103 protein-coding genes, 3 rRNA genes and 1 pseudogene (2 of these 107 running past the window's edge) are annotated in these 114851 nt (G+C 69.4%); 21 read left to right on the forward strand and 86 right to left on the reverse strand.

What is annotated here, in order from left to right; translation table 11 throughout:
* On the reverse strand, positions 1–1010 hold the 5' portion of the coding sequence (locus tag AC0L6F_RS06250) for a GuaB3 family IMP dehydrogenase-related protein (protein ID WP_274638532.1). 109 nt of this gene lie to the left of the window's left edge; 1010 of the gene's 1119 nt are visible here — the first part of the coding sequence; its start codon is at positions 1008–1010; its stop codon lies beyond the left edge, outside the window.
* Positions 1011–1295: 285 nt separating this feature from the next.
* Here AC0L6F_RS06250 and AC0L6F_RS06255 point away from each other — a divergent pair, with 285 nt between their 5' ends.
* Positions 1296–2159, forward strand: a complete 864-nt coding sequence (locus AC0L6F_RS06255) for an endonuclease domain-containing protein (protein WP_274637667.1) — start codon at positions 1296–1298, stop codon at positions 2157–2159.
* 161 nt (positions 2160–2320) lie between these two features.
* Here AC0L6F_RS06255 and guaB read toward each other — a convergent pair whose 3' ends face one another.
* Positions 2321–3823: an IMP dehydrogenase gene (gene guaB / locus AC0L6F_RS06260; RefSeq protein ID WP_274637666.1), complete on the reverse strand. Its 1503-nt coding sequence runs from the start codon at positions 3821–3823 to the stop codon at positions 2321–2323.
* A 476-nt stretch (positions 3824–4299) separates the two neighbouring features.
* Between guaB and AC0L6F_RS06265 the strand changes: the two genes are divergently transcribed.
* The 4 genes from AC0L6F_RS06265 to AC0L6F_RS06280 all read left to right on the forward strand — a co-directional run bounded on the left by AC0L6F_RS06265 (position 4300) and on the right by AC0L6F_RS06280 (position 8266).
* Positions 4300–5505, forward strand: a complete 1206-nt coding sequence (locus AC0L6F_RS06265) for an ABC transporter permease subunit (RefSeq protein WP_473539971.1) — start codon at positions 4300–4302, stop codon at positions 5503–5505.
* Position 5506: 1 nt separating this feature from the next.
* On the forward strand, positions 5507–6484 hold the full coding sequence (locus tag AC0L6F_RS06270) for a branched-chain amino acid ABC transporter permease (RefSeq protein WP_274637664.1): 978 nt from the start codon (positions 5507–5509) through the stop codon (positions 6482–6484).
* Positions 6485–6638: 154 nt separating this feature from the next.
* Complete coding sequence (locus tag AC0L6F_RS06275; protein WP_259613197.1) at positions 6639–7532, forward strand: ABC transporter ATP-binding protein; 894 nt, start codon at positions 6639–6641, stop codon at positions 7530–7532.
* Positions 7529–8266 (forward strand): ABC transporter ATP-binding protein, encoded by a 738-nt coding sequence (locus AC0L6F_RS06280; protein ID WP_473539585.1) that lies wholly within the window; start codon positions 7529–7531, stop codon positions 8264–8266. Before AC0L6F_RS06275 ends, AC0L6F_RS06280 begins: the two co-directional genes overlap by 4 nt.
* 86 nt (positions 8267–8352) lie before the next feature.
* On the opposite strand, the gene AC0L6F_RS06285 is transcribed toward AC0L6F_RS06280, so the two are convergent.
* The 3 genes from AC0L6F_RS06285 to groES form a co-directional block, all read right to left on the reverse strand.
* Positions 8353–9624 (reverse strand): ABC transporter substrate-binding protein, encoded by a 1272-nt coding sequence (locus AC0L6F_RS06285; protein WP_274637662.1) that lies wholly within the window; start codon positions 9622–9624, stop codon positions 8353–8355.
* A gap of 122 nt (positions 9625–9746) precedes the next feature.
* The gene (rarD, locus tag AC0L6F_RS06290) at positions 9747–10688 is read right to left on the reverse strand and encodes an EamA family transporter RarD (RefSeq protein WP_473539586.1); all 942 of its coding nucleotides are present in this window, start codon (positions 10686–10688) and stop codon (positions 9747–9749) included.
* An 81-nt stretch (positions 10689–10769) separates the two neighbouring features.
* Positions 10770–11066 carry a co-chaperone GroES gene (gene groES / locus AC0L6F_RS06295; RefSeq protein ID WP_017203655.1) on the reverse strand — a complete coding sequence of 99 codons (297 nt, stop codon included), beginning with the start codon at positions 11064–11066 and terminating at the stop codon, positions 10770–10772.
* Positions 11067–11214: 148 nt separating this feature from the next.
* Here groES and AC0L6F_RS06300 point away from each other — a divergent pair, with 148 nt between their 5' ends.
* Entirely contained in the window at positions 11215–12405 is a 1191-nt protein-coding gene (locus AC0L6F_RS06300) for a class I SAM-dependent methyltransferase (protein WP_473539587.1), read from the forward strand.
* Positions 12406–12407: 2 nt separating this feature from the next.
* Here the strand turns inward: AC0L6F_RS06300 and AC0L6F_RS06305 are convergent, their stop codons facing one another.
* Positions 12408–12842, reverse strand: a complete 435-nt coding sequence (locus AC0L6F_RS06305; protein WP_473539588.1) for a hypothetical protein — start codon at positions 12840–12842, stop codon at positions 12408–12410.
* Between AC0L6F_RS06305 and AC0L6F_RS06310 the strand changes: the two genes are divergently transcribed.
* A complete protein-coding gene (locus AC0L6F_RS06310; RefSeq protein ID WP_473539589.1) occupies positions 12823–13116 on the forward strand; it encodes a hypothetical protein in 294 nt (97 codons plus the stop codon). The two genes, AC0L6F_RS06305 and AC0L6F_RS06310, sit on opposite strands and share 20 nt — an antisense overlap.
* Here AC0L6F_RS06310 and tsaD read toward each other — a convergent pair.
* The 8 genes and pseudogenes from tsaD to coaA form a co-directional block, all read right to left on the reverse strand.
* Positions 13070–14149, reverse strand: coding sequence for a tRNA (adenosine(37)-N6)-threonylcarbamoyltransferase complex transferase subunit TsaD (gene tsaD / locus AC0L6F_RS06315; RefSeq protein ID WP_473539590.1), 1080 nt, complete (start codon positions 14147–14149; stop codon positions 13070–13072). The two genes, AC0L6F_RS06310 and tsaD, sit on opposite strands and share 47 nt — an antisense overlap.
* Positions 14146–14721, reverse strand: a complete 576-nt coding sequence (gene rimI / locus AC0L6F_RS06320) for a ribosomal protein S18-alanine N-acetyltransferase (RefSeq protein WP_473539591.1) — start codon at positions 14719–14721, stop codon at positions 14146–14148. The genes tsaD and rimI overlap by 4 nt, the downstream gene beginning before the upstream one ends.
* The gene (tsaB, locus tag AC0L6F_RS06325; protein WP_473539592.1) at positions 14718–15515 is read right to left on the reverse strand and encodes a tRNA (adenosine(37)-N6)-threonylcarbamoyltransferase complex dimerization subunit type 1 TsaB; all 798 of its coding nucleotides are present in this window, start codon (positions 15513–15515) and stop codon (positions 14718–14720) included. The genes rimI and tsaB overlap by 4 nt, the downstream gene beginning before the upstream one ends.
* Before the next feature lie 61 nt (positions 15516–15576).
* On the reverse strand, positions 15577–16095 hold the full coding sequence (gene tsaE / locus AC0L6F_RS06330) for a tRNA (adenosine(37)-N6)-threonylcarbamoyltransferase complex ATPase subunit type 1 TsaE (RefSeq protein ID WP_473539973.1): 519 nt from the start codon (positions 16093–16095) through the stop codon (positions 15577–15579).
* Positions 16096–16145: 50 nt separating this feature from the next.
* Positions 16146–17270: an alanine racemase gene (gene alr / locus AC0L6F_RS06335; protein WP_274637655.1), complete on the reverse strand. Its 1125-nt coding sequence runs from the start codon at positions 17268–17270 to the stop codon at positions 16146–16148.
* A gap of 110 nt (positions 17271–17380) precedes the next feature.
* Positions 17381–17731: pseudogene (locus tag AC0L6F_RS06340) on the reverse strand (holo-ACP synthase); the annotation flags it as partial.
* A 200-nt stretch (positions 17732–17931) separates the two neighbouring features.
* A complete protein-coding gene (gene glmS / locus AC0L6F_RS06345) occupies positions 17932–19785 on the reverse strand; it encodes a glutamine--fructose-6-phosphate transaminase (isomerizing) (RefSeq protein WP_274637654.1) in 1854 nt (617 codons plus the stop codon).
* 360 nt (positions 19786–20145) lie between these two features.
* A complete protein-coding gene (coaA, locus tag AC0L6F_RS06350; RefSeq protein WP_274638531.1) occupies positions 20146–21057 on the reverse strand; it encodes a type I pantothenate kinase in 912 nt (303 codons plus the stop codon).
* A 91-nt stretch (positions 21058–21148) separates the two neighbouring features.
* On the opposite strand from coaA, the gene AC0L6F_RS06355 reads away from it, so the two are divergent.
* Positions 21149–22093 (forward strand): Ppx/GppA phosphatase family protein, encoded by a 945-nt coding sequence (locus tag AC0L6F_RS06355; RefSeq protein ID WP_274637653.1) that lies wholly within the window; start codon positions 21149–21151, stop codon positions 22091–22093.
* An 88-nt stretch (positions 22094–22181) separates the two neighbouring features.
* Positions 22182–23657 carry a S10 family peptidase gene (locus tag AC0L6F_RS06360; protein ID WP_473539593.1) on the forward strand — a complete coding sequence of 492 codons (1476 nt, stop codon included), beginning with the start codon at positions 22182–22184 and terminating at the stop codon, positions 23655–23657.
* Between the two features lie 3 nt (positions 23658–23660).
* On the opposite strand, the gene AC0L6F_RS06365 is transcribed toward AC0L6F_RS06360, so the two are convergent.
* From AC0L6F_RS06365 to AC0L6F_RS06400, 8 genes are read right to left on the reverse strand one after another with little or no spacing between them, the layout of a single operon-like run.
* On the reverse strand, positions 23661–25085 hold the full coding sequence (locus tag AC0L6F_RS06365) for a S10 family serine carboxypeptidase-like protein (RefSeq protein ID WP_473539594.1): 1425 nt from the start codon (positions 25083–25085) through the stop codon (positions 23661–23663).
* The gene (locus tag AC0L6F_RS06370) at positions 25082–26266 is read right to left on the reverse strand and encodes a M20 metallopeptidase family protein (protein WP_473539595.1); all 1185 of its coding nucleotides are present in this window, start codon (positions 26264–26266) and stop codon (positions 25082–25084) included. Before AC0L6F_RS06370 ends, AC0L6F_RS06365 begins: the two co-directional genes overlap by 4 nt.
* Positions 26263–27075, reverse strand: a complete 813-nt coding sequence (locus AC0L6F_RS06375; protein ID WP_473539596.1) for an ABC transporter ATP-binding protein — start codon at positions 27073–27075, stop codon at positions 26263–26265. The genes AC0L6F_RS06370 and AC0L6F_RS06375 overlap by 4 nt, the downstream gene beginning before the upstream one ends.
* Positions 27075–28991 (reverse strand): dipeptide/oligopeptide/nickel ABC transporter permease/ATP-binding protein, encoded by a 1917-nt coding sequence (locus AC0L6F_RS06380; RefSeq protein ID WP_473539597.1) that lies wholly within the window; start codon positions 28989–28991, stop codon positions 27075–27077. Before AC0L6F_RS06380 ends, AC0L6F_RS06375 begins: the two co-directional genes overlap by 1 nt.
* On the reverse strand, positions 28988–29998 hold the full coding sequence (locus tag AC0L6F_RS06385) for an ABC transporter permease (RefSeq protein ID WP_473539598.1): 1011 nt from the start codon (positions 29996–29998) through the stop codon (positions 28988–28990). Before AC0L6F_RS06385 ends, AC0L6F_RS06380 begins: the two co-directional genes overlap by 4 nt.
* Positions 29999–30002: 4 nt before the next feature.
* Complete coding sequence (locus tag AC0L6F_RS06390) at positions 30003–31583, reverse strand: ABC transporter substrate-binding protein (RefSeq protein WP_473539599.1); 1581 nt, start codon at positions 31581–31583, stop codon at positions 30003–30005.
* 56 nt (positions 31584–31639) lie between these two features.
* On the reverse strand, positions 31640–33121 hold the full coding sequence (locus AC0L6F_RS06395; RefSeq protein WP_473539600.1) for an aldehyde dehydrogenase family protein: 1482 nt from the start codon (positions 33119–33121) through the stop codon (positions 31640–31642).
* Positions 33118–34803, reverse strand: a complete 1686-nt coding sequence (locus AC0L6F_RS06400) for a thiamine pyrophosphate-dependent enzyme (protein ID WP_473539601.1) — start codon at positions 34801–34803, stop codon at positions 33118–33120. The genes AC0L6F_RS06395 and AC0L6F_RS06400 overlap by 4 nt, the downstream gene beginning before the upstream one ends.
* Positions 34804–34961: 158 nt before the next feature.
* On the opposite strand from AC0L6F_RS06400, the gene AC0L6F_RS06405 reads away from it, so the two are divergent.
* Positions 34962–35702, forward strand: coding sequence for an FCD domain-containing protein (locus tag AC0L6F_RS06405; protein WP_274637643.1), 741 nt, complete (start codon positions 34962–34964; stop codon positions 35700–35702).
* A 26-nt stretch (positions 35703–35728) separates the two neighbouring features.
* Here the strand turns inward: AC0L6F_RS06405 and AC0L6F_RS06410 are convergent, their stop codons facing one another.
* The 4 genes from AC0L6F_RS06410 to AC0L6F_RS06425 are packed head-to-tail and all read right to left on the reverse strand — an operon-like array spanning position 35729 to position 39619.
* Positions 35729–36910 (reverse strand): M20 metallopeptidase family protein, encoded by a 1182-nt coding sequence (locus AC0L6F_RS06410; RefSeq protein ID WP_473539603.1) that lies wholly within the window; start codon positions 36908–36910, stop codon positions 35729–35731.
* A complete protein-coding gene (locus AC0L6F_RS06415; RefSeq protein ID WP_473539604.1) occupies positions 36907–37395 on the reverse strand; it encodes a hypothetical protein in 489 nt (162 codons plus the stop codon). The genes AC0L6F_RS06410 and AC0L6F_RS06415 overlap by 4 nt, the downstream gene beginning before the upstream one ends.
* Position 37396: 1 nt before the next feature.
* Positions 37397–38599 carry a Rieske 2Fe-2S domain-containing protein gene (locus AC0L6F_RS06420; RefSeq protein ID WP_473539605.1) on the reverse strand — a complete coding sequence of 401 codons (1203 nt, stop codon included), beginning with the start codon at positions 38597–38599 and terminating at the stop codon, positions 37397–37399.
* A gap of 57 nt (positions 38600–38656) precedes the next feature.
* A complete protein-coding gene (locus AC0L6F_RS06425; protein WP_473539606.1) occupies positions 38657–39619 on the reverse strand; it encodes a PDR/VanB family oxidoreductase in 963 nt (320 codons plus the stop codon).
* A gap of 107 nt (positions 39620–39726) precedes the next feature.
* Here AC0L6F_RS06425 and hisC point away from each other — a divergent pair, with 107 nt between their 5' ends.
* Complete coding sequence (gene hisC, locus AC0L6F_RS06430) at positions 39727–40833, forward strand: histidinol-phosphate transaminase (protein ID WP_274637638.1); 1107 nt, start codon at positions 39727–39729, stop codon at positions 40831–40833.
* Between the two features lie 142 nt (positions 40834–40975).
* Here the strand turns inward: hisC and glmM are convergent, their stop codons facing one another.
* From glmM to truA, 6 genes are all read right to left on the reverse strand, one after another.
* The gene (gene glmM, locus AC0L6F_RS06435) at positions 40976–42337 is read right to left on the reverse strand and encodes a phosphoglucosamine mutase (protein WP_473539608.1); all 1362 of its coding nucleotides are present in this window, start codon (positions 42335–42337) and stop codon (positions 40976–40978) included.
* A 14-nt stretch (positions 42338–42351) separates the two neighbouring features.
* A complete protein-coding gene (gene rpsI / locus AC0L6F_RS06440) occupies positions 42352–42834 on the reverse strand; it encodes a 30S ribosomal protein S9 (RefSeq protein ID WP_274637636.1) in 483 nt (160 codons plus the stop codon).
* A 26-nt stretch (positions 42835–42860) separates the two neighbouring features.
* Positions 42861–43307, reverse strand: a complete 447-nt coding sequence (rplM, locus tag AC0L6F_RS06445) for a 50S ribosomal protein L13 (protein WP_473539610.1) — start codon at positions 43305–43307, stop codon at positions 42861–42863.
* Positions 43308–43534: 227 nt separating this feature from the next.
* Positions 43535–43711: a hypothetical protein gene (locus AC0L6F_RS06450; RefSeq protein WP_259612526.1), complete on the reverse strand. Its 177-nt coding sequence runs from the start codon at positions 43709–43711 to the stop codon at positions 43535–43537.
* Between the two features lie 75 nt (positions 43712–43786).
* Positions 43787–44536, reverse strand: a complete 750-nt coding sequence (locus AC0L6F_RS06455; protein ID WP_473539611.1) for an endonuclease/exonuclease/phosphatase family protein — start codon at positions 44534–44536, stop codon at positions 43787–43789.
* A gap of 50 nt (positions 44537–44586) precedes the next feature.
* Positions 44587–45432 carry a tRNA pseudouridine(38-40) synthase TruA gene (truA, locus tag AC0L6F_RS06460; protein ID WP_473539612.1) on the reverse strand — a complete coding sequence of 282 codons (846 nt, stop codon included), beginning with the start codon at positions 45430–45432 and terminating at the stop codon, positions 44587–44589.
* A 159-nt stretch (positions 45433–45591) separates the two neighbouring features.
* Here truA and AC0L6F_RS06465 point away from each other — a divergent pair, with 159 nt between their 5' ends.
* A complete protein-coding gene (locus AC0L6F_RS06465; RefSeq protein ID WP_274637633.1) occupies positions 45592–47508 on the forward strand; it encodes an acyltransferase family protein in 1917 nt (638 codons plus the stop codon).
* Between the two features lie 268 nt (positions 47509–47776).
* Here AC0L6F_RS06465 and rplQ read toward each other — a convergent pair whose 3' ends face one another.
* The 6 genes from rplQ to infA all read right to left on the reverse strand — a co-directional run bounded on the left by rplQ (position 47777) and on the right by infA (position 50908).
* Entirely contained in the window at positions 47777–48358 is a 582-nt protein-coding gene (gene rplQ, locus AC0L6F_RS06470) for a 50S ribosomal protein L17 (protein ID WP_473539613.1), read from the reverse strand.
* A gap of 35 nt (positions 48359–48393) precedes the next feature.
* A complete protein-coding gene (locus tag AC0L6F_RS06475; protein WP_274637631.1) occupies positions 48394–49386 on the reverse strand; it encodes a DNA-directed RNA polymerase subunit alpha in 993 nt (330 codons plus the stop codon).
* A gap of 147 nt (positions 49387–49533) precedes the next feature.
* Positions 49534–49932: a 30S ribosomal protein S11 gene (gene rpsK, locus AC0L6F_RS06480; RefSeq protein ID WP_129385805.1), complete on the reverse strand. Its 399-nt coding sequence runs from the start codon at positions 49930–49932 to the stop codon at positions 49534–49536.
* A 31-nt stretch (positions 49933–49963) separates the two neighbouring features.
* Positions 49964–50338, reverse strand: coding sequence for a 30S ribosomal protein S13 (gene rpsM, locus AC0L6F_RS06485; RefSeq protein ID WP_259612530.1), 375 nt, complete (start codon positions 50336–50338; stop codon positions 49964–49966).
* Positions 50339–50501: 163 nt separating this feature from the next.
* Entirely contained in the window at positions 50502–50618 is a 117-nt protein-coding gene (gene rpmJ / locus AC0L6F_RS06490; protein WP_259612531.1) for a 50S ribosomal protein L36, read from the reverse strand.
* 68 nt (positions 50619–50686) lie between these two features.
* Entirely contained in the window at positions 50687–50908 is a 222-nt protein-coding gene (gene infA, locus AC0L6F_RS06495) for a translation initiation factor IF-1 (protein WP_047544504.1), read from the reverse strand.
* A 279-nt stretch (positions 50909–51187) separates the two neighbouring features.
* Here infA and AC0L6F_RS06500 point away from each other — a divergent pair, with 279 nt between their 5' ends.
* From AC0L6F_RS06500 to AC0L6F_RS06520, 5 genes are all read left to right on the forward strand, one after another.
* Positions 51188–52843 (forward strand): SulP family inorganic anion transporter, encoded by a 1656-nt coding sequence (locus AC0L6F_RS06500; protein WP_473539614.1) that lies wholly within the window; start codon positions 51188–51190, stop codon positions 52841–52843.
* Positions 52844–52876: 33 nt separating this feature from the next.
* The gene (locus tag AC0L6F_RS06505) at positions 52877–53725 is read left to right on the forward strand and encodes a mechanosensitive ion channel family protein (RefSeq protein WP_473539615.1); all 849 of its coding nucleotides are present in this window, start codon (positions 52877–52879) and stop codon (positions 53723–53725) included.
* A 117-nt stretch (positions 53726–53842) separates the two neighbouring features.
* Positions 53843–55171 carry a hypothetical protein gene (locus AC0L6F_RS06510; RefSeq protein WP_473539617.1) on the forward strand — a complete coding sequence of 443 codons (1329 nt, stop codon included), beginning with the start codon at positions 53843–53845 and terminating at the stop codon, positions 55169–55171.
* Positions 55168–56253, forward strand: coding sequence for an ATP-binding protein (locus AC0L6F_RS06515; RefSeq protein ID WP_473539618.1), 1086 nt, complete (start codon positions 55168–55170; stop codon positions 56251–56253). Before AC0L6F_RS06510 ends, AC0L6F_RS06515 begins: the two co-directional genes overlap by 4 nt.
* A 93-nt stretch (positions 56254–56346) precedes the next feature.
* A complete protein-coding gene (locus AC0L6F_RS06520; protein WP_473539620.1) occupies positions 56347–58929 on the forward strand; it encodes a winged helix-turn-helix domain-containing protein in 2583 nt (860 codons plus the stop codon).
* Positions 58930–58952: 23 nt separating this feature from the next.
* On the opposite strand, the gene AC0L6F_RS06525 is transcribed toward AC0L6F_RS06520, so the two are convergent.
* On the reverse strand, positions 58953–59420 hold the full coding sequence (locus AC0L6F_RS06525; RefSeq protein ID WP_473539621.1) for a DUF6325 family protein: 468 nt from the start codon (positions 59418–59420) through the stop codon (positions 58953–58955).
* Between the two features lie 220 nt (positions 59421–59640).
* Here AC0L6F_RS06525 and AC0L6F_RS06530 point away from each other — a divergent pair, with 220 nt between their 5' ends.
* The 3 genes from AC0L6F_RS06530 to AC0L6F_RS06540 all read left to right on the forward strand — a co-directional run bounded on the left by AC0L6F_RS06530 (position 59641) and on the right by AC0L6F_RS06540 (position 61680).
* Positions 59641–60819 (forward strand): AI-2E family transporter, encoded by a 1179-nt coding sequence (locus AC0L6F_RS06530; protein ID WP_473539622.1) that lies wholly within the window; start codon positions 59641–59643, stop codon positions 60817–60819.
* A gap of 65 nt (positions 60820–60884) precedes the next feature.
* A complete protein-coding gene (locus AC0L6F_RS06535) occupies positions 60885–61325 on the forward strand; it encodes a DUF6325 family protein (RefSeq protein WP_473539623.1) in 441 nt (146 codons plus the stop codon).
* 1 nt (position 61326) lies between these two features.
* Positions 61327–61680: an SHOCT domain-containing protein gene (locus tag AC0L6F_RS06540; RefSeq protein ID WP_473539624.1), complete on the forward strand. Its 354-nt coding sequence runs from the start codon at positions 61327–61329 to the stop codon at positions 61678–61680.
* A 66-nt stretch (positions 61681–61746) separates the two neighbouring features.
* Here AC0L6F_RS06540 and AC0L6F_RS06545 read toward each other — a convergent pair whose 3' ends face one another.
* From AC0L6F_RS06545 to AC0L6F_RS06765, 45 genes are all read right to left on the reverse strand, one after another.
* Complete coding sequence (locus AC0L6F_RS06545; protein WP_473539626.1) at positions 61747–63618, reverse strand: alkyl/aryl-sulfatase; 1872 nt, start codon at positions 63616–63618, stop codon at positions 61747–61749.
* Between the two features lie 144 nt (positions 63619–63762).
* The gene (locus AC0L6F_RS06550) at positions 63763–64377 is read right to left on the reverse strand and encodes a DsbA family protein (protein ID WP_473539627.1); all 615 of its coding nucleotides are present in this window, start codon (positions 64375–64377) and stop codon (positions 63763–63765) included.
* Positions 64378–64447: 70 nt separating this feature from the next.
* Positions 64448–65281 (reverse strand): type I methionyl aminopeptidase, encoded by an 834-nt coding sequence (gene map, locus AC0L6F_RS06555; RefSeq protein WP_473539628.1) that lies wholly within the window; start codon positions 65279–65281, stop codon positions 64448–64450.
* A gap of 1 nt (position 65282) precedes the next feature.
* A complete protein-coding gene (locus AC0L6F_RS06560) occupies positions 65283–65885 on the reverse strand; it encodes an adenylate kinase (RefSeq protein WP_473539629.1) in 603 nt (200 codons plus the stop codon).
* Positions 65882–67204 carry a preprotein translocase subunit SecY gene (gene secY / locus AC0L6F_RS06565; RefSeq protein ID WP_473539630.1) on the reverse strand — a complete coding sequence of 441 codons (1323 nt, stop codon included), beginning with the start codon at positions 67202–67204 and terminating at the stop codon, positions 65882–65884. The genes AC0L6F_RS06560 and secY overlap by 4 nt, the downstream gene beginning before the upstream one ends.
* Positions 67205–67344: 140 nt before the next feature.
* Complete coding sequence (gene rplO / locus AC0L6F_RS06570) at positions 67345–67941, reverse strand: 50S ribosomal protein L15 (RefSeq protein ID WP_473539632.1); 597 nt, start codon at positions 67939–67941, stop codon at positions 67345–67347.
* Positions 67941–68126: a 50S ribosomal protein L30 gene (rpmD, locus tag AC0L6F_RS06575; protein ID WP_259612548.1), complete on the reverse strand. Its 186-nt coding sequence runs from the start codon at positions 68124–68126 to the stop codon at positions 67941–67943. Before rpmD ends, rplO begins: the two co-directional genes overlap by 1 nt.
* Entirely contained in the window at positions 68126–68842 is a 717-nt protein-coding gene (gene rpsE / locus AC0L6F_RS06580; RefSeq protein WP_274637619.1) for a 30S ribosomal protein S5, read from the reverse strand. Before rpsE ends, rpmD begins: the two co-directional genes overlap by 1 nt.
* The gene (rplR, locus tag AC0L6F_RS06585) at positions 68839–69198 is read right to left on the reverse strand and encodes a 50S ribosomal protein L18 (protein ID WP_259612549.1); all 360 of its coding nucleotides are present in this window, start codon (positions 69196–69198) and stop codon (positions 68839–68841) included. The genes rpsE and rplR overlap by 4 nt, the downstream gene beginning before the upstream one ends.
* A gap of 2 nt (positions 69199–69200) precedes the next feature.
* Entirely contained in the window at positions 69201–69737 is a 537-nt protein-coding gene (rplF, locus tag AC0L6F_RS06590; RefSeq protein ID WP_259612550.1) for a 50S ribosomal protein L6, read from the reverse strand.
* 6 nt (positions 69738–69743) lie between these two features.
* The gene (gene rpsH / locus AC0L6F_RS06595; RefSeq protein ID WP_259612551.1) at positions 69744–70142 is read right to left on the reverse strand and encodes a 30S ribosomal protein S8; all 399 of its coding nucleotides are present in this window, start codon (positions 70140–70142) and stop codon (positions 69744–69746) included.
* Positions 70143–70227: 85 nt separating this feature from the next.
* Positions 70228–70818 (reverse strand): 50S ribosomal protein L5, encoded by a 591-nt coding sequence (gene rplE, locus AC0L6F_RS06600; RefSeq protein ID WP_473539633.1) that lies wholly within the window; start codon positions 70816–70818, stop codon positions 70228–70230.
* Entirely contained in the window at positions 70818–71159 is a 342-nt protein-coding gene (rplX, locus tag AC0L6F_RS06605; protein WP_259612552.1) for a 50S ribosomal protein L24, read from the reverse strand. The genes rplE and rplX overlap by 1 nt, the downstream gene beginning before the upstream one ends.
* Positions 71160–71161: 2 nt before the next feature.
* A complete protein-coding gene (gene rplN, locus AC0L6F_RS06610; protein WP_259612553.1) occupies positions 71162–71530 on the reverse strand; it encodes a 50S ribosomal protein L14 in 369 nt (122 codons plus the stop codon).
* Entirely contained in the window at positions 71531–71866 is a 336-nt protein-coding gene (gene rpsQ, locus AC0L6F_RS06615) for a 30S ribosomal protein S17 (RefSeq protein ID WP_274637617.1), read from the reverse strand. It lies immediately after the preceding gene.
* Positions 71866–72180, reverse strand: coding sequence for a 50S ribosomal protein L29 (gene rpmC / locus AC0L6F_RS06620; RefSeq protein ID WP_274637616.1), 315 nt, complete (start codon positions 72178–72180; stop codon positions 71866–71868). Before rpmC ends, rpsQ begins: the two co-directional genes overlap by 1 nt.
* Positions 72180–72599 (reverse strand): 50S ribosomal protein L16, encoded by a 420-nt coding sequence (rplP, locus tag AC0L6F_RS06625; RefSeq protein WP_017201586.1) that lies wholly within the window; start codon positions 72597–72599, stop codon positions 72180–72182. The genes rpmC and rplP overlap by 1 nt, the downstream gene beginning before the upstream one ends.
* Positions 72599–73342 (reverse strand): 30S ribosomal protein S3, encoded by a 744-nt coding sequence (rpsC, locus tag AC0L6F_RS06630; protein ID WP_259613201.1) that lies wholly within the window; start codon positions 73340–73342, stop codon positions 72599–72601. The genes rplP and rpsC overlap by 1 nt, the downstream gene beginning before the upstream one ends.
* The gene (rplV, locus tag AC0L6F_RS06635) at positions 73342–73734 is read right to left on the reverse strand and encodes a 50S ribosomal protein L22 (RefSeq protein WP_274637615.1); all 393 of its coding nucleotides are present in this window, start codon (positions 73732–73734) and stop codon (positions 73342–73344) included. The genes rpsC and rplV overlap by 1 nt, the downstream gene beginning before the upstream one ends.
* A 22-nt stretch (positions 73735–73756) precedes the next feature.
* Entirely contained in the window at positions 73757–74038 is a 282-nt protein-coding gene (gene rpsS / locus AC0L6F_RS06640) for a 30S ribosomal protein S19 (RefSeq protein WP_259612554.1), read from the reverse strand.
* Between the two features lie 13 nt (positions 74039–74051).
* Positions 74052–74891 (reverse strand): 50S ribosomal protein L2, encoded by an 840-nt coding sequence (gene rplB, locus AC0L6F_RS06645; RefSeq protein ID WP_259612555.1) that lies wholly within the window; start codon positions 74889–74891, stop codon positions 74052–74054.
* A gap of 26 nt (positions 74892–74917) precedes the next feature.
* Positions 74918–75217, reverse strand: coding sequence for a 50S ribosomal protein L23 (gene rplW, locus AC0L6F_RS06650; RefSeq protein ID WP_259612556.1), 300 nt, complete (start codon positions 75215–75217; stop codon positions 74918–74920).
* On the reverse strand, positions 75214–75870 hold the full coding sequence (rplD, locus tag AC0L6F_RS06655) for a 50S ribosomal protein L4 (RefSeq protein ID WP_274637614.1): 657 nt from the start codon (positions 75868–75870) through the stop codon (positions 75214–75216). Before rplD ends, rplW begins: the two co-directional genes overlap by 4 nt.
* 4 nt (positions 75871–75874) lie before the next feature.
* Entirely contained in the window at positions 75875–76534 is a 660-nt protein-coding gene (rplC, locus tag AC0L6F_RS06660; RefSeq protein WP_259612557.1) for a 50S ribosomal protein L3, read from the reverse strand.
* An 8-nt stretch (positions 76535–76542) separates the two neighbouring features.
* Positions 76543–76851: a 30S ribosomal protein S10 gene (rpsJ, locus tag AC0L6F_RS06665; RefSeq protein WP_029145857.1), complete on the reverse strand. Its 309-nt coding sequence runs from the start codon at positions 76849–76851 to the stop codon at positions 76543–76545.
* 499 nt (positions 76852–77350) lie between these two features.
* A complete protein-coding gene (locus tag AC0L6F_RS06670) occupies positions 77351–78319 on the reverse strand; it encodes a hypothetical protein (protein ID WP_473539635.1) in 969 nt (322 codons plus the stop codon).
* Between the two features lie 276 nt (positions 78320–78595).
* Positions 78596–78712: ribosomal RNA gene (gene rrf, locus AC0L6F_RS06675) — 5S ribosomal RNA — on the reverse strand.
* A gap of 114 nt (positions 78713–78826) precedes the next feature.
* A 23S ribosomal RNA gene (locus tag AC0L6F_RS06680) occupies positions 78827–81934 on the reverse strand.
* A 367-nt stretch (positions 81935–82301) separates the two neighbouring features.
* Positions 82302–83826, reverse strand: a 16S ribosomal RNA gene (locus AC0L6F_RS06685).
* Together the 16S, 23S and 5S rRNA genes form the textbook arrangement of a ribosomal RNA operon.
* Positions 83827–84354: 528 nt before the next feature.
* A complete protein-coding gene (locus tag AC0L6F_RS06690; RefSeq protein WP_473539636.1) occupies positions 84355–84567 on the reverse strand; it encodes a hypothetical protein in 213 nt (70 codons plus the stop codon).
* A 143-nt stretch (positions 84568–84710) separates the two neighbouring features.
* Positions 84711–85904 carry an elongation factor Tu gene (gene tuf / locus AC0L6F_RS06695; RefSeq protein WP_274635878.1) on the reverse strand — a complete coding sequence of 398 codons (1194 nt, stop codon included), beginning with the start codon at positions 85902–85904 and terminating at the stop codon, positions 84711–84713.
* A gap of 193 nt (positions 85905–86097) precedes the next feature.
* Complete coding sequence (fusA, locus tag AC0L6F_RS06700) at positions 86098–88212, reverse strand: elongation factor G (protein ID WP_473539637.1); 2115 nt, start codon at positions 88210–88212, stop codon at positions 86098–86100.
* A 115-nt stretch (positions 88213–88327) separates the two neighbouring features.
* Positions 88328–88798, reverse strand: a complete 471-nt coding sequence (rpsG, locus tag AC0L6F_RS06705) for a 30S ribosomal protein S7 (protein WP_259612563.1) — start codon at positions 88796–88798, stop codon at positions 88328–88330.
* 5 nt (positions 88799–88803) lie between these two features.
* Positions 88804–89172: a 30S ribosomal protein S12 gene (gene rpsL / locus AC0L6F_RS06710; protein ID WP_017201609.1), complete on the reverse strand. Its 369-nt coding sequence runs from the start codon at positions 89170–89172 to the stop codon at positions 88804–88806.
* A 304-nt stretch (positions 89173–89476) separates the two neighbouring features.
* Entirely contained in the window at positions 89477–90382 is a 906-nt protein-coding gene (locus AC0L6F_RS06715; protein WP_473539638.1) for a hypothetical protein, read from the reverse strand.
* Positions 90382–91953, reverse strand: coding sequence for a DUF5684 domain-containing protein (locus tag AC0L6F_RS06720; RefSeq protein WP_473539639.1), 1572 nt, complete (start codon positions 91951–91953; stop codon positions 90382–90384). The genes AC0L6F_RS06715 and AC0L6F_RS06720 overlap by 1 nt, the downstream gene beginning before the upstream one ends.
* Positions 91950–94466, reverse strand: coding sequence for a transglutaminase-like domain-containing protein (locus tag AC0L6F_RS06725; RefSeq protein WP_473539640.1), 2517 nt, complete (start codon positions 94464–94466; stop codon positions 91950–91952). The genes AC0L6F_RS06720 and AC0L6F_RS06725 overlap by 4 nt, the downstream gene beginning before the upstream one ends.
* The gene (locus AC0L6F_RS06730; RefSeq protein ID WP_473539641.1) at positions 94463–95896 is read right to left on the reverse strand and encodes a DUF58 domain-containing protein; all 1434 of its coding nucleotides are present in this window, start codon (positions 95894–95896) and stop codon (positions 94463–94465) included. Before AC0L6F_RS06730 ends, AC0L6F_RS06725 begins: the two co-directional genes overlap by 4 nt.
* Positions 95893–96858, reverse strand: coding sequence for an AAA family ATPase (locus tag AC0L6F_RS06735; protein ID WP_259612568.1), 966 nt, complete (start codon positions 96856–96858; stop codon positions 95893–95895). The genes AC0L6F_RS06730 and AC0L6F_RS06735 overlap by 4 nt, the downstream gene beginning before the upstream one ends.
* A gap of 21 nt (positions 96859–96879) precedes the next feature.
* Positions 96880–102888 carry an Ig-like domain-containing protein gene (locus AC0L6F_RS06740; RefSeq protein WP_473539642.1) on the reverse strand — a complete coding sequence of 2003 codons (6009 nt, stop codon included), beginning with the start codon at positions 102886–102888 and terminating at the stop codon, positions 96880–96882.
* Position 102889: 1 nt separating this feature from the next.
* Positions 102890–104023 carry a serine/threonine-protein kinase gene (locus tag AC0L6F_RS06745; RefSeq protein WP_259612571.1) on the reverse strand — a complete coding sequence of 378 codons (1134 nt, stop codon included), beginning with the start codon at positions 104021–104023 and terminating at the stop codon, positions 102890–102892.
* A gap of 319 nt (positions 104024–104342) precedes the next feature.
* Positions 104343–104987, reverse strand: coding sequence for a spermidine/putrescine ABC transporter substrate-binding protein (locus AC0L6F_RS06750; RefSeq protein WP_274635886.1), 645 nt, complete (start codon positions 104985–104987; stop codon positions 104343–104345).
* 54 nt (positions 104988–105041) lie between these two features.
* Positions 105042–105548, reverse strand: coding sequence for a DUF6121 family protein (locus AC0L6F_RS06755; RefSeq protein ID WP_473539643.1), 507 nt, complete (start codon positions 105546–105548; stop codon positions 105042–105044).
* Positions 105549–105551: 3 nt separating this feature from the next.
* Positions 105552–106598, reverse strand: coding sequence for an ABC transporter (locus tag AC0L6F_RS06760; protein ID WP_473539645.1), 1047 nt, complete (start codon positions 106596–106598; stop codon positions 105552–105554).
* Positions 106599–107187: 589 nt separating this feature from the next.
* Positions 107188–108597 carry an amidohydrolase gene (locus AC0L6F_RS06765; RefSeq protein ID WP_473539646.1) on the reverse strand — a complete coding sequence of 470 codons (1410 nt, stop codon included), beginning with the start codon at positions 108595–108597 and terminating at the stop codon, positions 107188–107190.
* Positions 108598–108710: 113 nt separating this feature from the next.
* Here AC0L6F_RS06765 and AC0L6F_RS06770 point away from each other — a divergent pair, with 113 nt between their 5' ends.
* On the forward strand, positions 108711–110186 hold the full coding sequence (locus tag AC0L6F_RS06770; RefSeq protein ID WP_274635890.1) for a glutamate-cysteine ligase family protein: 1476 nt from the start codon (positions 108711–108713) through the stop codon (positions 110184–110186).
* A gap of 7 nt (positions 110187–110193) precedes the next feature.
* Here the strand turns inward: AC0L6F_RS06770 and AC0L6F_RS06775 are convergent, their stop codons facing one another.
* Together AC0L6F_RS06775 and rpoC are read right to left on the reverse strand one after the other, a co-directional pair.
* Positions 110194–110811: a hypothetical protein gene (locus tag AC0L6F_RS06775; protein WP_473539647.1), complete on the reverse strand. Its 618-nt coding sequence runs from the start codon at positions 110809–110811 to the stop codon at positions 110194–110196.
* A 172-nt stretch (positions 110812–110983) separates the two neighbouring features.
* On the reverse strand, positions 110984–114851 hold the 3' portion of the coding sequence (rpoC, locus tag AC0L6F_RS06780; RefSeq protein ID WP_274635892.1) for a DNA-directed RNA polymerase subunit beta'. It continues 8 nt past the right edge of the window; the window shows 3868 of its 3876 coding nt (coding positions 9–3876); its start codon lies beyond the right edge, outside the window — the gene reads right to left on this strand; it ends in the stop codon at positions 110984–110986.

The raw sequence follows: 114851 nt of genomic DNA on the forward strand, positions 1-114851 counted from the left end.
GTGCCGTCGGCGACCGGGGCCGGTCCGTACAGCACCTCTTCGAGCGAGGCGACCCGGCTCACCGGCACGCGGCGTCCGCGCGGCAGCTGGGTGTGGTGCGCCTCGGCGCCCCAGTGGAACCCGCGGCCCGGGGCATCCGTGGCCCGCGCCAGCGCGACGCCGAGCATGACGGCGTCCGCGCCCATCGCGAGCGCCTTCACCAGCTCGCCCGAGGTGCCCACGCCGCCGTCGGCGATCACGTGCACGTATCGGCCGCCGGACTCGTCCATGTAGTCGCGGCGTGCGCCGGCGACGTCAGCGACCGCGGTCGCCATCGGTGCGTGGATGCCGAGGGTGGCCCGGGTGGTGGATGCCGCTCCCCCGCCGAACCCCACGAGGACGCCCGCCGCGCCGGTGCGCATGAGGTGCAGCGCCGCGGTGTACGTGGCGGCGCCGCCGACGATGACCGGCACGTCCAGGTCGTAGATGAACTTCTTCAGGTTCAGCGGCTCGGCCACCGACGAGACGTGCTCGGCCGACACCGTCGTCCCCCGGATCACGAACAGGTCCACGCCCGCGGCCACGACGGTCTCGTAGAGCTCCTGGGTGCGCTGCGGGGTGAGCGAACCGGCCACGGTGACGCCGGCCTCGCGGATCTGGGCGATCCGGTCGCGGACCAGCGCCGGCTTGATCGGCGCGGAGTAGATCTCCTGCATCCGCCGGGTGGCGTCGCCGTCGGCGAGGGCGGCGATCTCGACGAGCAGCGGCTCGGGGTCGTCGTACCGGGTCCACAGGCCTTCCAGGTCGAGCACGCCGAGCCCGCCGAGCTGACCGAGCATGATCGCCGTCTGGGGGCTGACCACCGAGTCCATCGGCGCGCCGATCACCGGGATGTCGAACTGGTAGGCGTCGATCGACCAGCCCGTGGAGACATCCTCGGGGTTGCGCGTGCGACGCGAGGGCACCACGGCGATGTCATCGAACGTGTACGCCCGGCGGGCGCGCTTGGCGCGACCGAGCTCGATCTCCATGCTCACTCCTCCACCCTACGCGAGGCATCCACCACCCACGCGAGGCATCCCACCCGCCCGCGACCCGCCGCCCGCGCATGACCCCGGCCCGCAGCATCCCCTCACAGGGTTCGGAGGATCACGCCAAGCTCGGACGTATGCCCGGGAATCATCCGAGCTCGGTGCCATCCTCCGAACCCTGGGAACGGGTCCGGCCCCTCCTCCCCAGGCGCCGTCGCAGTGGAACCGTCCACCGAAATGGATGCCGCTTCCCCGCGGATGCCGCGAAGGTTCGAGACTGCGAGGATGAGACGGACTCTCGACCAACTCACCGATTGGCTCCTCGCGCGCGACGGCATCGCGCATCGTGACGACCTCCTGCGTGCCGGATTCCCGCTCGCCCTGCTGCGGGCATTCGTGCGGACGGGCTGCGCCGAGGCGATCAGGCGCGTATGGATCGCACTCCCCGGCGCGGACCCGCAGCTCGTCACGGCGGCACGGGCGGGCGGAAGGGTCTCGTGCATCACCCTCGCTGGGCGCAGGAAGTGGTGGATGCCGGAGGACGTGGGCAGCGGCATCCATCTGCATCTCCACCCGCGGGCGGGTTCCGCCCGGCTCGGCGAGGACTGGATCGGCGTGCTGCACTGGGCGAAGCCCGTCGCGCCGCTGCCCGGCCGCACGCTGTCGGCGACCGTCGAAGACGCCCTCGCGCACGTGGCAGTCTGCCTGCCGCACGACCTCGCGCTCGTGGTGTGGGAGTCCGCGGCGCGCATCGAATCCCTGGCCCCGAACTACCTGCGCTCGCTGTCGTGGACCACGTCGGCGGCACGGCAGCTCGCCGACGCCGTGGTCGGTCTGTCCGACTCGGGGCTGGAGACGCTGGTGGTCGCGCCACTGCGGCGCTGGGGACTGCAGGTCCGTCAGCAGGTCCGGCTCGCCGGCCGCTTCGTCGATCTGGTCATCGGCGAACGCCTGGTCGTGCAGATCGACGGGTATGAGTTCCACTCCTCGAGCGCGCAGCGCACCCACGACATCGCGCACGACGCCGAGCTGCGCCTGCGCGGCTACACCGTGCTGCGCTTCAGCTACGCCCAGATCGTGCACGACTGGCCGGCGGTCGAGCGGACGATCCGGCGCGCCGTCGCGGCGGGGCTCCACCGTGCGGCGTGACGCCCCTCACGGGGTTCGGATGATCGCGCGGATGTCGGAGGATTCCGCGCGGATCATCCGAGGTTGGCCCGATCCTCCGAAGTCTGGGATGCTCCCGCCGGCGCGCGTCCGGCGCCGTCAGCCTCGGCCGTCATCGAGGCGGATGCCCCGGCCCGGGTGCCCTACTTCTTGTAGTTGGGCGCCTCGACCACGATCTGGACGTCGTGGGGGTGCGACTCTTTGAGGCCGGCGGCGGTGATCCGGACGAATTTTCCACGCTGCTTGAGCTCGTCGACGGTGCGCGCGCCGACGTAGAACATCGACTGGCGCAGTCCGCCGATCAGCTGGTAGGCGACCGCGCCCAGCGGGCCGCGGTACGCGACCTGGCCCTCGATCCCCTCGGGGATGAGCTTGTCGTCGCTGGGCACGTCCGCCTGGAAGTAGCGGTCCTTCGAGTACGAAGTCTTCTTGCCGCGCGTCTGCAGCGCCCCGAGCGAACCCATTCCACGGTACTGCTTGAACTGCTTGCCGCCCTGGAACACGATCTCGCCGGGCGACTCGTCGGTGCCGGCGAACAGCGATCCGATCATCACGGCGTCCGCCCCGGCCACGAGCGCCTTCGCGAGATCGCCGGAGTACTGCAGTCCTCCGTCGGCGATGACGGGCACGCCCGCCTCGCGCGCGGCGAGGGACGCCTCGTACACCGCGGTCACCTGCGGCACGCCCACACCGGCGACGATGCGGGTGGTGCAGATCGAGCCCGGGCCCACGCCGACCTTGACGGCATCCACCCCGGCGTCGATGAGCGCCTGCGCGCCCTCGCGGGTGGCCACATTGCCGCCGATGACGTCGATGCCGGCGAACGACGGGTCGCCCTTCAGACGCGAGATGATCTCGATCACGCCCGCCGACTGCCCGTTCGCGGTGTCGACCACCAGGACGTCCACGCCCGCGTCGCGCAGCGCCTCGGCGCGCTGCCAGGCGTCGCCGAAGAAGCCGATCGCCGCACCGACCCGCAGCCGGCCCTGCTCGTCCTTGGTCGCCAGCGGGTACTTCTCGCTCTTGTCGAAGTCCTTGATCGTGATCAGGCCGGCAAGCCTGCCGTCCTCGTCGAGCAGCGGAAGCTTCTCCACCCGGTGCTCGGCGAACGTCGCGATCACCTCGCCGGCGCTGATGCCGACCGGTCCGGTGATCAGGCCCTTGGTGGTCATCACGTCGCGGACCTTGGTGGTCTGCCGCTCGAAGCCCGATACGAACCGCATGTCGCGGTTGGTGATGATGCCGACCAGGCGCCCGTCCGGATCCACGACCGGCAGCCCCGAGATGCGGTACTGCGCGCACAGCGCGTCGACCTCTTCGATGGTGGCATCTTCAGTGGTGGTGATCGGGTTCGTGATCATCCCCGACTCGCTGCGCTTGACCTGGTCGACCATGCCCGCCTGGTCTTCGATCGACATGTTGCGATGCAGGATGCCGAGCCCGCCCTCGCGCGCGATCGCGATCGCCATCCGCGCTTCGGTGACGGTGTCCATCGCCGCCGAGATCAGCGGCGTCGCCACCGTGATCCGCCGGGTCACGCGCGAGGAGGTGTCCGCCTCGCTCGGGATGACGTCCGTGTGGCCGGGCAGCAGCAGGACGTCGTCGTACGTGAGGCCGACGAAACCGAAGGGGTCGGGCTGATCCATTGATTCTCCTCTCGCCCCGCGGGGCGCGCTGGCGGCGGCGGGCGTCCTCGGCGTGGAAGAGGCGGCCCTCCACCGATACTGATTGTAATCGCGTGGAGCACCCGTGCATTCCCGCTGCCGGGCGCCTGACGTGCCATCCAGACGGATGCCGCGGGCCGCCGCGTTGCGAAGATCGATCGATCTCGCGCATCCGCGGGACAACCGGCGCGCGGCACGTTACGCTCGAACCGCACGCGAGGCGGCGACGATACCCGACGGCGCCGCGATCGACTCAGTGTGGAGGATGCGTGAGACTCAGGACGACGGCGCCGCGCCGACCCGGAAAGTGGCGCGTCGCGCTGCTGAGCGTGGCAGCGGCCGCGCTCTTCCTCCTCGTGCAGCCGGCGGCCGCGGCATCCGCCGCCGACCACCCGGCCACCGCGCCCGCCGCCGCGCACGCCCCCACCGTCGCGCTCGCTCACGGCGCAGCCGCGGGACTGCCGCGGCCCGCCGACGAGAACGCGCCGAAGACCGACTTCTTCTTCGCCGGCTTCATCTCGTACAAGGACAAGCCCCTGGCAGGGGTGGTCGTCTCGATCGAGGGCAACGGCTTCTCGGCGAAGACGAAGACCGACGCCGAGGGATCGTGGAAGCTGTACGTGCCCAAGAAGGCCACCTATACCCTCACCGTCGACGAGGCGACGCTGCCCGAGGGCGTGATCGTGAAGGGCGAGTCCGCCTCTCGCGAGGTCACGTTCGGGCTGACGAACACCGCGTACGTCAACCTGTTCCTCGGGCAGGGCGAGCGGGTCACGCAGTCGTTCGCCTCGCAGCTGCTGACCCGGCTGGTCAGCGGCGTCAACTTCGGGCTGCTGCTCTCGCTCGCCTCGATGGGCGCGGCGCTCATCTTCGGCACCACGCGGCTGACGAACTTCGCGCACGCCGAGATGGTGACCTGGGGCGGGGTGATCGCGCTGATCGCCTCCACCTGGTGGCATCTGCCCCTGTGGCTCGCCCTGGTCGTCACGGTGGTGGCCGGTGCCGGGCTCGGCTGGGGGATGGATGCCGGGCTGTGGAAACCGCTGCGCCGCAAGGGGCTGGGCACGGTGCAGCTGATGATCATCAGCATCGGCCTGTCCTTGGCGCTGCGGTACGCCTTCGAGTTCATCATCGGCGGCGGCACCCTGCAGCTTCCCGGGTCGAGCCCCAAGCCGCTCCAGCTCGGACCGATCTCGCTGTCCTACATCGACATCGCGAGCATGGCGGTCAGCCTGGTGGCGACGCTGGGTGTGGCGTTCTTCCTCACCCGCACGAGGATCGGCAAGGCGACACGGGCGATCTCGGACAACCCGCAGCTGGCCGCCGCCTCCGGGATCAACGTGGACCGCGTCATCCGCATCGTCTGGTCGGTGGCGGGCCTGCTCGCCGCCGTGTCCGGCGTGCTGTGGGCGTACTACCGCCCCGGGGTGAAGTGGGACATGGGAGTGCAGATGCTCCTGCTGATCTTCACCGCGATGACCCTCGGCGGTCTGAACACGGCGCTCGGCGCGTTCGTGGGGGCGCTCATCGTCGGCATCGCCGTGGAGACCTCGACCCTGTGGATCCCCTCGGACCTGAAGTACGCGAGCGCGATGGTGGTCCTGATCGTGATCCTGCTGGTGCGACCACAGGGACTGCTCGGACGCAAGGAAAGGCTCGGCTGACATGGACTGGGGACAGATCTTCAGCAACACCGCGAGCTACCTGCTCAGCCCGGTGACGATCGCCTACGCGCTGGCGGCCACCGGCCTTGCCGTCCACTTCGGGTACGGCGGCCTGCTGAACTTCGGCATGGCCGCGTTCATGGCCGTCGGCGCCTACGGCTACGCCATCTCGGTGCTCACCTTCAGCGCGCCGTGGTGGCTGGGGATGCTCATCGGTCTCGCCGCCGGGGCGCTGTTCGGCCTGCTGCTCGGCATCCCGACGCTGCGACTGCGCGTGGACTACCTCGCGATCGCGACGATCGCGTCCGCCGAGATCATCCGTCTGCTGTTCACGACGCAGCTGTTCAACAAGTGGACCGGCTCGGCCGAGGGACTGGCCAACTTCAACGCCGGATTCAACAGCGCCAACCCGTTCCCGCCGGGCCGCTACGGCTTCGGCCCGTGGACGTACACCGCCGCCCAGCTCTGGGTCGTGGTGTTCGGTCTCGCGCTGCTGGCCGTCTCGCTCCTGCTGGTGTGGTCCCTCGTGCGAAGCCCGTGGGGACGGGTCCTGAAGGGAATCCGCGAGGACGAAGACGCCGTCCGATCGCTGGGCAAGAACGTCTTCGCCTACAAGATGCAGGCGCTCGTGGTCGGCGGTGTGATCGGCGCGGCCGGCGGCATCGTGTTCGTCCTGCCCTCGGCCGTGGTCCCGGGCAGCTACACCACCTCGCTGACGTTCTTCCTCTGGGTGATCGTGCTCCTGGGCGGGGCGGCGACCGTCTTCGGACCGACCCTCGGCGCGGTGCTCTTCTGGGTCGTGCTCGCCTTCATGAACAACCTGCTCCCGGCGCTGGCTGCCGCAGGCTGGCTGCCCATGTCGACCAGCCAGGCCAGCGTCATCCAGTTCATCCTCGTGGGCATCACGCTGATGCTGCTCGTGATCTTCCGCCCGCAGGGCATCCTCGGAGACAAGAGGGAGATGACCTTTGTCAAATAGCGAGCCAAGCAGCACGCCGGGCAGCGAGCCGGGCAGCACGCCGAGTGGAGAGCCGACCGACGGTGCCTCTGCGCCGGCCCCCGGCACCCATCGTGCGAAGACGACCGGCCTCGCCCAGGGCGAGCCGGTTCCGGGTGTCGCCAAGGTCGACCCGATCCTGAAGATCGACGGCGTCACCCGCTCATTCGGGGGTCTGGTCGCCGTGGACGTCGACCACCTCGAGATCCCGCGGGGCGCGATCACCGCGCTCATCGGCCCGAACGGTGCCGGAAAGACGACGCTGTTCAACCTCCTGTGCGGGTTCGACCGGCCGAACGCCGGGGCATGGTCCTACGAGGGCAGGAACCTCGCCGGGGTGCCCTCGTTCAAGGTCGCCCGCATGGGTCAGGTGCGCACGTTCCAGCTGACCAAATCGCTCTCCCTGCTCACGGTGCTGGAGAACATGAAGCTGGGGGCGCGGGACCAGACCGGCGAGCGATTCTGGCAGAGCCTGTTCCCGTTCCTGTGGCGTGCCCAGGAGCGCGAGATCGAGCAGAAGGCGCGTGAGCTGCTGGCGCGCTTCAAGCTCGATGAGAAGGAGAAGGACTTCGCCGCGTCGCTCTCCGGCGGGCAGCGCAAGCTGCTCGAGATGGCGCGTGCGCTGATGAGCGATCCGCAGCTCGTGCTCCTGGACGAGCCGATGGCGGGTGTGAACCCGGCCCTGACCCAGTCGCTGCTCGGGCACATCCTGGATCTGAAGGACCGCGGGATGACCGTGCTGTTCGTCGAGCACGACATGCACATGGTGCGCCACATCGCCGACTGGGTCGTCGTCATGGCGGAGGGTCGGGTCGTCGCCGAGGGACCGCCCGACAGGGTGATGGAGGAGCAGGCGGTCATCGACGCCTACCTCGGCAGTCATCAGGACGTCGACCTGGGCGTGGTCACCGGCCGGATCTCGGGCGAGCTGAACACGTCCGCGATCGACCTGCTCGAGGAGATCGATCAGGAAGTGCAGAGGGAGACCGTCGACGAGGACGGGACCGACGGGAAGGGGCGTGACGCGTGAGTGAGAGCGGAGCTGTCGTCGAGGTGGACGACGTCACCGCCGGGTATCTGCCCGGCGTCGACATCCTGCACGGGGCGAGCCTGGTCGCTCAGAAGGGAGAGCTGGTCGGGATCATCGGCCCGAACGGCGCCGGCAAGTCGACCCTGCTGAAGGCGATCTTCGGGATGGTGCAGGTCCGGGGCGGCGATGTGCGGCTGCACGGCGAGAGCATCGTGGGGCTGAAAGCCGACAGGCTGGTCTCGCGCGGGGTGGCGTTCGTCCCGCAGACCAACAACGTGTTCCCCTCGCTGACCATCGCCGAGAACCTGCAGATGGGCCTCTTCCAGAATCCGAAGGCGTACGCCGAGCGGCTCGAGTTCGTCACCGGCATCTTCGCCGAACTCGGCGGCCGCCTGAACCAGCGTGCCGGCTCGCTCTCCGGCGGCGAGCGCCAGATGGTCGCCATGTGCCGGGCGCTGATGATGGACCCGTCGGTGCTGCTGCTGGACGAGCCCTCGGCGGGGCTGTCGCCGGTGCGGCAGGATGACGCGTTCATCCGCGTCTCGGACATCAACAAGGCCGGGGTCACCACGATCATGGTCGAGCAGAACGCGCGCCGCTGCCTGCAGATCTGCGACCGCGGCTACGTGCTGGATCAGGGCAAGGATGCCTACGAGGGCACCGGACGCGAACTGCTGAACGACCCGAAGGTGATCGGGCTGTACCTGGGCACGCTGGGCACCGAGGCGGCGTAGCCGGCTCCGCGTCAGGCTGCGGCATCCCCGCACGGATGAGGGCCCCGGACTCTGCGAGTCCGGGGCCCTCATCCGTCACCGGTGGATCAGTTGGTCCGCTCCGGCGTGTTCTTCGCGTTGTACTTGTAGATGCCGATGACGGCGCCCTGCGGGTCGTTCTTGTCATCGAACTTGCTCATGCCGGAGTACCCGTGGTACGCGGGCACCTTCCCGGACTTGATGAGGTCCGCGCAGTCGGCGAACGAGGTGCACTCGGTGCCGTTGCCGGAGCCGCCGGACACCTCCTGCATCTTCGCGCCCATGGCCGCGCCCTCGGTGGACTTCGCCTCCAGCGCCGACAGCGCCATCAGCACCGCGGCGTCGTAGGCCTCACCCGCGTAGGTGAAGTCGGCGATCTTCTTGTTGCCCTTGCCGGTCCAGTACGTGTCCAGGCGCTGGGTGAAGTCGTCGGCCAGGGCGGGTCCGGGCTTGGTGCCCTGCGCGCCCTCGAGCGAGACCGGGAACGAGCTCCCGTAGTCGGACAGGTTTCCGTCGACCATGTAGAAGTCCTTCGCCGGGATGCCGGCGTTGACCAGCAGCGGGCCGATGGTCTTGAACTGGTCGAACGTGATGATCGCGACCGAGTCGGGATTGGCCGCCTTGATCGTGGCCACCTGGGCGTCGAACTGCGAGTCGCCGACGTTGAAGGACGCGTTGGCGACGACCTGGCCGCCGGACGCCTCGAACGTCTTCTTGATCGCCTGGTAGAGACCGTTGCCGTAGGCGTCGTTCTGGAAGATCACGCCGAGCGACTTCTTCTTGTCCTGCGCGAGCAGGTTGCCCAGCACCTCGCCCTGCAGCAGGTCGCTGGGAGCCGTACGGAAGTACAGGTGGTCCTTGTTCGGCCAGTCGGTGAAGTCGGGCGACGTGTTCGACGCCGACACCGTCAGGATCCCCGCCGAGATGTTCCCGTCCAGGATGAGCTTGGTGACGCCGGATGCCGCAGCCCCGACCATCGCGGTGATCCCCGCGCTGCGCAGCTTCGAGATCGATGTCTCGTAGGCCTTCGTGTCGGTGTCGCCCTCGTCGGCGGCTGTGTAGTCGATCGTGATGCCGGCCTTGGCGTCGTTGATCTCCTGCACCGCGAGCCCGACGCCTGCCTCCTGGGGAGGACCGAGGAAGGCCAGTGATCCAGTCTCCGGCATCAGTGAACCGAGCTTGAGCGTGAGCTCGGTCGCCGGACCGCTGTTGCCGCCGCTCGTGTCACTCGGGTTGCTGGCGGGCGAGCCGCTGCACCCGGCCATCACGACGGCGACCGCGCCCGCAAGGGCGATCGCCGCGATCGCCTTGCCTCCGCGCAGGCCTTTCATTCCGTTCATGGTGCTCCTTTGCTTGAACGTGGTCGTGCCACGCTGGGTGTTCTCACCTTATTGGCACCCGGGCTCGCTTGGCGGGAACCGACGTATCAGTGCGTTAACGATCGCGGCGCGACATCCGTCGTTCAGGCGATCTCAGCGACATCCGCCACGCCGCGTCGGCGACGCGCGTTCAGCACCGAGTCGACCGACAGCACCACCAGTGCCACCCACACCAGGCTGAAGCCGACCCAGCGCTCGGGCGGCATGTCCTCGTGCAGGATGAACGCGCCGGTGAGGAACTGCAGGATCGGCGTGAGGAACTGCAGCAGACCGATCAGACTCAGCGGCGCCCGGCGCGCACCCGCGGCGAAGAAGAGCAGCGGAACGGCCGTCACGACCCCCGCCAGCGACAGCAGCACCGCATGCACCGGTCCGGCAGAGCCCATGGTCAGCCCGCCGGTCACGCCGACCCAGACGAGCATCACGGCGGCCACCGGGGTGAGCCAGGCGGTCTCGAGGGTGAGTCCGGTGACCGCATCGACCGAGCCGCCCACCCGGTTCTTGGCCAGCCCGTAGGTGCCGAACGAGAACGCCAGGAGCAGGGCGATCCACGGCACCTGGCCGTACCCGACGACGATCACCACGACGGCGATCAGGGCGATGCCGATCGCCGCCCACTGCGCCGGGCGCAGCCGCTCGTGCAGCACCAGCACGCCCAGCAGCACCGTGACGATCGGGTTGATGAAGTAGCCCAGGCTCGCCTCGATCACGTGACCGCTGAGGGTGGCGACGAGGTAGGTCGTCCAGTTGACGAAGATCAGGACACCGGCCGCCGCCGTCCAGCCGAGCACCCGCGGCTGCCGCAGGACCGCCGCCAGCCGACCCCAGCCGCGCGTGACGGTGAGGGCGAGGGCGCAGAAGACGAGGGTCAGCAGCACCCGCCAGGCCACGACCTCCCACGGACTGGAGGGCAGGAGCGCGAGGAAGTACAGCGGGAACAGCCCCCACAGCAGGTACGCGAAGAACGCGTACACACCGCCGCGCACGGCGCCGTTCGGCTGCCGGCGGGTCTGCTGCGGTGTCACCGGTCCAGCCTAGGCTCGCGCGGCACCGGGAAATGACGAGGGCCCGGATGCCGCAGCATCCGGGCCCTCGTCGTGTCACGACTAGCGGACGACGACCGCCAGCACGTCACGCGCCGACAGGACGAGGAACTCGTCCGCGCCGAACTTGACCTCGGTCCCGCCGTACTTGCTGTAGAGCACGCGATCCCCGACGGCGACGTCGAGCGGAACGCGGTTGCCGTTGTCGTCGATGCGACCCGGACCCACGGCGACGACCTCGCCCTCCTGGGGCTTCTCCTTCGCGGTGTCGGGGATGACCAGACCGCTCGCGGTGGTCTGCTCGGCCTCGACCTGCTTGATGACGATGCGGTCCTCGAGTGGCTTGATGGAAACCGACACGGTCTACCTCTTCCTGTGTGTGAACTACCGAGTTGAGACTGAAGACTCGTTAGCACTCCAACCTGTCGAGTGCTGATCCCAGTTTAGGCATCAGTTGGCACTCACGCAACGCGAGTGCCAACCGATGACGTCCCCTTACCCTGGAGGGATGGAGATGTCCGAGCTGACGGCGCTGCTCACGCCCGAGGGACTGCGCCTGCTGGACGAGCTCGGCCCGGTGGCCTCGACGGCGGATGCCGCCCGCGCGGTCTCGCGTCTGCGCAAGGCCGGGCACTCCCCCGACCTGGTGTCGGCGGTGGTCGGCCAGGCGCATCTGCGGGCCAAGGGCGTCGCGAAGTTCGGCGACTTCGCCGCACGGATGCTGTTCACCCGCGCCGGACTGGAGCAGGCCACCCGGCTCACGGTGGCCGCCCATCACGCACATCGGCTGCGGACCGCCGGCATCGGACGGGTCGCCGACCTGGGCTGCGGCATCGGCGGCGACGCCCTGGCGTTCGCGGCGGCCGGGGTGACCGTGCAGGCGGTGGACGCCGACGAGGTCACCGCGGCGATCGCCGCGTACAACCTGGCGCCGTTCGGCGCCGCGGTCACGGTCGCGCAGGGGGAGGCCGAGGCCACTGATCTCCAGGGTGCGGACGCGCTCTGGCTGGACCCGGCCCGCCGCACCGCCGGCCACCGCGAGACGCACCGGGTGGCGGCGGAGGACTACTCCCCGTCCCTGGACTGGGCGTTCGCCACCGCCGAGCGGATCCCGACCGGCATCAAGCTGGGCCCGGGTCACGACCGCGACCGGCTGCCGGAGGCCGCCGAGACCCAGTGGGTGAGCGCCGACGGGTCGGTCGTCGAACTCGTCGTGTGGACCGGGCGCCTGGCCCGCGACGGCGTGCGCCGCTCAGCGCTCGTTCTCCGCGGCGAGCAGACCCACGAGCTGACCGCGTCGGCGGACGCCGACGACGCTCCGGTGCGGGAGCTCGGCGCATTCGTGCACGAGCCGGACGGGGCCGTCATCCGTGCCCGCCTGATCGGCGACGTCGCCCGGCAGCTGGAGGGCGGGATGCTGGACGAGCGCATCGCGTACATCACCGGCGACGCGGCACTGACCAGCCCGTTCGTGCAGTCGTTCCGCGTGCGCGAGACCCTGGCCGCGACGCCGAAGGCGATCAGCGCGGCGCTGCGGGCGCACGGGATCGGCACGCTGGAGATAAAGAAGCGCGGCGTCGACGTCGACCCGGCGGTCTTCCGCCGCCGCCTCACCCTGTCCGGCGACGGATCGGCGACGCTGATCCTGACCCGGGTGGGCGACCGGCGCCTCGCGCTGCTCGCCGACCGCGTGGGCTGAGGCTATTCGGCCAGGCCCGCTTGGCCCGCCGCCCACAGCAGCCATCCGCCGCTGTACAGCACAGAGAGGATGCCGAGGGCCAGCGCCCAGGCGGCGACGACCGTGCTGTCGCGCGGGCGGCGCAGCGAGATGATCGCGAGCACGATCGCCACCAGGCCCAGTGGGAACCCCCACCCGACGAAGAACGAGACGATCAGGGCGATGACGGCCATCGTCAGGGCGCCGCCGGCGAGGCTGCGGGGAGCGGAATGCGAGGTGACCCACTGCGCCTCCGGCAACGGTTCCCCGTCCTCGGCGGGCCCGCTGTCGGTGGCGGGCACGTCCACCGGCGCGGTGGGCAGCCGCTGGAACCCGCCCTGGTGGGCGCCGGGCAGCGCCGTCGCGCCCGCGTCGGCGTCGACGTCCGGGGTCGGGGCGGTGGTCTCGACCGGCGTCACCGGCGGCTTCGACGTCTTCGATGTCTTGGGCGGCAGAGGCGGCTTCGGCGGCACGGAGTCCTCCGGACTGGACCTGTCCGGACTGGGCCTGTCCGGCGTGGGCCTGTCGGGCGTGGGCATCTCCGGCGTGGGCATCTCCGGCGTGGGCATCTCCGGCGTGGGCGCCGGGCGCCTCGGGTTGCGCCCCTTCGGGGAGTCGGTCGGGGAGTCGGGCGTGCGCGACGCGGTCATGCGGCGGCTCCGGCATCCTGCGCCGCCACCTGGATCTCGGTGACCGGCAGCGTCGAATCGGCGCCGAACGCGAGCGTGGACGGCTCGCGTCCGGACATGATCAGCTGTGCGGCCAGCGCCGCGATCATCGCGCCGTTGTCGGTGCACAGGCTCAGCGGCGGGATGCGGACGGTCACGCCGGCCGCCGCCGCGCGCGCGAGCGCGACCTCGCGCAGCCGACGGTTCGCGATCACTCCCCCGCCCAGCAGCAGCCGCGGCACGCCGTGCCGGGCGCAGGCATCCAGTGCCTTCGTCACCAGGACGTCCACGACCGCCTCACGGAAGCTCGCGGCCACATCGGCGACCGGCACCGTCTCGCCCGCCGCCTCGCGCTGCTCGATCCAGCGGGCGACGGCGGTCTTCAGCCCCGAGAACGAGAAGTCGTAGCGGTGCCGGTCCATGTCGGACGCGCGCGCGAGCCCCCGTGGGAACCGGATGGCCGCCGGGTCGCCGGATGCCGCGGCCCGATCGATCTCGGGCCCGCCCGGGTAGGGCAGCCCCAGGATGCGGGCGACCTTGTCGAACGCCTCGCCGGCCGCGTCATCCATCGTCTCGCCCAGCAGCTCCACGTCGTCGGTCAGGTCGCGCACGAGCAGCAGCGAGGTGTGCCCGCCCGAGACCAGCAGCGCGACGGTGGGGTAGTCCAGCGGGCCGGCGTCGGCGTCGAGGATGTCGGCGGCGATGTGGCCGACGAGGTGGTTCACGGCGTACAGCGGCTTGTCGAGGGCGACGGCGAGCGCCTTCGCCGCGCCGACGCCCACCATGAGCGCGCCGGCGAGGCCGGGGCCGGACGTGACGGCCACCGCATCCAGGTCGGTCAGGGCGATGCCGGCCTCGGTCAGCGCCGCGTCGATCGTGGGCACGAGGGCCTCGAGGTGGGCGCGCGCCGCGACCTCGGGCACCACGCCGCCGTAGCGGGCGTGCAGCTCCATGCTGCTGGCGATGGTGTTGCTCAGCAGGGTGCGCCCGCGAACGATGCCGATCCCGGTCTCGTCGCAGCTGGTCTCGATGCCCAGCACCAGCGGCTCCCGGCTCATTCCTCGCCTCCGCTCGGCAGGTCGGCGTGCAGAACTCCGGAGTTCTGCACATCACGGGCCGGATCCGGCCGGTCCTCGGTCCGCCCCGTCCATTCTTCCGGAGTTCTGCGCGCCTCACTGCGGGTGAGATCGGCCTGCATCACGATCGCGTCGACGTCGTCGGGCTGGTAGTAGCGCGGCCGGCGCCCGACCTCGCGGAATCCCTCCGAGACGTACAGCGCCTGCGCGACCGGGTTGTCGGCGCGCACCTCGAGGAACAGATCGCGCACCCCGCGGCGCACCGCCTCGTCGATCAGCGCGCGCAGCAGCATCCGTCCCCATCCATGGCCGCGGGATGCCGCCGCCACCGCGATCGTCTGGATGTCGCCGTCGTGGGCGCCGGAGGGCGCCCGCAGCCCCGCGTAGCCGGCCACGACGCCGTCGGAGACGAGCACGAGATAGCGGCCGTGCGGTGAGGCGAGCTCGTCGCGCATCATGGGCGGGCTCCACGCGTCGGTGGGGAAGGATGCCTGTTCCAGCGCCATGATCGCGTCGAGATCGTCCGGCACGGCGGGGCGCAGCGCGGCGGTCACGTGCCCACCCGCTTCGGCGCGGCGGGCGGGGCGACGTCGGGCGACCGCAGGTAGATCGCGTCGCGGGGGGCGACCTCGCGGCCGGCCTGCAGGGCGCGCGCGGCGACCAGGGCGATCATCGCCCCCGACGCGGCATGCGCGTCGCGCCGCTGCGCGCCGAACTCGGCCAGCACATCGTCCAGCCGATCACGGGGGGCCAGGGCGGGGCCGGCGACCCGGACCGGCAGTCCGTCGTCGTCGGTGCCGTCGTAGACCGAGTAGGCGTATTCGCGGCGCCGGGCGTCGGTCACCACGGCGAAGCGCGGCAGCTCGTCGAACGGGTCGCCCAGCATGATCTGCAGCGCGATCGCGTCGTGGCTGACGACCGGGACGACCGGGATGCCCCGCCCCAGCGCGAACGCCCGCGCGGCGGCGATCCCGATCCGCAGTCCGGTGAAGGGCCCGGGCCCCATCCCCGCCGCCACGTGCGTCACCCCTCCCCCCGCCTCGAAATCGTACGATTTGGCCGAGTGCACATCAGTCTGGGCCGAGTTTGATGTGCTCTCGCGAGGTTCATGTGCAGTCGCGGAGGAGGTGGGATGCTGCGCGGCAACCGCCGGCGCAGACTCCGACACCCTCGCCCCGGCCGGCGCGGCCTCCGACAGCTGCGCCTCCGCCAGTGCGCGCTCCAGCAGCGTGCCGATCACCTCGGCATGCGCGAGCGGCTCGGCGCTGTCCACCTGGGCGAGGATGACCCCGTCGGCCTCGACGACCGCGACGGTCGTGCCGAGGGAGGTGTCGATGCCGAGAATCACCCTTCCAGGGTAGTCGTGGCCCGCACCGGTCCCTGCTCGCACCGTGAGCCCGATGGCCGCTTCACGGGCGTCGGGTGATCGTGACGACGCGGGGGTCCGGCGCGTCCTCGTCCTCCGGGTCCCAGTCGGGGAGCGCGTCCCCGCGCACGTCGGCCGTGCCCGCGTCCCCGCGCACCGCGTCCCCGCGCACGTCGGCCACGCGCAGGTCGGCCGTGCCTGCGGCATCCCCGCCGGCCGCGCGCTCGATCTCCACCTCCCACCAGACCTCGCGCAGCCCTTCGGCCATGCCGCGACCCCACTCGACCACGACGACCGCGTCGTCGACGTCGATGTCGAGGTCGTCCAGCTCGCGGGCCGAACCGAGCCGGTAGGCGTCCGCATGCACGAGCGGCGCACCGCCGGTCAGCGACGGATGCGTCCGCGCGATCACGAACGTCGGGCTCTGCACCGGTCCGCGCACACCCAGCCCCTCGGCGATGCCGCGGGTCAGCGTGGTCTTCCCCGCACCCAGCGGACCGGTGAGCACCACGAGGTCGCCGGCCGACAGCATCCCGCCCATTCGTACGCCGAGCCGCTCCATATCGGATGCGGAGGCCACCTCGTGCCGCCCGACGAGCGCGTCGAGCCCGGTCACACCGACGCCTCACGGCGTGGGACGCGCGGCCCGATCCGGGTGACGATCTCGTAGTTGATGGTGGATGCCGCATCCGCCCACTCCTCGACGGCGGGCACGCCCAGGGTCGGGTCGCCGAACAGCACGACCTCGTCGCCCACCGCCACCGGCGCGTTGCCGACGTCGACGACGAACTGGTCCATGGCGATCCGTCCGGCGACGCGGAAGCGGCGCCCCCCGATCGTCACCGGCCCGGCATCCGAGGCCTGTCGGGGCACCCCGTCGGCGTAGCCGATCGGCACGAGCGCGAGGGTGGTCTCCTGCCGGGTGCGGTAGGTGTAGCCGTACGAGACGCCCTGCCCGGTGGGCACGCGGCGGACCGCCGCCACGCCGGCGCGCACCGTCATCGCCGGACGCAGCCCGAGCTCGGCCGAGGTCCGCCCGGTGAACGGCGAGAGACCGTAGATGCCGATCCCGAGGCGGACGCAGTCCAGCCGGGTCTCGGGCAGCGAGATCGCGGCGGCGGTCGCGGCGATGTGTCGCAGCTGCGGCGCGAGGCCCACGGCCGAGGCGGTGGCGAAGCCGTCCGAGAACCGGGCGAGCGCGGCGCGATCCTCCTCCGGCGAGGTGTTCGAGACGTGGCTGAACAGCCCGACCACCCGCAGGCGGCCGATGCGCTCCAGCCGCGCTGCTTCTGCCAGCACGGCGGATGCCTCGGCCGGCGAGATGCCGTTGCGGCCGAGCCCGGTCTCCAGTTTCAGGTGCACCGGCACCGGACGATCGGCGGATGCCGCGGCCGCCGCCCGCTGCAGCTGCTCCATGTTCGAGATGCCCAGCTCGATGCCGAATGCCGCCGCTTCGTCGAACGCGGCCCCGGGCGCATGCAGCCAGGCCAGGATCGGCGCATCGATCCCGCCACGGCGCAGCTGGAGCGCCTCGGAGATGTCGGTCACGCCCACCCGGGTGGCGCCACCGGCGAGCGCGGCCGCCGCCGCGCGCACCGCACCGTGGCCGTACCCCTCGGCCTTGACCACGGCCATGACCTCGGTGCGCACGACGCGGCGCAGCTGTCGGACGTTCTCGGTGATGGCGGAGGTGTCGATCACGGCCTCGCGCAGCACGCCGTCGGCCATCCGGGTCATGTCCTGGGCTCCACGGGTTCTGAAGCGGATGCGGGTTCTGCGGGGGCTGAAGCGGATGCGGGGGCTGAAGCGGATGCGTGTTCTGCGGGGGCGGGTTCTGCGGGGCCGGGTTCGCCGTCGGCGATGACGTACGCGATCGCGAGGCCGGCATCGTGCGACATCGACAGATGCAGCGTGCGGATGCCGCGACCGGCCACGACCTCGGCGGTGGAGCCGGTGAGCGAGAACCACGGTTTGCCCGCGGCATCCGTCGTGATCTCCATCTCGGTCCAGTGCACGCCGTCGGATCCGCCCAGTGCCTTGATCAACGCCTCCTTCGCGGCGTAGCGAGCCGCGAGCGAGCGTGCGGCCAGCGGACGCTCGGCCGGGGCGAACAGGCGGGTCAGCAGTCGCGGCGTGCGCGCGATGGTCCGCTCGAATCGGGGGATGTCGACGAGGTCGACGCCGATCCCGACGATCATGCGGACTCCCCTCAGCGCCGCGGGTGCGGCATCCTCGACTTTATCGCGCCGGGATCTTCGGATCACCGCGACTGCACATCAAACCCGCGACTGCACATCAAACCCGGCCCAGGATGATGTGCACTCGGCCAAATCGTACGATTTCGAAGAGAAGAGAGAAGAAGAGAAGAGAACGCGCCCGCGGCTGAGAAGAGCGGGGGCTACTCGACGGTGACGGACTTGGCGAGGTTGCGCGGCTGGTCGACGTCCAGGCCCTTGGCCGTGGCCAGCCCCATCGCGAAGATGTGCAGCGGCACCACGGCCAGCAGCGGCTCGAACAGCGGACCGGCCAGCGGGATGCGCAGCACTTCGTCGGCGAACGGCAGGACCGCGGCATCCCCCTCTTCGGCGATCACGATGACGCGGGCGCCGCGGGCGCGGATCTCCTGGATGTTCGACACGACCTTGTCGTGCAGCAGCGGCGACTCCCGCGGCGACGGGACGATCACGAACACCGGCTGACCGGGCTCGATCAGCGCGATCGGGCCGTGCTTGAGCTCGCCGGCGGCGAAGCCCTCGGCGTGGATGTACGAGATCTCCTTGAGCTTGAGCGCACCCTCCAGCGCGATCGGGAAGCCCACGTGCCGACCCAGGAACAGCACCGAGCGGGTGTCGGCCATCCAGTGCGCGAGCTGGGTGGTCCGCTCCTGCTCCTCGTCCAGGATCTGCTGGATCTTGTCGGGCACGGCCTCCAGCTCGGCGACGTTGACCGCCTGCTCGTGTGCGCTGATCGCGCCGCGCACCCGACCGATGTGCAGGGCGAGCAGGTACAGCGCGGTGATCTGCGCGACGAACGCCTTCGTCGAGGCCACGGCGACCTCGGGCCCGGCGTGCGTGTACACGATCGCGTCCGACTCGCGCGGGATGGTCGCGCCCTGGGTGTTGCAGATCGACAGCGTCTTGGCGCCGCGCTCGCTCGCGTACTTGACGGCCATGAGCGTGTCCATGGTCTCGCCGGACTGGCTGATCGACACGATCAGCGTGCGAGGGCTGAGCACCGGGTCACGGTAGCGGAACTCGTGCGCCAATTCCACGTCCACCGGGATGCGCGCCCACTGCTCGAGCGCGTATTTGCCGACCTGGCCAGCATAGGCGGCGGTGCCGCACGCGATCACCACGATGCGATCGATGTCGCGGAACAGCTCGTCCAGCCCGTCCAGCTCGGGGATGGCCACCGCGGCGTCGCTGATGCGTCCGCGGACGGTGTTGGCCACGGCATCCGGCTCTTCCGAGACCTCCTTGGCCATGAACGACGGCCAGCCGCCCTTCTCGGCGGCGGCGGCGTCCCAGGTCACCTCGAACGGCTCCGGCGTGACCGGAGTCCCGTCGAAGTCCGTGACCTCGACGGCCCCGGGACGGATGGCCACGATCTGGTCCTGGCCGATCGCCAGGGCGTGCCGGGTGTGCTCGACGAACGCCGCGACATCCGAGCCGAGGAAGGTCTCGCCCTCGCCCAGGCCGATCACCAGCGGAGAGTTGCGGCGCGCCCCCACGACCAGACCGGGGTGGTCCTCGTGCATCGCCAGGAGCGTGAATGCGCCCTCCAGCTGGTTCACCGTCGCACGGAAGGCCGCCGCGAGATCGTCGCCGTTCGCCCGGTATTCGCGGGCCAGCAGCAGCGCCGCGACCTCGGTGTCGGTCTCGCTCAGGAAGTGGGCACCGGATGCCTCGAGCTCCGCGCGCAGCGCGGCGAAGTTCTCGATGATCCCGTTGTGGATGACCGCGAGCTTTCCGTCGTCGGCCAGATGCGGGTGCGCGTTCTGATCGGTGGGTCCGCCGTGCGTGGCCCAGCGGGTGTGGCCGATGCCGGTGGTGCCGTCGGCCAGCGGCGTGCGGATCAGGTCGTCGCGCAGCACGCTGAGCTTGCCGGCGCGCTTGCGCATCCCCAGCTCGCCGTCCTCGCCGATGACGGCGATGCCGGCCGAGTCGTAGCCGCGGTATTCCAGACGCGCCAGGCCCGACATGAGGATGCTCTGGCTCTCACGGGGTCCGACATAGCCGACGATTCCACACATGCCGTCAATCGTACGGAACACAGATTGCGAGGCGCCTGTACAAAGCCCCGGTTGGGCGGGTCCGGCGGCGGCGGCCCCGCCCGCGCGCCGGCACCGCCCCGTGCGCCCGCCCCGCCCCGGGCGCCCGCCCCGCCCGGGCGCCGGCACCGCCCCGCGCACCGGCCCCGCCCCGGGCACCCGCCCCGCCCGCGCGCCGGCACCGCCCCGTGCGCCCGCCCCGCCCGTGCAGAACTCCGGAGATCTGCGCGGCATACCGCCCCATCAGCAGGCAGGAGGCCGCTCTCACACCAGAACTCCGGAGTTCTGCACGCACCGGCAACCGCTCAGAACGCCGCGGGCGACGACCCGCGCCGAGGGGCGTCAGAGCTTGCGCAGCTGCACGTGCTCCACGGCGTGGTCGGGTCCCTTGCGCAGCACGAGGGTCGCCCGCTTGCGCGTGGGCAGGACGTTCTCTTCCAGGTTCGGCAGGTTGATGTCGTTCCAGAATCCGAGTGCGCGCGCGACCGCGGCGTCGTCGTCCAGGTCGGCGAACACCTTGAAGAACGAGTTCGGGTTGCTGAACGCGCCGCTGCGCAGCGCCAGGAACCGGTCGACGTACCAGCGTTCGATGTGGGATGCCTCGGCATCCACATAGATGGAGAAGTCGAACAGGTCGCCGACCGACACGTCGTCCGGTGCCGCCGGCCGCTGCAGGACGTTCAGCCCCTCCACGATCAGCACATCCGGACGCCGGATCGTCACGTGCGCGTCCGGGATGATGTCGTAGCGCATGTGCGAGTAGAACGGCGCGCGCGCCTCGGGAGCGCCGCTCTTGATCGCCATCAGGAACTCGACCAGCGCGCGCCGGTCGTACGACTCGGGGAAGCCCTTGCGGTCCATCAGCCCGCGGCGCTCCAGTTCGGCGTTCGGATAGAGGAAGCCGTCGGTCGTGATCAGCTCCACCCGTGGGGTGTCCGACCAGCGGCTCATCAGCTCGCGCAGCAGCCGCGCGATGGTGGACTTGCCCACCGCGACCGATCCGGCCACCCCCACCACGAACGGAGTCGTCGAATCGGCCTCCTGCAGGAACGCGGCCGTGTCGGCGCCGAGCTGCTTGGTCGCCCGGGCGTACAGGCTCAGCATCCGGCTCAGCGGCAGGTACACGTCTCGCACCTCGGCGAGGTCAAGCCGGTCGCCGAGGCCGCGGATCTGCACGACCTCGGTCTCGGTGAGCGGCTGGGCCATGCCCGCGGCCAGGCGCGCCCACTCGGCGCGCGGGATCTCGCGGTACATCTCGGGTGCGGGCGCATTCTCTGGCACCCGGCCATCGTATCGGCGGGGACGCCGCCCCGTCTGCCGCTGCCCCGCGCACTACGCTGTCCCCGTGCGCCTCGGAGTCCTGGACATCGGCTCGAACACCGTCCACCTGCTGGTCGCCGACGTGCGCCCCGGCGGGCGGCCGCTGGCCACGACCAGCCGGCGCTCGATCGTGCGCCTGATGCGCTTCCTGACCCCCGACGGATCCATCAGCGATGAAGGCGTGCGCGCGCTGGTGGATGCTGTCGCCGACGCCCGCGATCAGGTGGCCATCGAGCACGTCGACGAGCTGCTGGCCACCGCGACCTCAGCCGTCCGCGACGCGACCAACGGGCCGGCGGTGATCGCCGAGCTGGAGCGCACGCTGGGCGCGCCGCTCCAGGTGCTGGACGGCGAGACCGAGGCGCGGCTGACATTCCTGGCCGTGCGGCGCTGGTTCGGCTGGGCGTCGGGACGGATCCAGCTGTTCGACATCGGCGGCGGCTCGCTCGAGCTCGCGGCCGGACCCGACGAGCTCCCGGAGGTCGCGGCATCCGTCCCGCTGGGCGCCGGGCGGATGACGCTGCGCTTCCTCCCGGACGACCCGCCGGGCGAGGCCGCGGTGGCCGTGCTGCGCGCGCACGCCCGCGACACCCTCGCTCCGGTGGCCGCGCGCTTCCGCGCCCTGCCGGGCCCCGACCATGTCGTCGGCTCGTCCAAGGCGGTCCGCTCGCTCGCCCGGCTCGCCGGGTTCCCGGCACCGGGGTGGACCGGGAACGAGCGGATGCTGCTGCCCCGCGCCGCACTCGGCTCGTGGATCCCGCGGCTCGCCCGGATCCCGGCATCCGCCCGCCAGGAGCTGCCGGGGATCACCCCGGACCGCACGTTCCAGATCGTCGCGGGCGCCGTCGTGCTGCACACGGCCATGGAGCTGATGGATGTCGCCGAGCTCGAGGTGTGCCCGTGGGCGCTGCGCGAGGGCGTGCTGCTGCGCTACATCGAGTCGCTGGCCTGGGAGTCCGCGTCGAGTTGAGCCTGGGGCGAGCCTCCGGGTTGATCCACACCGGCGCGAAGCGAGCGGTAGGGTATTCATACTAATCGTTCTATTCGTTAGGAGAACCATGACCGAGCCTGAGCTCTCCGCCCCCGCCGTCGAAGAAACGGTGTCCTCGCGCCACTGCCTCACCGTCGATGCGGGATCGATCGACTACACCGCCACCGCGGGCACCGTCCTCATCCGAGACGACGACGGTGGCCCACTCGCGAGCATGTTCTACCTCGCCTATGTCGCCGATCGTGCGGCCGATGCGCCGCGCCGGCCCGTGACCTTCCTGTTCAACGGCGGCCCCGGATCGGCGAGCCTGTGGCTGAACATCGGCGGGTTCGGGCCGCGCCGCGCGCCCACTGCGACGCCGGTGGCCACTCCTCCGGCTCCGTACACGGTGGGCGACAACCCGCACACGCTCCTCGGTGACAGCGACCTCGTCTTCCTCGACGCGCCCGGCACCGGGTATTCCCGCCTTCTCGGCGACACGACACCCGACAAGGTGTGGGGCGTCGACCAGGATGCCGACGCCTTCGCTCGGGCGATCACGCGATACCTCACCATCACGAACAGCTGGAATGCGCCGCGATTCCTCTTCGGCGAGTCGTATGGCACCACCCGGGCGAGCGCGCTCGTGCACCGCCTGCAGAACCAGGGACTGGACTTCAACGGCGTCGTCCTGCTGTCGACGATGCTCAACTGGGCCGAGAACAATCTCGGCCTGGACCAGGAGCACATCAACCTTCTGCCGTCATTCGCCGCCACCGCACGGTTCCATGGCCGATCCCGGGTCGAGGCCGAATCCCTCGAGGATCTGCTCACCCAGGCTCGGGACTTCGCACAGGGGCCGTACGCGCATGCGCTCCAGCGCGGCGACCGAATCGACCCCGACGAGGAGCGCACGGTCGCTGAGCGCTTCGCGGCGTTCACCGGTCTCGACGTGGACGACGTCCTCGCCCGGCACTTCCGCATCGGCATGGAGCCGTTCCGATATGCTCTGCTGCGAGACCAGGGTCGGGTCGTGGGACGGTTCGACACGCGCTTCATCGCCGATCACCAGTACGTGATCGGCACGGGCTCACACGACCCGGCCACCGACGACGCGGCGACGGCGGGGGTCAACAGCGCACATCTGTCGGCCTTCCGCGAGCATGTGGCCGGCGACCTCGGTTATACGTCCGAACTGCACTACCGTCACCTGCACAACATGCCGATATCACAAGCCTGGGACTGGCGTCACAAGGCGCCTGGCGTCGACGCGCCGACGCCCGTGCCGGATGTCAGCCTCGATCTGTCGGCAGCGATGCGACGCAACCCGAACCTCAAGGTCGCGGTCATGGGCGGCGTGTACGACCTGGCCACGCCGTTCTTCGGCACTGAGGTCGACGTCGCGAAGCTCTATCTGGCACCTCGTCTGCGGGAGAACATCCGCTTCCGGTTCTACGAGTCGGGACACATGACGTTCGTGGACGAGGACGTCGTGGCGCAGATGCGGCGTGACCTGCATTCCTTCTATGCGGACGCCACGGACCACACTCCGGTGCGCCCCTGAGCGTCAGCCGCGGAGGAAGGCGCGGAGGTCCGCGGCCAGCGCTGTTCGGCTCGCCGGGTCGGTGTACATCATGTGTCCGGCCGGGTACCTGCCCTCGGCGATCCGGTCGGCGGGCAATCCGTACTGCGCACGCAGGTGCTGGAGCGACCCGACCGTCGTGAGCGCGTCGAAATGGCCGACGCCGAAGAACAGCCGGGCGGCAGGGTCGCTGCGCAGCAGCGCGGCCAGGTGCGCCGGATAGTCGAAGATCGCGAACGGTGACGGCCGCGCGCTGCCGCCGAAACGTGAGACGGCGGATGCCTCGAGGTAGTCCCAGTGGTCGTGGGCCGCGGCCGCGAACCGATATCCCTCGGTCTCGGTCAGGCCCAGTTCGTCGGTGAACAGCCGCGCGGCGGCCACGGCGAAGACGGGATCGATGCGGATGTCGGCGGCATCGAGGTCCGGCTGCGCCGATGCCGGCGGCGGCGCCCCGACCGTGTAGCGGGTGTCGGTGAGCCCGACCACGAGCCCGCGATCGGCGAGCAGCAGGGTGCGAAACTCCTCCTTGTCGATGCGCAGCCGGCGCGCGCGCAGCTGCTCGTCGTCGAGCCCGGAGAATTCGCCGAGGCGGCGCACGGTCTCGGGATCGACGTCGGGGAGCGAGAGCGCCGCGGCGTACTCGTCGATCGCGAACGCGTGGGCTTGCCGCGTCACTGCGTCGAGCGTGAGATCAGCGTGCGCGCTCCTGCCGTGATACCAGGCGGTCGCGGCGATGAAGGGGAGAGCGGCCACGTATCCCGTCGGATTTCCCGGTCTCTGCGTCGTCTCCTGCGCATTCAGACACTGCCCGAGCATCGCGACGCCGGCGACGGGCACACTCTCATTCCGCAGACACGTGGCTGTCAGCGCGGCACGAATGGTTCCGTAGCTCTCTCCCAGCAGGAAGACCGGCGCCCCGAGGCGACCATGACGGGTCAGCCAGGAACGGATGACCTGTGCGGTCAGTGCGGCGTCTCGATCCGCTCCCGATATCGCCTCCGCATCGATGCCGACCGGGCGGCGCGAGAAGCCGGTGTCGACGGGATCGAGGAAGACCAGGTCGGCCACGTCGAGGATGGTGTCCGTGCTCGCCGTCAGCGGATCGGCGAGCGCGACCGGCGCCGCGGGATCCCCGGGCACAGCGGCTTGAAACGGGCCGAGTCCGCTCAGATGGAGCCACACCGACGAGCACCCCGGGCCGCCATTGAACAGGAACAGCACCGGGCGCGCGCGGTCGGCGGGGTCGACGGTGTAAGAGAATGTCCAGGCCGCCCCCACGTCCGCGCCGTCGACGAGCAGGGGCGTCGCCTGCGTCCGGGCGATGAACGGCAGCTCATGCCCGTCGCCGAGCGCGGCGAGGTGGCGGGTGGTCGCGTGCTCGACGGCTGGGCCCGCGGCGATCGCGGTCATGCCCGCAGGTGATCGAGCGCGACCGCCGCGAGCGCCGCCGCCTGGTCGCCCAGGACCGAGTCGTCGAAGACGACGTGCGGCGTGTGGTTCGGTGCGGCGGCCTCATGGTCGATCTCGGGCGGAGTCGCGCGGAGGAAGAAGTAGACGCCGGGGACCTCCTGCAGCACGTAGCTGAAATCCTCGGATCCCATCACCGGCGACGGCGTGGTCCAGACCCGCTCGGTCCCGAACGTCTCGCCGAGGGTCGCGAGCACCTGCTCGCCGAGGGCGACGTCATTCGACAGCGGCGGGCACAGCAACTCGAACCGAACGTCCGCGGTACAGCCGTGCGCGGCGGCGATGTGCTGGATCAGCGCCGGGATGTCCTCGCGCACGCTCTGCAGCGCAGCATCCGACAGCACCCGCACCGAAGCCCCCAGTCGAGCGGTCCCCTCGATGATGTTGAACGCGGATGCACCCGCCTGCAACTGTGTGACGGTGATCACGATCGGGTCGAACACGTCGTGCCGACGGGTGGCGTAGCTCTGCAGCGCAGTCACGATCTCGGCAGCGGGAGGCACCGGATCGATGGTCAGGTGCGGTGCGGAGGCGTGACCTCCCCTCCCCACGATCGTCGCCTGCAGCTCGAGGGCGCCGGCCATCAGCGCGCCCGGTCGGGTGGAGAAGACGCCGCGCGTCCCGGTGACCACGTGCATCGCGTAGGCCGCGCTCACGCGGGTGCCGCTCGCATCCAGGAGACCCTCCTCCACCATCAGGCGGGCGCCGTCGCCGACCTCCTCGCCGGGCTGGAACATGAACACGACGTCGCCGTGCAACTGGTCCCGCCGCCCCGCGAGCAGCCGCGCCGCTCCGACCAGCCCGGCGATGTGCAGGTCGTGTCCGCAGGCGTGCATCGCGTCACCGGTCGCGCGGAACGCGACATCCGTCTGCTCCTGCAGCGGCAGTCCGTCCATGTCGCCGCGCAGCAGCACGGTGGGGCCGGGGTGCCCGCCGCGGAGCACGGCGACGACCGAGTCGAGGGCGGTGCCCCGGACGATCTCCACTCCGAGACCGTCGAGGGCGCGGATGATCCGCTCCTGGGTGCGCGGCAACTGCAGACCGAGCTCGGGATCGGAATGGATCTCGCGGCGCAGCCGCACCAGGTCGGGCAGGATGTCGCGGGCGTCGTCGACGATGGTCACGGTGTCAAAGCCTCCGTATCGGTGAGCAGATGGTCGGACCCCGCGTGTTCGATACGAGGGATCGCGGAGACGAGGCTCCGGGTGTAGGGGTGGGTCGGACGGGCCACGACCTCGGCGGCATCCCCGATCTCGACGATCCGGCCGCGCTGCATCACGGCGGTGGTGTCCGCGATGTAGCGGACCGCCGCCAGGTTGTGCGTGATGAACAGCATCGACAGCCCGAGTTCGCGCTGGAGCTCGCGGAGGAGGTTCAGCACGGCCCCCTGCACCGAGGCATCCAGCGCGGAGGTGATCTCATCCGCGACGATCAGCTGGGGCTTCACTGCCAGGCAACGGGCGATCGCTACCCGCTGCCGCATCCCGCCGGACAGCTGTGCCGGGTACTGCTCGGCCGCGGCAGACTTCAGCCGGACGAGCTCGAGCAGGTCCTGTACGCCGCGACGCCGCTCGGCGGACCTCTGACCCGTGTGCGTGGCCAGCGCTTCGGCAATCGTCTCGCCGACCGTCATGCGCGGGTTCAGCGACGAGTATGGGTCCTGGAAGATCATCTGCACCTCGCGGGCGCGCTCCTTCCGGCCGACACCCCGGGTCCGCAGCAGGTCTCGGCCTCCGAGGGCTATCCGCCCCGAGCTCGCCTTCTGGAAACCGGCCACCGTGCGCGCGACGGTCGACTTGCCCGATCCCGACTCCCCGACGAGTCCCACGATCGTGCCGTGCGGCACCGTCAGCGACACGTCGTCGACGGCGCGGAACTCGCTACGCCCGTGCCCGAACGTGACCACGAGGTCCTCGATGATCAGATCGGCCATCAGACGGCCACCTCCTCGGACGTGTGTCGCGCCTCGGCTGCGACGTCCTGCGGGTGCCAGCATGCGACCCGACCGCCGTGAGCATGCGGCCGCAGCGGCGGCGCCTCGGTGCGGCAGCGATCGGTCGCGAACGCGCAGCGCGGGGCGAACGGGCAGCCGAGCACGGGCTGCGACAGGTCCGGCGGCTCGCCGGGGATCGTCGCAAGCGGGCTCGTCCGGTCGGTGTCGAGGTCGGGCAGCGAGGCGGCGAGCGCACGCGTATACGGATGCGCCAGCCGTTCCGGCGTGGCCAGATGGGCGGCATCGACGTCCTCGACGATCCGGCCGGCGTACATCACCATGATGCGGCCGCATAACTCACCCAGAACGGCGATGTCGTGTGAGACCACGATGGCTGCGGACCCTTTGTCCGCGCATTCCCGCCGCAGCATCACGAGGACCCGCCGCTGCACCGTCACGTCCAGCGCGGTCGTCGGCTCGTCGGCGATGATCAGCGAGGGCGACCCGATCTGCGACATCGCGATGAGTGCGCGCTGCCGCATCCCGCCGGAGTACTCATGCGGGAACTGCTGGGCACGACGGGCGGGCTCCGGGATGTCCACGCGCTCAAGAGCGTCCACGGCCAGACGCCGAGCCTGCGCGCGACTCGCCCCACCGTGCACCCTCGGAACCTCGGCGATCTGCGTTCCGACCCGCAGCGCCGGATTCAGCGCGGTCAGCGAATCCTGGAACACGACACCCACCCGGGTGCCCAGCGCCGTGCCCGCCTGCCCGGACGACAGCCCAGCGAGCTCGCTGCCGTCGAAGACGATACGGGATGCCGTCAGCGCTGCGCCGGCGGGTGCCAGCTGTGCGACCGACATCAACGTGACGCTCTTGCCGCTGCCGGACTCACCGACGACGCCCACCAGTTCACCGGCGGCGACACGGAACGACACGTCCTGCACCGTGCGCACCCAGCCGTGCTCGCCCGGGAACGAGACGCTGAGGCCCTGGACATCCAACAGCGCGGCATGCTGCGGCGGATCGGCATCCACCGGCGCGTCGACCCGCGGCGCCGCGCCGAGACGGCGCGGCGACAGCGTGCGGGCGATCTGGCGGTTGCGCAGGTACCCGGCCAGCGCCTCGCCGAACAGGCTGAACGCGAGACCGGCGAACACAACCGCGACGCCGGGGCCGACCACCGCGACCGGAGAGATGTACACCTGCGCGAAGCCCTCGGACAGCATCCGCCCCCAGTCGTAGTCGGGCGGCTGGACGCCGATACCCAGGAAGCTCAGGCTCGACAGGGCCAGCAGCCCGCCGCCGATCGACGTCGTCACGTTCACGATCACGGGTTCGGCGATGTTCGGGAGGACATAGTGCGTGAACTGACGACCCTGTGACACGCCCAGCATCCGCGCAGCCGCGAGATATTCGGCCCCGGCCACCCGCGCCGACAGGGTCTGCGCGAGTCGCGCGAACGACGGCACCATGGTGAGCGCGAGCGCAACGACGGCCGTGGTCGCTCCTGGGCCGAGCAGGATGACGGTCAGCATGGCCACCAGGAGCACGGGGAAGGCGAGCCAGGTCGCGATGATGTTCGCGAACCAGCTCTGCGTCCGGCGTCCGAGCACAGCCGGCAGTGCGCCGAGGGCGAGTCCGACCACCGCCCCGAGGGCGGTGGCGGCCAGTGCCATCACCAGCGACAGCCGGGTCGCGACCAGGGTCCGCAGCAGGATGTCACGACCGAGGTTGTCGGTTCCCAGCAGATGCTCCGACGACGGCGGGAGCGCGATCGCGTCCGGATTCGCAGTCACGGCCTCGTCCCCCCACCAGAGCGGGGCGAACACGGCGAAGAACACGAGGACCAGCAGCATCAGAGTGGTGATGACCGCCATCGGCTGGGTCGGCAGGCTGAGCCGGCGACGGGTCATGTCGTCTCCAGCAGTGTGGTGCGGCGGTCGAGGATCGACAGGACGATGTCCACGAGCAGATTCACCACGAGGATGATCGCCGCATAGACGAGGGCGAGGCCCTGCACGATCCCGTAGTCCTTCGCGGTGATGGCCTGCACGAACGCCGTGCCCATCCCGGGCCAGTTGAACACCTGCTCGACCAGCACGCCGCTGGCGACCATCGTGCCCAGCATCGTGCCGCCGATCGTCAGGGTCGCGGTGAGCATGTTGGGCAGAGCGTGCTTGAAGTACACCATGGCCGCCGGGAGCCGCTTGGAACGGGCGGTGCGCACATAGTCGTCGCCCAGCGTGGCGAGGGCCTCGATCCGCGCGATGCGCGCGATCGAGGCCGCCGACGCGACCGAGAGGGCGATGACCGGCAGCATGTAGGACGCGGGGCCGCTGCGGCCGGCGACCGGCACGAGGTGCAGGCCGATGGCGAAGACGATGATCAGCAGCACGCCCAGCAGGTATTCGGGGACCGCGGCGACGAACGAGGTCGTCCCGGTGAAGGCGACCTCGACACCACGGCGCCGGTTGCCCTGGGTCAGGATCGCGACGAACAGCCCCACCGGCACCGCGACCAGGAGGATGACGGCGAACGCGATGCCCGCCAGCTCCAACGTCGCCGGCAGTCGGCTGGCGACCAGTTCGTTCACCGATCGCCCGGTGATCAGCGATACACCCAGGTCGCCGTGGACGAGCCCCCAGAGGTAGTCGAAGTACTGGACGATCAGCGGCCGGTCCAGGCCGAGCTGCTCCCTGCGCGCCGCCACCACAGAGGGGTCTGCCGTGGCGCCGAGTGCGGCACGCACGGGATCGCCGCCGGCGAGCCTCAGCACGAGGAACGCCACCGTGACGATCACCCACATGGCCACGATCGCCCGCCAGAGCCGGCCGAGCAGGAACCGCAGCAACGGGCTGCCGTGGCGGCGTCGCTGGGACGCCGCCACGACGGCCGTAGGAGTGGGAGCGAGTGCCACCATCCGATTACTCTGCCACCCGCACCGAGGTCGGGACGACGAGTCCGTTCGAGTTCATCCCGAACGAGACGCCGTTGCCGTAGTACGTCTCGCTGGACTCCGAGAACGGGATCACCGCGGCATCCGCGATGAGGGAGGCCTGAGCCGCTGTCCATGCATCGCAGCTGTCGTCGCCGGCCAGCTTCTGCGCCTTCGCCGCCAGGTCGAAGAACTCCTGATTCGTGTTGTAGGTCCAGTTGCCGCCGTTGGGAGGGAACTCCCCCGACATGATCCCCTGCCACGTGCTGGGCAGCGTGGTGGAGATGGGCGCCCAGATCAGATCCCAGTCGCCGCCCTGGAAGATGACGTCGGTGTAGGCCGGAGAGGGCGTCGGCGTCGCCGTGACACCGATCTTGGCGAGCTCCTGCTGGATCAGCTCGATACCCGATACGGCGGAATCGTCGACGTTTCCGGGGTATAGCAGCACAAGCTTCATCTGCTTGCCGTCCTTCGCACGAGTCCCGTCCGATCCGAGTGTCCAGCCGGCCGCGTCGAGAGCGGACGCGGCGGCGTCGGGGTCGAATGGGTGCACGGCGCTGGTCGCGTCGGCATCGGTGCAGACGTTGCTGAACGTGCTCACAAGCGTCTTCATCGGCTCGCCACGGCCGCTCGTGGACACCTTGCCCACCGCGTCGCGGTCGATCGCCGAGGCGAGCGCCTTGCGCACGGCGGGGTCGTGGGTCGGCCGGCCCTCCGCCTGGTTCGTGAACAGCAGGCCGGGACGGGTCGGCACGACCTGCGATTTCAGGTTCAGCGCATCGAGACGGTCGCGGTCGGGACCGGCGACCATTCCGATGTTGAGCTCGTTCGCCTGCAGCATGTTGGCAGTCGTGGACTCGCTATCGATCACCTTCAGGGTGACCGTCTTGGGGAGGCCAGCCGTCTTCGACGTCACGCCACCAGGGCCCCAGGTGTAGTCGTCTCGCAGAGTGAACGTGTATGTCTGCCCCGGCGAGGAATCGGTCAGCGTGTATGGCCCTGTCCCCAGCGAGGTGGTACCCAGCTGGGTCGGATCCTTGACGCCAGCCGCGCATACGATTGGCATGAGCCCGATCGTCCCAAGCAGGAAGCTCTGCGGATCTGCGCTGGTGAAGGTCACCGTGCCCGCGTCGTCGTCGGCTGCGATGGTCAGTCCCGACGCCGGGAAGTAGACGCCCTTGTACGGCGAGCCGGTCTTCTCCGCGCCCGCGTACTCGAAGCTCGCCTTCACATCGGATGCCGTCAGCGGCGACCCGTCCGCGCAGAGCACGCCGTCCTTGAGCGTGAACTCCACGCTGGTCGTCGACTCGGTCCAGCTGTCGGCGATCTCGCCTTCGGGGTCCTTGCCTGCGGGGAACGAGACGAGCGTCTCATAGGCGTAGGACGCCACGATCTGTCCCGCCTCGGTGGCATTCGTGATCGGGTTGAGCTCGCCCGGATCACCGGTGAGGGAGACGGTGATGTCCCGACTCACGGGGCCGTCGGTTCCGCCTTCGCCACCGCTGCAGGCGGACAGTGCGAGCGCTGCGACGCCGAGGACGCCGAGCAGTGCGATAGGGCCGCGTCTCATGAGTGATCCTTTCAGAGGGATGCTTCTCTGCATCCGGGGTGAATGATTATTATCAATTATGTCGATAGGTGTGTTTCGCGCGTGTAACGATCCGTTTCGATCCCGTCACGATCCGCGAACGCCGATGCTCCCATGACGGTCTTGATCTCGAGAAACTCCTCGAGCCCGCGACGTCCCGCCTCGCGACCGAGCCCGGACTGCTTGTACCCGCCGAAGGGTGCTCCAACGTCGAGTCCTGCGCCGTTGATCCCCACGGTTCCGGTGCGCAGGCGGAGGGCCACCTCCACAGCGCGCCCCTCGTCGGCCGACCAGACGCCGCCGGAGAGCCCATAGTCGCTGTCGTTGGCCAGCGCGACAGCCTCGTCGAGCGTCTCGTATCCGGTGATCGCGAGCACCGGGCCGAAGACCTCCTCGCGGAAGATCCGCATCTCGGGCGTCACGTCGGTGTAGATCGTGGGAGCGACGTAGGCGCCCGGCATGTCCACGTGTTCGTCGCCGCCGACAAGGAGCCGCGCTCCGTCGGCAACGGCATTCTGCATGTGGGCGCGGACGCGTTCCCGCTGTCGGTGCGAGGCCAATGGCCCCATCGCAGTCTCGTTCGCGAACGGATCGCCCGGCTCCCACCGCGACGCCACCGCCACGGCCGCCCGCTCCCACTCGGCGCGCCGGTGCTGCGGCACGAGGACGCGCGTGAGCGCGGCGCAGGTCTGTCCGGCGTTGGCGAAGCAGGACTGCAGGACGCCGGCCACCGACTCGTCGAGCGGGGCATCGTCGAGGATGATGGCCGCCGATTTCCCGCCCAGTTCGAGCGCCACCTTCTTGACGGTGGCCGCCGCCGCGCGGGCGACTTTCTCACCCACGGCCCGAGACCCGGTGAAGCTCACCATATCCACATCCGGATGGGCGACCAGGGGCTCACCCACACCCGCGCCGTCGCCGAAGACGATCGCGACCACGCCGGCGGGCAGGCCGATCTCGTCGAGGATCTGGCCCACGACGGCGGCATTGAGCGGTGCGACCTCGCTCGGCTTGAGAACGACCGTGCATCCGGCCAGCAGCGCGGCGCCGAGCTTGAGCATGATCTGATGCAGCGGGAAGTTCCACGGGGTGATGGCGGCCACCACGCCGACCGGCTCGGTGACGACCAGGCTGCGCGACACGGCTTCGCGCCCGACCAATGCGCGGGCGGCGTCCACGAGGTGGACGAGATCGGCGATCGCGACGCCCACCTGTGCCGTGCGCGCGAACACGATCGGCGCACCCATCTCCGCGGTCAGCGTCTGAGCGAGGCCTTCGCGGTGGCGTTCGAGCCCCGCGGCGAGTCCCTCGACGACCGCTATGCGTTCGGCCATCGAGGTCGCCGCCCATCGGGGAAAGGCGGCGCGAGCCGACGCGACCGCCCGGTCCACGTCATCCGCATCACCGGCGACCACCGCCCCGACAACAGCCCCATCGGCGGGGCTGTCGACCTCGATGACCTCGCGTCCCGGCGTCGGCTGCCACTGCCCGGCGATGTAGTGGCCGATCACGGCGGTCATGCCGTCGGCCCCTGGGCCACGAGCGGCGCCGACGCCAGGTGTGAGCCCGCCGGCAGGGGATCCGGCCGCGGCACACCCTCGTGGATCAGGTGCCACGGCGATGGGAACTCGCCGACCGGGACATCGATGAGGATGGGCTCGTTCGCGGTGACGGCATCGGCCAGCGCAGCGCCCAGCGACGACGGATCGTGCGCGGTGGCGGTCTCGACGCCGAAGGCCCGCGCGAGCGCCGGATAGTCGGGATTCGTGAGGTCGGTCGCGAAGTAGCGGGCGCCGTATCGGTTCTTCTGGATTCGGCGGACATTGCCGTAGTAGCCGTCGTGGAAGACGATGGAGACGAGTCCCAGCCCGTAGCGCTTCATGGTGGACAGCTCCTGCAGCGTCCAGGAGAAGCCGCCGTCGCCGCTGACCGATACCACCGCGCGCTGCGGGTCTGCCGCCTTAACGCCCAATGCCGTCGCGAACCCATAGCCGAGGGTGCCCTGATAGCCGGGTCCGATGTAGGTGCGCGGCTGGTAGGCGGGGTAGCAGGCGCTGGCCGCGTAGCCCACCTGAGTGAACTCGCTGACGAACACGCCGTCCTCTGGGAGCGCTTCGCGGATGACACCGAGGTATTCGCGCTGCGGTGCGATGTCGGCGAACTGCGCGTCCAGCCACGAGCGCACGGCGCCGAATTCTCCGGAGCGGTCCTCGCGCGAAGGATGCCCGAGCTCGGCGGCGAGCGCCTCGAGTCCGAGCCGCGCGTCCGACAGCACGCGCTGGGTCGCCTGGCGGGGACCGTCAAGGTCGGCCGGCTCGGCGTTCATCAGGATCACGGGCGCACCGCCGGTGTCGACCTGGGTGCCGAACGTGGAGACGAAGCGCGTACCGATAGCGAGCACGAGATCGGCCTCGCCGCGGAACGCGCGCAGTGCGAGCCCGTCGAACGCGAGGCGGTGTCGCGCGTCGAGGGCACCGCGACCGTTCTCGGTCATCAGCACGGGCGCCTCGAGCAGTTCGGCGACCTCGCGCAGGGCGGCTGTGGCATCCGCGGCGATCACGCCACCGCCGACGACGATGAGCGGGCGGCGGGCGGCGTGCAGCAACTGGGCGGCTGCACGGATGCTGTGCTCGTCTGGCGCCGTCGGTGCGGCCTCGATCGCCGACGCCGGAGCGGCGCCCGAGAAGGCGGCCAGGGTGTCCGGCGGCACTTCGAGGGCGACCGGGCGGGGGCGCCCGGATGTCAGCTGGCGGAAGGCCTCGGCGACGAGGCCCGGGATCTCATCGGCATTGCGAGCGGATCCGGTCCACTTCGTGAGGGTGCGCAGGATGCCGGTCTGGTCGGGGATCTCGTGCAGGGCGCCGAGTCCCTTCCCGATCGCGTCGGAGTCGATCTGCCCGGCGATCAGCAGCGTGCGGGAGTTCGCCGAGTACCCCGTGGCGATGCCGGAGAGGGCGTTGAGCACACCGGGACCGGGGACCACCATCGCGACGCCGGCCCGCCCTGTGCTGCGCGCGTAGCCGTCCGCCATGTAGGTCGTCGCCTGCTCGTTGCGTGCGCAGATGAAGCGGATCCGATCCGATCGCGCGTAGAGAGCGTCCGCAGCGGCGTCCAACTGCACGCCGGGGATGCCGAAGATCGTGTCCACGCCCTGGGCCATCAGCGATTCTGCGAGCAGGTCCCCACCGGTGTTCTCTGTCATGCCACCCTCTCGACGTCGAGTTCTAGAGGTATGATCATATTCGTTATATCCATTTGTGGCAAATATCCCGCCCTTGCGGCGCGTTTCCGCCACTCGGACGCGCAGCGTTCGTAGGATGTGAAGCGAATGCGCCGCGAGGCGCGAGCATCGGAGGACACATGCCATCGCTCTCGCGGGAGATCGAGTCCGAGCAGCACGCCTTCAGCGGCGGTCGGGCCCGGATCAGCCAGTCGGTCGCCGACGGGCTGATCCGCGAGATCGAGGATCGGATCGCACGCGAGTCCCTGGCACCGGGGTTTCGCATCGGCACGAAACAGGGGCTGTGCGAGCAGTACGGTGTCGCGTCGGCCACGCTCGGCGAGGCCATGCGGGTGCTGCGTGCACGGGGCATCATCGAAGTGCGCCCCGGGCCGGGGGGCGGGTTGTTCGTCGCGCAGCAGTCTCCGCTGATCCGCCTTGCCCACAGCGTGCTGCAGCTGCGCCAGCAGGGCGCCACCGTGAATGACATCGTCGCGGTGCTGGATGCTCTGGACGAGGCGGTGCTGCGGGATGCTGCGGAGCACCGCACGGATGCTGATCTGGAGGCCCTCGACGCCCTCCTGGCGGAACTGACCAGCGTCTGGAGCGATCCGGTCAAGGGTCTGCACTGCAACTGGCGACTCCATCGGCGGATCGCGGAGATCTCACCCAACGCGGTTCTTCGCACGTTCTATCTGAACCTCGTGGACTACATCGAGTCGGAGAGCGTCGGCGACTCCTCGACATTCGACGTCATGGGCTTCCACCCGGATACGGACGAGCGACTGCAGATCCATCGCGATCTCGTCGAGGCGATCCGCACGCGCGACGAGGCGCTGCAGCGCGACGCCATAGTGCGCCACCGCACGCTCGGTCGCTGAGACACTCGGCGTCGGAGGGTTCTCATTCAGAGGTGCCGCAGGGCCAGTGCCGCCAACGCGGCCGCCTGGTCGCCGAGGACCCCATCCTCGAATACCGCTCGCGGTGAGTGGTTCATCTCCGCCTCGGCCGGGTCGAGGTCGGCGGGCGTGGCGCCGAGGAACACGAACGCCCCGGGGACTTCGTTCAGGATGAAGGAGAAGTCCTCGGATGCCATCATCGGAGCCCGCAGCAGTTCGACTCGTTCTGTCCCGAACATGTCGCACAGCACGGCGGCCGCATCCGCGGCCCGTACGGCATCGTTGACGGTGACCGGGTAGGCGATCTCGAGCTCGGCGTCGGCACGACAGCCATGGGCGGCGGCGATCTCCCGCGCCAGAGTGGGCAGTTCGTCGCGCAACTGCTCGAGCGAGCCCCTCGAGAGTGTCCGCACCGTCGCCGACAACTCGGCGGCGTCGGGGATCACATTCACCGCATCGCTCGCCCGCAGCTTCGTGACCGATATGACGACCGGGTCCGTCACCGGAATCCTCCGGGTGATATGGGTCTGCAGGGCGAGGATGATCTCGGCGAGCACGGGGACCGGATCGACGGCCTCGTGCGGACGCGAGCCGTGGCCGCCGCGACCGATGACGCGCACGCGGAGCAGGTTCGCACCGGCCATCAGCGGACCGGGCTTGGTCGAGAAGACACCGGGTGGTCCGGGCATGACGTGGATACCGTAGGCGGCGGCGACGCGGTCGCCGGCGGCATCCAGCACGCCCTCGGCGATCATCCTGGATGCGCCGCCGCCCGCTTCCTCCCCGGGCTGGAACATCAGAACCACCGCTCCGTGGATCCGCTCGCGGTGCGCGGCCAGCAGCCGGGCGGCGCCGACGAGGCCGGCGACGTGAAGGTCGTGCCCGCACGCGTGCATGGCACCGTTGGTCGCGGCGAAGTCCAGACCCGTCTCCTCATCGACCGGCAGCGCGTCCATGTCGGCGCGAAGCAGCACGGCGGGCCCGGGCTCCGCACCGCGCAGGACCGCCGTCACCGACCCGAGCCCACTCCCGGTCACGATCTCCAACGGCAGCCCGGCGAGCTCATCGAGCACCGCTTTCTGTGTCCGCGGCAGAGCGAAGCCCACCTCCGGGTCGACGTGCAGCCGACGGCGCAAGGCGACCAGGGCGGGGAGCAATCGCGCCGCTTCGGCGCGAAGGTCGGGCGTCACGAGGCGAGTCCCGCGAGGGCGGCATCCAATGCCGTGGCGTCGACGTCGACGATGCCGCGGGACGGGTCGACGCGCACGACCACGCCGTCGCGCACCTCGTCGGTCGCGTGCAGATCGACCACCGATCCGTCGATCCACGCCCAGGGCAGCCCGCGGGCATATGCGCGGATCGTGGCCAACTTGTCGAACTGCACAGGCAGGAATGGCCACGGTTCGTCGGGCAGGCCGAGGGCCGTCGCGAAGGCGGTGTGCGCGTTGTGGCCCCATTCCGACGCCCAGACGATCTCGTAGCGTTCGGCCAGGCGATGGATGACGGCGGGCGCGGCATCCGGCACCGCGACATCCCGCACCCAACGACCCCAGGCCGACACGTGGTGGATCGTGACCGGCACGGTCGGCTCGCTCTCGATGACGACGACGTCACTGATCCCGAGCACCACCAGGGGACGGTCGCCACGTGGCGGCCGCGCATCGTATCTCGTCATGTCAGTCCTCGACGGCTTCGGCCAGCAGGGGTGCCACTGCGGCACCCTCGAAGTAGTTTCCCCCCTCGATCCGCACGACGTCGTCCGACGGGTCGAAGAGCACGCCCACCGGATCGCCGCCGGACGCGACGAGCTTGGCTTGCTTGGCCATCATCCGGCGCACCATCGCAACCCCCTGATCGGTGGTCGTCAGGTGGTCGTCGCTGTGCAGCGAGATCTTGCCCTGCGACCCCTGGGCCTCGTAGTCCCCGGGCAGCCGCTGGTGCTCGAGCGGCGTGAGGTCCTTCCATGCCTTGCCTTCGTGCGTCGAACGCAGCTTGCGCAGGAAGTCGGGATCGGCATCCCGAGCGACGGTGAAGATGCGGAAGTTCGTGTCGTCCATGGGCACCACCCAGCCGATCATGTTCGTCTGTCCGGAGGCGAGCTTCGGACTGGCGACGACGCGCAGGTTCGGGAACATCACCTCGGTGACCCGACGCAGCTGCCGACCGTCGCCGAGGGCGCGCATCTGGGTCGAGCGCACTCCGCTGGGCGTGTACTCGTATGTCACCTCAGGAATGAGCGCCATCTCGGGCGTGAACTGGTTCCCGCTGAAACGCGCATGCAGGATCGGGACGTGGAACGGGTCCATCACGTTCTCCCAGTGCTGCAGCCAGTTGAAGTCGAGAACGACCGGCCCGCCGCCGCCGACGCCTTCGTCATCCGCGATGAGGACCTCCCCGTCGGCGAGGTTCTCGAACGTGTCATAGTGGGGAAGGAGTGGCTTCTTCTCAGGCGGGCCCATGTACGTCCAGATGAGGCCGTACAGCTCCCGCACCGGATACCACGGCTGGCGCACCCGGTCGCGGTGCAGCCCGAGCTCCGGCTCGCAGGGCTGCTCAAGGCACGTGCCCTGGGGGTCGAAAACCCACCCGTGATAGCAGCAGCGGATACCGTCATCCTCGACCCCCCCGAAGAACAGCGATGCGCCGCGATGGATACACCGAGGGTGCAGCAGGCCCGCCACGCCCTTGCGCGTACGGAAGAGGATGAGCTCCTCCCCCAGCACCTTCACCTGGATCGGACGGGTCGTCGCGTCCTCCGACTTCGCAATCGGCTGCCAGTAGCGGCGTAGGACCTCCCCGAACGGGGTGCCCGGGCCGACCTGGGCGAGTTCGTAGATCGGCGTCCCTTGGGCCAGCCCGTAAGCGGTTCCGGTGTCCATGTCTCGTCTCCCTGCGTTGTTATCGTCGGATTCGGTTCTGGTCTGATGCCGTCGTGGTCAGATGTCCAGCACCAGCATCGGGAGCTTGGATCGCGAGACGCAGATCATCATCGTCTCGTTGGCCTCCCGCTCGTCCGGGGTCAGAATGCTGTCACGATGATCGGCCTCGCCATCGATGATCGAGGTCTCGCACGTGCCGCACACGCCCTCCAGACAGGAGCTTGGCGCCGGGATCCCGGCCTGCTCGAGCATTTCGAGGATTGTGCAGTGCGGTTCGACCGCGACTCTGAGCCCCGACCTCCTCGCCTCGACCTCGAAGGTCTCGCCATCCCCGGCATCGGCATAGACCTTAGGCTGGAAGCGCTCCATGTGCAGCACGCCCCGGGGCCAGGAGTCGCTGAGCTCTTCGAGGGCGTCGAGCATGCGGGCGGGGCCGCACGCATACACCGCGTCCGACTCGCGCACCGCGCCGATCCACTCCGCCAGTTCCAGACGCGGATCGTGATCGGAGGAGACCACCGTGACCTCGGGCCCGCTGAGGAGCGGATGCCGCAGATACGCCATCCGCTCCCGCGCCCGGCCGAGATAGGCCAGGCGCCACGGACGTCCGGCTGCGGCCGCGGCGCGGATCATCGGCAGGACCGCGGTGATCCCGATGCCTCCGGCGACGAAGACGGCCCGGGCGGACTCCGCGAGCGCGAAGTTGTTGTGCGGCACGCCGGCGGTCACGTGCTGACCCGGACGCAGCTCCCTGTGGACGTACCGCGAGCCGCCGCGACTGATCTCCTCGCGCAGGATGGCGACCTGCCATGCGGAACGATCGTCGGGATCCGAGCACAGCGAGTACTGCCGCTCCACCTCGTTCGGCAGCCGCAGATCGATGTGCGCGCCGGGTGTCCAGACGGGCAGGTCCGCGCCGTCCGGGCGTTCGAGGCTCAGCAGCAGAACATCGTCGGCTTCCCAGCGCATCGTCCGGACGATGAGGTCGAGCCGCTCCCGGGTCGTCGTCGCTGCCGCCACTGCTCCTCCTCGAACGCACGAGGGCCGTCGTGCGGATATTCCCAACAATGGTTATTATCAATTGATTGGTACGGCGAGTCAAATGCTTGCCGGAGAAGGAGTTGAGGATGTCGACGACAGGAGTACGCGTGCGCCATGATCTGGACGCGGTCCCCGCCTACACGCAGGGGCGCTCGGCGTCTGCGGGTACCGAGGGGGAGGCCTTCAAGATCTCGTCGAACGAGAATCCCTATCCCCCGTTGCCGTCCGTGGTGGATGCCGTCGCGGCGGCGCTCGGCCGGATGAACAGGTATCCCGAATCCGCAGCATCCGCCCTCATCGCCCGCCTCGCGCACGACCTCGACGTCGATCCGGCCGCCATCGTGCTCGGCGCCGGGTCGATCGAGGTGGTTTCGCAGCTGATCCGTGCCACGTCCGGCCCGGGCGATGAGGTGCTCTACGCGTGGCGCTCGTTCGAGGCGTATCCGATGCTCGTGCGCGCCGCCGGCGCCATCCCGCTCGAAGTGGCACTGACGACGGACCACCGCCACGACCTGTCAGCGATGCTCGCAGCGATCACGGACCGGACACGCCTGATCATCGTGTGCAATCCGAACAACCCCACGGGGACGACCGTCGGGTCGACCCAGCTCGAGGAGTTCCTGCGGGCAGTGCCTGCGACGATTCCCGTGCTCGTGGACGAGGCGTACCTGCATTTCAACCGCCGCGTCGACACGGCCGTCGGGATGGACCTGTTCCGCCGGTACCCGAACGTCGTCGTCGCGCACACGTTCTCCAAGGCCTACGGCCTGGCCGGCATGCGGATCGGCTATGCGTTGGCACCCGAGACCATCGCCGTCGCCATGCGCAAGATGGCGGTGCCGTTCGGCGTCACCACGCCCGCGCAGGTCGCGGCGCTCGCCTCGCTCCAGGCCGCGGACGAGCTCGAGGAGCGAGTGGATGCGCTCATCGGTGAGCGCGAGCGGGTCGTGCGCACACTGGGCGAGGCCGGCCTCCGGCTGCCCGAGGCAGAGACGAACTTCGTCTGGTTCCCGCTCGGCGACGACACCACGGCCGCAGCAATGGTGTTCGAATCGCATGGCCTCATCGTGCGTGCGTTTCCCGGGGAGGGGTTCCGTGCCACGATCGCCGAGGCCGAGGCGAACGATCGGATCATCGCCGCGACGGCGGAGCTCGTCGACCGGGGTCTCGCCATGCGAATCCTGCGCGCTTGACGCCGCGCGCCCGGCCCCGCGCCCTCTCGCGAGATCACGTTCGTGCACGCGCGGAGCGGGCTCGGATTCCGTGCCCGTGCCCGTGCCCGTGCACAAGCGTGATCGCGGCGATGGAGCGGGAGCGCGGGTTGCCGCGGGCCCGCTACGCCGGCAGCGCGAGGTGCTCGCGCACGACGTCGGCCAGGCGGCCGGCGATCTGCGACGCCGCGTCGACGTCGGCCGCCTCGACCATGACCCGCACCAGCGGCTCGGTGCCCGAGGCGCGCAGCAGCACCCGGCCGGTGTCGCCCAGCGCGGCCTCGGCCTCGGCGACCGCGGCGGCCACGTCGGCGTGCGCGACCTGGGTGCGATCCACCCCGCGCACGTTGACGAGCACCTGCGGGTACACGGTCATCACCGAGGCCAGCTCGGCGAGCGACTTGCCGGTGGCCGCCATCCGTGCCAGCAGGTGCAGGCCGGTGAGCAGCCCGTCTCCGGTGGTGGCGAACTCGCTCATGATGACGTGGCCGGACTGCTCACCGCCGAGCGAGAAGCGCCCCTCGTTCATGCGCTCGAGCACGTACCGGTCGCCCACGGCGGTCTGCTCGACGTGGATGCCCTGCTCGGCCATCGCCCGGTGCAGCCCGAGGTTACTCATCACGGTGGCCACCAGGGTGTCGTCCGCGAGCGTGCCGCGCTCCTTCATCGCCACGGCGAGGATCGCCATGATCTGGTCGCCGTCGACCGGCCTGCCCTCGGCATCCACCGCCAGGCATCGGTCGGCGTCGCCGTCGTGGGCGATGCCCACGTCGGCCCCGAGCTCCACGACCCGCGCGGCCAGCTTGTCGATGTGGGTCGATCCGACGCCGTCGTTGATGTTCACGCCGTCGGGGTCGGCCCCGACCACCGTCACGGTCGCGCCGGCATCCCGGAACGTCTCCGGCGACACACCGGATGCTGCCCCGTTGGCGCAGTCCAGGACGACGTGGATGCCGTCCAGCCGGTGCGGCAGCGACTGCAGCAGGTGCACGACGTAGCGGTCCTCGGCATCCGCGAACCGGCGGATCCGGCCGACGTCGGCGCCGGTCGGCAGCAGCTTCGCGCCGCTGAGGGCGGCCTCGATGCGCTGCTCGACGATGTCGGGGAGCTTCACGCCGCCACGGGCGAAGATCTTGATGCCGTTGTCGGGTGCCGGATTGTGGGATGCCGAGACCATCACGCCGAAGTCGGCGTCGATCGATCCCACCAGATAGGCGGCGGCCGGCGTCGGGATGACGCCGGCGTCGAGCACGTCCACACCGGATGCCGCGAGCCCGGCCGAGACCGCCGCGGAGAGGAACTCGCCGGACACGCGCGGGTCGCGGGCCACGACGGCGGTGAGCCGTTTGCCCGCGGCGCGGCGCGCCTCGGCGGAACGGCCCTGGCCCAGGACGACCGCGGTCGCCTGGGCCAGGGACAGAGCGAGATCGGCGGTGAGGGAGCCGTTGGCCAGCCCCCGCACCCCGTCCGTGCCGAAGAGCGGCATGCAGACGGTCCCGATCAGCGCTTCGAGTACTGAGGAGCCTTGCGGGCCTTCTTCAGACCGGCCTTCTTGCGCTCCTTGACGCGCGCGTCGCGAGAGAGGAAGCCGGACTTCTTCAGCGTCGGGCGGTTGTTCTCGAGGTCGATCTCGTTCAGCGCACGGGCGATGCCCAGGCGCAGAGCGCCAGCCTGGCCCGAGTCGCCGCCGCCGTGGATGCGGGCGATCACGTCGTACGCGCCGGTCAGGTTCAGGACCGTGAACGGGTCGGTGACCAGCTGCTGGTGCAGCTTGTTCGGGAAGTAGTCCTCGAACGCGCGGCCGTTGACGGTGATGGTGCCGGTACCGGGGATCAGGCGCACGCGGGCGATCGCCTGCTTGCGGCGGCCGACGGCCGCGCCGGGGACGCTGAGCACCGGACGGGGGGCCGCCTCGACGACCTCTTCGGCCGGCGTCTCGGTGGAGAAGCTGGTGTTTTCGGTGGAGTCCTGGATATTCGCCACGAGTGTGTCCTTTGTGTCTGCGGCGCTTACTGGGCGACCTGGTCGAAGATGTACTGCTTGGGCTGCTGCGCGGCGTGCGGGTGCTCCGCGCCGACATAGACCTTCAGCTTGCTCAGCTGCTGGCGGCCCAGGCTGTTCTTGGGGAGCATGCCGCGCACGGCCTTCTCCACGGCGCGGACCGGGTTCTTCTCCATCAGCTCGCCGTAGGACACGGACTTCAGGCCGCCCGGGTAGCCCGAGTGGCGGTAGGCCATCTTCTTCTGGAGCTTCTGACCGGTCAGAGCGACCTTGTCCGCGTTGATGATGACGACGAAGTCGCCGGTGTCGAGGTGGTTCGCGAAGCTCGCCTTGTGCTTGCCGCGCAGAAGCGCTGCGGCGTGCGAGGCGAGGCGGCCGAGCACGACGTCGGTGGCGTCGATGACCAGCCAGTCACGCTGGATCTGACCAGCCTTGGGGGTGAAAGTGCGCGTCACGGAAGTGCTGCTTTCTTGTTCGAACGGAGAGGTTCGTGAATCCCACTCCGGGGTGGTTCTGCGGCAGGGCCGCCGAACACGCCAGTGGAGGGCTCACGTTCGTGGAAACGCCGGCAGGGCGGCGCACCAAAGGGAGAGTCTACGGCATGCGGATGCCGCGGCCAAATGCGCGGCCGACACAGCACAGCGCCGGCATCCGCTCGCGGGTGCCGGCGCTGTGCGAGAGGTCAGGGCAGCTCGCTGCTCTTGTGGTCGTGCCGCGACTTGTGCATCGGGATGCCGATGGCGGCGGCGCAGAGCAGCACTCCGAGGACGAAGATGACGGACTGCCATCCATCGACGAACGGCGCGTAGCCGAAGCATGCGAACCCTGCGACGAAGAGCAGGAAGCAGACGATGAACATGCGGATCCTTCCCGGAGGTCTGTGCTGACTTCAGGCTACCGCGTTCTCGGCCGTCCGGCGGACACGACGGCGCTGTCAGGATGCGGCGGCCAGGCCGCGATCGGGGTCCGAGTCGCCCTCCTGGTCCGATTCCCCGGTCGCCGGCTCGCTCACCGGATGGGTCATCCGCGCGGTGACGAGGATCGGCAGGTGGTCGCTCAGGCCCTGCGGCAGCGTGCGGATGCGCTCGATGTCGAACCCCATCGACGTGGCGAAGTCGTAATGCCCGCGGAAGTACCGGTACCGCGTGTAGGTGCGGGCGTCGCTGAGCGTGAGCTCGTACCCCTGCTCACGCACCTTCTGGCCGAGGTTCTCCTTGAACACGGGGTAGTTGTAGTCCCCGACCATGAGCGCCGGCAGGCCGTCGCCGAGCTCCTGCAGCTCGGCGAGCGCCGCGTGGATCTGGTGGCGCCGCAGCGAGTTCAGCGCGGTCAGCGGCGCGGCGTGGAACGAGGCCACGATCAGGTCGCGGCCCTGGTCGATGTCGTGCAGGCGCACCCCGAGCATCCGCTCTTCGGCCGGCTTGAGCACCCGGTCGTGCAGGGACTTCTTCAGCGACATCGACCGGATCTCGATCGGGCGGTACATGCTCATCCGGAAGTAGACGGCCAGGCCCAGCCGGTTGCGATGGGTGACGTCGGCGAGTCGAAGTCCCGCGATCTGAGCCGGGATGTCGGCGGTGTCGCACTCCTGCAGACAGAGCAGGTCGGCACCGTGCCGGTCCACCAGCGTCGCCAGTTCGGCGGCGGCGCGATGCTTGCGGAGGTTGTACGAGAGCAGCTTCATCCTGCTCTCCAGGGTAGCCGCGTCCCACGTGCGTCGGCCGGATGCTGAGGCTATTCGCGGTCTCGGCGGGCCCGCGTCTGCTCGGCCCGGACTGCCAGCAGCTCGTCGGCGGGATAGCCGACCTCGGCGAGGGTGAGCCCGCGCCCGGCCAGCACCGTGAACGCGCTGGTGCGCTGCCCCGCGTCGCGCAGGGTCGCGACATCCGCGACGCTCAGCCGGCCCGCGCCCACCGCGGTGCACGCGCCGACCAGGGCGCGCACCATGGAATGGCAGAACGCGTCGGCGCGCACGTTGGCGATCAGGAACCCGTCGTCGTCGCGGTGCCAGTCGAACTCGAGCAGCGTGCGGATCGTCGTGGCCTCGTCCCGGGGCTTGCAGTAGGCGGCGAAGTCGTGCAGCCCGGTCAGCGACCGGGCCGCGGCATCCATCGCCTCGACGTCCAGGCGCGCATGCACGGTCGTGGTGCGCGCCCGCTCGAGCGGATCGTAGCCGCCCACCTCGTCGGCGATCCGGTACTCGTACCGGCGCCACACCGCCGAGAACCGGGCATCGAAGCCGTCGGGCGCCGTGCCGGTGCGATGCACCGTCACGTCGGGGTATCCGCCCAGCACACCGCGGACGCGGTGCGCGAGCCGTTCCACGGGGTCGGATGCGGCATCCCGCCGCGTCTGCGTGAACAGGCGCGCACGCTGCTCGGCGTCCAGATCCAGGTGCGCGACCTGGCCGCTCGCGTGCACGCCGGCATCGGTGCGCCCGGCCACCACCAGGCGCGGTTCGCCGCCGACGATCCGGGCGAGCGCCTGCTCGAGGGCGCCCTGCACCGTGCGCAGCCCGGGCTGTCGGGCCCACCCGCGGAAGTGGGTGCCGTCGTAGGCGATGTCGAGCCGGATGCGCACGAAATCAGCGTAGCGGCGGGGCGCCGGCACTCCGGGCGCGTGCGGTCTCCGCCACGGGATGACGGTGGGCCGGATCAACGGTCTCAGCCGGGGTCCGCACCGTAGACTGGGTCGGGCGCGGCGCGGTTCCCCGGACCAGCCCGCCGCAGCCGCCCCGCCATGACGACTCCCGCCCCTTCTCTGCCCCCGCGCGCCCGATTCACCGGGCTCGACGGGCTCCGTGCCGTGGCCGTCGTGCTGGTCGTGGTGTACCACCTGTTCCCCGGCTGGTGGCTGCGCAGCGGGTTCATCGGGGTCGACGTCTTCTTCGTGATCAGCGGATTCCTCATCACCTCGCTGCTGCTGCGGGAACGGGAGCGCACCGGCCGCATCGCCCTGGTCGACTTCTGGCGCCGCCGCGCCCGCCGTCTGCTGCCGGCGCTGGCGCTGCTGGTGACGGTCACGGCGACGTGGGCATGGATGATCGGCGGCGACGTGCTCGTGCGCCTGGGCTGGCAGGTGGCCGGCGCGATCACCTTCAGCTACAACTGGGTGTCGGTCGCGGGCGGCTCGGACTACTTCACCGCCGGCACCCCCGAGCTTCTGCGCAACCTGTGGTCGCTGGCGGTCGAGGAGCAGTTCTACCTGGTGTGGCCGCTCCTGCTGCTCGTGCTGCTGTTCCTCCCGCGCCGGTGGGCGCGCGCTGCGGCCTCCCTCGCGGCCGCGGTCGCGTCGGCGTGGTGGATGGCTGCGGTGGTCTCCGGCGGCGGCGGCCTCACCCGCGCCTACTTCGGCACCGACACGCACGCGTTCGGCCTGCTGCTCGGGGTCGCGCTCGCGGTGGGACTGCAGCGGGTCCTCACCGCGCCACCGGCATGGATGCTGCGCACCGGCGCACGCGCGACGGGTGCCGCCGTCGGCACGGTCGCGCTGGCCGGCCTGTTCGCGATCGCGCTCCTGCCCGAACAGCCCGACACCATCACCTTCCCGGGCACCCTGGCCGCCGCCAGCGTGCTGACCGCGATCGTGATCGTGGCCGGCACCGCCGCCGGTTCGGCACTGGGCCCGGCGCTGGATGCCGGCCCCCTGCGCTGGATCGGCGACCGGTCGTACAGCATCTACCTGTGGCACTGGCCGCTGCTCGTGCTGATCGCCGCCATGACCGGACGCACCGCCGGCAGCGACCCGCTTCCGGCCTGGATCGGCGGACTCGTCCTCGTGCTCACGGTGCTGTGCGCGGCCGCCTCGCACCGCTTCGTCGAGCAGCCTGTGCGCCGGTACGGATTCCGCGGCTCGCTGCGCCGGCTGCACCGGCATCTGGTCGGTCCGCCGGGTGCGCGACTGCGGGCGATCGGCGTGCTGGTGGGTGGCGCTGCCGTCATTGCCGGCACCACCGCCGCCATCCAGGTCGCGCCGGCCGAGTCATCCGCTCAGTCCGTCGTGCAGGCCGGCCAGCGCGCGCTCGAGCAGGACGCCGGGCCGCGGCCGCCGCTGCTTGCCGCTGACCAGGCCGATCACCCCTCCGGCGGCGCCGCACCGGCCGCCGTGACCGGTGCACAGATCGACGCGATCGGCGACTCGGTCATGCTCGCCTCGGCTCCCGCCCTGATGCAGCGCTACCCCGGCATCCACATCGATGCGAAGGTCTCGCGGTCGATGTGGACCGCCCCCGGACTGGTGGATGCGCTCGTCCGCGATCGCGCGCTGCGCCGCTATGTCGTGCTCGGCCTCGGCACGAACGGTGCGATCGACCGGGGTTCGCTCGATCACGTGGTCGCCGCCCTCGGACCGCGGCGTCACCTCGTGCTGGTGACCGCCTATGCCGACCGGTCGTGGATCCCGGGCGTCAACCGGGCCCTGCGCGACTACGCCGCCGCCCACCCGGAGGTGATCGTCGCCGACTGGGCCGCCGCGATCGATCCGCACCGGCAGCTGCTGGCCGGGGACGGCATCCACCCGGGCGAGGCGGGCGGCCGCATCTACGCCCGCACCGTGGCCGACGCGATCGATGCGGCGCAGCGCGCGCACGCCGCGCAGCACGAGCAGATGGTGCTGCGGGCCTGCCGGCTCGCCCAGCCCACCGACATCGCCCTCTGACCGGCCGGCGGCGCTCCGCCGCTCTCCTGCCCTGCCCACCGCATCCTGCCCGCCGCGTGCGCCGCGGCGCCGCGTGCGCCGCGGCGCCGCGTGATCCGCGTGCAGAACTCCGGAGATCCGTGCGGCACATCGGCCGGACGGCGGCGCGTCGCCGCCCCACGGCCGGTTTCTCCGGAGTTCTGCACGCGCCCGGCTGACCGCGGCGGCCGAGACGACGAAACCCGCGGGCCAGAGGGCCCGCGGGTTTCGATCAGATGTGCAGGGAGCGCTACTCGGACTTCTCCTCGGCAGCGTCCTCGGCCGGCGCCTCGGCGGCAGCGGCCTCCGGGGTCTCGTCGGCGGCGGCGCCCTCGTCCACGGCGGCGTCCTGCGCGGGGGCCTCCTCGACCGGAGCGTCCTCGACCGGAGCGTCATCGGCCGGGGCCTCTTCCGCGGGAGCCTTCTCGGCCTTCGGAGCGGCCGACTGCTTCACCGGCGACGCCTTCTTGGTCACGGGCTCGAGGACGAGCTCGATGACGGCCATGGGGGCGTTGTCGCCCTTGCGGTTGCCGACCTTGGTGATGCGGGTGTAGCCGCCCTCACGGTCGGCCACCAGCGGCGCGATCTCGGTGAACAGGACGTGCACGACGTCCTTGTCGCCGATGACGCCGAGCACGCGACGACGCGCGTGCAGGTCGCCGCGCTTGGCGAACGTGATCAGCCGCTCGGCGACGGGACGCAGGCGCTTGGCCTTGGTCTCGGTCGTCTTGATCGACTTGTGCGTGAACAGTGCGGCAGCGAGGTTCGCCAGCAGCAGGCGCTCGTGTGCGGGGCCGCCTCCGAGGCGGGGTCCCTTCGTGGGCTTAGGCATTCTCAATTACTCCAGGTGAATGAGTCGATGAAAGATCAGGCGTTCTCGGCGTCGTCGTATCCGCCGTAGAAGTGCGCGCCGTCGAATCCGGGCACGGAGTCCTTCAGCGACAGGCCGAGCGAGACGAGCTTGTCCCGCACCTCGTCGACCGACTTCTGTCCGAAGTTGCGGATGTTCATCAGCTGCGTCTCGGACAGGGCGACCAGCTCCGAGACGGTGTTGATGCCCTCGCGCTTGAGGCAGTTGTACGAGCGGACCGACAGGTCGAGGTCCTCGATCGGCATCGACAGCTCGGTCGAGACGACGGTCTCGACCGGCGCGGCGCCGATCTCGATGCCCTCGGCGTCGACGTTCAGCTCGCGGGCCAGGCCGAACAGCTCGGTCAGGGTGCGACCGGCCGAGGCGACCGCGTCGCGCGGCGAGATCGCCGGCTTGGTCTCCACGTCCAGGACCAGCTTGTCGAAGTCGGTGCGCTCACCGGCACGGGTGGCGTCCACGCGGTAGCTGACCTTGAGCACCGGCGAGTAGATCGAGTCGACCGGCACCTGGCCGGCCTCGGCGTACTCGTTGCGGTTCTGCGTGGCCGACACGTAGCCGCGGCCGCGCTCGATGGTCAGCTCGAGCTCGAAGCGCGCGGTGTCGTTCAGCGTCGCGATGACCAGCTCGGGGTTGTGCACCTCGACGCCAGCCGGGGCGGAGATGTCGGCGGCGGTGACCTCACCGGCACCGGTCTTGCGCAGGTACGCGGTGATGGGCTCGTCGCGCTCGCTCGAGACCACGAGCTGCTTGATGTTCAGGATGATCTCGGTGACATCCTCCTTCACACCCGGAATGGTGCTGAACTCGTGGAGGACGCCGTCGATGCGGATGCTGGTGACAGCCGCGCCGGGGATCGACGACAGGAGGCTGCGGCGCAGCGCATTGCCGATCGTGTAGCCGAAGCCGGGCTCGAGCGGCTCGATGACGAAGCGGCTGCGGAACTCCCCGATCTTCTCCTCGGTCAGGGTGGGACGCTGTGCAATGAGCACTATGTGTTCCTTTCGTGCGACGTGCCCGCTATATGACACGTGCAGTTGATGAGGTGTTGAGTTTTCTCCAGGGGATGCCGAGACCCTCGGCATCCGGAAGCGGATGAGTGCCGGATGCCTGGGTCACAGGCATCCGGCACGGGAATCTCAGACGCGGCGGCGCTTGGGCGGGCGGCAGCCGTTGTGCGCCTGCGGCGTCACGTCCTGGATCGAGCCCACCTCGAGGCCGGCGGCCTGCAGCGAACGGATCGCCGTCTCGCGACCCGAGCCCGGGCCCTTCACGAAGACGTCGACCTTCTTCACGCCGTGGTCGGCGGCCTGGCGGGCGGCCGACTCGGCGGCCATGCCGGCCGCGTACGGGGTGGACTTGCGCGAGCCCTTGAAGCCCACGCCGCCTGAGGACGCCCAGCTGATCACGGCACCCGAGGGATCCGTGATCGAGACGATCGTGTTGTTGAACGTCGACTTGATGTGGGCCTGGCCCAACGCGATGTTCTTCTTCTCCTTGCGACGCGGCTTGCGCGCGGCGCTCTTGGCCTGTGCCATGCGATTCTCCTAAAAACCCTGGGGGCGCTGGTTAGCGCGCCTTCTTCTTGCCGGCGACGGTGCGCTTCGGGCCCTTGCGGGTGCGCGCGTTCGTCTTGGTGCGCTGGCCGCGCACGGGCAGGCCGCGACGGTGGCGCAGGCCTTCGTAGGAGCCGATCTCGACCTTGCGGCGGATGTCGGCGGCCACCTCACGGCGAAGGTCACCCTCCACCTTGTAGGTGCCCTCGATGTGATCGCGCAGGGCGATCAGCTGGTCGTCGGTGAGGTCCTTGACGCGGATGTTCTCGTCGATCTGGGTGGCCTTCAGGATTTCGTCGGACCGCGTGCGGCCGATCCCGTAGATGTAGGTCAGTGCGATCACCACGCGCTTATCGCGCGGGATGTCGACGCCGGCAAGACGTGCCATGCGGCTCTCCTAGGAGTGTGTGGAGGTGTGGAGCAGGATCGGTGCCCGGGCCTCCGCCCCGAGGTGTCCCCCTTGCGGGTTCTGATCCTGCCTGTCAGTGATATCGAGTTGTGCTCTGCGGGTGTTTCGCTCACTCGGCGAGGTTTCGACTCGCTTCGCTCGCTCAGCCTTGACGCTGCTTGTGGCGCGGGTTCGCCTTGCAGATGACCATGACACGCCCGTGCCGACGGATCACCTTGCAGTGATCGCACATGGGCTTGACGCTGGGCTTGACCTTCATGATGTTCCTGTTCGCTGTCTTCGTACCGCGGGCACAGCGATGCCCGCGGCCGTTACTTCTCGACCGGTCTAGCGGTAGCGGTAGACGATGCGGCCGCGGGTCAGGTCGTAGGGGCTGAGCTCCACGACCACGCGGTCCTCGGGGATGATGCGGATGTAGTTCTGCCGCATCTTGCCGGAGATCGTGGCGAGCACCTTGTGTCCGTTGCTCAGCTCAACGCGGAACATCGCGTTGGGCAGCGCCTCGGAAATCGTGCCTTCGATCTCGATGACACCGTCTTTCTTCGCCATAGCCTCGCTATCGATTCTGCCGACCGGTCGGTCTGCGGTGGATGGGATGATCGATGTCGGAGACGCTCGGATGGCTTCACGAGGACACGCCAAAAGAGGCACAGGACACCAAAGAACGAGTGTACGCCACGCACGACGCGCAAGCAAACGCCGGGCGCCCCCTCGTGTGCCACCCGAACCGGGTGACGTCCGGGGGGAGCCTTTCGACGACCCGGCAGTCTGGTGAATCATAGGACGCGCAGTGCGCGGCGGGGCATCCGCGCGGACGAGGAGGGGCACGTGCAGCCACCGCTGGTCGGACTGAACCGCAGGAACCTGGTCCGCGAGCTCTCGGCGGGCGTCACCCTGATCGCCATCGCGATCCCGCTGAACATCGGCTACGCCCAGATCGCCGGCCTGCCGGCCACCGCGGGCCTGTACGCGCTGATCGTGCCCACCGTCGTGTACGCCCTGGTGGTCTCGAGCAGACAGCTGGTGGCGTCGCCGGATGCCGCCGCCGCCGCGCTGGTCGCCTCCTCGATCGGCGGACTGGCCGCGGCCGGGTCCGAGAACTACGCCACCATGGCGCTGGCCCAGGCGATCATCTGCGGCGTGCTCCTGGTCGCCATGTCGTGGCTCAAGCTCGGCTTCCTCGCGAACTTCCTCTCCAAGCCGATCCTCGTCGGCTTCGTCGGCGGCCTGGCGCTGGACATCCTTGTCTCGCAGATCGCGAAGATGCTCGGCATCAAGATCGAGTCCGGCGGCGAGTTCGTCGAGAAGCTGACCGGCCTGGTGACCGGTCTGCCCCAGACCAACCTCTGGTCGCTGCTGATCTCGGTGGGCGTGGTCGCGCTGCTGCTGCTCGGGCGGCGGCTGCTGGCGGCCCTGCCCTGGGCGCTGGTGGCGATGATCGTGACCACGATCGTCGTCGCGCTCACGCACGCGGATGCCGCGGGGGTGGCGGTCCTGGGTCCGGTGCCGGCCGGCCCCCCGCCGATCACGTGGCCCGTGCTCGGATGGATGCAGTGGCTCGCGCTGGTCCCGTCGGCGATCGCCCTGACCATGGTGACGGTCGCCGAGGGGCTCCTGGTCTCGCGCTCGTACGGCGAGCAGCGCGGCTACGCCACGAGCCCGAACCGGGACCTCCTGGCCTTCGGGCTGGGCAACATCGCCGCCGGGGCCAGCGGCTCGTTCATGATGGGCTCCTCCACCAGTCGCACCGCGGCGATGGACCAGGCCGGCTCCCGCACGCAGCTGCCGTCGCTGGTCCTGGCGGCGGGCACGCTCCTCCTGCTGCTGTTCGGCACGTCGCTGCTGGCCGAGATCCCGTCCCCGACGATCGGGGCCATCGTCGGCGTCGCCGTCCTGCCGCTGCTGGGCATCCGCAGCTTCGTCGAGATCTTCCGGCAGGACCGCTTCGAGTTCGCGGTCGGGGCCACCTGCTTCCTGGTCACACTGTTCGTCGGGTCCATCCCCGGCATCCTCGTCGCCTTCGTCCTGGCGCTGGTGAACATGGCCAAGCGCGCCGCGAGCCCGGCCATCGACGTCCTCGCCGCGAACGACAACCCCTCCGACTCGCTGCTGGAGAGCGCTCCCCGCGGTGAGGTGACGGCGCCCGGGGTGCTGGTCATCCGGATGGCCGCGCCGATCTTCTTCGCGAACGGCAACGCATTCACCTCGGCGGTGACCGCGGCGGTCACCGCCGTCGGGCCGGCGCACACCGTCCGCAGCGTCGTGATCGACATGGAGGCGGTGACCGACGTCGACGTCACCGGCGCCGAGGCGTTCGCGTCCCTGCGCGACTGGCTGGCGGCCCGCGACGTCACGCTCGCGTTCAGCCGGGTGCGGTCCACGGCGCTGCCACGACTGCAGCGGCTGGAGATCATCCGCGACGAGACCGTCTACGAAACAAACCGCGAGGCGGCGGCATCCCTCGCCGGACCCACGGGAACCTGACGTGCCGGGCAGCCGATCGGAGAGGATGAGACGGTGGATGTCGCACAGTTCCTTCCGGACACGGTGACGTGGGGAGGGATCCTCCTGACGGTCGCCGTGCTCGTCGCGGGCTGGGTCCTGGCCGGCCTCGCGCGCCGCGGCATGCGCGCGGTCCTGTCCCGCGTGCGCGGGATCTCCCCCTCCGGCATCACGATCATCGCCCGGGTCACCGGGTACCTGATCATCCTGCTCGCCGTCGGCATCGCCCTGGTCCTCATGGGCGCCGACATCCAGCCGGTGCTGGCGGTCGTGATCGTGGTCGTCGTCGTGCTCGCGCTGGTCCTGCGCGGGGTCGCCGACAACTTCGCCGCCGGGGTGCTGATCCAGTCGCGTCGCACGGTGGACGTCGGCGACCAGGTCCAGGTCTCGGCGCTGGACGAGACGGTCGTGGGGCGCGTCCTCGAGGCGAACGCCCGCGCGGTGGTGATCGTCACCGCGGACGGCCGCACGATCCACGTGCCCAATGCCAAGCTGCTGTCCGACTCGGTGGTCAACCACTCTCAGCACGGCACGCGGCGCAGCGAGGTCCAGGTGCGGGTCGCGCGCTCAGCGCACCCCATCGACGCAGCGCACTCCATCGACGAGGTCGCCGGACTCGTGCGGGATGCCGTCGCCGCCGTTCCGCGGGTGCGTCCGCAAGATCCGGTTCAGACGCTGGTGCAGGATGTCTCGACGGATCGGGTCACGCTCCGCGTGTGGTTCTGGCACTCGCCCGACGAGGGTGCGGTGCTGGTCTCCGCCGTGGTCCGTGCCGTCGCCGCGGCACTGGACGCGAAGGAGCTCACCTCCACGGTGATCGGCGGCGCCGTCGGCACTCCCCTGCCGCCGCCGGACCATGTCTGACGCGTCACCCGTGCCGGGTGACCGCGCCGCACCGGCATCCGGGACGCCCCTAGCGTGAGGCGCAGTGAGCCGACGCCGGGGCGGTCCGACGCCGGGGCGACATCGACGGGAGCGGGGATGGGCGAAGTCGAAGACCTTCAGGAGCGGCTGCGGGCGCTCGAGGCGGAGAACGCCGCGCTGCGCACGACCCCGCCGGTCAAGCCCCGACGACAGCCGGGTCGCAGCATCCTGTCCGCCGTGCTGATCGTGGTCGGGCTGGTGCTGGCTCCGATCGCAGCCGTGGGCACCTGGGCGCGCTTCGAGCTGGTCGACACGGACACCTTCGTGAAGACGTTCGCGCCGCTCGCGTCCGACGCGGGCGTGCAGTCGTTCGTCTCCGATCAGGTCGTCGACGCGATCGATGAGAACGTGGACATCGACGGGCTCGTCGGCAGCGCGTTCGACGGCCTGCAGAAGCTGGACCTGCCCACCGCCGCCAGTTCGGCGCTGACCCTCCTGCAGGGGCCGGCGACCCAGGGCGTGCACACGCTGATCTCGGACGCCGTGCACCGCGCGGTGGCCTCGCCCGCGTTCGAGCAGCTCTGGACCCAGGCGCTGACCGTCACGCACCGCCAGGCCATCGCCGCACTGAACGGCGACCCGGACGCGCTGGTGGGCATCGGCGAGGACGGCACCATCTCGCTCGATCTCGGCCAGATCATCTCCGGTGTCAAGCAGCAGCTCGTGGACAGAGGTCTCACCATCGCCCAGGCGATCCCCGAGATCAGCGTGGTCGTCCCCGTGGTGCGCGCCGACGCGATCACCCTGGTCCGCACGACGTACAACGTCGCGGTGGCGGCCGGCTACTGGCTGCCCTGGGTCGTGCTCGGGCTGCTGGTCGCGGGCGTGCTCGTGGCCCGCAGGCGGCTGAGCACCCTGACCCGGACCGCGGTGGGCTTCGCCGCCGTGATGGCCGCGCTCGCGCTGGGCATCGGCATCGGCCGGCAGCTGTTCCTCAGCTCGGTGAGTCCGTCGATCATGCCCCGCGGGGTGGCGAACACGATCTTCGACCAGGTGATCGAGCTGATGAAGTCGGCGATCGTCGCGCTCCTCGTGCTGGGCATCCTGGTCGCCGTCGGCAGCTGGCTGGCCGGATCCGGACGCGCCGCGGTCACGCTGCGCACCGTCGGCGCCCGCGGCTTCGCCGCACTGCGCGCCACCATGGACCGGCATCATCTGGGCACCGGACGGTTCGGCGCGTTCGTCGACCGCTGGCGCCTGGTGATCATCACCGCGGCCATCGTCGTGGCCGCCGTGCTCGTGTTCGTGAACCGGCCGCCCACGACCGGCGGTGTGTTCGCGGTGCTGGGCGGCGTCATCCTCGTGCTGCTCCTGGTCGAGATCCTCCGCCGGCCGGCCGCTCCGGCGCCGGTGGAGGAGGCGGGATCCCGTACGCTGGCGCCATGACCACGGAGCTGCCGATCGGAACGGCGCGCGAGACGGATCGTCCCGCGCACCTGGATGCCGCCCGCCTGAACCGGCACACGTTCTGGTGCGGGCAGAGCGGGTCGGGCAAGACGTATGCGCTCGGGGTGCTCCTCGAGCAGGTGCTGCTGCACACGGCGCTGCCGATCATCGTGCTCGACCCGAACGCAGACTTCGTGCGGATGTCCGAGGTGCGCCCGGATGCGCCGGCCGAGGACGCCGCCACCCTGGCCACCCGCGACATCCGCGTCCTGAGCGTGACCCCGTCGCCCGCGCAGGAGCTGCTGCAGGTGCGGTTCCTGGGCCTTCCCGGCCGATCCCGCACAGCGATCCTGCAGCTGGACCCGGTGCTGGACGCCGAGGACTTCCACACGGCGCTCGACATCGAGGCCGACCTCCGCGGCGGACTGGACCAGCCGCTGCTCCCGTACCTGCGGTCTTCGGACGACCCGGGCCGCCACCGGATCGCGATGCGGCTGCAGAACCTGGGCGTGGCCGACTGGCAGCTCTGGGCATGGGGCGGCAGGGACGTCACGGATGTCGTGGACGAGCGCCCCGACGCGACGGTGCTCGACCTGGCTGGATTTCCCACGTCGGCCGAGATGCAGGCGGCGGCCCTGGCCGTGCTCGACCACCTCTGGGCGCACCGACTGGAGCGAGTGGGGCGGCTGGTGGTCATCGACGAGGCGCACAACCTCTGCCCGCCGGACCCCTCGACGCCGTTGCAGCGGGCCCTGGTCGAACGCGTCATCCAGATCGCGGCCGAAGGGCGCAAATACGGCATCTGGCTGCTGCTGTCGACTCAGCGTCCCTCGAAGATCCACGTGAACGTGCTGTCGCAGTGCGACAACCTCGCCCTGATGAAGACCGCCTCGCCCCGCGATCTCGGCGAGCTGCGCGAGCTGTTCGGCTACGCTCCCGAAGAGCTGGTCAGCGCCGCGCCTTCGTTCGGCAAGGGCCAGGCGCTGTTCGCCGGCGGTTTCAGCTCCGAGCCGCAGCTGGTGCAGATGGGCAGTCGGCTCACCGAGGAGGGTGGCGGGGACGTGGCCATCCCGATCCGCTGAGCACCCGCGGCGCCCCGGCGCCATATGTCTTCGGATGTCGCAACCCGGCATGGGGGACTCCCCGTGCGCGCACGACGACGATAGCCTGACGACGTGCGTCACCTCGAGCTCGGCATCCACCAGGCGGAATGGACGCGGTTCCAGCCGCCCCGGAAGCCGCAGGGATCGCTGGATCGTTCCCGGGTCACCGACGCGATCGACGCCGCCGTGCGCACGCGCCGCGTCACCGTCGTGACGGCTCCGAGCGGCTACGGCAAGACGACGGCGGTCGCCGCCTGGGCCGCGAAGACGGCCGACACCGTGGCATGGCTGGGACTCGGACCGTTCGACCGCGACCCGGAGGCCCTGCGGATCGGCCTCGTGGAGACGCTGCAGCTGGCCCTGCGCACAGCCACCGACCGCGGCGCGGCGCGCGTGCTCCAACTCGACCCGGAAGCGGAGCTGGACGCCATCGCCTACCGTGCGGTGTGCCGCTACTTCCAGCAGAGCGGCCGCACTGTGCACCTCGTCGTGGACGACGCGCATCGCGCGCAGGACGCCCTCACCGGCGGACTGCTCGGGGCGCTCATCGAGAACGCGCCCGAGACGCTGCGGATCATCCTGGTGGGCACGTCGTTCCTCGAAGTCTCCATGTCGCGGATGCTGCTGACCGACCCCGGCGCGATGGTCGGCACCGACACACTGGCCTTCACCCCCGCCGAGGTGGAGACCCTCGTCTCCCGGGAGTCATCCACCCTGGCGCCGGCGGACATGATCCGGCACACGCAGGGATGGCCGATCGCCGTGCGCCTGATGCTCGTCGGCGGCGTCGCCCCGGACGGTGCGCTGGAGTCCCAGCCCTCGATGGACAGCCGGCTGCACGACTACGTCCAGCGCCACGTCCTGGGTGCTCTGCCCGCGGATCTGGCGACATTCATCCTGCACACCGCGATCTGCACCGACATCGGCCCCGAACTGGCCGCCGAGCTCAGCGGCCGGGATGATGCGGCCGACCTGCTGGAGCACTGTGCCACACACGGCCTGTTCCTGGATCGGTACGAGCGCAGCGTCGGACCGGCCTACCGGTGGAATCTGGTCTTCGCCCGGCAGTGCACGGCACTGCTGGGCGCCGACGATCCGGCCCTCCTGCGGGAGCTGCATCAGAAGGCGGCCGAGGTGCTCACCGCCACCGAACCTCTGCGGGCGGTGTCGCACTTCCTGCGGGCCGAGCGCCCCGAGGACGCGGTGCGCACGCTGCTGTTCCACTGGGTCCGGCTGGTGGTGGGCACCGAGGCACCGGCGGTCGAGCTGCTGTGCGCACGACTGCCCGATCCGTACGCCGACGACCCGCGGGTCCTGCTCGTGCGCGCGTGCGCCCAGGACGTCCTGGGCCAGCACACCATGGCCCGCACGCTGTTCGCCCGCGCATCCTCCCGCCTCGCCGCCGAACCCGGCCTGGTGGGGAGCGCCGAGGTGATGATGCTCGCCCGGCTGTTCCTCGTCGACGACCGCGCGGACGCCGCCGAAGCCAGCGCGCAGGTGCGGCGGCTGCTCGAGTCGTCGGTCGCACTCGGCACTTCGGATCGGGCAGCGCTGCTCTACGTCGTCGGCTGGGCCGAGCTGCGGCACCGGATGAACCCCACGGTGGTGGCGGAGTTCCTCGAGACCGCCGCTGCCGAAGCCGAGGCATCCGGCAACACCGTGCTGCGCCGACGCGCGCTCGGTCAGCTGGTCCTGGCCCGGGCATGGGCCGGGCACATGCGCCAGGCGCAGGCCGTGCTGCGCCGGCTCGGCGACGATGACGAAGAGCTCGCGGTGCCGTGGATCTACTACGCCGGAGGAGGCCGCGCAACCGGCGAAGGCTGGGTGCAGTACTGGGCGGGAGACCTCGACGCCGCCTACGACAGCTTCTTCCAGGTGATCGCCAGCGGCAGCGCCCGCACCTCCTTCGGCGGGGTGGCTCGGATGATGCTCGCCGCCGCGGCCGCCGGTTCCCGCGACCCTCGACGGTGCCGCCGCGCCGCCGCCGAGCTTCAGACGATGGTGAACGGGCAGGCGCAGGGGGTGGTCTGGTCGGCGTTCCGCGACACCGCGATCGCCCTGCTGGAGGAGGCGGCCGGACACCGCGACCGTGCCGTGGCCATCGCCCGGCACTATCTCGAGGTGCCCGACCTGCCGTTCGTCGGCGTCGCGCTCTCCGGCATTCTGCGGCGGACCGGCGACCTGCCCGCCGCGCTGCACATCCTGCAGCGGCAGCGGGCGTACGCCGAGGTGTCGTACATCGCGGTCGCCACCCGGGTGACGGCAGCCCTGCTCCAGGAGAAACGCGGTGATGCCGCGGTGGCGCACGAACTGTGCGAGGCGGCGCTGGACATCGCCGCCGCCGAGGGTGTCCGGCTGCCATTCTGCGACGGCGATCTCAGCGTGCGCCGCCTGCTGACCGCGCACATCGTGCGCAGCACCGCGCACGAGGCGTTCATCGCCGAGTGCCTGACCCAGCCCCGCGGCGACAGCATGCTCGACCAGCTCTCCGAGCGGGAGAGCGCGGTGTTCGCCCTGCTGCAGACGGCGAAGACCCTCAGTGAGATCGGCGAGGACCTGGGCGTGTCGGTGAACACGATCAAGAGCCACCAGCGGGCGATCTATCGCAAGCTCGAGGTGAGCTCGCGGCGCGAGGTGCGGCTGCTGGTCCCCTGACCACCTCAGGTGCCTCAGGTTCCTCAGGTGCCGAATCGTCCGTCCACCGCGACCGCCACGCTGCGCTCCACCGCTGCGTCCAGCACCGCGTTCACGATCGGGGCGGGAATACGCTCGTCCACGACGACCGTGCCCCCGGCATCCGCCAGATCGGCCGCCATCGTGTGCAGCCACATCAGCTCCAGGAGGACGAGGAGTGCGAACCCGCCCGCGGGCAGCCGCCGGGCGAACTGGCGGATGTCGTCCTCGCCGATCAGCCCCGGCGCGCGTCCCCGCAGCCCGGCCAACTCGAACTCAGCGCCGTCCGCCTCCTGCCAGCTGACCGTCCCCTCCGGCGACACGGCCACCAGCACCAGGTCGACGACCTGCACCGCGTGCGCGGCGACCTGCTCGCCGATCGCGGCGATGATTCCGGCATCCGGGCCCGCCGCGTCGAGCCGGACGCCGATGAGCTCGACGGGGCCCAGGGCGAACGAGACCGGTGCGGGCATGCCGTCCTCCCCTCGTCGCGGCTGCCGCCGGCGGTGTCGATGCACGTGGCGATGCGCACCGACCGACGACACGGCCACGTTAACCGGTCGCCTCGCCGCCGTCACCGGTCCTCGCCCGCGAGGGGTGAGGGCCGGTCATTCGAGCACGTTGGGCACCCGCCTCATCCGAACCGGGCGACCGAAGGACCGCGGGTCCCGGCCCCCGGCTAGCGTGCCTCGTATGGCACCCGATCAGCCCGCGCACGGTGTCGGCGCGTCCGCGTCGCCGGACGCGGCCGCCGCCGAGGCCGCCCCTGCTCCGGATGCCGGGTCGCGTGGGCGGCGCGGCGCGATCCGCCGATTCCTGCCGGCGCGGCCGTTGACCTCCGGCTTCCTGGTCGCGATCGGCGTCCTGCTGGCCGTCGGCCTCGCCCTGACCCTCGGCTCGCTGTCGTCGGTGTTCGTCTCCGTCTTCCTCGGGGCCTTCCTCGCTCTCGGCCTGGACCCGGCCGTGCGCGCCCTGCAGCGTCTCGGACTGTCTCGCGGCGGCGGCGTGACCGCCGTGGCGATCACGTTCCTCGTGGTGGTCGGACTGATCGTGGTGTGGGTGATCCCGGCGACCGTGCGGCAGTTCGTCCACGCCGTCGAGGCCGCACCGGCCGCACTCGCCCAGATCGAGGCGAGCGACTGGTTCACGTCGCTGCAGTCCACCCTGGGCGTCGATCTGCCCGCCGTGGTGGGCCACGCGCTGGCATCCGCGGTGAACCTGTCGTCGTTCCTGGCGGTCTCCGGCGGTGTCCTGCGGGTGGGATTCGGAGTGATCGGCGCCATCTCCAGCGGAGTGATCGTCGTCGTGCTGACCCTCTACTTCGTCGTCTCGCTGCAGACGATGAAGTCCGCGATCGGCACACTGGTGCCGCAGTACCGGCGGGCGCGGTTCTTGGCCCTGATGGAGCAGATCACCGCGGCCGTCGGCGGCTTCGTCGCCGGCGGGCTGACGCTGTCCAGCATCAACGCCGCCATCGTGTTCGTCCTGCAGCTTCTGATCGGATCGTCGATCGCCGTGGTGCTGGCCCTGGCCGCCTTCTTCATCACGCTGGTCCCGCTGATCGGCTCGCTGATCTTCCTGGTGGTGGGCACGGTGTGCGCGCTGTTCGTCAGTCCCTGGGCCGGGCTCGTGTTCGCGGTCGCGTACTTCGCCTACATCCAGATCGAGGCCTACGTGGTCACCCCGCGCATCATGGGGCGGGCCGTGGCGGTCCCCGGCGTCCTCGTGATCGTGGGCGCCATGGTCGGCGCGACGCTGTTCGGCCTGCTGGGCGCCCTGGTCGCGATCCCCATCACCGCGTCGATCCTCATCATCATCCGGCAGGTGGTGATCCCGGCGCAGAACGCGAAGACCGCCTCCCCGGACGGATGAGCACGCTGTGCCTGTGCAGCGGGCTGTGACCGCCGCATCCCATTGACCGCAGAGAAAGGAATCCCATGCCCGAATTCCGATATGGACCCGTCGAGTTCTACCTCGTCGGCTTCGAGGGCGAACGCCCCGATCGCGCCACCCTGGATGCGCTTGTCGCGCTGCTGGAGAAGGGGGCCGTCCGTCTGCTCGACTTCGTCCTGATCTCCCGCTCCGAGTCCGGCGAGACCAGCATCGTCGAGGTGGAGGAGGACCCGGACACGCTCGAGCTGGGCGGCTACGCGCTGGACGCGTCGGGCCTGGCCGGAGACGCCGACATCGCGGAGTTCGCCGAGCTCGTGCCCCTCGGCGGCTCGGCCGCTCTCGTGGTCCTGGAACTGGCGTTCCAGCGTGAGCTCGCGTCCAACCTCGCCGCCGCCGGCGGAGTCGTGCTCGCCACGGAGCGCGTGCCCGCACCCGTGGTCAACGCCGTCCTGGACACCCTGGAACACGAGAACGAAGGAGAATGACATGCCCATGATCCGCAGAGTCGGGCGTCCCGGCCTCATCGGCCTGGCCGCACGCACCGCCGTGGTCGCCGGCACCGCGACCGCGGTCAGCGGCGCGATGGCCGGCGCCCAGCAGAAGAAGGCCCAGTCGCAGTACGAGCAGGAGCAGTACGCGGCCGCGCAGCAGCAGGCGCAGATCGACGCCGCCGCCCAGGCGGCGGTCTCGGCGCAGGCTCCGGCGGCGCCGGTCGCCGCGGTGCCGGCGGCCGGCGGGACGGACATCGGAGCCCAGCTGACGCAGCTGGCCTCGCTGCACACGGCCGGCGTCCTGTCGGACGAGGAGTTCGCCGCAGCCAAGGCCAAGCTCCTGGGCTGAGTGACGGTATGACCGAAGCCCCCGGGATGTCCTCCCGGGGGCTTCGGTCATGAGAGGCGGATGCTGTCAGGGCACCACGATCTCAAAGTCGGGATCTCCCGGGTCCAGCACGCCCAGCAGCTGCTGCAAGACGGACAGATCGCCGTCGATCGTCATCCCGTCGGGGCTCAGGTCTCCGCCCAGAAGCCGGATGAGTCGCGGCTTGTCCAACGTGAGGTGAAGCGCCGCGTGCTCCTCGGGCTCGCGCTCCACATAGATCAGCACGCCGTTGCGCAGCTCGAGGTGGAAGCTGCGCCCGAGGTCCGAGAACGTCATGTCGAACGCGAGGCTGAGGTCCCACGCCCGCGGGCCGTCGACCGTGATGGCGATGGCATCGAACGCCTGCTCGGGGGTGAGCTGGGCGACGATGAGCGGGGCGTTGGTCACGGTAGGGGTCCCGAAGTTGCCCTCGCGCAGCTCGGTCGCTCCGGAGAGGAAGAAGTTGCGCCAGGTCCCGTTCTCCGAGCCGTATCCGAGCTGCTCGAGCGTGTCGGCATAGAGGGCACGCCCGGCCGCGTGGGTCGCGTCGACGAACACGACGTGGTCCAGCAGTGTCGCCGCCCACCGGAAGTCGCCTTCGTCGTAGGCGGCCTGCGCCACCCCGACCACGTGATCGATGCCGCCAAGGGCCTTCACATACCTCTCAGCAAGCGCTTGCGGGGGATGCGGCCACAGCCGCGCCGGGTTGCCGTCGAACCATCCCATGTAGCGCTGGTAGATGGCCTTGACGTTGTGGCTGACCGAGCCGTAGTAGCCGTGGGTGCTCCACGATGCCTCGAGCGCCGGTGGCATCTGAATCATCTCGGCGATCTCGGTGCCGGTGAAGCCCTTATTCGTCAGGCGCAGCGTCTGATCGTGCAGGTAGCCGTAGAGGTCACGCTGAATCCCGAGGAACTTCCGGATCTCGGCGTTGCCCCACGTCGGCCAGTGGTGGGAGGTGAACACGACGTCGACCTCGTCACCGAAGCGTTCGATCGCTTCGGTGAGATAGTGCGACCAGACGTGCGGATCGCGCACGACCGCACCACGCAGCGTGAGGAGGTTGTGCAGTGTGTGCGTGGCGTTCTCAGCCATGCACAGCGCGCGATAGCGCGGGATGTAGAAGTGCATCTCGGACGGGGCCTCGGTGCCCGGTGCCATCTGGAACTCGAACTCGACGCCGTCGATCGTGTGCTTCTCGCCGGTGGTGGTCACCTCCAGCGTCGGTGCCAGGATCGTCGCATCACCGGTCGAGGTGGTCTGGCCGAGACCGGCCCCGACCGCGCCCTTCGCGTTGCGAGCGAGCGTCGCCCCGTACATGTAGCCGGCACGACGCCCCATGGCGGTGCCCGCGTAGACATTCTCGGCGACGGAATGCTCGAGGAATCCCTCGGGAACGATGATCTCCACGGTGCCGGCATCGACGTCGTCTTGGCTGACGATGCCGAGCACCCCGCCGAAGTGATCGATGTGACTGTGCGTGTGGATCACGGCGTGGATCGGCCGGTCGCCACGGTGCTTGCGGTAAAGCCCGACGGCCGCCGCGGCGGTCTCGGTCGAGATGAGCGGATCGACCACGATGATGCCGGTGTCGCCCTCGATGATCGACATCACCGACAGGTCGAGACCGCGCACCTGGTAGATGCCCTCCACGACCTCGAACAGACCATGCTGGACGACCAGCTTCGACTGGCGCCACAGGCTGGGGTTGACCGAGTCGGGAGCATCGCCCTCAATGAAGTCGTAGCTTGCGGCATCCCATACCACTTCGCCCGCCCCATTGCGGATCTGCGGATCCTCGAGCGTTCCGAGGAACCCCCGCTTCGCGTTCTCGAAGTCGGCGACGTCGTCGAACGGCAGCCGCGACAGGGCGTCGGCGTGTGCCGCTCGAATCGAATCCTGGGGTTCGTTCTGCTGCATGAGCGGTCCTTTCGTCGACGGTTCCCCTGCATCGTCTCCCCCACGGGGTCGAGGCACAAGGCAGAGCGTTCCGCGCCTCACCCGCGCAGGGTGAGACGACGAGGAGGGGGTGCCGACCGGCACCCCCTCGTCGAACTGCGACGCCTACTTCAGGTTGGCGACGATGTCCTTCTGCGCGTCACCGGTGATGCTGATCAGGGAGCCGTTCACGACCAGCGCCGGTGTACCCTGTGCACCCTTGGGCAGTTCCTGAGCCTGTACGAACTTCTGATAGCGGTCCGACGTGATCGACTTCTCCAGGTCAGACGTCATCTTCACGCCGGCAGATTTCGCGATGTCCACGAGCTGCGAGCTCGGAAGCCCCGCAGAGCCCTCCTCAGGCTGACTCTGGAAAAGCGCCTGCATGAAGGCGTACGCGTTGTCAGGATCCGCGGAAGCCACGGCGAAGAACGCCCCGCCCGCACGGCTGGAATAGCCCGCCGGCGAGGTGCGGTTGTCGAGAATCGACACCGGGTGGACCTTCAGTGTGATCTTTCCGTCCTTCACCAGCTCCTGAATCTGGGAGCCCTCGGCCTGCTCGAACTGATTGCAGATGGGGCAGAGGAAGTCGACATAGGTCTCCACGGTGTTCGGTCCGTCCCCGAAGCTGACGGTGCCGGCCTTCTCATCGATGATCGAACCTGTCGGGGACGCTCCGGGACCGGACGAGGCGTTGTTGATCGCGATCACGACCCCGGTGACGGCGATCAGCACCACCACGGCCGCCACGCTCACCCAGATGGCGAACCAGTTCGTCTTCCGCACAGCCGTAGCCATTGATGTCCTCGCTCTATCCGATCGGAGTGGGTTCGATGCCGAACGCCGCGAGCCCTGCCGCGCCGCCGTCGGGTGCGGTCAGCACCCAGATACCGCCATCATGCACGGCCACGCTATGTTCCCAATGGGAGCCGGCGCTGCCGTCCACGGTCGAGACCGTCCAGCCGTCGTCGCCGACGGATGTCACGGCGCTGCCGATCACGATCATCGGCTCGATCGCCACGGCCAGGCCGGGCCGCACCTCGGGGCCGGAGTCGGGCACGCGGTAGTTGAAGACCGCCGGCGATTCGTGCATCTTCCGCCCGATGCCGTGCCCGACGTAATCGCGGAGGATCCCGTAGTCATGGCCGGATGCCTCGATGAACGCCTGCACCGCGGCGCCCACCTCGGCCAGGTGCGACGCCGTGGCCAGCGCGGCGATCCCCGCCCACAGCGAGCCCTCGGTCACCCGAGACAGCTCGGCGCGCTCGGCGACCAGTTCGGGGCGCGCGGGGTCGGGCACCACGACGGTGATCGCGGAATCGCCGTTCCATCCGCGGTACTCGGCTCCGGCATCCACCGAGACGATGTCACCCGGTTCGAGGACGCGGTCGCCGGGGATGCCGTGCACGACCTCGTCGTTCACCGAGACGCACACCGTGTGCCGGTAGCCGCGCACCATCTGGAAGTTGGATGCCGCACCCCGCGATGCGATCACGGCGGCGGCCGCAGCATCCAGCTGCAGCGTCGTCGTGCCCGCCACGATCAGCGGACGGACCGCATCCAGCGCGGCGGCGGTGATCAGACCGGGCTCGACCATCGCCCGCAGCTGCGCGGGCGACTTGTAGATGCCGCGCCGAAGACCCACGTCAGACGGCCGCCGGCCGCGTGATGCCGCGGGCGGTCAGTGCGGCGACGATGCGCTCGGTGATCTCGTCCAGGGTGCCCACGCCGTCGATCGAATCGACGATGCCGCGCTCGCGGTACACGTCCAGGATGGGCGCCGTCTCGCTCTCATAGATCGACAGCCGCTTGGCGATGCCCTCTTCGGTGTCGTCGGTGCGCCCCTGCGCGGTCGCCCGCAGCGCCAGCCGAGCCATGCTCTCGTCCCGCGGGACGCTCAGCTCGATGACGGCGTCCAGCTGCTCGCCGCGCCCGCTCAGGAACGTGTCGAGGTCACCGACCTGATGCAGGTTGCGCGGATAGCCGTCCAGCAGGAAGCCGCGGGCGGCGTCGTCCTGCGACAGCCGGTCGCGCACGATCTGTCCGGTCAGCTCGTCCGAGACCAGGTCGCCCGCGGCGGTGATCGCCTTCACCTGCTCGCCGAGCGGGGTGCCCTCGGCGATGTTCGCCCGGAACACGTCGCCGGTCGAGACCGCGGGGATGCCGAGGAGCTCGGCGATCCGAGCGCCCTGCGTTCCCTTGCCCGAACCCTGGGGGCCGACGATCACCAGGCGTGCGGACGAGGTCATCGCAGGAGCCCTTCGTAGTGGCGCTGCTGCAGCTGCGCGTCGATCTGCTTCACGGTCTCGAGTCCCACGCCGACCATGATCAGGATCGAGGTGCCGCCGAACGGGAAGTTCTGGTTCGCGTTGACGGTCGCCAAGGCGATCAGCGGTATCAGCGCGACCAGACCCAGGTAGATCGAGCCGGGCAGGGTGATGCGGGTGAGCACGTAGTCGAGGTACTCGGCGGTGGGTCGCCCGGCACGGATGCCGGGGATGAACCCGCCGTACTTCTTCATGTTGTCCGCGACCTCGGTCGGGTTGAACGTGATCGCCACGTAGAAGTAGGTGAACCCGATGGTCAGCAGGAAGTACATCAGCCAGTACAGCGGGTGATCGCCCTTGACCAGGTAGTTGTTGATCCACACCACCCAGCCGGCCGGGGTCTCGCCCGCCGCGGGCTGGTTGAACTGGGCGATCAGTGCGGGGATGTACAGCAGCGAAGACGCGAAGATCACCGGGATCACACCGGCCATGTTGACCTTGATCGGGATGTACGTGTTCGTCCCGCCGTATGTGCGTCGGCCGACCATGCGCTTCGCGTATTGGACCGGGATGCGCCGCTGCGATTGCTCGACGAACACGATCAGGGCGATGATCACGATCCCGACCAGCAGAACCAGCAGGAACACCTCGAAGCCCTGCGACTGCCGGATGGCCCACATGGCGGCGGGGAAGGTGGCGGCGATCGAGGTGAAGATCAGGATCGACATGCCGTTGCCGATGCCCTTCTCGGTCACCAGCTCGGCGAACCACATGATCAGTCCGGTGCCGGCGGTCATGGTGAGGATCATCAGCAGCTGGGCCCACCAGGCGTCGTTCGTCAGCAGCTGCTGGCAGGATGCCGCCGAGGACGAGCCGAACAGCTGACCGCTGCGCGCCACCGTGACCAGCGTGGTCGACTGCAGCAGCGCCAGCGCGATCGTCAGGTAGCGGGTGTACTGGGTGAGCCGGGTCTGACCGGACTGCCCCTCCTGGTACAGCGTCTCGAAGTGCGGGATGACCACCCGAAGCAGCTGCACGATGATCGTCGCCGTGATGTACGGCATGACGCCGAGGGCGAAGATCGACAGCTGCAGGAGCGCGCCGCCGGAGAACAGGTTCACCATCGACAGCAGGCCCTGGGTGCCGCCGCTGTCGGCGAGACACTGCTGCACGTTCCCGAAGTCCACGAACGGGGTCGGGATGTGCGCGCCCAGGCGATACAGGACGATGATCGCCAGGGTGAAGCCGATCTTTCGGCGCAGGTCTGGAGTGCGAAAGACCCGCACGATGGCGCTGAACAAGTGGATTCCTCCAGAAAGGGTTTCCGGCACACACGGTGCGCACAGACAACCAGGGTATCCCAGGGCGCCGCTTCAGCGCGCCGCTGGTGTCGCCGGATGCGAAACGGGGCCGGAGGTTCCTCCGGCCCCGTTCACGAGACTTACTTCGCCGCGGTGTCCACGGTGCCGCCGGCGGCCACGATCTTCTGCTCGGCAGAGCCCGAGACCTTGTCGACCGCGACGTTCAGCTTGACCGAGATGTCGCCGGCCCCGAGGACCTTGACCTTCTCGTTCTTGCGCACCGCACCCTTGGCGACGAGGTCACTGACGGTGACGTCCCCGCCCTTCGGGTACAGCTCGGCGAGCTTGTCCAGGTTCACAACCTGGTACTCGACGCGGAACGGGTTCTTGAACCCGCGCAGCTTCGGCGTACGCATGTGCAGCGGCAGCTGGCCGCCCTGGAAGCCCGGACGCACCTGGTAGCGCGCCTTGGTGCCCTTGGTGCCGCGACCGGCGGTCTTGCCCTTCGAGCCCTCACCGCGACCCACACGGGTCTTCGCAGTGTTGGATCCGGGGACCGGACGCAGGTGGTGCACCTTGAGCACGCCGGGACGGCTGTCCACGACATCCTTCTTGGGCGCCGCCTTCTTCGCGGGCGCGGACTTGGCGGCGGCCGGCTTCGCGGCGGCCTTGCTGGCAGTGGCCTTCTTGGCGGGGGCCTTGGCCTCCACCTCGACGGCGTCGTTCTTGTCAGCCATTAGTCGATCTCCTCAACCTTCACGAGGTGGGCGACGGTCTTGACGTAACCGCGGGTCTGCGCGTCGTCCTCGCGGACGACCGAGTCGCCGATCCGCTTCAGACCGAGGCTGCGCAGGGTGTCGCGCTGGTTCTGCTTCTCGCTCACCTTGGACTTGATCTGCGTGACCTTCAGACGGGAAGCCATCAGGCACCTACCTTCTGCTCACGTGCAGCAGCGGCATCCGCCGCCTCGGCACGGATGAGACGGGCCGGCGCGACCTGGTCGAAGTCCAGGCCACGACGTGCGGCCACCGCACGCGGCTCCTCGAGGCTCTTCAGCGCCGCGACCGTCGCGTGCACGATGTTGATCGTGTTCGACGAGCCGAGCGACTTGGACAGCACATCGTGGATGCCGGCGCACTCCAGAACCGCACGCACCGGGCCACCGGCGATCACACCGGTACCGGCGGCGGCCGGGCGCAGCAGCACCACGCCGGCGGCGGCCTCACCCTGCACCGGGTGCGGGATCGTCTTGTTCACGCGCGGCACCCGGAAGAAGTTGCGCTTGGCCTCTTCGACGCCCTTCGAGATCGCCAGGGGCACCTCGCGGGCCTTTCCGTAGCCGACGCCCACGACGCCGTTGCCGTCGCCCACGACCACGAGGGCCGTGAAGCTGAACCGGCGACCGCCCTTGACGACCTTCGACACACGGTTGATGGTCACCACGCGCTCGAGGAACTGGCTGTCGCTGCGGTCGCGCGAGTTGCGCGCACCGCGGTCGCGGCCGCCGCGCTCGCGGCCACCGCGACGAGGCTCGCGCTCGGTCGTCGGTGTGTCGGCCGCAGCCGCGGTGGTGGCCTCGGCGTTCTGCTCGCCAGCTGCCTGCTCGGCGGTCACTTCGGTCTCCTTGTTGTCACTCACAGGTTGAGCCCTCCTTCGCGGGCGCCCTCGGCGATGGCGGCGACCCGACCGGCGTAGCGGTTGCCACCCCGGTCGAACACGGCCTCCTCGACGCCGGCGGACTTCGCGCGCTCGGCGACGAGCTCGCCCACCTTGCGGGCCTTGGCGGTCTTGTCACCGTCGAGCGAGCGCAGGTCCACCTCGAGGGTCGACGCGCTGGCCACGGTGTGACCCTTGCTGTCGTCGACGAGCTGCACGAACACGTGGCGCGACGAACGGCTGACGACCAGACGGGGACGCTCGGCCGTGCCGACGATCTTCTTGCGAAGACGGGCGTGGCGACGCGCGCGGGCGTCTGACTTCGACTTCACAGCCATGCTTACTTACCAGCCTTTCCGGCCTTGCGCCGCACGATCTCGCCGGCGTAGCGCACACCCTTGCCCTTGTACGGCTCGGGCTTGCGGATCTTGCGGATGTTCGCAGCCGCCTCGCCGACGGCCTGCTTGTCGATGCCGCTCACGGTGAGCTTGTTGTTGCCCTCGACCGTGAGCGTGATGCCCGTCGGCGGCTCGATGACGACCGGGTGCGAGAAGCCGAGCGCGAACTCGACGGCCGCGCCCTTCTGCTGTACGCGGTAGCCCGTGCCGACGACCTCGAGGCCCTTGGTGTAGCCCTGGGTGACACCGACGATGTTGTTGTTGATGAGGGTGCGGGTCAGGCCGTGCAGCGAGCGCGACTCGCGCTCGTCGTCGGGACGGGAGACCAGAACCTGGCCCTCCTCGACCTTGACCTCGATGGGGCTGGCCACGGTGAGCGACAGCTCGCCCTTGGGGCCCTTGACCTGCACCGCCTGTCCGGCGACCTCGACGGTCACTCCGGCAGGGATGTCAATGGGAAGACGTCCGATTCGCGACATCGTCGATCACCACACGTAGGCGAGGACTTCCCCACCCACGCCCTTCTGCTCAGCCTGGCGGTCCGTGAGGAGCCCAGAGGAGGTGGACAGGATGGCAACGCCGAGCCCGCCGAGAACGGTGGGCAGCTCGGTCGAGCGTGCGTACACGCGCAGGCCGGGCTTGGAGACGCGCTTGATGCCGGCGATCGACCGCTCGCGGTTCGGGCCGTACTTCAGGGTCAGGGTCAGGGTCTGGCCGACGCGCGCGTCCGCCACCGCCCAGTCGGCGATGTACCCCTCCCGCTTGAGGATCTCGGCGATGTTCGTCTTCAGCTTGGAGCTGGGCAGCGAAACGTCGTCGTGGTGCGCCGAATTCGCGTTGCGCAGACGGGTCAGCATGTCAGCGACCGGGTCTGTCATGGTCATGAGGTGATGTTTCCTTTGTTCACCAGGTTTCGGCCGTCGTTACACGACGGACGACCTGTGGTGGTGATGATGTTCAGTTGTGGGCTCAGGCCTGCGCGTCGGCCGCGCGGAACGGGAAGCCCAGGAACCGCAGCAGCGCCCGGCCCTCGGCATCCGTGGTCGCCGTGGTCACGACGGTGATGTCGAACCCGCGGACGCGGTCGATGCGGTCCTGATCGATCTCGTGGAACACGGACTGCTCCTCGAGGCCGAAGGTGTAGTTGCCGTGGCCGTCGAACTGCTTGTCCGACAGCCCGCGGAAGTCGCGGATGCGGGGCAGCGCGAGGCTGATCAGGCGGTCCACGAACTCCCAGGCGCGGTCGCCGCGCAGCGTGACGTGCGCGCCAATCGGCTGGCCCTCGCGGAGCTTGAACTGGGCGATCGACTTGCGCGCCTTGGTCACGACCGGCTTCTGCCCGGTGATCTTGGTGAGGTCGTCGACCGCACCATCGATCACCTTGCTGTCGCGAGCGGCCTCGCCGACACCAGTGTTGACCACGACCTTCACCAGGCCCGGGATCTGCATGACGTTCTCGTAGCCGAACTCGTCCTGCATCTTCTGCTGGATCTCGTCCCGGTACTTCTGCTTCAGGCGGGGCTGGATCTTGCCAGCCGCCGCGGCAGTGGTGGTGCTCATCAGAGGTCCTTACCTGACTTCTTCGCGTAGCGCACGCGGACGGTGCGCTTCTCGCCGTCCTTGATCTGCTCCTCGACCCGACGGCCGACACGGGTCGGCTTCTTGGTCGAGGGGTCGACGACGGCGACGTTGGAGATGTGGATCGGGGCTTCCATCGTCTCGATGCCGCCCGTCTTCGTCCCGCGCTGGGTCTGGCCCACGCGGCTGTGCTTGGTGACGTAGTTCACGCCCTCCACCAGCACGCGGTTCTGCTCGGGGATGACCTGGAGGACCTTCCCCTGCTTGCCGCGATCGCTGCCGGTGAGGACCTGCACCAGGTCGTCCTTCTTGATGTTCGGCATGATCAGATGACCTCCGGTGCCAGCGAGACGATCTTCATGAACTTCTTGTCGCGAAGCTCACGGCCGACCGGTCCGAAGATGCGGGTGCCGCGGGGCTCCCCGTCGTTCTTCAGGATCACGGCGGCGTTCTCGTCGAACTTGATGTACGAGCCGTCGGCGCGACGGGTCTCCTTGACGGTGCGCACCACCACGGCCTTGACGACATCGCCCTTCTTGACGTTTCCGCCGGGGATGGCATCCTTCACGGTGGCGACGATGACGTCGCCCACACCCGCGTAGCGGCGGTTGGAGCCGCCGAGCACGCGAATCGTGAGCAACTCCTTGGCGCCGGTGTTGTCGGCGACCTTCAGTCGCGATTCGTTCTGAATCATTTACTTGGCCTTCTCGAGGATCTCGACCAGCCGCCAGCGCTTGGTGGCGCTCAGGGGCCGGGTCTCGTGGATGACAACGAGGTCGCCGATGCCGGCGGTGTTGTTCTCGTCATGCGCCTTGACCTTGCTGGTCACGCGGATGATCTTGCCGTAGAGCGGGTGCTTGCGGCGGTCCTCGACCTCGACGACGATCGTCTTGTTCATCTTGTCCGAGACGACGTAGCCGCGCAGAACCTTGCGGTACCCACGGGCGGCCGTGTCGCGGACGTCGTGCTCGGCGTGCTCGTGGCCGGTGGTCTCGACGACCTCGGCCGCTGCCTTCTTAGCGGTGGCCATCACTCAGCCTCTTCCTTCACTGCGTCGTCGGCGGAGGCATCCGCCTTCTTCGCCTTGCTCTTTTTCGCCTTGGCCGTCTCGACCGGCGCGGGGGTGGCACGGATGCCGAGCTCCCGCTCCCGGATCACGGTGTACAGCCGCGCGATGTCGCGCTTGACCGCACGGATGCGGCCGTGGCTCTCCAGCTGCCCGGTGGCCGACTGGAAGCGCAGGTTGAACAGCTCTTCCTTGGCCTTGCGCAGCTCTTCGAGCAGGCGCTGGTCTTCGAACGTGTCGAGCTGGGTCGTGGCCAGCTCCTTGGTGCCGATCGCCATTACGCGTCGCCCTCCTCGCGCTTGATGATGCGTGCCTTCAGGGGCAGCTTGTGGATGGCACGGGTCAGGGCCTCGCGAGCGAGCTGCTCGTCGACGCCGGCGACCTCGAAGAGGACGCGACCCGGCTTGACGTTCGCGACCCACCACTCGGGCGAGCCCTTGCCGGAACCCATGCGGGTCTCAGCGGGCTTCTTGGTCAGCGGACGGTCGGGGTAGATGTTGATCCACACCTTGCCACCGCGCTTGATGTGACGGGTCATCGCGATACGAGCGGACTCGATCTGACGGTTCGTCACATACGCGGGGGTCAGCGCCTGGATGCCGTACTCGCCGAAGGAGACCTTCGTGCCGCCGGTGGCCTGGCCGCTGCGACCCGGGTGGTGCTGCTTGCGGAACTTCACTTTGCGGGGGATAAGCATTACGCCGGTGCTCCTTCTGCGACGGGCGCCTCGCTGCGCGGGCCCCGACGGGGACGGTCGCCACGGACAGGCTTCTGGTTGGCCTGCTCGCGCGCGAGCTCCTTGTTGGTGAGGTCGCCCTTGTAGATCCAGACCTTCACGCCGATGCGGCCGAAGGTGGTGCGAGCCTCGTAGAAGCCGTAGTCGATGTTCGCGCGCAGCGTGTGCAGGGGCACACGACCCTCGCGGTAGAACTCGGACCGGCTCATCTCGGCGCCGCCGAGGCGGCCCGAGACCTGGATGCGGACACCCTTGGCACCGGCGCGCTGCGCGCCCTGCAGGCCCTTGCGCATCGCGCGGCGGAAGGCCACGCGGGCGCTGAGCTGCTCGGCGACGCCCTGTGCGACCAGCTGAGCGTCGGCCTCGGGGTTCTTCACCTCGAGGATGTTCAGCTGGATCTGCTTGCCGGTGAGCTTCTCCAGCTCACCGCGGATGCGCTCGGCCTCCGCACCGCGACGACCGATCACGATGCCCGGACGGGCGGTGTGGATGTCGACACGGACGCGATCGCGGGTGCGCTCGATCTCGATGTTGCTCACGCCCGCGCGGTCGAGGTTCGACTGCAGGAGCTTGCGGATCTTGATGTCCTCGGCAAGGTAGTCGGCGTAGCGCTGACCCGGCTTCGTCGAGTCGGAGAACCACCGCGACACGTGGTCGGTGGTGATGCCGAGGCGGAAGCCGTACGGGTTGACCTTCTGTCCCATTACTTGCTCGCCTTCTTCGTTGCTGCGCCGGCCTCGGCGACCTCGGGGGTCGCCAGCACGACGGTGATGTGGCTGCTGCGCTTCTTGATCTGGAACGCGCGGCCCTGCGCACGAGGCTGGAAGCGCTTGAGCGTCGTCCCCTCGTCCACGTAGGCGTTCTTCACGTACAGATCCTGCTCGTCCAGGAACTCGTTCTCCTGGTCGGCCTTCACGCGGGCGTTCGCGACTGCGGACTGCACGAGCTTGTAGATCGGCTCGCTGGCGCTCTGCTGCGCGAACTTCAGGATGGCAAGGGCCTCTTCGGCCTGCTTGCCCTTGATGAGTGCGACGACGCGACGAGCCTTCTGAGGGGTCACGCGGATGTGTCGCACGCGTGCGATGGACTCCACCATTTCTTCTCCTCTGCGCCGCGCCTCAGCGACGGCGGCCCTTCTTGTCGTCCTTCTCGTGGCCGCGGAAGGTGCGGGTGGGCGCGAACTCGCCCAGCTTGTGTCCGACCATGCTCTCGCTGACGAACACGGGGATGTGCTTGCGTCCGTCGTGCACGGCGATCGTGTGGCCGAGCATGGCCGGCACGATCATCGAGCGGCGCGACCAGGTCTTGATGACGTTCTTCGTGCCGGCTTCGTTCTGGACGGAGACCTTGCGAAGCAGGTGCTCGTCGACGAAGGGGCCCTTCTTGAGACTGCGTGGCATCTTCTGTTCCTACCTACTTGCGCTTCTTGCCGGCGGTCCGACGGCGAACGATGTACTTGTCGCTTTCCTTGTTCGCATGGCGGGTGCGGCCCTCGGGCTTGCCCCACGGCGTGACAGGGTGACGACCACCGGAGGTGCGGCCCTCGCCACCACCGTGCGGGTGGTCGACGGGGTTCATCACGACACCGCGGACGGTCGGGCGGATGCCCTTCCAGCGATTGCGACCGGCCTTGCCCCAGTTGATGTTGGACTGCTCGGCGTTGCCGACCTCGCCGATCGTGGCGCGGCAGCGGACATCCACGTTCCGGATCTCGCCGGAGGGCAGACGCAGCTGGGCGTACGGGCCGTCCTTGGCGACCAGACGGACGCCGGCGCCGGCCGAACGGGCGAGCTTCGCACCGCCGCCCGGGCGCAGCTCGATGGCGTGCACGACGGTACCGGTGGGGATGTTGCGCAGCGGCAGGTTGTTGCCGGGCTTGATGTCCGCGGACGGACCCGACTCGACGACATCGCCCTGGCGGAGCTTCTCCGGGGCGAGGATGTAGCGCTTGGTGCCGTCCACGAAATGCAGCAGCGCGATGCGCGCCGTGCGGTTCGGGTCGTACTCGATGTGCGCGACCTTGGCGTTGATGCCGTCCTTGTCATTGCGACGGAAGTCGATGACGCGGTACTGGCGCTTGTGCCCACCGCCGATGTGGCGGGTGGTGATGCGGCCCTGGTTGTTGCGCCCACCGGTCTTGGCGAGCGGCTTCAGCAGGGACTTCTCCGGCGTCGATCGGGTGATCTCAGCGAAGTCCGCCACCGACGAGCCGCGGCGACCCGGAGTCGTGGGCTTGTACTTGCGAATTGCCATAGTTCTCTAGTCCTCTGTCCCGACCGTCAGCCGACTGCCGTGAAGATGTCGATGGTGCCCGACTTCAGCGTCACGATGGCGCGCTTGGTGTCCTTGCGCTTGCCGGTGCCGAAGCGGGTGCGGCGCGCCTTGCCGACGCGGTTGAGCGTGTTCACCGACGCGACCTTCACGCCGAAGATCTTCTCGATGGCGAGCTTGATCTCGGTCTTGTTCGCGCGGGAGTCCACGTAGAACGTGTACTTGCCCTCGTCGATCAGCCCGTAGCTCTTCTCGGAGACGACCGGCTTCAGGATGATGTCGCGCGGGTCCTTGTTCACGGCGGTCATGCCGAGACCTCCTCGGTGGTGGCGGTCTTGGACGCCACGAAGGCGTCGAAGGCTGCCTTGGTGAAGACGATGTCGTCCGAGACGACCACGTCGTAGGCGTTCAGCTGATCGAAGCTGAGCACGTGCACGTACTCGAGGTTGCGCACGCTCTTGCGGGTGATCTCGTCGTCGCGCTCGATGACCACGAGGACGTTCTTCGTGGCGCGGAACGCGTCCAGGGCGGCCACGGCCGTCTTGGTCGACGGGGCGCCGCCGATGCCGAACGAGTCCACCACGTGGAGCCGCTCGCCGCGGGCGCGGTCGCTGAGTACGCCCAGCAGGGCGGCCGCGATCATCTTCTTGGGCGTGCGCTGCGCGTAGTCGCGCGGCTTCGGCCCGTGCACGATGCCACCGCCGGTCATCTGCGGTGCGCGGATCGAGCCCTGACGGGCGTTGCCCGTGCCCTTCTGCTTGAAGGGCTTGCGGCCCGAGCCCGAGACCTCGCCGCGACGCTTGGTCGAGTGCGTGCCCTGGCGCGCGGCCGCGAGCTGCGCGACGACGACCTGGTGGATCAGCGGGATGTTCGTGTTGACGTCGAACAGGGCGGCGGGCAGCTCGACCGAGCCGGCCTTCTTGCCGTCTGCCTTGCGGACGTCGAGGGTCTTCTCAGCCATGGCCTCAGGCACCCTTCACTGCGTTGCGGACGTAGACGATGCGGCCGCGCGCGCCGGGGACGGCGCCCTTGACGAGCAGCAGACCCTTCTCGGCGTCGACGGCGTGCACCGTGAGGTTGAGGACGGTCACGCGCTCGCCGCCCATACGGCCGGCCATGCGCATGCCCTTGAAGACGCGGCTCGGAGTCGACGAGGCGCCGATCGAACCGGGCTTGCGGTGGTTGCGGTGTGCACCGTGCGAAGCCGACACGCCCTTGAAGTTGTGGCGCTTCATGACACCCGCGGTGCCCTTGCCCTTGCTGGTGCCGACGACGTCGACCAGCTGGCCGGCATCGAAGGTGCCGTCCACGGTGAGCTCCTGACCGAGTGAGTAGTCCGCAGCATCCGCCGTGCGCACCTCGGTGACGTGACGCCGCGGGGTGACGCCGGCGGCCTCGAAGTGGCCCTCGAGGGGCTTCGTGACCTTGCGCGGGTCGATCTGGCCGGCCGCGATCTGGACGGCGCTGTAGCCGTCCTTCTCCGCGGTGCGAACCTGGGTGACCACGTTCGGCGCGATCTGGATGACGGTGACGGGGACGAGCTTTCCCTGCTCGTTCCACACCTGGGTCATGCCGAGCTTGGTGCCCAGCAGTCCCTTCGAAGTCTTGGTGTTGATATCAGCCATGTCGGACCTCAGAGCTTGATCTCGATGTTGACATCGGCCGGGAGGTCGAGACGCATCAGCGAGTCGACCGCCTTGGGCGTCGGGTCGATGATGTCGATCAGGCGCTTGTGGGTGCGCATCTCGAAGTGCTCGCGGCTGTCCTTGTACTTGTGCGGCGACCGGATGACGCACACGACGTTCTTCTCGGTCGGCAGCGGTACGGGGCCCACCACGGACGCACCGGCCCGGGTCACGGTGTCGACGATCTTGCGGGCGGACGAGTCCAGGCCGGCGTGATCGTACGACTTCAGGCGAATGCGGATCTTCTGTCCCGCCATTGTCTGCTCACTCTCTTTCTCGCGTCTTACGCTCTCGCGCATTGGACGCACGGGGGCGCTCTCACGCCCGGGCACGTGCACCGACGTATGTCGGCGATGCTGCACCGCTGTTCTGCTGTCAGACCGGATGCGAGGCATCCGGCTCCCACGCGCGCACGACCCGATTTCGGGAAGTGGAGTGTGGGATGTGGTGGCAGTGACTCGGGTTCGCACCCGCGCTGCTCGTGTTCTGCTGCCCGCGGCCTAGGCTCTTGCGCTTCGCGCATCTCCTATGCACTGCCCTGGCAGTGATCCGGCGGCGCACACGCACGCCGGAATATGGAACCTCAACAGTCTACGTGCATCCCGGGCGTGTCGCAAATCGCGCCCCCTCCCGACCGCCCCGCCGTGCCCCGCCTCCGCCGAGATTGTCATCCGTTCGCCGAGATTGTCATCCGTTCGCCGAGATTGTCATCCATCCCTGCATCAACGAACGGGTCCGTCACTGGCGTCGCCAAACTCAGCCGCGAGCGCCGTACAGACCGATGGTGCGCAGGTGCTTGGCGAAATCGGCGATCGTCGTCATCTCGTCGAAGCCCCATCTGCCGCACTCCCAGCCGGTGGAACGCTCTATCCTGCGTTGGCGCTGCCGCTGGTCGGCCATGACCCGCTCGCTCGTGCGGCCGTCGAGGAGGGCCGGGTCCTGGTACTTGATCTTTCCGTCGAACTCGCCCCATCGACCCAGATCCGGCCATGCGAAGTCGAGAAGCGCGTACCCACCGCCGGGGAGTTCGACGCGGTACTGGAGTACAGGAGTCGGCATCCCCAGCTGCCACATCCAGAGCCGGCTCAGACTCTCCCCCGGAGATCCCGCGCGCCCATCTGCGAAGTCGACGACGAACCGCGCTTGCCGGATGCCGCGAGCCCCGGGGTGCGTGCGGACGCGAGCGAGGACGAGGTCGCGAAACTGCTCGGCGGCTCGAGAGTCGTACTCGTTGGCATCGTCGTCCCACGCGACCAGGTGCAGCGCAGCGTCGAACGCGATCACTGCCGCCTCGAGCGGGATTGTCCGGATCAGGTCGTACACGGTGCGGTCGAGCGACGTAATCCGAAGCCCGTCGACGACGACCACGTCACTCTCGGGTAGCGGCACGTGATGTCGTACGACATCCAGCCCGTTGTGTCGAGTCGTAGGACCCGGCACGGCGACGTCAACGCGCGATCCACGGACCTTGTACAGCGGGAGGCCGTGAAGAGCCGCAGCCGTGGCGCACGCGAACGCGCATCCGTCCAGCGCAACGCGCAGAGCCACGGCACGCGCACGTGTGCGCAGCCTGCCCTCGGCGAACAACGACTCCCACTCCGCCCGCAGTACGTGGGCGCCCGGGCGCAGCGCGGTCAGAAGGTCGCCGTCGATCCCTGAGAACGGCAGCACTCCCGGCATCCGTCCCGAACGCAGGATGCCGGCGGTGTCGTTGTGCTGGAGCATGCAGGCACTCTGCCGCACGAGACCAGGTGATGGAACCACCGATGCGAGATCTGTGGAGAAACCGGGTTGCGACCGAACTGTGGAGGAACCGGCGGGGACAACCTCGGCGAACCGAGGACAACCTCGGCGGACGGAGCACAACCTCGGCGGACGGAGCACAACCTCGGCGGACGGAGCACAACCTCGGCGGACCGAGGACAACCTCGGCGGAGGGGCGGGGAAGGGGTGGGATAACGCAAAGAAGCCGCCCCGAGGGGCGGCTTCTTCACAATTTAAGTCCGGCGGTGTCCTACTCTCCCACAGGGTCGCCCCTGCAGTACCATCGGCGCTGAGAGGCTTAGCTTCCGGGTTCGGAATGGGACCGGGCGTTTCCCTCTCGCTATGGCCGCCGAAACACTATTGACGTTTCAGTCTGCACAACAAAAGTCTTGTTCTGGTGTGCGGTGCCCGACCGTACGTCGAGAACCACAAAGTGGACGCAAGCACCCGCAGGAAAAAAGGGGGTGTGTTATCAAGTCATCGGCTTATTAGTACCGGTCAGCTGCACGCATTACTGCGCTTCCACATCCGGCCTATCAACCCAGTAATCTGGCTGGGAGCCTCTCACCCGAAGGTATGGAAGTCTCATCTTGAGGCCGGCTTCCCGCTTAGATGCTTTCAGCGGTTATCCATCCCGAACGTAGCTAATCAGCGGTGCTCCTGGCGGAACAACTGACACACCAGAGGTTCGTCCAACCCGGTCCTCTCGTACTAGGGTCAGATCCTCTCAAACTTCCTACGCGCGCAGCGGATAGGGACCGAACTGTCTCACGACGTTCTAAACCCAGCTCGCGTACCGCTTTAATGGGCGAACAGCCCAACCCTTGGGACCTACTCCAGCCCCAGGATGCGACGAGCCGACATCGAGGTGCCAAACCATGCCGTCGATATGGACTCTTGGGCAAGATCAGCCTGTTATCCCCGAGGTACCTTTTATCCGTTGAGCGACAGCGCTTCCACAAGCCACTGCCGGATCACTAGTCCCGACTTTCGTCCCTGCTCGACCTGTCAGTCTCACAGTCAAGCTCCCTTGTGCACTTACACTCGACACCTGATTGCCAACCAGGTTGAGGGAACCTTTGGGCGCCTCCGTTACTCTTTGGGAGGCAACCGCCCCAGTTAAACTACCCACCAGGCACTGTCCCTGAACCGGATCACGGTTCGAAGTTAGGCATCCAGAGTGACCAGAGTGGTATTTCAACAATGACTCCACCCGAACTAGCGTCCGGGCTTCACCGTCTCCCACCTATCCTACACAAGCCACACCGAATACCAATACCAAGCTATAGTAAAGGTCACGGGGTCTTTCCGTCCTGCTGCGCGTAACGAGCATCTTTACTCGTAATGCAATTTCGCCGAGTTCGTGGTTGAGACAGTTGGGAAGTCGTTACGCCATTCGTGCAGGTCGGAACTTACCCGACAAGGAATTTCGCTACCTTAGGATGGTTATAGTTACCACCGCCGTTTACTGGGGCTTAAATTCGCAGCTTCGCCTTGCGGCTGACCGCTCCTCTTAACCTTCCAGCACCGGGCAGGCGTCAGTCCGTATACATCGTCTTGCGACTTGGCACGGACCTGTGTTTTTAGTAAACAGTCGCTACCCACTGGTCTCTGCGGCCACCACACCCTTTCCCACGCAAGGCGGTATAAGTGGATGGCCCCCCTTCTCCCGAAGTTACGGGGGTATTTTGCCGAGTTCCTTAACCACGATTATCTCGATCTCCTCGGTATTCTCTACCTGACCACCTGAGTCGGTTTGGGGTACGGGCGGCTGGAACCTCGCGTCGATGCTTTTCTTGGCAGCATAGGATCACCCACTTTTCATCCGCATCGTGTCTCACCCTTCATGAACGGCGGATTTGCCTACCGTTCGGGCTACGCACTTGCACCAGGACAACCATCGCCTGGCTTGGGCTACCTTCCTGCGTCACACCTGTTAATACGCTAGCCGCACCAGCATGGGGTCGAGCGTTCACGCAGCAACCATCACCCCGAAGGGATCCGGCAACGCCACGCTAGGACTCTTAGCACCACTGGATTGACTGGGGCGGTTCTTCGCCGGTACGGGAATATCAACCCGTTGTCCATCGACTACGCCTGTCGGCCTCGCCTTAGGTCCCGACTTACCCAGGGAAGATTAGCTTGACCCTGGAACCCTTGGTCTTTCGGAGGACGTGTTTCTCACACGTCTTTCGCTACTCATGCCTGCATTCTCACTCGTGTGGCCTCCACGGCTGGGTCACCCCGCCGCTTCACCGGCCACACGACGCTCTCCTACCCATCAACACGGCTGGACCACGAAGGCCTACCACAAGTGTCAATGCCACATCTTCGGTGGCGTGCTTGAGCCCCGTTACATTGTCGGCGCGGAATCACTTGACCAGTGAGCTATTACGCACTCTTTCAAGGGTGGCTGCTTCTAAGCCAACCTCCTGGTTGTCAAAGCAACTCCACATCCTTTCCCACTTAGCACGCGCTTAGGGACCTTAGATGGTGGTCTGGGTTGTTTCCCTCTCGACGATGAAGCTTATCCCCCACCGTCTCACTGCTGCGCTCTCACTTACCGGCATTCGGAGTTTGGCTGACGTCAGTAACCTGTTGAGGCCCATCGGCCATCCAGTAGCTCTACCTCCGGCAAGAAACACGCAACGCTGCACCTAAATGCATTTCGGAGAGAACCAGCTATCACGAAGTTTGATTGGCCTTTCACCCCTATCCACAGCTCATCCCCTCAGTTTTCAACCTAAGTGGGTTCGGCCCTCCACGACGTCTTACCGTCGCTTCAGCCTGGCCATGGATAGATCACTTCGCTTCGGGTCTAGGACATGCGACTGAACGCCCTGTTCAGACTCGCTTTCGCTACGGCTACCCCACACGGGTTAACCTCGCCACATATCGCTAACTCGCAGGCTCATTCTTCAAAAGGCACGCTGTCACAGCTACCAAGGCTGCTCCAACGGTTTGTAAGCAAACGGTTTCAGGTACTATTTCACTCCCCTCCCGGGGTACTTTTCACCTTTCCCTCACGGTACTTGTCCGCTATCGGTCATCTGGGAGTATTTAGGCTTATCAGGTGGTCCTGACAGATTCACACGGGATTTCTCGGGCCCCGTGCTACTTGGGATACTCTCCGCGCCAAGAACAAGCATTTCGGCTACAGGGCTCTCACCTGCTATGGCTCGCCTTCCCAGACGATTCGCCTATACTCTCTTGTCACGCCGGCTGCTCGGCAGAACAGCCAGGAAAGTCCCACAACCCCGCACACGCAACTCCCGCCGGATATCACACGTGCACGGTTTAGCCTCTTCCGATTTCGCTCGCCACTACTCACGGAATCACGGTTGTTTTCTCTTCCTGTGGGTACTGAGATGTTTCACTTCCCCACGTTCCCTCTACCCGCCCTATACATTCAGGCGGGAGTCACCAGGTCGGCACGCCGCCTGGCGGGGTTTCCCCATTCGGACACCCTCGGATCAAAACTTGCTTATCAGTTCCCCGAGGCTTATCGCAGATTGCTACGTCCTTCTTCGGCTCCAGATGCCAAGGCATCCACCGTTCGCTCTTAAAGACTTGAAATCACATGAGCAGACCAACCCCCAAAAAAGGGGTCGGCCAAATTAATTCTTTAAGATGCTCGCGTCCACTGTGTAGTTCTCAAAGTACGGGCGGCACCCGCCCCCACCACCAACCGGCGACAGGAACGAGCCCACGAGGAAACCACCAACCACCCCGAAAGGCAGCCACGGCCAGTCCCTCAGGACCCAACAACGTGCAGACACCCCGCTCCCCAACCCCCACCTTCCAACCATCCGAAAACGGCGTACTAGCAAGAATCAGCTGCGCTGATGCCATGTCAAATGTTCCACCCATGAGCTAACCAGCACCACACATCCGGTGATGACCTGGCGCCTGGAAGACCCGAAGATCTCCAGATGCTCCTTAGAAAGGAGGTGATCCAGCCGCACCTTCCGGTACGGCTACCTTGTTACGACTTAGTCCTAATTACCGATCCCACCTTCGACGGCTCCCTCCACAAGGGTTGGGCCACCGGCTTCAGGTGTTACCGACTTTCATGACTTGACGGGCGGTGTGTACAAGACCCGGGAACGTATTCACCGCAGCGTTGCTGATCTGCGATTACTAGCGACTCCGACTTCACGTAGTCGAGTTGCAGACTACGATCCGAACTGGGACCGGCTTTTTGGGATTCGCTCCACCTCACGGTATCGCAGCCCATTGTACCGGCCATTGTAGCATGCGTGAAGCCCAAGACATAAGGGGCATGATGATTTGACGTCATCCCCACCTTCCTCCGAGTTGACCCCGGCAGTATCCCATGAGTTCCCACCATAACGTGCTGGCAACATAGAACGAGGGTTGCGCTCGTTGCGGGACTTAACCCAACATCTCACGACACGAGCTGACGACAACCATGCACCACCTGTATACGAGTGTCCAAAGAGTTGACCATTTCTGGCCCGTTCCCATATATGTCAAGCCTTGGTAAGGTTCTTCGCGTTGCATCGAATTAATCCGCATGCTCCGCCGCTTGTGCGGGTCCCCGTCAATTCCTTTGAGTTTTAGCCTTGCGGCCGTACTCCCCAGGCGGGGAACTTAATGCGTTAGCTGCGTCACGGAATCCGTGGAAAGGACCCCACAACTAGTTCCCAACGTTTACGGGGTGGACTACCAGGGTATCTAAGCCTGTTTGCTCCCCACCCTTTCGCTCCTCAGCGTCAGTTACGGCCCAGAGATCTGCCTTCGCCATCGGTGTTCCTCCTGATATCTGCGCATTCCACCGCTACACCAGGAATTCCAATCTCCCCTACCGCACTCTAGTCTGCCCGTACCCACTGCAGGCCCGAGGTTGAGCCTCGGGATTTCACAGCAGACGCGACAAACCGCCTACGAGCTCTTTACGCCCAATAATTCCGGATAACGCTTGCACCCTACGTATTACCGCGGCTGCTGGCACGTAGTTAGCCGGTGCTTTTTCTGCAGGTACCGTCACTTCCGCTTCTTCCCTGCTAAAAGAGGTTTACAACCCGAAGGCCGTCGTCCCCCACGCGGCGTTGCTGCATCAGGCTTCCGCCCATTGTGCAATATTCCCCACTGCTGCCTCCCGTAGGAGTCTGGGCCGTGTCTCAGTCCCAGTGTGGCCGGTCACCCTCTCAGGCCGGCTACCCGTCGACGCCTTGGTGAGCCACTACCTCACCAACAAGCTGATAGGCCGCGAGCCCATCCCAGACCGAAAAATCTTTCCAACTGCAGACCATGCGGCCACAGCTCATATCCAGTATTAGACACCGTTTCCAGCGCTTATCCCAGAGTCCAGGGCAGGTTGCTCACGTGTTACTCACCCGTTCGCCACTGATCCCCAAGTGCAAGCACCTGGTTCACCGTTCGACTTGCATGTGTTAAGCACGCCGCCAGCGTTCATCCTGAGCCAGGATCAAACTCTCCGTAAAAAAACGATGCCACAACACCACCGGGAAAACGGCAGACGCTGCAGCGAGTTCAACCATGACCAACAGAAATGCCATCACTGACAATCCATAAATTGATCCAAAGGAATCTCACCAGCCGACCAAACAAATGATCAACCGACGAGGATAAAATTTGGCATTTGACAAGTGCACGCTGTTGAGTTCTCAAAGACCGGACGCACCCACAACCCGGACAAAATCCATCGCGCAGGGCAACTTCCCAATCATACCCGATGCAGGATCTCCGTCAAGTCGATCACGCGAGCCAAAGCTCCGTGCCGACCGCCGTCTCCTGCGGTTCGAGTTTCTCTCACACGCGAGGCTCCGAGGAGATCCGGTGTGGGAGGCGGTTCGCTGCTTGAGGGGGCGGGGCCTTCCGGCCTCTCCGCTCTCCCCTTTGGGGCGAACAAGTACTACTGTACGCGATCATCGCGCCGGTGCAAAATCGGATGCGCGCGGGGCCCCGCCGACTCACGATCGCGCCGGCGAGACCCCGTCCGACGCGCGTCGCTACTCGTTCCCGACCTGCTTGTCGGCCGCGTCACGGAACCCGTCGATCTTGTCCGCCGACCCGGGTGCGACCTTCTTCGCGAGGTCGGCGGCGCCGTCCAGCACGTTGTCGCTGATGCCTTCGGCCTGCTCGCTGTGCAGGGCGTCGTCGATCTTGTCCTTGTTCTGCTCGAACAGCTCTTTGCCCTTGCCGATGATGTCATCGATACCCATGAAGGTTCCTCCCCCTCGGCGCCGCGCGGCGCGTATGTGGTCTCCAGTATCACGGCTTCTCCGGCGCCGCACCAGGCCTACGGACATGCGAAAGGGGCCGGATCCCGAAGGATCCGGCCCCTTTCGCGTGGGTCGCTAGCGACTCACTTGAGGATCTTGGTCACCGTGCCGGCGCCGACGGTGCGGCCACCCTCACGGATCGCGAAGCCCAGGCCGTCCTCCATGGCGATCGGCTGGATCAGCTCGACCGACATGTCGGTGGTGTCGCCAGGCATGACCATCTCGGTGCCCTCGGGCAGCGAGATGACGCCGGTGACGTCCGTGGTGCGGAAGTAGAACTGCGGACGGTAGTTCGTGTAGAAGGGGTTGTGACGCCCACCCTCGTCCTTGGACAGGATGTACGCCGTGCCCTCGAAGTTGGTGTGCGGGGTCACAGAACCGGGCTTGGACACGACCTGTCCACGCTCGACCTCGTCACGCTTGGTGCCGCGCAGCAGCAGACCACAGTTCTCGCCGGCCCACGCCTCGTCGAGCTGCTTGTGGAACATCTCGATACCGGTGACGGTCGTCTTCTGCGTCGGACGCAGACCCACGATCTCGACCTCGGAGTTGAGGGCGAGCGTGCCACGCTCGGCGCGGCCCGTCACGACGGTGCCACGACCGGTGATCGTGAAGACGTCCTCGATCGGCATCAGGAACGGCTTGTCGCGGTCGCGCACCGGGTCCGGCACGCTGTCGTCGACGGCCTGCATGAGGTCGAGGATGGACTGGGTCCACTTCTCGTCGCCCTCGAGCGCCTTCAGCGCCGAGACGCGCACGACGGGAGCGTCGTCGCCGGGGAAGCCCTGGCTGGACAGCAGCTCGCGGACCTCGAGCTCGACGAGCTCCAGGATCTCTTCGTCGTCGACCGCGTCCGCCTTGTTCAGCGCGACCAGCAGGTACGGCACGCCGACCTGCTTGGCCAGCAGCACGTGCTCGCGGGTCTGAGCCATCGGGCCGTCGGTGGCGGCGACCACGAGGATCGCGCCGTCCATCTGAGCGGCACCGGTGATCATGTTCTTGACGTAGTCGGCGTGGCCCGGCGCGTCAACGTGAGCGTAGTGACGCTTCGGGGTCTCGTACTCGATGTGCGAGATGTTGATCGTGATGCCGCGCTGACGCTCCTCGGGAGCAGAGTCAATCGACGAGAAGTCGCGGATGACGTTCACGTCCGACGGGTACTTGTCTGCAAGCACCTTCGAGATCGCGGCAGACAGCGTGGTCTTGCCGTGGTCGACGTGACCGATCGTTCCGATGTTCACGTGCGGCTTGGTCCGCTCGAACTTGGCCTTCGCCACTGGGTCCTCCTCAGGACGGTCGTGTAGGGATTCCGGGCACTGGATTGCGACCGGTTCGCTACGGGGATGTCTCTCAGTGTAGTAGAGAGGGTTTGGGTGTTGTGTGTGAAGTTATGAGGGTGTGGATGCCGCGGCCGACGCGTCGGCTCGCATCACTGGCTCGACGACCCGGCGGGCCGCGGCATCCGGACGATCACTCGCCCTTGTTCTTCTGGATGATCTCCTCGGCCACGGCCTTGGGGACCTCGGCGTAGCTGTCGAACTCCATGGAGTACACGGCCCGGCCCGAGGTCTTCGAGCGCAGGTCGCCGATGTAGCCGAACATCTCGGAAAGCGGGACGAGCGCGCGGATGACCTTGACACCCTGCGCGTCTTCCATCGCCTGGATCTGTCCACGACGGCTGTTCAGGTCGCCGATGACGTCGCCCATGTACTCCTCGGGCGTGCGGACCTCGACGGCCATGAGCGGCTCGAGGATCACCGGGTTCGCCTTGCGGACGGCCTCCTTGAAGCCCATCGAACCGGCGATCTTGAACGCCATCTCGGACGAGTCCACGTCGTGCGAGGCGCCGTCGTTGAGGATCGCCTTCACGCCGACCATCGGGTAGCCGGCCAGGACGCCGACCTGCATGGCGTCCTGGAAGCCCTGGTTGGTCGGCTCGATGTACTCGCGGGGGATGCGACCGCCGGTGACCTTGTTCTCGAACTCGTAGATCTTCTCGGCCGTGACGTCCATCGGCTCCAGCGCGAACTGGATCTTCGCGAACTGGCCCGAGCCACCCGTCTGCTTCTTGTGGGTGTAGTCGTGACGCTCGACGGCCCGACGGATCGTCTCGCGGTACGCGACCTGGGGCTTGCCCACGTTGGCCTCGACCTTGAACTCGCGCTTCATGCGGTCCACGAGGATGTCCAGGTGCAGCTCGCCCATGCCCTTGATGACGGTCTGGCCGGTCTCGGCGTTCTGCTCGACGCGGAACGTCGGGTCCTCTTCGGCGAGCTTCTGGATCGCGATGCCCAGCTTCTCCTGGTCGGCCTTGGTCTTGGGCTCGATGGCCACCTCGATGACCGGCTCGGGGAAGGTCATCGACTCCAGCACGACCGGCTTCTGCAGATCGGCCAGGGTGTCACCGGTCGTGGTGTCCTTCAAGCCGATGACGGCATAGATGTGACCGGCGGTGACCGCGTCGACCGGGTTCTCTTTGTTGGCGTACATCTGGAAGATCTTCCCGATGCGCTCCTTCTTGCCCTTGGTCGCGTTCAGCACCTGTCCACCCGAGTCGAGGTTACCCGAGTACACGCGGATGTAGGTGAGACGGCCGAAGAACGGGTGCACCGCGATCTTGAACGCGAGCGCGGCGAACGGCTCGTCGCGGCTCGGGTGGCGCTCGATGACCTTCTCTTCGTCCTTCGGGTCGTGCGCCTCGATGGCCGGCACGTCCACCGGCGACGGCAGGTAGTCCACGACCGCGTCCAGCATCGGCTGCACGCCACGGTTCTTGAACGCCGAACCGCACAGCACCGGGTACAGCTCACCGCTGACGGTGAGCTTGCGGACGGCGCCCTTGATCTCGGCGACGGTCAGGCCCTCACCGCTGAAGTGCTTCTCCAGCAGGTGCTCGTCCGACTCGGCGACGGTCTCGAGCAGCTTCTCGCGGTATTCGGCGGCCTTCTCGGCCAGCTCTGCGGGGATCTCCTGGACCTCGTACTTGGCGCCCATCGTGACGTCGCCCTTGGCGTCGCCGGGCCAGACCAGCGCGCGCATCTCGACCAGATCGACCACGCCGACGAAGTCGCTCTCGGCGCCGATCGGCAGCTGCAGCACGAGCGGCTTGGCCTTCAGGCGGTTCACGATCGTCGAGACCGTGAAGTAGAAGTCGGCGCCCATCTTGTCCATCTTGTTGACGAAGCAGATGCGGGGCACGTCGTATTTGTCGGCCTGGCGCCACACGGTCTCGGACTGGGGCTCCACGCCCTCCTTGCCGTCGAAGACGGCGACGGCACCGTCGAGCACGCGCAGCGAGCGTTCCACCTCGACGGTGAAGTCGACGTGACCCGGGGTGTCGATGATGTTGATCTGGGAACCATTCCAGAAGCAGGTCACCGCGGCGGAGGTGATGGTGATGCCGCGCTCCTGCTCCTGCTCCATCCAGTCGGTCGTCGACGCGCCGTCGTGCGTCTCGCCGATCTTGTGGTTGACGCCCGTGTAGAAGAGGATGCGCTCGGTCGTCGTCGTCTTGCCGGCATCGATGTGCGCCATGATGCCGATGTTGCGGACCTTCTTGAGGTCGGTGAGCACGTCTTGTGCCACGGGATGTCTTCCTTATCGTGTCGAAGTTCTGCGGGCCGGTGACCGGCCCGTCGTCTCGCCGCGCTCGCTCAAAGACCGGGCTGTGCGGTCTCGGAGCGAGCGGGCGAGGATGCTGTCACCAGCGGTAGTGGGCGAAGGCGCGGTTCGACTCGGCCATCTTGTGGGTGTCTTCACGGCGCTTGACCGCGGCACCCAGGCCGTTCGAGGCATCCAGGATCTCGTTCTGGAGGCGCTCGGTCATCGTCTTCTCACGACGACCCTTGGCGTAGCTGACCAGCCAGCGCAGAGCCAGCGTGTTGGCGCGGTGGGGCTTGACCTCGACCGGCACCTGGTAGGTCGAGCCGCCGACGCGGCGGCTCTTGACCTCGAGGGTCGGCCGGACGTTGTCCAGCGCCTTCTTGAGGGTGGCGACGGCGTCCTGGCCGGACTTCGTCCCGACGCCCTCGAGGGCGCCGTAGACGATCGACTCGGCCAGCGACTTCTTGCCGTCGACGAGGATCTTGTTGACCAGCTGCGACACGATGGGTGCGCCGTAGACCGGGTCGTTGACAACGGGGCGCTTCGGGGCGGGTCCCTTACGAGGCATCTAACTCAACCCTTCTTCGCGCCGTAGCGGGAACGAGCCTGCTTGCGGTTCTTCACGGCCTGGGTGTCCAGGGCGCCGCGGACGATCTTGTAGCGCACGCCGGGCAGGTCCTTGACACGACCGCCGCGGACCAGCACGAGCGAGTGCTCCTGCAGGTTGTGGCCCTCGCCGGGGATGTACGCGGTGACCTCGGTGCCGTTGCGGAGCTTGACACGGGCGACCTTGCGCATCGCCGAGTTCGGCTTCTTGGGAGTGGTCGTGTAGACGCGGGTGCAGACCCCGGCCTGCTGCGGGTTCGACTTCAGTGCCGGCGCCTTGGTCTTGGTGACCTTCGGCGACCGCCCCTTGCGAACCAACTGCTGAATGGTTGGCACGTTCTTCCTTCTCTGTTGTGCTGCACGGTGACAGCGTCGTGTCTCCCCCGCCGCGTCCGGGCCCTTCCGGGTCTGATCGCTGCGGGCTCACGTGGATCCGCCGGCTCGACGCGAACGCGCCGCGCTTTGGGAGGTGGATATGCCGTGGGGGTGGCCTGTTCGCAGGCCGTTCCCTGAGAGGTGCGGCTCGTCGTCCCACGCCGTTCCCCCTCACGAGGGCGCGGTGCAGGGCGCGCGTGAGCGCACACCCGGTCAATGATACGCGTGCGGACGGCATCCGGTCAAACGCGGGGACCGCCCGCGCTCACGAGGTCGGAAGCGACCCGATCAGGACGACCAGGGCCACCGTCAGGGCCGCCACGAGCACCACCACGACCGCTCCCAGCACCACGATCGTGCGCAGCCGGGAGCGCCGGGTCGCGGCCGACCGCGCGGGCTCGGCGTCCGGCCCGGGCAGGACCGAGCGCACCGGCTGGGGCGGCGCACGGTCGACGCGGGCCGGCTCGGGCGGGCGCGGCCGATAGATCGCCTTCTCGGGCGCACCCCGCTGCGCCGTGCGCGCGCCGGCGGGCGGCAGGGGCGTGGATGCCGGAGCCGGCCGTCGCCGGTGGACGACGAATGTCTCGTCGGTCACCTCTCCGGTTGCGATCGGGTCGCTCGTGGGCAGCGCGTGTCCGGGGTCCGCGTGTTCGTGGCCGGCGTGCTCGCCGCCCGTCTGTCCACGACCTGTGTGTCCACGACCTGTCTGTCCGCGGTCCGTCTTTCCCCTGCGCGGCCGATCCGTCGCGCGCGTGCGATCGTCCGGCTCGTCCAGGGACGGGGGCCTGGACGCCGGCCCATCCGGCGCACCCGTGTCGTGGCGGCTGCGGCGACGGACGACCATGGTGTCGTCGTCGGCGTCGTCGGGCAGCACGCTCGCTCCGCGGCGGTCGGTGATCACCGTGTCGTCGTCCCCGGCACCGGTCGACCAGAGCGACCCGGTGTCGGCGAGCTCTTCGTCCAGCTCGTCGTCGGTCCAGGTCGAGCGGCGACGGGCGGGCCCGTCGCCTCCTGTCGCGGCATCCTCCCCCGTCGCCGTCCGGCCGGACCGCCGGGGCGATCCGCGACGCGTCTCATCGAGATCGTCCGGGTCCGTCTCGGGCGCCGTTCGCCGGCGGACCGGAACGGTATCGTCGAAGGGCTCGTCCGGGCGCGACCCGTGTCCGGCCATCAGTCCGTGTCGCTGGTGACGGACAGCTCCGCGTCGCCGAGCAGGAACCGCTCGACGATCGGCATCGGCCGGCCGGACGCGACCTCGATCTCGGTGCCGTCCACGTCGATGAGCACGACGCCGTTCGTCGAGTCGAGGTCGGTGATGATCCACGTGCCGTCCCGCAGTTCGAGCCGGGCGTGCGTCTTGGACATGGTCCGCGTCTCGTCGGCGATCGGCACCAGCTGCGCGGTCGGGTGCGCCGGGTCGAAGCTCGGCCGCCGGCCGATGATGAGCGTGTCCTTCGCGATCGCGATCGGCGCGCCCAGCGGCGGCAGCAGCATCCAGGCGCTGCGCTTGCGGGCCGCCACGATCGTCTCGTCGAAGGCCGACTCGGCGTCCGGGAGCTCGGGCTCGCCGCGCAGGGACGACACCGACGAGCGCGCGGCCATCGGCGCCCCGAGCGCGGGCGCGCCCGCGACGGCCGAGACCTCGCCGGACGTGTCGGAGAACCCGTACGGCTCGGGCGAGCGCAGCGGCGGCCGGGTGGCCGACGGGGGCGCCCACGGGTCGGCGGGGGCGGACGTGGTGCTCGGCTCGGCGGATCTCATCGGCCCGCCCGCCCGCAGCGGTCCGCCCGCGTCGACCGGCGCGGCGGAGGATGCCGGGACCGCGGGGGCGGGTTCGGCGACGGATGCCGCGGCCGACCGTGCGGCGTCGGCCCGCGCATCGGCGGCCGAGACGACCGGCGTCGATCCGGTGAACGGCGCCTGGTGCCGCGCGCGCAGGTCGCCCATCCCGTCGGTGCCGGTGTCGCCGAACGCATCCGGCGCGATCACCACGGGCTCGCGGGCTGCCGAGCGGGCGGCGGCCGCGCGGGTCGCCGGCGCGGGACCGGCAGCCGGCGCCGCGGTCGACGGGGAAGCCGCGGTCAGCGGCACCGAGGTCAGCGGCACCGAGATCAGCGGCGGCGGGACGGGCGGAGGAGACGCCGGCAGCGGGGGCGGCGCCCCGACGCCCGCGGCCGATCCTGCGGCTGCGGCCGGGCTGGGGAGAGACCCTCCTCCGGACGGCGCCGGGGCGAATCCGGACGACGCCGCGCCGGCCCCGCCCACCGGTTCGCTGTGCCAGGCGAGGGCCTGCGGACGCGGCGGCACGCCGTGCGCCGGAGCCGGGGCCCCGGTGCGGACCGGGCCGGCGCGGTGCGCGGCGGCCGGGGATGCCCCGATCCACCGGTTCGCGGACCATCCGACCACGCTCGCCCAGACGGGGAACAGGAGCGCGGCCAGCACGGTCATGCCCGCCCCGTAGCCGAAGCCCACGTTGAGCCGGTGGCACGCGATGATCAGGAACACGTAGACGACGATCGCCGCCGGCGGGAACAGGAGCAGCAGCATCCACCACCCGCTGACTCCGCCCAGCTGCAGCAGCGTGACGCCGTTGAGGATCGGCACCCAGGCCTTCCACCCCTCTTCGCCGGTCTTGCGGAACACGGCCTGCAAGGCCAGGGCGACCCAGACGTAGAACGCCGCGGCGATCAGCAGGGAGATGAGAACGGACCCGACGGCCGCTGCGATGGCGCTGTCGTTCATGGTTGGGCGGGCGCCGCGTGCTGTGCGCGCCCCCTCCTCTCGGTACTGGGGATGATCCGCGTGCGGCCGGGGTCGCGACGCTGCCGGGTCCGCGGCGCGAGGCCGCGGACGAACGACTTCAACGATACGGCGGCCAGGACCCTGCGCCATAGAGGGACGGATGCCGCGAGTCCGCGGCGCTCCTCCTCCACGATCGACCACACCCGGGTCGCGTCCTGGCCGGTGGCCGCCTCGTCGGAGAAGACCGCGCGGTCGGTCTCGACGGCCAGGACCGCGCCGCGCGGCGTCGCGTAGACGGCGGCCAGCTCGCTGCGGGTCTGCGTGGTCGGTGCGGGCAGGCCCACGTCCACCGCGGCATCCACGTACTCGTCCCAGCCCCCGGCGACCTGCTCGGCCGGGGTCGCGGCGGTGCGGCGGGTGCGGCGGCGGACGGTCTTGGCGATCACGATCGCGAGGAACGGCCCGGTCACCAGCAGCAGTCCGAGTGCGGCGATCCCGGCGATGCGCAGCGAAGCCCAGAGGGCGGCCAGTCCCTGCTCGTCGTCGCGCGGCGGGGCGGCGTCGTCCGATTCCTGTCGCGTCGGGTCGGGCGGATCGACCTGCTGCGCCGTCTGCGGCCGCACGTCGGTGGGGTTCTCGGGATCGCGCTGCCGGGTGACGGTGTTCTGCGCGCCCTCGGTGTGCTGCGGGGTGACGTCGATGGGCACCCACTGCCCGGACGCCGACCGGACCTCGGTCCACGCGGTGATGGTGCCGCCGGTGCACACACCCTCGGCGCACAGCGGCACGCCGGTGTCCGGGCCGCTCAGCCGGGCGCCGACCACGACCCGCGCCGGGAAGCCCAGCTCCTCGGCGATCAGGGCGACCGCGACGGAGAACTGCTCGTCGTCCCCGGTCGCGGCCACCAGCGAGGCGCTGTCGGTGTCGGCCTGACGGGCCAGCAGCTGCCGGAACATGGTGTCGATGCGAGCCAGCGAGTGCCCCGAGGCGCTGGGCTGGAACACGTAGCCGGCGCCCAGCGGCTTCATCCAGTCGGCGCCGGCGGCGGGCACCGCGAGGGCGTGACTGAGGTAGCCGCGCTCGCGGAGTCGCTGCACCAGCGCGGCCAGACCGGCGCCGCCGGTGCCGGCATCCTGCTTCTCGATCCACGTCTTCACGCTCTCCGGCACATCCACGGCCGGATCCGCGCCGGGCGCGCGCAGGCTCTCCACCGCCGGCAGCCGCGGCACCGTCGCGGCGACCTCGAACTGCTCCCCCTTGGCGACGTCGTCGATCTGCACGCCGGCCTCGGCCGCCGCGTCGTAGTAGAACGCGTCGGCACGGGATGCCGCATCCGCCCCCTGGAAACGCACCGACTGCAGCGACCCGAACGTGGGCAGCCAGATGCCGCGCAGCCCCTCGATCCCGATGCGCACGGTCGACGGCGTCCCGGCGGCCGCGGGCAGCCGCGCCGGAACCCGGACGAACTGCCCGCCGCTCCCGTCCGCGGCCACGCGGTAGGACACCCCGTCGTAGGCCGAGAGGGTGGCCAGGCGGATCCGGTCCGGCAGCGGGCCGTCCACGGCGGTGACGGTGAACAGCAGCGCGGTCACCGCACCGTCGGCGAAGTTGGCGCGGTAGTCGCTCAGCGGCGTGACGGCCTGGCTGATCGCCTGGTCGGGGCCGGCACCGGTGCGCAGCACGTCGCGGGTGCGCCCCTCGGCGATCGCCGGTCCCACGACCGCGCCCAGGACGACCGCCACGGCGACCATGCCGGCGGCCAGCCCCGCCCGGCGGATGTCCGAGCCGGACCGGCGGCGCGAGATCCGCACCCGGGTCGCGGCGGCCCGGCGCAGCGCGGCGCGGCGCCAGGCGGCGACCCGCCAGGACATCCACGCCAGCGACAGCGTCAGCGCGAGCGCGCCGCAGGCGATCTCGCGCGGGGACGGCACCACGAGCACGCCGAGCGTGATCGGGGCGCTGGTCACCGAGCGGCCGAACAGCAGCCCGAACGAGGTCATGGCCATCCCGACGGCGGCGGCCGCGGTTCCGTACCGCTCCGGCCTCCATGCCAGTCGCAGCACGGCCAGCGTGCCCCACTCGAATACGACCAGGGCGGGGACGAGGAGGTTGCGGTACGTGCCGACCGGCAGGTCGACGGTGACCAGGTCCTTCCATCCGGTCACGATGCCGACGAGCAGATCGCGCAGGGATGTCAGCAGCCCGGCCGCATCGGCGGGCGGCACTGCGACGGTCAGTCCGAGGACGACGAACAGGGCGCCCGCGGCCGCCACGGTCGCCCATCCCGGCCAGCGCCACAGTGTCGCAGCCGTGGAGACGACCATCGCGGCCAGGACGGCGAGTGCGGCCAGCAGCAGGAAGCGCACGTCGGCGTACACCGGCCAGGCGGCGAGGGCCGCCACGGCCGCCATGCCGATGGCGTAGGCGGTGCCGGCCGCGACGTGCGGCGTGCGCAGGGCCGCAGCATCCGGTGCTGCGAACAGGGGGCGGCGCGCGCGCGATGAGGCGGTCATGCCGGCGCCTCCGCCCCCGAGAACGACGCGGTCTGCGTTCCGCGCAGGAGCAGACCGGGCAGGTCGGCCAGCAGCCCGACGGTCATCACCGTCAGCTCGCCGAGCGGTCGGGTGCGCGGGGGCGCCTTCTCGTCGCACACGACCGCCACCACCGCGGTCGAGGACGAGAACGCGAGGGCGGCCTGCCGCAGCCCGAGGGGCGTCGTGCCCGACCCGCACACCACGAATGCGAGGGAGAGGGTGTCTGAGGCCTCCACCGTCAGCCGGCACACTTCGGACAGCGGCATGGTGTGCTCGAACGAGTTCAGCCGGGAGAAGCCGTCCAGCAGTCCGCGGGGCGTGCCCGCCTGGATCATCTCGATCGATCGCATCCGCCCCCGCACCACGCGCGGGATCTCGGCGCCGGTGACAACGTCCAGATCGCGGCCGTCGCGCAGGGCCTGCACGGCGAGGGACGCGGCGATGCTCACCCCGAGTTCGAACTCGTCGGGTGACGCGTACTCGTCGCGTTCCAGGCTGAGGATGACCGCGAGCCGCGAGCGCCGGGTCTCTTCGAACTGGCGCACCATGAGCCGCCCGGTCTTGGCCGTCGATTTCCAGTGGATCTGCCGCCGGGCATCGCCCGGCACGTATTCGCGGATGGCGTGGAACGACATGTCGGCGTCGACGAGCCGTCGGCTGGAGCGGCCCTCGAGGTCGCGGATCAGGCCGGCACTGGTGGAGGGCACGGCCTCGGTGCGCGGATGCACGTAGATCTCGTGCCGCTCGTCCCATTCGTGCTCGCGGCGCAGCAGCCCGACCGGGTCGGTGCGCACCGCCGTCGGCGGGCCGACCGTGATCACGCCGCGCGGCAGCGCCGGGATGTCGATGGGCTGGGCGACGTCGTGCCCGGGACGCAGCAGCGGCACGCCCAATTCGACCAGGCCGTCGCCGACCGGCAGGTCGAGGCGCCCGGGCAGGGCGGTGCGGGTGCCCACGTTGCGGATGATGATGTGCCCGGCGAGCGGATCGCCGGCGACCACGCGTTCGTGGGCCAGGTGGACCGACACGTCGTATCCGCGCGCACCGAACAGGAACGGGATGCTCATCACCAGCAGCGCGAGCGACGCGAGCCCGGCCAGCAGCGCCTCGACCCAGCCGAACACCCACCCCAGGGTGAGGCCGATCGTGGCCAGGAACAGCACCAGCCATCCCGCGGGGTTGACCGTCTGCCCCAGCCATCGGCCGGCGACCAGCGCCGCGGCGTGCACGTGTCGTGCTCCGCTCAGCGTCGTCACGACCGCGCCCACGATCCACCCGCGCTGCTCGGCGGCCACGCGCGTGCGCACCGTCGTCGTGCCGTCGGTCGCGCCGAAGGTGCCCGTGAGGGTGGCCCCCTCGGGCATGACCGGCCGGCCGGTGCGGGTCAGACTGCGGACGGATCGACTCATGCGTCCTCGCGCTGACTGGGCGGTGGCACGTCCAGCAGCACCTGCCCTATGACAGCCTCGGGGGTGACCCCGTCGAACTCGGCCTCGGGGTGGAGGATGAGCCGGTGCGAGAGCACCGCGACGGCGAGCGCCTTCACGTCGTCGGGCGTCGCGTAGGTGCGGCCCTGGGCGATCGCCCGGGTGCGGCTCGCCCGGGTCAAGGCAAGGGCGCCGCGGATGCTGACGCCCAGCCGGACCTGGTCGGCCGAGCGGGTGGCATCCACCAGCCGCGCGATGTAGTCCAGCACGAGGGCGTTCGCGTACACGTCGCGGGCCAGGTCGGCCATGCTCACCAGCGTCTGCGGGGTCACGATCGGGTCGAGCTGGGCGGTGGGCACCGCGGCGCCGTCGAGGATGCGCACGGTGGCGGCGTGATCGGGATAGCCGAGCGAGGTCTTCAGCAGGAACCGGTCGAGCTGCGCCTCGGGCAGCCGGTAGGTGCCGGCCTGCTCGACCGGGTTCTGGGTGGCGATCACCAGGAACGGGACGCCGACCGCGCGCGTGACCGCGTCGATCGTGACCCGGCCCTCTTCCATGACCTCCAGCAGCGCGGCCTGGGTCTTGGGGCTGGCGCGGTTGATCTCGTCGGCCAGCACGATGTTGGCGAACACCGGGCCGGCGTGGAACTCGAAAGCGCCGGTCTTCTGGTCGTACACCGTGATGCCGGTGATGTCGCCGGGCAGCAGGTCGGGCGTGAACTGGATGCGGGTGTTCGTGCCCTGCACGGACTGCGCCAGCGCCCGCGCCAGCGACGTCTTGCCGGTGCCGGGGACGTCCTCGAGCAGGACGTGGCCGTCGCTGAGCATCGCGGTGAGCACGAGATCGATCACGTGCCGCTTGCCCAGCACCGCGTGCTCCACGTTGTCGGCGAGCGCGCGGAACGTGTCGGCGAACCACGTGGCCCGTTCCTGGGGGATCGTCATTCAGTTCTCCTGTCGAGGTGGTCAGTTGCCGCTATCGGCAGGTGGGTCTGTGGGGTCAGCGGGAGGCGGATTGTTGGGCGTGCAGGTGCCGCTGAACTCGACATCGAGTGGCTGGCCGTTTCGCTTCGTCCATTCAAGGCCCCACTTTCCCCAAGAGACCGATACTCCGATGTTCGAAACGGTCTCTGCGTCGGCGGGCACCGTGCCGTCTTCCGGGGTCGCAATCGGTCGACCTTGTCCGTCTTCGTACTGAACGTCCGTCGTGTCGAACGTGATACTGGCGCCATCCTTGGATGCGCCGGACGGAGCGAGCGTCTCACCACCCTTGCAGACAACGGACCACGCGACCTGAACCTGGTAGGGCGCGCGTCCCGCCGCGTGGTCGACCGGAACCGCTTGACCGGGGTATTCCCCCCACTGGTACCAGACCGTGATGCCGGGATCCCGCCCGATGATCGACGAGGGATAGCCGTCCATCTTCACGTCCGTCAGTTGAGGACTGTTGCTGGAAGGTTCGTCCCGGATCATCCACCGTGCCGTCCCATTCACGACATCCACGTCGGGGTACCCCGCCACGGTGAATGTGTACCCCCCCGGAGTCGGCGCCCCGTTCGTCGGCCTCACGATGACTTGCTGCGTGGTCTCGATCCGCCCGAACGACTGATCCGCGAACCAGGACTCGGCACACAGACGGTACGTGGGCGTCTGGCCGATTCGCGCGGTGAAGGTCTCCTCGGTCGTGGTGGCCGACCCGATGTCGGTCACCCGGCACGCCGATCCCGCCTCGGCGATGCCCAGCCGCAGCGTGGATCCGCTCCCGTTGCGTGTCGCCGAGCCCTGCATGACGATCGTCGCCGTGCCGTCGCTGTTGACGGACTGGCTCTTCACGGTGAGGGTCGCATCCTTGGGCGCGCCGACGCCGTTCGCCGTCGTCGAGATGGCTTGGCCGGTGGTCGAGCCGTCGAAGCCGGGCGGCAGCGAGAAGCGCGAGTACGGCGTCGCGGTCAGGCGCGAGGCCGAGTTCGTGGCGATGCGGTAGATCGGGACGGTGAGGGATGTCTGGCCCGGCGGCAGCGGCACGTCCACGGTCTCGCCGGCCTCGCTGCTCAGCCGTACGCCGGCGGTCTGGCTCGGGTCGAGTCCGTCGACCCGCACCGAGACGACGCCTCCGTCGCCCGAAGACGTGGGCACTGGCGCCGCGCTCAGGCCGGTCGGCGTCGCGGGGGCGTCGTAAGCCCAGGCGACCGTGCTGGCGGAACCGCTGGACTCCCCCACCCGGTTGACCGCGTTGGCGGTGTAGGTCCGCTGCTCGCCGTTGGGCGCGGAGATCACCGGACACGTGCCGTCCGGCGTGCATCGGGCGACCACCTGACCCTGATAGCGGATGACGAACCCGGTCAGCGCCGGGTAGGCCAGCCGTGCGGGTCCGGCATCCACCCGGAGCGTGACCTGCCCGCTGTCGTAGCCGGACTGCACCAGGGCGGTCGGCGCCTTCGGGAATCCCTGCAGGTCGAGCAGGACCTGTCCGTCCCGGTCGCCGGCCGTCTTCCGCCCCTGGGCATCGCGGACCGAGAACGAGGCGGTGCATGTCTGACCCGGGGCATCCTTGCCCCACGCGGCGCGCACGTGCGCGGCATCCTGCACCGCGAACGTGACACCGGTGCACGTGCCCGCGTCGCGCACGTCGGTGAGGGCCAGCGGCGTGCCCGGCAGCGGGTTCACCTCGCCGGACGCGCCGATCACATCGACGGTGCACGAGGAGCCGTCCGCCTGGGAGCATGTGGTGGTCACCGTCCCGGCCCGCGGCAGCGTGCTGGGGACGGCCCCGACCCGCAGGATCAGGCGGGCCGGCGCGACACCGGGATGGCTGGTGACATCGATGACCGCGACCTCTTCGGAGCCGGTGCGTGCGTCATCCGCCCCGGTGACGGTCAGCGTGCTCCCGTCCTGGACGACGGTGAAATCGCTCCCGGTGTACGACGCGCGGTAGACGATGTGGTCCCAGTCGGTGCGCCCCTGCCAGGTCGTCATCGTCCGCAGGTCGTAGGTGGTGGACGCGCCGGGGCTCACCGTGATCGACGCCGAGGCGAGCTCGGGCACCGGGTCGAGGGCGGCGACGGTGATCGGCACGGACAGGAACGTCCAGTCCTTCTGCCCGGCCAGCCGCACCGGCACGACACACGCGTCCCGCCAGGGTGCGCCGGCGCCCGCGTCGTACCGCACCTTCGTGCCGGACTCGCGGGTGCACGCCGCTTCCTTCCGCGACGTGGACACGCTCAGATCCGAGCCCACCTCGAGGGTGGCCCCGGTGGGCATGCTCACCAGGTCGGCCATGTCCCATGTCACCGAATCGCTCTCGGTCACCCGCTGCGCCGACACGTCCGGCTTCAGCGTGAGCGACAGATCGTTCAGCCCGGGGATGCGCAGGAACCCGTACGAGGTCACCTCGTCGCCGGCGGCGGTGGTGCCGGTCAGCGAGAAGGGGATGATCCGGGACCGCTCGGGCACGTCGCCGAAGATCCGGTTGCCCTGCACGTGCACCCCGGGCACCGTGCCCCACAGGTCCAGCTTGAGGTCGGCGGTGTCGCCGCCGGTCCAGGACACGTTGCCGGTGACGACATCCACCCCGGACGGGAAGCTCTCGCGGGTCGCGGCGGTGAGCACGGTGTCGGTGACGACCGGATAGTCCGGCACCGCGTCGCGGACGATTCGGACCACGATCAGGCCGCGCCCGGTGTTGCCGGTGCTGCTGGTCACGTCATACAGGAACGACACCGTGCCGGGGGTGGTGCCGGCACTGATCTGCACCTGCGCGTCCGTGGTGGCGGTGATCATGCGCTGCAGGCGCGCGAACTCGGGGTTCTCGCTGCCGTCCAGGAGGGTCTGCACCGCGTCCGGACGGATGTCGGTGAGCTTCAGCGTGCCGCCGGAGGGGTCCACGTCGTTGGCCAGCGGGTTGATCCGCACGGAGTTGTCGGCGCCGACCTGCAGCTGCACGTAGTCGGTGAACGTGACCGGACTGGGGTTGGCCTGCTCGTCGAGCACGCCCACGCGCACGGTGGCGATGCCGGTCGCCCCGAACGCATCCGCCACGCGGAAGGTGAACGAGACCTGCCCGTGGAAGCCGGGGACGCTCGCGTAGACGATCGATTCGCCGTCCGGCGAGATGGTCGCCGAGCCGCTGCGCGGCTGCGTGACGATCCGGTCCAGGCTCACGTCGTCGCCGTCGGGGTCGACGCCGAACGAGCGGAACGGGATGCTGGTGCTCTGCCCGGTCAGCACTCGGCCCTCCAGCGTGCGCGGCCGGGGGGCGCGGTTGGACTGGTCGGCGATCACCTTCACCCGCACCACCGCGGTGTCGGCCAGCGACGGCGAGCCGGCGGTGTACACCGAGTATTCGATCCGGTAGTCGCCCGGGGCGGACGGTGCGAGGTAGCGCAGCTTGCGTCCCGAGGCGAACGCCAGCGCGCCCCGGGCAGAGGACTGCACGGACGCGGGGTTGAGGATGATGGTGCCGCCGGCGGCGGCCACGTCGTTGTCCAGGACCGGGATGTCGACCTGAGCGCCGGCGCGGACGACGACCGCGTCGTCCACTGCGATCGGGGCCAGGTCGGACGGCGACGGCAGCAGGTACACCGTCGCCTCGCCGCTGATCTGCGAGCCGGCGTCGTTCGTGCCGTCCGAGACCGTGTAGCGGATGGTGCCGAGGCGGCCGGGCGACCCGTCGGCCGTGCTGCCGGACACGCGCAGGTAGTTCTGGCCCACGACATCCACCGACATCGTCGCCCCCGAGGCGGCCGACGGCTGGACGTCGCTGAGCAGCAGCACCCGCCGGGTGGGGTTGCTGACCGCGGTGAACACGTCGAGCGTGACATCCTGCTGCGGATGCACGAAGGCCACGACCGGGGCGGTGGCCAGCTGGGCGGGGGCATCTTCGGGCAGCACGGTGATGCGGGCGGTGGCCGAGGCCTCGCTGATGCCGTCGGTCACCGTGTAGGCGACGCGATAGACGCCGGGCTTGCCGGCGCTGAAGTCGAACGTGGTCCCGCCCGAGCCGGCGACCGCCTCGGCGGCGGCCTCGTCCAGCACGCGCACCGAGGTCAGCGACAGGCGCCCCTGCGTGCCCGAGACATGTTCGCCGACATCGACGGTCAGGCCGCTGCCCTGCGTCTCGATCAGGGTGAACGATTCGGCGCTGAGCTTCGGCTTGGGTGAGATGCGGACGGTGAGCGTGCGGCTGGTGGTGGCGCCGCGGACGTCCCCGACCACGACCTTCAGCTGTGCGATCTGCGGATCGCGCTCGGACGCGTCGGAATGCTGGTAGACCACATCGCCCGCGGGGGTGACGCCGACCGCGCCCGCCCCGCTCTGATCGGTGGCCGACAGCAGCATCAGCGGGTCGCCATCGGGGTCGACCCATCCGTTGAGCACGGGGATCGTGACCGTGCCGCCGGGGGCCACCTGCGGCGACGGCCACGCCGCGAGGCATCCGCTCACTCCGCACCATTTGGGCGCGGCGTTGGCACTGTCCGGCGAGACCGTGAGCGTCACGGTCACCGGTGCGGAGTAGAGGCCGTCGGCGGCGGTGCCGTCGGTGACCCGGTAGCGGAACGTGGCCGAGCCGGCCGCGTCGGCGGCCACGTGCACGGCCAGTCGCTGCCCGTTGTCGGTCAGCGACAGCGAGCCGAAGCCGGGATCCAGTCCGCTGACGCTGGACGGATCGATGCTGAGCACGTCCTCGTTCGGGTCGTGGTCATTGAGCAGGACCGGCAGGCTGGCGAGGCTCCCCGCGCGCACGCCGAACGCATCCGGCTCGGCCACCGGCGGCTTCGGGTCGATCACCACCTGCGCCCGCTCATCGCTGGGCGCGGTCTCGGGGGCGGTGCGGTCGTCGAGCGACCAGTCCTGGCTGGAGGGCAGCAGCGCGGAGGTGTGGGCGTTCCACACCCAGCCGCTGCGGGTGTCGTTGATGATCAGGCCCGCCCCGGTGCCGGTGAAGACCGGACGCCGCTCGTCGGCGAGCGATTTGTCGGCGTAGTCCAGGTCGCTCTGGCCGGCATCCGAGTTCCAGGCCGTGCCACCATCGGCACCGAGCCAGGCCGCGAAGACGACGCCGTCGTCGACGACGGGGCGCGCCGGGGTGCCCAGATCGCGGGTCGAGCCCCCGACCACGCGCTCGGGGGCCGATCCGTCGGCGGGCAGCCGCACCAGCCCGGTGTCGTCGGCGAGCCAGGCCGCATCGCCGGTGGCCTGCGCGCGACCATAGGCGACATCGCCGACGAGCGTGATCTTGTGCGTGGCCGTGTCGCCGCGGCGCCATACCGTGCCGCTGTCCGGCGCGATCAGGAACCAGGTGCCGTCCACCGCGGTCAGGCCGACCGCGGCATCCGCCGCCGGCCCGTCCACCGGATCGCGGCCGAGCACGGCGCCGTCCGTGATGCGGTAGCGCACCACCATCCGCGCGGCCTTCGAATACGCGAACACCACGCCCGCGCCGTCCACGGCGATCGCCCGGGCGCTGAACGGCGTCTCTCCCTGCGCCGCCTGGTCGCCGTCCGGGGTCTTCGCCGGGTTGGGGTCGACGAGCACGGCGTCACCGCCGGACAGGGTGCCGGCGTAGACCGCACCGGCATCGGTCCGGTAGGCGACGAAGTCCCCCGACACCGCCGCTTCGACGGTGCCGGCCGGGGTGGAGGGGGACTCGCGCAGCGTCGCGTCGTCGAGGTCGGCCGGCAGCGCCGCGTCGATCCGGGTGAGCTTGCCGTACGACTCGGAGAACAGGAACGCGTCCTGGCCGGTCTGCGCGACCGCTGACGGGTTGGAGACGCTGCGCACGGTGTCCAGCTCGCCGATGGCGGTGTTCACCCGCGCGTACCGGCGCCCGTCGCCAGTCTGCAGCGCCCAGACCGAGCTGTTCTCGGGTGGCGTGGAGCGGGCGTCCAGCCCCGGCCACACGATGCTGATCGTGACGATGGACGCCGCCACCGCGGCGACGGCGACGATCGTCGCGATCAGCGAGCGGCGGCGCACCTCAGCCCCCGGTCCCGGCCAGCACGGCCCAGATCACGAGGACGGCGGCGGCGCCGGCGATGGCGGCCACGAGGATCCACGGCCAGACCCGTCGCCGGACCGAGGTCGTCGGGGCGGAGATGTCCGCGTCCTCGTCCCGGGCGCGCGAGATCAGCGGCGGCGGCTCGGTCGTGCGACGACGCGAGTCGTGCGGCACCGACGAGATCGCGGGCCCGCGGGCCGCGGCATCCGCGAAGTCGACCGTCTGATCGCCGGGCACCCATTCGTCCTCGGCCACCTCGAGCGGCGTCGGCGGGAAGCCCATGCCGTGCTGCGCGTCGCGCAGCGCCTGCGCGAACGCGAGTGCGCTCGGATAGCGGTCCTGCGGCTCGCGCGCCATCGCCACGGCCAGGACGTTCTGCACCCCGGCGGGCACGTCGGGCCGCGACATCCGCGGGAAGTCCGCCCGCAGGATGCGGCGGCGCAGGTGCTCGCGGGTGTTCTGGCCCGGCTCGGGCCGCTCGAACGGACTGTAGCCGGCCAGCAGCGAGTAGACGGTCGCGCCCAGGCCCCAGACCTCGCTGGCGACCGTGCCGGCCGTCTGCTCGGCCACGACCTCGGGTGCGCTCCAGGGCACGCTCATGGCGAGGACCTCCTCGCCGCCGGGGGCGAGCGAGGACGAGATGCCGAAGTCGGCCAGCACCGGGGTGCCGAAGGTGGTGATGAGGATGTTGCTGGGCTTGACGTCGCGGTGCACCAGGCCCGCACGGTGCGCCGACTCCAGGGCGCTGGCCATCTTCACGCCGATGGTGAGGGCCTCATCGACCGGCATGCGCTCCTGGCGGTAGCGCTTGGCCAGCGAACCCGGGCAGTACTCCATCACGATGTACGGGCGGCCGTCGGCCGAGATGCCGGCCTGATAGACCGTGACGATCGACGGGTGCGCAGACAGGTGGGCGAGCACGTCGGCCTCGGCGTTGAACATGCGCAGCATGTCGGTGTCGTGCACGCCGGCCGGCAGCACCTTGACCGCGACCTGGCGCCGGGGCATGTCTTGGGCGTACAGGAACACGTCGGCGAATCCGCCCGAACCGAGCGGACGCACATAGGCCAGGCCGGGAAGCACGGGCGGCGTCGAAGGCAGGCGCTTCGGCATCCCGGACCCCCATCCGCTGCTTCTTCGCGCTCTGAGTCGACAGGCCATCCCGCGCAGCGCGCAGACAGCGGTCAGGCCTGGTAATGGTAGCAAATCGCGGACCGGCGTCGTGCCGCGGCCCACCCGCTGGCTCCGCCGGCTCGCCGCCGGCGCGGATTGCCCTTGGTCGCACGAAATGCTTCTGGCTGCGCGACATCCCCGCGCTGCGCGACATCCCCGCGGTCGTTGAAATCGTACGATCTGGCCGAGTGCACATCAATTTTGGCCAGGTTTCATGTGCAGCCGGCCACATCGTACGATTTCGAGGGGAAGGGCGGGGTCAGTCTGAGGGGTCGAAGGGCGAATCCAGCGACCGGGTGAGCTCGTCCAGCAGCGCCGCGACCTGCGGCTCGACGTACTCGGTCACGGCGGCCTGGATGCGCAGCCGGTGGCTGAGGAGGATCGAGCAGACCTCGCGGCCGATCATGTTCGCGTATTCGTCGGCCAGGCCGACCTCCTGGCGCAGCGCCGCCTTGGCCTCGTCGCTGAGCGGCGGCAGCGCCGGCACACCGGCATCCGCCTCATCGGCCATCCCCGACAGCGTGAACAGGAACGGCGCCCCGGGCTGCGGCTCAGGATCCAGCGGCATCCCCTCGAACTCCGGATCCAGACCCTCCATCGGGCGATAGCTGCGCGCACGATTGCGCGCGGCCTGCTGATCGAGCTCCCCCTGCAGCATCGGCAGATTCCGGGCGGTGTACTCGGCCACCGACTGGTCGATGATCGCCTTCACCCGCGTGGACAGCCCGTGCTGGACCGCATGCGGCACGTCCGCACCGAGTCCCGCCGCCGACAGCACCGGCGAACCCAGACACCGCCGGCACACGGCGACCCGGCCGCGATGCGTGGCCGGCTCCCAGCGCGGCAGCCACCGCAGCCAGGCGTCGACAGCCTGGCTCACCTGGGTCTCGAGCGATCGCTCCACGCACACCACCGTAACGCGCAGCATCCGCTCATCGGCGTCTTTTCGCCGCGTTCATCAGGGCGATTCGTCGTCTTCCCAGGGCCATCGCGGCCGTCCGCCGCGACTTCGGGCCAACGCGACCCCGCCCCAGCCCGCCACCAGAGCCGCGCCGGCGACGACGAAGATGAAGCCTCCCGTCACCAGCCGTTCGACGACGGATGCCGGGAGCACGACATCGCCGGTCTGCACAGCGCCGGCCACCCACACGGCCGCCAGGTAGACGATCGTGCACGCCGCCGCCGCCCAGACGCCGGCCCAGAAGGAGGGGCGCGGCTGGCGCAGCGCCGCCCACAGCACCAGCGCGAACGCAACGATCGCGGCGACCACTCCCGCCACTCCCGGGAACTGCCTGAAGCCCGGCGCCGAGATCACATCGCGCCCGGTCAGCAGGCTCGTGCCTCCCAGTCCGCCGATCACCAGCGCACCGAACAGAACCGTCGCGAACGCCAGCGCGATCAGCGGCGGAACCCCGCCGCCCGACGGGGTCGGTGCGCGGCCGGGTCCGCCCGGCGCCCCGGACATGACTCAGTCGGCCAGCTGGGGCCCTGCCTCGAGGGTCCGCTCGTACTCGCGGCGCGACTCGATGTTCAACTCGGTCATCCGCTTGCCGCGGGCGGCGATCCACGCCGAGAACCAGATCGTCAGCTCGCGCGCGATCACCAGCGCCGCGATCGCGAGCGGGGCGAACAGCTGATCCTGCACGATCTGGGCACCCTGCTGGGCAGTGATCATCCAGAACTGCGCCTCGAACAGCTGTCCGAGCAGGTGCCCGCCGTACGCGGCGAGGCCGACCAGCAGGCCGAGGATCACCCACACGCCCCAGCGGCCGCGGTTGATGATCGCGCCCAACAGCCAGAACGCGAGGAAGAACACCGCGGTCGGAACCCACAGGCCCCACGTGGTCAGCTCGCCGGACAGCCACGAGCCGACCTTGTCGCCGGTGAGGTCGCCGGTGACCAGGCCGATCGCCAGACCGGCGGCCAGATACAGCACCGCGAAGCAGATCGCGGCGATGATGCCGATGCCGCCGGCCGCAGCGCGGTTGCCGCGTGGCCGCGGCTCTTCCGGCGCCTGCACGAAGATCGGCTGCGGCTGCTGCTGCGGCTGGGGCTGCTGCTGAGTCGGCACGGCGGCCGGTGCGACGTACGCGGGTTCGACCGGGGCAGCGGATGCCTCGTCCACCGCGGTCGTGGAAGGTTCGGCATTGTCCCCGCCCGCGGGCCGGTCGGCTGCCGCGGCACGGTCGGCTGCCGCAGCACGGTCGGCTGCCGCAGCACGGTCGGCTGCCGCGGCGTCGGCAGCGTCGGCGCGGGTGTCTCCCGCGGCGTGGGCATCGTTCAACTCAGGGGTGGCGAATGCGGACTCGTCGGCGTCGGCGGCTGCAGCATCCGCTTCCGGCGCCGCGGGCTGCCGCGCTGCGGCCTCGTCGGCAGACGCATTCTGCTCCTCGATCGTCGGGTTGCGGCGTGCCGCCTCGGCCTCTGCCAGCCCTTCGTGCGCCTGGCCCACCACATCGGCGACGGGCGTCGGCTCCTCGACGGGCTCGCCCATGGGCTCCCGGGGATCACTCATCGCAGGACTCCTCACATGGGGACGGTCCCCTGTCTACGAGGCTACCGTCGCCCACCACGCGCGTCCCGGAACCGTGTCGCCGTGTCTGAAATGCGGTCGGGCCCGGCGGTCGGACGCGGTGCGGGTCGCTCGCGCTGTCAAAATCAGCATCCGCGCCCATAAAGAACGAGCGCGGAATCGGAAAACGGTAGCGCGAGCAGTCCCGGGGCCCGAGACGCGCAGAAGCGCGAGCCGAAGCGAGGGACCACCGCCGGTCGCCAGAGTGCCAGCACGTCCGGGCGCGCTCGAGTCGAGCGCGAACTGGCGCCAACCGCTCGCGCTGTCGAAATCAGCATCCGCGCCCATAAAGAACGGGCGCGGAAGCGGAAAACGGTAGCGCGAGCAGTCCCGGGGCCCGAGACGCGCAGAAGCGCGAGCCGAAGCGAGGGACCACCGCCAGTCGCCAGAGTGCCAGCACGACCGGGCGCGCTCGAGTCGAGCGCGAACTGGCGCTAGGCACTCGCGCTGTCGAAATCAGCATCCGCGCCCATAAGCAGCGAGCGCGGAAGCGGAAAACGGTAGCGCGAGCCGGATGCCACGACCCGGCGCGTCAGGCGGCGCGGCCGGTTGCGGCCAGCACCGTGTGCACGAGAGTGCGCACCCCGACCGCGATCGCACGTTCGTCGGCCCGGAACCGAGGCGAGTGCAGATCGACCTGCGGCGCCAGCCCGTCCCACACGCCCAGCCGGGCCAGCGCCCCGGGCGCGTGCTCGAGCAGCACGGCGAAGTCCTCCGCCCCGGCAGACTGCTCGGCCTCGCCGAGGGCCTCTCGGCCCAGCCCGGTCTCGACGGCCCGGCGCACCAGCGCCACCGACGCGGCGTCGTTGACCACCGGCGGGACGCCGCGGATGTACGTGAGCCGGTACTCCGCCCCGCTCGGCGCGAGCAGCTGGGCGATCAGCTCGGTGACCACGGGCTCGGCGTGCTCCCACGCGGCCCGGTCGAGGATGCGCAGGGTTCCCCGCAGCGACCCCTGGCGCGGGATGACGTTCGACGCCTGGCCCGCGCTGATCGCGCCCCACACCAGCAGCGCACCCGCGCGCGGATCGAGTCGCCGGTTCACCAGCAGCGGCAGCCGCGAGGCGACCGCCGACAGCGCCCCCACCACGTCGACGGTGAGGTGCGGCCTCGAGGTGTGGCCGCCGGGACCCTCCACCTCGAGCTCGATCATGTCGCAGGCCGAGGTGATCGGCCCCACCCTCAGGGCCACCTGCCCCACCGGGATCCGCGGGTCGCAGTGCAGCGCGAACAGACGGTCGACGCCGCGCAGGGCGCCGGCGGCCACCAGCTGGTGCGAGCCGCCCGGCATGACCTCTTCGGCAGGCTGGAACAGCAGCCGCACGCTTCCGGCCAGATCGGGCGCCGACCGCAGCGCCAGCGCCGCGCCCAGCAGCACGGTCGTATGCAGGTCGTGCCCGCACGCGTGCGCGACCCCGGGCACGGTGGAGGCGAACGGCAGGCCGCTGCCCTCGATCAGCGGCAGGGCGTCGATGTCCGCGCGCAGGCCGATCACCGGATGGGATGCCGCGGCCCGGCCGGCGATCTCGGCGACCACGCCCGTCCCGCCGGGCAGCACCTGGGCCGGGATGTCGGCCGCCGTCAGGGTGTCGTGGATCAGGGCGGTCGTGGCCGTCTCGTGCCGGGACAGCTCGGGGTGGGCGTGGATCCGCCGACGCAGACCGACCAGCGCGGGCAGGTGCTCGGCGAGCGCGGCATCCAGCCACGCCGGGCCGCGGCCGGCGCCGGGGTCGACCGCCGCGGCCTGCGCGCGGTCCGCGGCCGCGGCATCCTGCCCCGCTCCGGCCATCGTCCGCCTGCCGCCCACCTGCGCGCGGTCCGCGGCCGCGGCATCCTGCCCCGCTCCGCGCATCACCCGCCTGCCGCCCACCTGCGCGCGGTCTGCGGCCGCGGCATCCTCGCCTGGTCCGTGCATCATCCGCCTCCCGCCGCGCTGGCCCATCGGCACCAGCGTAGGCGGCGTCGCGCGACCGAGCACGTGCCTGCCGGCGGCGGATGTGCTTAGCTCGCACCAGACGCACCGGCCCACAGTGGACCGGGCATCAGGAAGTCGCCATGGGTGATGACGTCGGCAGCACCGTGTTCACGCGCGAGCAGCGCAAGCAGTACCGGGCGAAGGTGCAGCGCTGCCTGGACGTGTTCGAGCGGATGCTGCGCGACCACGCGTTCGAGTTCGACCGGCCGCTGACCGGCCTGGAAATCGAGCTGAACCTCGTCGACGCCGACTGGCAGCCGGCGATGGCCAACGCCGAGGTGCTGGAATCGATCGCCGATCCGGCGTTCCAGACCGAGCTGGGCCGGTACAACATCGAGCTGAACGTCTCGCCCCGCCCCCTGCCGGGGGCGGCGGCGCTCGAGCTGGAGGGGCTGCTGCGCTCCTCGATGAACCACGCCGAGGAGAAGGCGCGAGAGGCGGGGGCCGGCATCGTGATGATCGGCATCCTCCCCACCCTGCGGCCGGAGCATCTGGAGGGCGAGTGGATGAGCGCGAACGCGCGCTACGCCGCCCTGGACGAGGCCGTGTTCTCGGCGCGCCGCGAAGACCTCGAGCTGGACATCGCCGGCACCGAGTCGCTGCGCATCTTCTCGCCGTCGATCGCCCCGGAGTCGGCCTGCACCTCGGTGCAGCTGCACGTGCAGGTCTCGCCCGCCGAGTTCGCCGCGAACTGGAACGCCGCCCAGCTGCTGGCCGGCCCCCAGCTCGCCCTGGGGGCGAACTCGCCGTTCCTGTTCGGCAGGCAGCTGTGGGCCGAGACGCGCACCGAGCTGTTCCTGCAGGCCACCGACACCCGCTCGCCCGAGCTGCGCAACCAGGGCGTGCGGCCGCCGGTGTTCTTCGGCGAGCGGTGGATCACGTCGATCTTCGACCTGTTCGAGGAGAACGTCCGCTACTTCCCCGCCCTGCTGCCCGAGACCAGCGACGAGGACCCCGAGGCCGAGCTCGCCGCCGGCCGCGCACCGAAGCTGCAGGAGCTGCGGCTGCACAACGGCACGGTCTACCGCTGGAACCGGCCGGTGTACGACGTCGTGGACGGACGCCCGCATCTGCGGGTCGAGAACCGGGTGCTCCCGGCCGGTCCGACCGTGGTCGACGTGCTCGCGAATGCGGCGTTCTACTACGGGGCGCTGCGGATGCTGGCGGCCGAAGAGCGTCCGGTGTGGACCAAGATGAGCTTCGATGCGGCGCAGTCGAACTTCACCGAGGGCGCCCGCCGGGGCGTCGACGCCACCCTCTACTGGCCGGGACTGGGCGAGGTGCCCTGGGACGAGCTGATCCTGCGGCGCCTGCTCCCCCTCGCGGACGAGGGCCTGTCGCTGTGGGGAGTGTCGGCCGCCGTGCGGGATCGCTACCTGACGATCGTCGAGGAGCGGTGCAAGCGCCGGGTCAACGGCGCCTCGTGGCAGGTCGCCGCGGTCCGCGCGCTCGAGGATCGGGGCATGGATCGCGATCGCGCCCTCACCGAGATGCTCGCGCTGTACGCCGAGGGCATGCACGCGAACGAGCCGGTGCACACCTGGGACCTCCCGTAACCGACGTTTACGGCCAGAGCCGACGCACCAGCTCGTCGGTGTAGCCGGAGGGATGCCACGCCTGCTCGGTCGTGGACAGCCACATCCCGTCGCGGACCACGTTCTCTTCGGTCGTGCGGCCACTGGTCCGAGCGCAGCGGATGCCGCCGCCGGCATCCGTGCAGTGGAAGCCCTGACTCGCGAACCCCGGGCGGGCGACCGCGGCGGCCGCGGCATCCACCTTCGCGAGCGTCGTTGTCACCGTGCCGCCGTCCCGGTCGCGCCACGCGCAGGTCATCAGCACCTCAGGGGTGAGCGCGTCGCGCACCCCGGTCGCAGTGGTGGCCGGCGGGTCCTGCGACTGGTCGAGGACGACGTGCGGCTGCCAGCTGAGCTGGACCCACAGCTTGTCCGGATACAGCGATCGGCAGTCGTCGGTGATGGCCGTGCCGATGCTCTCGATCGGCCGCGCCGTCGCCGGGGACGAAGAGGCCTGCTCGGCCGCCGTGGCGGAGCGCAGCAGGTCTCCGGCGAACTGCACGGCCGCCGGGATCCCGGGCGCGGCCAGCCACGCCAGCCCGGCCACCACGCCGGCGCACAGCAGACCCGCCGGCCAGGCGATCCACGCCTTTCGTCCCCCGATCATGCCCTTCCTCCCCTGCCCTCCACGGTAAGCGGCGGCGGGGGCATCCGTCCCGCGACCCGCGGAGGGAGGGTGCGAGCCTGTGCACGGCAAAGCGAAAGGCCCCGGCGGATGCCGGAGCCTTTCGCGATGCCGGGGTCGAGCCCGACCGCGGTGCGGCCGGGCTCGTCCCGGGTCAGTTGTACTGGCCGGGCGTGAAGTCGTCCGTCGAGAAGCTGTCGAAGTCGACGTAGCTCAGGTCGGTGTCGCTGTACGCGCCGTCCGAGGCGAAGATGCGGTTGGGGTACCGCTCGCTCTTGGCCTCTTCGGTGGCCTCCACCACGACGTTCCGGTACTTGGACAGTCCGGTGCCGGCGGGGATCAGCTTTCCGATGATCACGTTCTCCTTCAGGCCCACGAGCGGGTCGCTCTTGCCCTCCATCGCGGCCTGGGTCAGCACGCGCGTCGTCTCCTGGAACGACGCGGCCGACAGCCACGACTCGGTCGCAAGCGACGCCTTCGTGATGCCCATGAGCTCGGGACGACCCGAGGCCGGGCGCTTGCCCTCGGCCACGGCACCGCGGTTCATGTCGATGAACCGACGCGAGTCCACCAGCTCACCGGGCAGCAGCTTCGTGTCGCCGTGGTCGACCACGGTGACCTTCCGCAGCATCTGGCGCACGATGACCTCGATGTGCTTGTCGTGGATCGGCACACCCTGCGAGCGGTAGACCCCCTGGACGCCGTCCACGAGGTACTTCTGCACGGTGCGCGCACCCTGGACGCGCATGATCTCCTTCGGGTCCAGCGTGCCCACGAGCAGCGGCTGGCCGACCGAGACGTGCTGCCCGTCCTCGACCAGCAGCGTCGCGCGCCGCAGGACCGGGTAGACGTGCGGCTCGTCGCCGTTGTCGGGGGTCAGGATGACCTTGCGGCTCTTCTCGGTCTCGTCGATCGTGATGCGTCCATCGGACTCCGCGATCGGCGAGGCACCCTTCGGGGTGCGCGCCTCGAACAGCTCCTGCACACGCGGCAGACCCTGCGTGATGTCCTCCGCCGACGCGGAACCGCCGGTGTGGAACGTGCGCATGGTCAGCTGGGTGCCGGGCTCGCCGATCGACTGGGCCGCGATGATGCCCACGGCCTCGCCGATGTCGACCATCTTGCCGGTGGCCAGCGAGCGGCCGTAGCAGCGGGCGCAGACGCCGACTGCCGAGTCGCAGGTCAGGACCGACCGCACCTTGATGGTCTGCACACCCGCCTCGACCAGACGGTTGATCAGCACGTCGCCGACATCCTGTCCGGCCTCGGCGAGCACCTCGCCGCCGTCGGTGACCACGTCGGTGGCCAGCGTCCGGGCGAACACCGAGTTCTCCACGTTGCTGTCACGCACCAGGGTGCCGTCGGCGCCGGGCGCGGCGATCGTGAACTCCAGGCCCTTGTTCGTGCCGCAGTCGTCCTCGCGGATGATGACATCCTGCGAGACGTCGACCAGACGCCGGGTGAGGTACCCGGAGTCGGCCGTGCGCAGCGCGGTGTCGGCCAGGCCCTTGCGGGCACCGTGCGAGGCGATGAAGTACTCCGCCACGCTCAGCCCCTCGCGGTACGAGGAGATGATCGGGCGCGGGATGATCTCGCCCTTCGGGTTGTTCACGAGGCCTCGCATACCGGCGATGTTCCGGATCTGCAGCCAGTTTCCGCGGGCGCCGGAGGACACCATGCGGTTGATGGTGTTGTCCTCGGGGAAGTTGTCCCGCATCGCCTTCTGGATCTCGTCGGTCGCCTCGGTCCAGATCTTGATGAGCTCCTGCCGACGCTCGGCGTCGGTGGTCAGACCCTTCTCGTACTGGCCCTGGACCTTCGCGGCCTGCTTCTCGTACTGCCCGACGATCTCGGCCTTGTTCGGCGGGGTGATCACGTCGGAGAGGGCGACGGTCACGCCCGAACGGGTGGCCCAGTAGAAGCCGGCGTCCTTGATCGCATCCAGCGCGGCGGCGACGGTGACCTTGGGGTACTCCTCCGCCAGCTTGTTCACGATCTGGCTCAGCTTGCCCTTGTCGGCCTGGCCGCGCACGAACGGGAAGCCCTTCGGCAGGGTGTCGTTGAAGATCACCTGGCCGAGCGAGGCATCCACCAGCCCGTAGCGCTCGTAGTTCTCGGGCGCCTCACCCTCGAGGAAGGTGAGCTCCGGGATGCGGATGCGCGCCTTCGCCTGCAGGTCGAGCGTGCCCTCGTCGCGGGCCATGATCGCCTCGGCGACCGACCCGAACACGCGGCCCTCGCCGCTCGCGCCCGCCTTGACCGTGGTCAGGTGGTGCAGGCCGATGATCATGTCCTGCGAAGGCAGGGTGACCGGACGGCCGTCCGAGGGCTTGAGGATGTTGTTCGAGGCCAGCATCAGGATGCGGGCCTCGGCCTGCGCCTCGACCGACAGCGGCAGGTGCACGGCCATCTGGTCGCCGTCGAAGTCGGCGTTGAAGGCGGCGCACACCAGCGGGTGCAGCTGGATGGCCTTGCCCTCGACCAGCTGCGGCTCGAACGCCTGGATGCCCAGACGGTGCAGCGTGGGCGCACGGTTCAGCAGCACCGGACGCTCGCGGATGATCTCCTCGAGCACGTCCCACACCTCGGGACGGGTGCGCTCGACCGCGCGCTTGGCGGCCTTGATGTTCTGCGAGTGACCGAGGTCGATCAGACGCTTGATCACGAACGGCTTGAACAGCTCGAGCGCCATCTGCTTGGGCAGACCGCACTGGTGCAGCTTCAGCGTCGGACCGACGATGATCACCGAACGGCCCGAGTAGTCCACGCGCTTGCCGAGCAGGTTCTGGCGGAACCGGCCCTGCTTGCCCTTGAGCATGTCGGACAGCGACTTCAGCGCCCGGTTGCCGGTGCCGGTCACGGGGCGGCCACGACGGCCGTTGTCGAACAGCGCGTCGACGGCCTCCTGCAGCATCCGCTTCTCGTTGTTCACGATGATCTCGGGGGCACCGAGGTCGATCAGGCGACGGAGGCGGTTGTTGCGGTTGATCACGCGACGGTACAGGTCGTTCAGATCGGATGTCGCGAACCGGCCGCCGTCCAGCTGCACCATCGGGCGCAGCTCGGGCGGGATCACCGGGACGACGTCCAGCACCATCGATGCCGGGCTCATGCCGGTGGACAGGAACGAGTTGACGACCTTCAGTCGCTTGATCGCGCGGATCTTGCGCTGGCCCTTGCCCTCGGCGATCTGCAGGTGCAGATTCTCGGACTCGGCGGCCAGGTCGAACGCCTGCAGGCGGCGCTGGATCGACTCCGCGCCCATGTAGGCCTCGAAGTACTGGCCGAAGCGGTCCTGCAGCTCGTGGAACACGTCGTCCTCGGGCTTGAGGGCGCCGACCTCGAGGGTGCGGAAGTCCTCCCAGACGCGCTCGAGCTTGGCGATCTGCTCGTCCGCGTTCTTGCGGATCGAGGTCATCTCCTTCTCGGCGGCGTCCTTGGTCTTCTTCTTCTGGTCGGCCTTGGCGCCCTCTTCCTCCAGGGCGGCGAGGTCCTCTTCCAGCTTCTGCATGCGCGTGGCGATGCGGGCGTCGCGGCGGTCCGCGATCGTCTTCATCTCCAGCCGGAGGTTGTTCTCGTGCGTGGGCAGGTCGCGGTGGCGCGCATCCTCGTCCACCGAGATGACCATGTACGCGGCGAAGTAGATGACCTTCTCGAGGTCCTTCGGGGCCATGTCCAGCAGGTAGCCGAGCCGCGAGGGGACGCCCTTGAAGTACCAGATGTGGGTGACAGGGGCGGCCAGCTCGATGTGCCCCATCCGCTCACGACGGACGGAGCTCTTGGTGACCTCCACGCCGCAGCGCTCGCAGACGATGCCCTTGAAGCGGACCCGCTTGTACTTGCCGCACGCGCACTCCCAGTCGCGGGAGGGCCCGAAGATCTGCTCGCCGAACAGACCGTCCTTCTCGGGCTTCAGTGTGCGGTAGTTGATGGTCTCGGGCTTCTTGACCTCGCCATAGGACCAACGACGGATGTCGTCGGCAGTGGCCAGACCGATACGAAGCTCATCGAAAGTTGTTGCG

It is taken from the genome of Microbacterium sp. G2-16M (assembly GCF_055809115.1).

What these genes read in the sequence shown, in the direction of transcription:
- AC0L6F_RS06255 (WP_274637667.1), top strand. Translation starts at nt 1,296, where the DNA reads ATGAGACGGACTCTCGACCAACTCACCGATTGGCTCCTCGCGCGCGAC.
- guaB (WP_274637666.1), bottom strand. Translation starts at nt 3,823, where the DNA reads ATGGATCAGCCCGACCCCTTCGGTTTCGTCGGCCTCACGTACGACGAC.
- AC0L6F_RS06270 (WP_274637664.1), top strand. Translation starts at nt 5,507, where the DNA reads ATGGACTGGGGACAGATCTTCAGCAACACCGCGAGCTACCTGCTCAGC.
- AC0L6F_RS06285 (WP_274637662.1), bottom strand. Translation starts at nt 9,624, where the DNA reads ATGAACGGAATGAAAGGCCTGCGCGGAGGCAAGGCGATCGCGGCGATC.
- AC0L6F_RS06300 (WP_473539587.1), top strand. Translation starts at nt 11,215, where the DNA reads ATGGAGATGTCCGAGCTGACGGCGCTGCTCACGCCCGAGGGACTGCGC.
- tsaD (WP_473539590.1), bottom strand. Translation starts at nt 14,149, where the DNA reads ATGAGCCGGGAGCCGCTGGTGCTGGGCATCGAGACCAGCTGCGACGAG.
- tsaE (WP_473539973.1), bottom strand. Translation starts at nt 16,095, where the DNA reads ATGGAGCGGCTCGGCGTACGAATGGGCGGGATGCTGTCGGCCGGCGAC.
- alr (WP_274637655.1), bottom strand. Translation starts at nt 17,270, where the DNA reads ATGACCCGGATGGCCGACGGCGTGCTGCGCGAGGCCGTGATCGACACC.
- glmS (WP_274637654.1), bottom strand. Translation starts at nt 19,785, where the DNA reads ATGTGTGGAATCGTCGGCTATGTCGGACCCCGTGAGAGCCAGAGCATC.
- coaA (WP_274638531.1), bottom strand. Translation starts at nt 21,057, where the DNA reads ATGTACCGCGAGATCCCGCGCGCCGAGTGGGCGCGCCTGGCCGCGGGC.
- AC0L6F_RS06360 (WP_473539593.1), top strand. Translation starts at nt 22,182, where the DNA reads ATGACCGAGCCTGAGCTCTCCGCCCCCGCCGTCGAAGAAACGGTGTCC.
- AC0L6F_RS06365 (WP_473539594.1), bottom strand. Translation starts at nt 25,085, where the DNA reads ATGACCGCGATCGCCGCGGGCCCAGCCGTCGAGCACGCGACCACCCGC.
- AC0L6F_RS06375 (WP_473539596.1), bottom strand. Translation starts at nt 27,075, where the DNA reads ATGGCCGATCTGATCATCGAGGACCTCGTGGTCACGTTCGGGCACGGG.
- AC0L6F_RS06380 (WP_473539597.1), bottom strand. Translation starts at nt 28,991, where the DNA reads ATGACCCGTCGCCGGCTCAGCCTGCCGACCCAGCCGATGGCGGTCATC.
- AC0L6F_RS06385 (WP_473539598.1), bottom strand. Translation starts at nt 29,998, where the DNA reads ATGGTGGCACTCGCTCCCACTCCTACGGCCGTCGTGGCGGCGTCCCAG.
- AC0L6F_RS06390 (WP_473539599.1), bottom strand. Translation starts at nt 31,583, where the DNA reads ATGAGACGCGGCCCTATCGCACTGCTCGGCGTCCTCGGCGTCGCAGCG.
- AC0L6F_RS06395 (WP_473539600.1), bottom strand. Translation starts at nt 33,121, where the DNA reads ATGACCGCCGTGATCGGCCACTACATCGCCGGGCAGTGGCAGCCGACG.
- AC0L6F_RS06400 (WP_473539601.1), bottom strand. Translation starts at nt 34,803, where the DNA reads ATGACAGAGAACACCGGTGGGGACCTGCTCGCAGAATCGCTGATGGCC.
- AC0L6F_RS06405 (WP_274637643.1), top strand. Translation starts at nt 34,962, where the DNA reads ATGCCATCGCTCTCGCGGGAGATCGAGTCCGAGCAGCACGCCTTCAGC.
- AC0L6F_RS06415 (WP_473539604.1), bottom strand. Translation starts at nt 37,395, where the DNA reads ATGACGAGATACGATGCGCGGCCGCCACGTGGCGACCGTCCCCTGGTG.
- AC0L6F_RS06420 (WP_473539605.1), bottom strand. Translation starts at nt 38,599, where the DNA reads ATGGACACCGGAACCGCTTACGGGCTGGCCCAAGGGACGCCGATCTAC.
- hisC (WP_274637638.1), top strand. Translation starts at nt 39,727, where the DNA reads ATGTCGACGACAGGAGTACGCGTGCGCCATGATCTGGACGCGGTCCCC.
- glmM (WP_473539608.1), bottom strand. Translation starts at nt 42,337, where the DNA reads ATGCCGCTCTTCGGCACGGACGGGGTGCGGGGGCTGGCCAACGGCTCC.
- AC0L6F_RS06450 (WP_259612526.1), bottom strand. Translation starts at nt 43,711, where the DNA reads ATGTTCATCGTCTGCTTCCTGCTCTTCGTCGCAGGGTTCGCATGCTTC.
- AC0L6F_RS06455 (WP_473539611.1), bottom strand. Translation starts at nt 44,536, where the DNA reads ATGAAGCTGCTCTCGTACAACCTCCGCAAGCATCGCGCCGCCGCCGAA.
- AC0L6F_RS06465 (WP_274637633.1), top strand. Translation starts at nt 45,592, where the DNA reads ATGACGACTCCCGCCCCTTCTCTGCCCCCGCGCGCCCGATTCACCGGG.
- rplQ (WP_473539613.1), bottom strand. Translation starts at nt 48,358, where the DNA reads ATGCCTAAGCCCACGAAGGGACCCCGCCTCGGAGGCGGCCCCGCACAC.
- rpsK (WP_129385805.1), bottom strand. Translation starts at nt 49,932, where the DNA reads ATGGCACAGGCCAAGAGCGCCGCGCGCAAGCCGCGTCGCAAGGAGAAG.
- rpsM (WP_259612530.1), bottom strand. Translation starts at nt 50,338, where the DNA reads ATGGCACGTCTTGCCGGCGTCGACATCCCGCGCGATAAGCGCGTGGTG.
- rpmJ (WP_259612531.1), bottom strand. Translation starts at nt 50,618, where the DNA reads ATGAAGGTCAAGCCCAGCGTCAAGCCCATGTGCGATCACTGCAAGGTG.
- infA (WP_047544504.1), bottom strand. Translation starts at nt 50,908, where the DNA reads ATGGCGAAGAAAGACGGTGTCATCGAGATCGAAGGCACGATTTCCGAG.
- AC0L6F_RS06510 (WP_473539617.1), top strand. Translation starts at nt 53,843, where the DNA reads ATGGGCGAAGTCGAAGACCTTCAGGAGCGGCTGCGGGCGCTCGAGGCG.
- AC0L6F_RS06515 (WP_473539618.1), top strand. Translation starts at nt 55,168, where the DNA reads ATGACCACGGAGCTGCCGATCGGAACGGCGCGCGAGACGGATCGTCCC.
- AC0L6F_RS06525 (WP_473539621.1), bottom strand. Translation starts at nt 59,420, where the DNA reads ATGCCCGCACCGGTCTCGTTCGCCCTGGGCCCCGTCGAGCTCATCGGC.
- AC0L6F_RS06530 (WP_473539622.1), top strand. Translation starts at nt 59,641, where the DNA reads ATGGCACCCGATCAGCCCGCGCACGGTGTCGGCGCGTCCGCGTCGCCG.
- AC0L6F_RS06535 (WP_473539623.1), top strand. Translation starts at nt 60,885, where the DNA reads ATGCCCGAATTCCGATATGGACCCGTCGAGTTCTACCTCGTCGGCTTC.
- AC0L6F_RS06540 (WP_473539624.1), top strand. Translation starts at nt 61,327, where the DNA reads ATGCCCATGATCCGCAGAGTCGGGCGTCCCGGCCTCATCGGCCTGGCC.
- AC0L6F_RS06545 (WP_473539626.1), bottom strand. Translation starts at nt 63,618, where the DNA reads ATGCAGCAGAACGAACCCCAGGATTCGATTCGAGCGGCACACGCCGAC.
- AC0L6F_RS06560 (WP_473539629.1), bottom strand. Translation starts at nt 65,885, where the DNA reads ATGACCTCGTCCGCACGCCTGGTGATCGTCGGCCCCCAGGGTTCGGGC.
- rplO (WP_473539632.1), bottom strand. Translation starts at nt 67,941, where the DNA reads ATGGCTGACAAGAACGACGCCGTCGAGGTGGAGGCCAAGGCCCCCGCC.
- rpmD (WP_259612548.1), bottom strand. Translation starts at nt 68,126, where the DNA reads ATGGCTTCCCGTCTGAAGGTCACGCAGATCAAGTCCAAGGTGAGCGAG.
- rplR (WP_259612549.1), bottom strand. Translation starts at nt 69,198, where the DNA reads ATGGCTGTGAAGTCGAAGTCAGACGCCCGCGCGCGTCGCCACGCCCGT.
- rplF (WP_259612550.1), bottom strand. Translation starts at nt 69,737, where the DNA reads ATGTCGCGAATCGGACGTCTTCCCATTGACATCCCTGCCGGAGTGACC.
- rpsH (WP_259612551.1), bottom strand. Translation starts at nt 70,142, where the DNA reads ATGACCATGACAGACCCGGTCGCTGACATGCTGACCCGTCTGCGCAAC.
- rplE (WP_473539633.1), bottom strand. Translation starts at nt 70,818, where the DNA reads ATGAGCACCACCACTGCCGCGGCGGCTGGCAAGATCCAGCCCCGCCTG.
- rplX (WP_259612552.1), bottom strand. Translation starts at nt 71,159, where the DNA reads ATGCCGAACATCAAGAAGGACGACCTGGTGCAGGTCCTCACCGGCAGC.
- rplN (WP_259612553.1), bottom strand. Translation starts at nt 71,530, where the DNA reads ATGATTCAGAACGAATCGCGACTGAAGGTCGCCGACAACACCGGCGCC.
- rpsQ (WP_274637617.1), bottom strand. Translation starts at nt 71,866, where the DNA reads ATGGCCACCGCTAAGAAGGCAGCGGCCGAGGTCGTCGAGACCACCGGC.
- rpmC (WP_274637616.1), bottom strand. Translation starts at nt 72,180, where the DNA reads ATGGCGATCGGCACCAAGGAGCTGGCCACGACCCAGCTCGACACGTTC.
- rplP (WP_017201586.1), bottom strand. Translation starts at nt 72,599, where the DNA reads ATGCTTATCCCCCGCAAAGTGAAGTTCCGCAAGCAGCACCACCCGGGT.
- rpsC (WP_259613201.1), bottom strand. Translation starts at nt 73,342, where the DNA reads ATGGGACAGAAGGTCAACCCGTACGGCTTCCGCCTCGGCATCACCACC.
- rplV (WP_274637615.1), bottom strand. Translation starts at nt 73,734, where the DNA reads ATGGTGGAGTCCATCGCACGCGTGCGACACATCCGCGTGACCCCTCAG.
- rpsS (WP_259612554.1), bottom strand. Translation starts at nt 74,038, where the DNA reads ATGCCACGCAGTCTCAAGAAGGGCCCCTTCGTCGACGAGCACCTGCTT.
- rplB (WP_259612555.1), bottom strand. Translation starts at nt 74,891, where the DNA reads ATGGCAATTCGCAAGTACAAGCCCACGACTCCGGGTCGCCGCGGCTCG.
- rplW (WP_259612556.1), bottom strand. Translation starts at nt 75,217, where the DNA reads ATGACCGCCGTGAACAAGGACCCGCGCGACATCATCCTGAAGCCGGTC.
- rplD (WP_274637614.1), bottom strand. Translation starts at nt 75,870, where the DNA reads ATGGCTGAGAAGACCCTCGACGTCCGCAAGGCAGACGGCAAGAAGGCC.
- rplC (WP_259612557.1), bottom strand. Translation starts at nt 76,534, where the DNA reads ATGGCTGATATCAACACCAAGACTTCGAAGGGACTGCTGGGCACCAAG.
- rpsJ (WP_029145857.1), bottom strand. Translation starts at nt 76,851, where the DNA reads ATGGCGGGACAGAAGATCCGCATTCGCCTGAAGTCGTACGATCACGCC.
- AC0L6F_RS06670 (WP_473539635.1), bottom strand. Translation starts at nt 78,319, where the DNA reads ATGCTCCAGCACAACGACACCGCCGGCATCCTGCGTTCGGGACGGATG.
- AC0L6F_RS06690 (WP_473539636.1), bottom strand. Translation starts at nt 84,567, where the DNA reads ATGGGTATCGATGACATCATCGGCAAGGGCAAAGAGCTGTTCGAGCAG.
- rpsG (WP_259612563.1), bottom strand. Translation starts at nt 88,798, where the DNA reads ATGCCTCGTAAGGGACCCGCCCCGAAGCGCCCCGTTGTCAACGACCCG.
- AC0L6F_RS06715 (WP_473539638.1), bottom strand. Translation starts at nt 90,382, where the DNA reads ATGGCCGGACACGGGTCGCGCCCGGACGAGCCCTTCGACGATACCGTT.
- AC0L6F_RS06720 (WP_473539639.1), bottom strand. Translation starts at nt 91,953, where the DNA reads ATGAACGACAGCGCCATCGCAGCGGCCGTCGGGTCCGTTCTCATCTCC.
- AC0L6F_RS06725 (WP_473539640.1), bottom strand. Translation starts at nt 94,466, where the DNA reads ATGACCGCCTCATCGCGCGCGCGCCGCCCCCTGTTCGCAGCACCGGAT.
- AC0L6F_RS06730 (WP_473539641.1), bottom strand. Translation starts at nt 95,896, where the DNA reads ATGAGTCGATCCGTCCGCAGTCTGACCCGCACCGGCCGGCCGGTCATG.
- AC0L6F_RS06735 (WP_259612568.1), bottom strand. Translation starts at nt 96,858, where the DNA reads ATGACGATCCCCCAGGAACGGGCCACGTGGTTCGCCGACACGTTCCGC.
- AC0L6F_RS06745 (WP_259612571.1), bottom strand. Translation starts at nt 104,023, where the DNA reads ATGCCGAAGCGCCTGCCTTCGACGCCGCCCGTGCTTCCCGGCCTGGCC.
- AC0L6F_RS06755 (WP_473539643.1), bottom strand. Translation starts at nt 105,548, where the DNA reads ATGTCCGGGGCGCCGGGCGGACCCGGCCGCGCACCGACCCCGTCGGGC.
- AC0L6F_RS06760 (WP_473539645.1), bottom strand. Translation starts at nt 106,598, where the DNA reads ATGAGTGATCCCCGGGAGCCCATGGGCGAGCCCGTCGAGGAGCCGACG.
- AC0L6F_RS06765 (WP_473539646.1), bottom strand. Translation starts at nt 108,597, where the DNA reads ATGGGCCAGCGCGGCGGGAGGCGGATGATGCACGGACCAGGCGAGGAT.
- AC0L6F_RS06770 (WP_274635890.1), top strand. Translation starts at nt 108,711, where the DNA reads ATGGGTGATGACGTCGGCAGCACCGTGTTCACGCGCGAGCAGCGCAAG.
- AC0L6F_RS06775 (WP_473539647.1), bottom strand. Translation starts at nt 110,811, where the DNA reads ATGATCGGGGGACGAAAGGCGTGGATCGCCTGGCCGGCGGGTCTGCTG.